Genomic DNA, 83,748 nt, shown 5'->3' on the forward strand with positions numbered 1-83,748 from the left:
GCCCGAACCCCAGCCCTCGCCGAACACGACTCCCTCGCCCACCGCCGCATCAACCGCGGACCAGGCACCGGCCGCTACGAGCTCGAACCGCACCATCTGTCCCAGGTGGACGCACTTCCCATCGGCACCCTCGGACTCGCACCTGCTGAAGAACCAGCTCGACGCGATGACCGAGAACGAGTTCGACGAACTGACGGCGGAAGCGACAGGCAACCTCCGGCGCGGGCTGGTGGTCAAGGTCAACCCGGACCCGGACAAGGGCCACCGGGATCAATGCATCAGCTTGCGCCTCTTGCCGAACAACGCGGCGGCCGCCGAAACACCGAGCATGGCGAGGACGAGCTGGGTGTCGACGTAACCCGCGCCGCGGGCGATCGCCGTGCCCACGAAGGCCGCGACGATCCCGACGACGATGGTCAGCCACATCGGGATGTTCTGCTTGCCCGGCGCCAGCAGGCGGCCGAGCACCCCGATGACCAGTCCGACGACGAGTGCGCTGATGATACCGGTTATGGACCTCGCGACTCCCTTTTTTGGTGTTGTGCTACCGGTCCGGCAGCAACGGACCCAGCGGCCCGAGATCGATGTTCAGGTCCTCCGGCGTGACACCGAAGTGGTCGCACAGTTCCCCCATGCGGTCCTCCAGGTGCATCAGCGTCAGGCCGATGGCCTCGATCTGCTCGTCGGACAGGTCGCCGTCGTCCACCCGGCGCAGCGCCTGCTTCTCCATGAGCTGCCGCAGCAGTTCCACGACCGTCAGCACCAGCGTCACCAGGCTGCGCTCGGTGGCTTCGGGATCGACGTCGAACCGCCGCTTACCGGTGTCACTCATCGGACGGCCGCAACGCGCTGACCGACGACAACAGGGTGCGCAACGAGATGTGCACCAGGTCGACATCGGCGATCGACAGGGTCACTTCACCGCTGACCACGACCCCGCCGGCGAGGACGCGGTCGAGCAGGTCGACCAGTGCTACCGGCTGGTCGGCCACGCGCGCGGGAACCGGTTCGGTCATGCCTTCTCCAGCGACGCGAACGAATACGGTGGCCACGGGCCGGTGAGCTGCAGGCGGATCGCCGCGTTCTCGTCGTCGCACCGGGCCACCGCCTCGGCGAAGCCTCGCGCAGCCGAATCCTCCACCAGGTAGGCGGCGTTGAGCAGCATCCGCCCGCCGTGCCCGGCCAGCGCCCGGCTCTGCGGCGGATGGGTGCGCGCGCCGGCGGCGAGCCCGGTGAGTCTGGTGTGGACGGACAGGACCTGCTCGTGCGCCAGCTCCTCGGCCCGCGTCCGCGACGCCTGCTCGGCGCGTCGCCGCGCCAGGTAGGCCGTCCCGGCCCCCCGCCGGGACGGAGCCGCGCCGGAGTCCCCGGGCTCCGGTTCCTCGAGGTAGGCTTTCACACCCCATTCCGCGCGGCCGGCGACGAACTCCAGGGTGCGCTCGAACTCCGCCCCGCGCAGGTCCAGCACCTCGCGCACCCGGTCGTCGTCGCGGTAGACCGTGGCGAGGCGGATCGGCACCGCGGGCCCCCGCTCGACCACCGCGCCGATCACCGCGTCGTGCGCCCGGGCCACAGTGGACAGCCAGTCCAGGTCTTCCAGGTTGCGGTGCAACGGTTCCTCACCGAACGAGTCCATCGGCACGTCCCCGACGACGGCGGCCAGTCCGTGCGCGCCGAGGGTGCGCACCCGCTCACCCGCCACGCCGGGCAGCTGAGCGAACACGGCGGGATCCAGTGCGCGCGTCACCGCGTAGAGCCAGATCCCGGTTTCTTCACCCATGGTGGCCGTCCTCGATCTCCCGCCGTCCGCCCTCCAGCTCGGCCACCCGCGCCTTCAGCTCGCGGTTCTCCTGCTCCAGCCGGGAGGTGCCGCCGGACAGCCACGGATCGCTTTCCCACCAGTCGATCCCGACCGCCTTCGCGGTCTCCAGCGACGCGACCACGAGCCGCAGCTTGATGGTGAGCAGCTCGATGTCGAGGAGGTTGACCCGGATGTCGCCGGCGATGACGACACCCTTGTCCAGCACGCGTTCCAGGATGTCGCCGAGATTGGCGGGCTGGTGGTTGCCGCCGCCCAGCGCCGACACCTGGTTGCCGGACGTCGTGGCGGGTTGCTGCTGCGCCATGTCAGCTCACCCCGCTGCCGGTATCGGCTCTGCCGCGCGCGTACCGCTTCGTGCGGCGGTAGGCGAGCAGGTCGCCGCCGAAGTCCAGTTCCAGCTCGTACAGCGCCAGCATGTCCGCCGACGACGGGATCCGCCGGTCCTCCAGCACCTCGACCTCGACCAGCCAGCCGTCCTCGACCGGTTCGACCGAGGTGACCGCCACCGGTTCACTCGTGATGAGGTCGGCGACGTGCGCGAGGGCCCGTGACGCGGCGTCGGACGCCGACATCGCCCGTTCGTCCTCGTCGGCCATGGTGCCTCACCTCTCCTTCTCGTTCGCTCCCAGCCGCTGCATGACCCGCTGCTGGATCTCGGCCTCCTCCTCCGCGGTGATCTCCCCCGCCTCACGGGCCCGCTCGGCCCGCTCCAGCTCACGCCGGATCGCGGCCGGATCGGACAGTTCCTCGTCCACGCGCCCCTTGATCAGCTCGGCGAGGCTGATCACGCCTCGCAGCGGGGCGAACGGCAGGGTGAGGATCCCGGTGAACAGGCCCATGCACTACTCCTCCGGCTGGCGGGTGACGACGAAGTCGTAGGCCGCGAGCGGGCCGAGCAGGCGCACCTGCGCCCGCCCCTCCCACTCGCGCGCGAGGCGCTCCGCCGCGGCTTCGAGGTCGGCCTGTTTCGCCGTTTCGGCCAGGCACGCCAGGTGCACCGCGTCCTCGTCGTGCGTCGGCTCGCGCGGGTTGATCCGCACGTCGAGCGGTTCCAGCGCCTCGACCGCCCGCCGGGTGTCCTCCTCGCGCAGGGCCGCGATGGCCTGCCCGATGCGCTCGCCGAGGGCGATCCGTTCGTTGCGTGTGGCCTCCTCGGGCTTGCCCTGGATCGCGTCGCGCAGCTGCACCATCTCCGCGTCGCTCTCCAGGACCTCCCGCAAGATCGCGTCCTCGACGTAGCGCGCCTTGAGCACGTACTGCGCCTTGCCCTCCAGCCCGGCGAGCGCGGCCTCGAAGTCGTCGTGGTAAGGCGCGAGCAGCTCGTCGACGACGGCGTCCTCGTCGGTGACGACGGCGCCGAACCGCAGCGGCAGCACGGGAACCTCCGCCGCCGCGGCGTCGAGGAGCGCCGCGTGCGCGGTCAGGTCCTCGGGCTTGCCGATCGCGTCGGCGGTGCCGATGTGGCTGACCAGCGCGGCGATCTTCTCGTGCCGCACCGCCTCGACCCGCGCGGGCGGATCGCCGATGCCGCGAGCCTCCGGGTCGGTCTCCACGTCGGCGGGCAGGATCCCGTAGACGTAGACAGCCGTGTCCTGCTCCGCCATGTCAGTTCCTCCTCCGGCCGGCCCGGTCGTGTTCCTCGTCCTCGCCGAACAGGTCCTTGAGCTTGTCGCCCGCGGCTTCGAGCGCTCCCTTCGTCTTGGCCTTCGACCCGCCGCTGGCGACGCCCTCCACGAGGTCGGGCAGGCCCTTCTGCTCGGTGCCGGAGATGTCGAGCCGGTTGACGGCCTCGGCGAACCGCAGGTAGGTGTCCACACTGGCCACCACCACGCGGGCGTCGATGGTCAGCAGCTCGATCCCGACCAGCGAGACGCGCACGTAGGCGTCGATGACGAGTCCCTTGTCGAGGATCGTGTCGATCACGTCGGCCAGGCTGCTCGACGACGGACGGTCGAGACCGCCGCCGCCCCCCGCCGGTTGCACCGCTGTGGTCATCGGCTGCTCCCTCGCGCTCTGCCCGCGCTCGCCCGGGACCGTCCCCGGCGTTGTGGGCGTTCTTCTTCGGGTTCTTCCTCTTCCGGCTCTTCCTCGGCTTCTTCCTCTTCCGGCTCCTCGTCGCCGGCTTCGGCGACCTCGCCGTCGTGGATCTCGCCGCGCCAGCCCTCGATCTCGTCGGGGTGCAGGAGCACCTCGGTCATCACGTAGCGGCCGAAGTGCTTGAGCTCGAGCCGCACGCGGCGCCCCTGGGCGCGCCAGAGGTTGCCGGTGCGCTCGAACAGCCCCTGCGGGTGGTACTCCAGCACGAGGACGACGCGGGTCAGGTTCGGCGCGAGCTCGTGGAACGTCACGGCGCCGTCGACGTGCCCCTTGGCGCCCTCCGAGCGCCACACGATGTGCTCGCCGGGCACCTGGTCCACGATCGTCGCCTCCCAGCTGCGGTGCGACCAGAAGATCTGCGCCTTCCACGTCAGCTTCTCGTCGCTGACCTGGTCGACGTACTCGACCTTCTTCATGAAGCGCGGGAACTCGGTGAAGCGGGTCCACGCGTCGTACACGAGGTCCGGCGGCGCGCCGATGTCGATGTGCTCGACGATGTTGGTGACCTTGATCTTGTCACCACCACCGCCGCCGCCCCCACCGCCGACCGCGTCCTTCACCTTGTCCAGCACGCCGGTCAGGCCGCCCTTGACCGCACCCAGCGCGGCCTTGCCCTTGACGCTGGGCTTACCGCCGGTGACGGCCTCCAGCAGACCACCACCGCCGCCCTCGGCGTAGTCGGTGAGACGGCCCGAGGTCGCGGTGATCTTCTTGGTGAGCGAGGTGGTCGCGCGCCCGGCGACCGCGGTGCCGAGCTTGCGCAGCGCGGCGGTCAGGTCACCCCCGGGCGCCACCTTCGCGACGGTCCCGGTGGCCTTCGACGCGGTGTCGCCGACGGTGTCCTTGGCCTTGCCGGCGACCTTGCCTGCTGCCCTGGTGGCCATCACCGCTCACCTCCGCGCGCGCCGGACCGGCGTGCGTCCGGACGAGGAACGGGAACGGCGGGCGCGGGGTGGCGGGGACTCCTCCTCGGGCTCCTCGGGCTCTTCGGACTCCTCGGATTCCTCCTCGGACTCGGCGGCCGCGCGACGGCGGCCACCCCCGCGGGCGGGCTTGCGGCGGCGTGGAGGTTCTTCCTCTTCCTCCTCGGGCTCGGCCTCGGCGGGCTGCTCCTCTTCCGCGTACTCCTCGGCGTCCTCGCCTTCATCGCTGTCCTGCTCGGCGTCGCGCTTCTTGGTGCGCAACGGCCCGCCCTCCTGCAACCGGTCACTCAGCGATTCGATCCGGCTGCTCGCCGCGGTCACCGCCGCCGCCTTCGCCGCGCCCATCAGCTCGTCACGGGCGAGATCGGTGATCCGGCTCAGCTCCGGCGACGAACCGAGCTGGCTCAGTCCGCTCTGGAGCAGTTTCCCGGGTGAGAGATTCGCCTTCCCGGTCGCCCCGGCCGCCGCGATCATCAACGCCAGCCGCATTTTCTTGGTGCGTCCCAGCGCGTATCCCGCGCCCACCGCGAGTGCGACGCGTGCCCCTGCCTTCATCTCCGTTTTCCTCCTGACTCAGGCGATTGGCGAGTTCACAACCCACGCGCCACCCCCCGGCGTCTCGGGGCGGGCAGGATGCGTTCTTGCCCGATCGAGCTACCCCGTGGGGTGGGCACAAAACTGGCGCAGCGACACGAAAATCGCATTCCTGAACAGAGAGAAAATGAAGATCTACTAACTGAACGGCATATTACTACTGACGCGTCGTCACGCTGTTCAAGGTGAGCACCAGGAAAGACGGCCCTGCCGCACCGGGAAACTGTTGCGCACCGCCCGTGCGTGGGCGCCCAGGAACGCCGCGCCGCCGATGTCGGTGATGGCCAGGTGGAAGTCCCGGCTCTGCTCGCCCAGCGTCTCGTAGCGGCCCGCCTTCTCGTCGGCCACCATCCGCTCGTGGATCGCCCGCAGGCGGTCCAGTTCCTCCGCCGTGACACGGGAAGCCGCGAGCCGGGCACCCAGCCCTTCCACGACCGCCCGCAGGTTGTAGTACTCGACGAGCGCGTCGGCCGACAGGTCGATCACGGTCGCGCCGTGGTTCTGCTCGTAGCGGATCAGGCGGTCGTTCTCCAGGCGCCGCAGGGCTTCGCGCACCGGCGTGATGGACACCCCGAGCCGCTTGGCGATCTCGGTGGCCCGCAGCGGGGTGCCGCCGGAGATGCGGGCGTTGCGCGGATCGTCGAGCAGCGAGGCGTAGACGTAGTCCGCCTTGCTCAATTGGCGTTCTCAGCTGCGGAACCAGGTACGGGACGCGCTTCTCGATGACCAGCATTCGCGCCGACGCAGCACCAGCCGATATTCGCAGATGGGACACCGTTTCGCCGTTGTGCATCCTGCTAGAGCCGCCCCCGGACTCTCACAAGAACCACAATGGCTGAGACCTGTTGATTCAGGACAGTAGCTTGTAGACGCTCCGACGTGTTCTCTCCGGCGTCGGGGCGCACTCGGTCAGTGACAGCAGGTTTCTGCCACCGATTTGATCTTGAGGGGTGCGTCGCTCGGCGCGTGGTGAACCTGCCCGGTCGACTGCGCCAGGGCGAACAGGTGGTTGAGCGACTCGCCCGGCACGCAAGCAGATCGGGCCCCAGTTGATCGGGTGGAACCTGAGTGGCTTGTGTCGCCTGTCGGATGTCCGCTGCGCGTTGCAGGGTGTCAGAGTTCATCGCCGATCCAGCCCTACCTACTGCGGCATGTCGTTGGAATTGAGGCGGCCGGACGGCAATCCGAATCCTGCCCCGCTGAAGCTGCACCGAACCGCAGCAGCGGCCACGGGCAACCCCGGCCGAAAAACCAAACAGGACAACGGCCATCTCTTCTCTCCCCGGCACCGCAGGGCAACGGCAATTTCGACATACAGCCCGGCAGTGACGATATTGACGCGCATTCGGCGGCGTCAGCGGGCTCTGGGGCGTGTGTTGCTGACCCCGGCGCAGGCCGCCGATCTGTTGCAGGTGCGGGAGTCCTGGCTGCGGCGGCGCGCCGGTCGGCGGGAGGTGCCGTGCACGTTCCTGGGCAAGCATCTTCGCTTCTCCCCCAAGGACGTTCAGCAGATCGCCGACGCCGGTGCGCGCGGTGGGGCGTGGGCGAAGGGCGCGTCGTGGGTGAACACAGTTGGCTGGCCCTCTTCCGGTACTCGAGCGTGGATACCCCCATGCCCGAAAACCGGGCGAACATCCCCGACGAGAGAAGGGTTTCGCCAGACCGGGCCGCGGACGTCGAGTCCGACATGCGCCGCGGCCTCTGGTCAACCCAAAGCTGGCACGCACCAGTATCGACGAGTGGATTCGCAAATGGACAGACGCCCACCACGTCTCCGACGTGACCTGGTCCACTTACGACTCCCACATCCTGCCCCGATGGAGCGGCACCGAACTCGGCGTGGTCGAACGGATCCAGGTGAAGGGCTGGGTCAACAAGACACTGCGCACCAAGCTGGCGGACAACAGCATCAAGGACGTGCTGGACGACGCGCTGATGGCGATCACCGCCGCCTACACCGGACTCCGGTGGGGAGAACTCGCCGGGCTGCAATGGATCCGCACCCACCTCGATAACGACCCGCGCATCGAAATCGACCCCGACTTCGGTGCCCTGCACGAGGTCCGGGGCCGGCTGACGCTGGGGACACCGAAGACACCGGCCAGTGTCCGCACGGTGGACCTGCCGCCATTCCTCAATGGACTCTTATCAGACCATCACGACCGGAATCCCGGAACAAAATTTGTGTTCGCCGGGCGCGACGGCAGGCTGCACCGGCGCTCGAACTTCCGGCAACGTTCCTGGGTTCCCGCCCTCGTGGGCGACGAAGCCCTCGGCTGGGCACCCATCCACCCCGGCATGCGCTTCCATGACCTACGTCACACGCAACAAAACCTGGCTCATCGAAGACCACGGCCGCTTTCACCGCAGCGGCTCGGACACGAACGTCGTGACACGGCTGACACCTACAGACACGTCACACGCGCCATGATCGCCGTGCTGGAGCTTTTCGGGAGCTGGAACTGGGATCTGCCCCCAGCGACCCCCGCGCACGATCGGGTACGGCGGCCCGAACGACGGCATAAAAACGGCCCTACGCTGGTTATCCAGACGTAGGGCCATCGGGGTGGGCGATACTGGGATCGAACCAGTGACCTCTTCGGTGTGAACGAAGCGCTCTCCCGCTGAGCTAATCGCCCCCGTGCGGTGTGAGGAGAACTCTAGCGGACGCGTTTTCGGCTCTGACAAACGGGTGGTCTTTGGGGCGCACGGTGCGCGTTCGAACAGGCACGGAGCGAACAACCGGGAGGTGACCGGTGTCCTTCGCGCCCGCGGGCGAGGCAACTCACCTGCGACATCGCCGACGGGGCGCTGTCGTTTGGCGACCAAACCGGCCAGTATGTACGAGGTGGACGATCACGGGGTCGGACATCGAGGCCGCTGCGGCCGGGGTGATGATGGTCCGGGAGAGCTCAAACGGGTGATTCCGGGCCGGACGGTGAGCGAATGGGCCCACTCGCGCGTCACACCAGCAGAACCCGGCCGAGCGGGCCGTGGAGGGAGACGAAAGGTAAGACGATGCGTAACGATCACGTGACGCTCCGCTCGACGGCGGTGTTCGACCTGCTGGCGCCCCGCACTCCGGCGGTGCCGGTGAAGGTGGAGCTCCGCTACGACACGCGCGACCCCTACGCGGTCGTCGCGGCTTTCCGCACGGGGCGGGCCGGCTGGGTCGAGTGGGTCTACGCCCGCGACCTCCTCGCCGACGGGCTCCTCGCGGAGGCGGGCGACGGCGACGTCCGGATCCGCCCCTCGGTCGAGGACCCCGAGTCCGTGCTGATCGAGCTGAACTCACCCTCGGGCCACGCCATGTTCGAGGCCTCGGCCCAGGAACTGGCCGACTTCCTCGACCGCACCTACGACGTCGTGCTGCCCGGCAACGAGCACCTGTGGGTCGACGTGGACGACGCGCTGACCCATCTCATCCCCCATGATCTGGGCTGATGACGCGCCGCGACCGGAAACGGCACCCCCCTGTGACCGCGCCTTCCGCGGTCCGATATGGTTTTGCCACACCACGACGACGGGGCGAACACCACGGAGTCGGAAGGTAACGCGGACGTAGCGCAGCTGGTAGCGCATCACCTTGCCAAGGTGAGGGTCGCGGGTTCGAATCCCGTCGTCCGCTCGGGGAGGCCTTCTCGGGCCTGTCACGCGGTGGAGTGGCCGAGAGGCGAGGCAACGGCCTGCAAAGCCGTGTACACGGGTTCGAATCCCGTCTCCACCTCGCGCGATTAGCTCAGCGGGAGAGCGCTACCTTGACACGGTAGAGGTCACTGGTTCAATCCCAGTATCGCGCACCACACAGCACGAAAGAAGGCCAGCGGCCCCGCCACTGGCCTTCTTTCGTTCCCGCGTCAGCGCAGCAGATGCCGCGCCATCACGACGCGCTGGATCTGGTTCGTGCCCTCGTAGATCTGGGTGATCTTGGCGTCGCGCATCATGCGCTCCAGCGGAAAGTCACGGGTGTAGCCGTACCCGCCGAGCAACTGCACCGCGTCGGTGGTGACGCGCATGGCCGTGTCGGACGCCTGGCACTTCGCGGCCGCGCCGAAGAACGACAGGTCCTCGTCATGGCGCTCGGACTTCGCGGCCGCCACGTAGACCAGCTGACGCGCCGATTCCACGGCCATCGCCATGTCGGCAAGCATGAACTGGATGCCCTGGAAATCGGCGATGTGCTTGCCGAACTGCTTGCGCTCCTTGACATACGCGAGCGCGTGGTCGAGGGCGCCCTGCGCGATCCCGACGGCCTGCGCGGCGATCGTGACCCGCGTGTGATCCAGCGTCCGCAGCGCGATCTTGAGCCCCTCCCCCGGCTTCCCGACCATCCGGTCACCGGGGATGCGCGTGTTGTCGAACAGCAGCTCCCGCGTCGGCGAGCCCTTGATGCCGAGCTTCTTCTCCTTGGCACCGAAGGAAAAACCCTCGTCCGACTTCTCCACCACGAACGCGCTCACGTTCTTCCCGCGCGGCCCGTCCGGGTCGGTCACGGCGAGAACGGTGTAGTACTCCGAAAACCCGGCGTTGCTGATCCACGACTTCTGCCCGTTGAGCACCCACCCGTCGCCGTCCGCGGTGGCGCGGCACCGCATCGACGCCGTGTCGGAACCGGCATCGCGTTCGGAGAGGGCGTAGGAGAAGCCGGCCTCGCCGGAAGCCAGCGGCGGCAGGTACTTCCGCTTCACCTCGTCGTTCGCGGCGAGGAGCAGGGGCAGGCTGCCGAGCTTGTTCACCGCCGGGATCAGCGACGAGGACGCGCACACCCGGGCGACCTCCTCGATGATGATGCACGTGGCCAGCGCGTCGGCACCGGCACCGCCGTAGGACTCCGGCACGTGCGGGGCGTGGAAATCCGAGGCGACGAGCGCGTCGTAGGCGGCCTTCGGGAACTCCTCCCGCTCGTCCACCTCGGCCGCGTACGGGGCGATCCGCTCGTCGGCCAGGGTGCGAGCGGCCTCCCGGATCGCTTCGTGGTCCTCGGAGATGCTGAACAGGTCGAATGCCATGGGAGAAAGCCCTTTCAGGAGTAGGTGTAGAAACCGCGGCCGCTCTTGCGGCCCAGCAGGCCGGCGTCGACCATCCGCGCCAGCAGCGGCGGCGGCGCGTACAGCGGCTCCTTGAACTCCTCGTACAGCGACTCGGCGACGGCTTTCGTGGTGTCCAGCCCGATCAGGTCGGCCAGCGCGAGCGGCCCCTGAGGATGGGCCGCGCCGCGCACGAGCCCCTCGTCGATGTCCTCCCGGCTGGCGAAGCCCGACTCCAGCATCCGCACCGCCGCGAGGATGAACGGGATCAGCAGCGCGTTGACCACGAACCCGGCGCGGTCCTGGCACAGGATCGCGTGCTTGCCGAGTACGTCCTGCGCGAACGAGCGCGCCCGCTCGACCGTCGCGTCCGCGGTCAGCAGGCTCGGTACCAGCTCGACCAGCGGCAGCACCGGGACCGGGTTGAAGAAGTGGATGCCCAGCACCTGCGCCGGCCTGCCGGTCGCGGTGCCCAGTTTCATGATCGGGATCGACGAGGTGTTCGAGGCGAGGATCGCGTCCGGCGCGGTCACGATCTTGTCCAGCTGCGCGAACAGCTCCGCCTTGACCTGCTCGTTCTCCACGATCGCCTCGACCACCAGCGTGCGGTCGGCCAGCTCGTCCAGGCTTTCGGTCAGCCGGATCCGCGCGAGCACGTCCGCCGCCGAGTCGATCTTGCCCTTCTTCTCCGCCCGCGCCAGCGACGCCTCGAGCCGCTTACGGCCGGCTCCGAGTGCCGCCTCGCCCGCCTCGACCACGATCACGTCCAGCCCGGCCCGCGCGCACACCTCCGCGATCCCGGCGCCCATCTGACCGCATCCGACAACCCCGACTCGTTCCACGACCAGCACCCTTCCTTGGAACTCGATACCATTTTTACGGTACTCAGTACCGGCGAGTAGCTGAAGGGACGAGCACGCGGTATGAGCGGTGCCACACCTTTAGGCTGAGCGCGCGCGGAAGGAGACCGATGCCAGCGAAACCGGCCAAGGACAGGCTGATCGACGCCGCGTTCGCGCTGTTCGAGGAACGCGGTTACGACGCCACGACCGTCGACGACATCACCGAACGCGCGGGCGTCGGGCGCACCACGTTCTTCCGGACCTTCCGCTCCAAGGACGACGTGATCTTCCCCGACCACGACGTGCTGCTCCGCGCCATCGACACCCGGCTGCAGGGCTCGACGCAGCAGACCGCGCTCGTCGCCGTCACCGAAGCCGCCCGGCTCGTCCTCCGGCACTACCTCGCGGAAGGCGACCAGGCCCGTGCCCGCTACCGGCTGACCCGCAGCGTGCCCGCCCTGCGCGACCGCGAGATCGCCGGAACCCAGCAGTACCAACGACTCTTCCGCGAGTTCCTGCACAACTGGCTCGGCGGCGGCCAGGACACCGCGCTGCGCGCCGAGCTCATGGCGGCGGCCGTCGTCACCGCGCACAACCACGTCCTGCGGCGCTGGCTCCGCGGCCTTACGCGGAAACCGGAGGACGAGTTCGACGCCGCCATGGCAGGCGTCCTCGACCTGTTCACCGCGGCCCCGGAAACCGGCGAGAGCAGCATTGTGGTCTTCCAGACCGGGAAGGACCTCGGCGCCGTCCTGCCGGACCTTCGCCGGCTGCTCGGGTCCACAGAGGACAGAGGCTGAGCGCTCGAGAAGGTCCACACTGTACCGGGAGAAGCTTCGTGAGCCGTGATCGCAGGATCGACACCCACCCCGCGCCCGGTGGGCTGCCCGACGCGGGCCTCCTCGGTGAGCGGCCGCGGGTGGCCGTGATCGGCGGCGGTATCGCCGGGCTGACCGCCGCGACGGGGCTGGCCGAGCGCGGAGTCGAAGTGACGGTGTTCGAGCGGGAGAGCTATCTCGGCGGCCGCGCCGGTGGCTGGGCCGAGCGGCTGCCCGATGGCACGGCCGTCACGATGAGCCGCGGTTTCCACGCCTTCTTCCGCCAGTACTACAACCTCCGCGCGCTGCTGGCCCGCACCGACCCGGGCCTCGACAGGCTCACCGCGTTGCACGACTACCCGCTGATCGACGCGCATGGCCGCGTCGACACCTTCGCCGATCTGCCGAAGACGCCGTTGGTCAACGCGCTGGCTTTCGCCTTGCGCAGCCCCACTTTCACCCTCGGCGGCCTGCTGCGGATCAAGGGCCCGCGCGCGCTGCCGCTCGCCACGGTCAGCGTACCGAGGATCTACCGGCAGCTCGACGACGTCGACGCGTCCTCGTTCCTGACGGACATCAATTTCCCGCCCGCGGCAAGGCATCTGGCGTTCGAGGTGTTCTCGCGCAGCTTCTTCGCCGACCCACGCGAACTCTCGGCGGCCGAACTGGCGACCATGTTCCACCTGTATTTCCTGGGTTCGGCCGAGGGCCTGGTCTTCGACGTCCCGACCGAGCCGTTTCCGCAGGCGCTGTGGGATCCCCTGGCCGACTACCTCGCCGCGCGGCGCGTGGACATCCGCACGAACACGCCGGTCGACGCGGTCACGCCGCACGCAGGCCGGTTCCGCGTCGAGCCCGGCGAGGAGTCCTTCGACGCCGTCGTACTGGCCTGCGAGATTCCCGGGTTGCGGAAAGTCGTTGCGGCGTCACAGAAACTGGGCACGGCGGCCTGGCGCGAGAACATCGCGGGCCTGCGCGCGGCGCCGCCACTCGTGGTGCGAAGGCTGTGGCTCGACAGGCCCGTCGACGCGACGCGGGCGCCGTTCCTCGGCACCGGCGGGTTGCCGCCGCTGGACAACATCAGCGTCCTGGACCGCTACGAGGGCGAAGCGCGCCGGTGGGCCCGCCGCACGAACGGCTCGGTGGTCGAACTGCACGCCTATGCGTCCACGGAGGACACTGAGCGCGTCACGAAACAGCTCGACCGGCAGCTGCACGAGATCTACCCGGAGACGGCCGTGGCGCGGACGATCGGCGAGATCACGTTGGTACGCCAGGATTGCCCGCTGTTCTCCGTCGGCGGGTTCGCGCGCCGCCCGACGATCACCACGCCCGATCCCGGTGTGGTGCTGGCGGGCGACGGCGTGCGTGTCGACCTGCCCGTCGCGCTCATGGAACGCGCGGCGACGACCGGCTGGACGGCGGCGAACGCGCTGCTGGGCCGGTGGGGCCTCGCCGGCCATCCGCTGCGCTCGGTGCCGAACCGGGGGCGGCTTCCGTGGCTGGACCGGTTGGTGAGGGCGGAACAGTGAACGTCCCTGACCGGATCGTGACTCCCTGCCCACTCGCAGGTCAAGATCGTTTTTCACCGTCACGTCACACGACCGGGTGGCGACCCACTACCCTCGGTGTCTCAACTCGGCGAACTGGGAGGAGAACAAGGCTTTCATGCGTAAAGTCACGTTGGCCGGAATGGTCACGGCCGTGATCGCCGGCGCCGCGGGCGCCGCCACGATGCTCTCGACCGGCAGCGGCCCGGCGAGCGCCGTGGCGGACGGAGCGGACGCGGGCCCCGCGCAGTTCCCTTACGCGGTCAAGATCACGGCGACGGACATCCCGAAACCCGATGGCTCGACCTACGACAGCGCTTGCTCGGCGAGCCTGATCAGTCCGGAGTGGATCGTCACCGCGGGGCACTGTTTCCACGACGTGGACAAGAACCCGGTCAGCGGCCCGCCTCAGTACAAGACCACGGCGACGATCGGGGCGTCCGATCTGAGCAGCCCCAAGGCCGTCACGGTCGACGTCGTCGACGTCCGCCAGTCCTCGGTGAACGACATCGCGCTGGCGAAGCTCTCCAAGCCGGTCACCGGGGTGAAGACGCTGCAGCTCGCGACGAAGCCGCCGAAGAAGGGCGACCAGCTGACGCTCGCGGGCTGGGGCGCGACGAACGAGACCCACCCCGTGCCGTCCACGCAGCTGCGCTACGGGAAGGTCGACGTCAGCAGCACCACCGACACCACGGTGCTGGTGCACGGCAGCTGGCCGCACCCGGACATGAGCGCCTGCACCTATGACTCGGGCGCGCCGTACTTCTCCGGGAACACGCTGGTGTCGGTGGAAAGCACCGGGCCAGGCTGCCCGCACACCGGCGACGAGACCACGTCCCGCGTCGACATCCAGACCGACTGGATCAAGCAGGAGATCGGCGGCTGACCTGAGGCCCGGGCCCCGGGGCGCGGCTCTCCGGGGCCCGGGTCAGGCCACAGTGGACAGTGGCGCGCCCCAGGTCCGGGACGTGGCCGGACGCGGGGATCGACGCCTACCCGGGTGACAGTGTGATCCTGTGAGCAGGAGGGGCCCTTCCGGAGCGCCCTGGGGGCGGATCGTGCGACAATAGTGGACCTCAGTACTGACCGGAGCCAACCACGAAGGCGACGTTTTGAGTCCTACGAGCCGCATCCGGGTCGGGCGCCCGACCCGCCACGAGTCGATGTTGTCCGACAACATCGCGGGAGGGATCCCGTCATGGCCGTAGCCACGGGCAGCGAGACGGGCCCGGACTCCGGGGCGAACCGGACGTCGCAGGCGTACTACGACCTGCGCGGGCTGATCCTTTCCGGGCACTACGCCCCGGATTCACGCCTCACCGAGTCGGAGCTCACCACGCGCCTGCAGGTCTCGCGCGGGACGGTGCGCTCGGTGCTGGCGCGCCTGGCGCAGGAAGGCTACGTCACCGCGGAGGCCAACCGCAGCGCCCGCACGCGCTCGTTCTGCGAGGACGAGGCGATCGAGATCCTGGAGACCCGCGAGGTGCTCGAAGCGGCACTGGCGGCGCGGGCCGCGGAATGCGCCACGGACGAGGACATCGCCGCGCTGGAGGCCACGTGCAAACGCCTGTGGTCCCAGCGGAAATCGGTCACGCCCGAGGAGTACTCGCGGCTCAACCGCGAGTTCCACGAGCAGGTGCGGGCGGCCGCGCGGCAGGCCACGCTCACCCGGTTCGTCGACAGCCTGCTCTACCCGCTCGTCCTGCGGCAGTACCGCGACATGCAGCGCAGCCGCCCGCGGGCCGTCGTGATCGAGGAGCACAAGGCGATCCTCTCCGCGATCGTCACGCACAACCCGGAGGCCGCGGCCTCGACGATGCGGCACCACCTGTCCGCCGTCCGGCGCGCGCTCCAGTTGAAGTTCACCACGCCCAGCGACGGCTAGAACCACGACGTGGTGGCCGCCCCGGGACGGAACGGCCACCACGCGACAGCGTCTGAGCACACTCAGGACCAGAGGGCGACCGTCCACGCGGGGTCGAGGACCACGCCGACGTCGTCGCCGGGGCGGGCGTCGAGATGGGCGTCGCCATGGGCGCGGAGGACGACGTCCCCCACCGTGACCACCAATTCCTGCCGGTCGCCCAGGTACTCGGTCGACTTGACCTTCGCCGGGAACCGGTTCGGGCCCTCGCCCTCCGACGCCGAGGAGATCACGCGGACGTGCTCGGGCCGGATGCACACGTGCAGCTCCTGCCCGGCGGACGGCGGCGCGGGCGGGGTCGCGTACCGCTCGCACCGCAGCAGCCCGATGGACGTCTTGGCGTCCACCGCACCACCACCGGCGCGCTCGTCGACCACCCCGGGCACGAGGTTCGCGCTGCCCACGAAATCGGCCACGAACCGGGAGACCGGCGAGTCGTAGATCTCCGACGGCGAGCCGATCTGCTCGATGCGGCCGCGGTTCATCACGACGATCGTGTCCGACAACGCCAGCGCCTCGCCCTGGTCGTGCGTCACGTAGATCGTGGTGACCCCGAACTTCTGCTGGAACGCCCGCAGTTCGCCCCGCAGCTGCGAACGCAGTTTGGCGTCCAAATTGGACAGTGGCTCGTCCAGCAGCAGCACCTCCGGCTCGCACAGCAGGGCCCTGGCCAGCGCCAGGCGCTGCTGCTGGCCACCACTGAGCTGCGTGGACCACCGGTCGGCGTAGTCGGCCAGCCCCACCTGCTCGAGCATGGCGCCCACCCGCTTCTTCTGCTCCGCGCGGGAGCTGCGCTTGCGGCCGTACCGCAGCGGGAAAGCCGCGTTGTCGAACACCTTCATGTGCGGCCAGATCCCGTAGGACTGCGGCACCATCGCGATCGGCCGGTCCTCGGGCGAGATGTCGCGGCGCGCGTCGGCGGAGAACACCGACTTGCCGTTCATCGAAATCTCACCGGAATCGGCGCTCTCCAGCCCGGCGAGACACCGCAGGGTGGTCGTCTTCCCGCAGCCACTGGGACCCAGCAGCGTGAAGAAACTGTTGCTCGACACCGAAAAGCTGACGTTGTCGATCGCGCGATGGACCTCGTTGCTGTCGCGGCGGGTGAACCGCTTCTCGAGTCGCGAAATCTCGACGGAGTTCTGCATGTTCACGACACCTCACACGTGTTGTTGGTAGCCACGGCGGTTGACCCACCAGACGGAGACGGCGGACAGGGCGAGCAGGAGCACGGCGAGCGCGCTCGCCTCCGGGTAGTTCGCGCTCTCGCCGATCATGTCCCACAACAGGACCACGACCGTGCGGTTGTCCGAATTGGACAGCAGCAGCGCGATGGGCAGCTCCCCCAGCGCGTTCGCGAAGACCCACAGCCAGGTGCGGGAGATCGACGGGAACGCGAGCGGGAACACCACCCGCCGCAGCACGGTGCCGCTGGAGGCGCCCGAGACGCGGCCGACCTCTTCGAGCCCGCCGTCGAGCTGGAGCAGCGCGGTCTGGATCATCCGCGAACCGCGCGGGATGTAGCGGGTGGTGAGCGCGATGACGATGATCCACACCGTGCCGTACACCGGGATCGGGATGAACAGGTACAGGAACAGCACCGCCACCCCGAGCACCACACTGGGGATCGCGAAGACCAGGAACGACATGTCGAACAAGGTCCGCCCGACGCGGCCACCGCGGCTGGAGGCCAGCGCCAGCCAGAACCCGAACGCCGCGGTCAACGTCGCCGTGACGACGCTGATCACCAGGGTGTTCAGCAGCGCGTGGGTCAGGCTCGGGTCGGTGAAGATGGTCTTGTAGTTGGCGAAGCTGAGCTGGCCGGCGTTCTTCAGGCTGATCGGCTGCAGGAACGGCGTCAGGCTCGTCCAGATCAGCGTCAGGATGGGCACGATGATCGCCACGAGCACGTACAGGCTGACCACGGTCGCGACCGGGAAGCGCCACTTCCCGAGCTTCACCGGGGTCGGCCGGTAGCCCTTGCCGCTGACCACCTTGAACCGGTGCGATTCGCGGGTCTGGCGCCGGTACACGGCGATCATCACCAGCGACAGCACCACGAGCAGGACGCCGTAGGCACTGGCCTGCCCGTAGTTCGCCTCACCCGACGGCGGCTGCAGCGCGTTCTGCACGAGGCTGGAGAAGACGAAGATCTGGTTCGGTGTCCCGAGAATGGCCGGGATCGCGAACTCCTCCAGCGCGATGACCACCAGCATCATCGCGGAAGCGGTGATCGCGGGGACGGTCAGGGGCAGGACCACCTTGCGGGTACGGGTGAACCACCCGGCGCCCGAGGTGGCCGCCGCCTCCTCGAACTCCTGGTTGAGCCGGGCGAAGGTGGGCGAGAGCATGATGTACATGCTCGGCACGCCGAAGATCCCGGCGACCAGGAACATCCCCGGCAGCGAGTAGATGTCGACCGAAACGCCGAAGACCTTTTCGATCGCGATCGCGATCGGCCCGTTCGCCGGGTTGGCCGCCAGCACCCACGCCACCGCGAGAACCGTGGCGGGCACGGCCATCGGCGCCAGCACGCTCGGCGCGAGGAACCGTTTGCCGGGGATGTCGGTGCGTTCGAACAGGTAGGCCATGCTGACGCTGATCAGCAGCGCCACCGCCACCGTGCCGACCACGAAGATCAGCGAGTTCAGCGCGACCTCGGCCAGCCGGTGCGATTCGAAGATCTTGATGAAGTTGTCGATCGTGAACCCGGGGACCTGGAACGGCAGCTTCAGCTCGCTGTCCTTGAAACTGCTGTAGATCAGGATGCCCAGCGGGAACACCACGAGATAGGCGAGTAGGACGCCGATCAGGACGTTGACGGTGGTCAGCAGGCCCTTGCCCCGGCGCCGCCGGGGTGCCGGGGCGGGCTGCCGGGCGGGTTGACTGGTCCGAGGGGATGCGTCGGTGACGAGCTGGGTTCCGGACTGCATCGCTGAAGTCTCCAAGCTTGCGCGGTCCGGATCCGCCGCGGCGCAGGCGGATCCGGTCCGTCAGTTGACGTCGGTGCCCAGGGCCTTTTCGACCTGGGGGAAGTAATCGGAGAACTGCTGGTACTGCTGGATGTCGGTCTCGCCGAACCACTTCACGCCGGCCTTGCACAGGGCGGCGACCACTTTGTTCGTGGCCGCGCTCGAGCAGTCCGTGTCGTTCGGGATGATCGAGTTGTAGCTGGGGGCCAAGGCTTTCTGCCCCTCCGCGGACGCGAGGAATGCGGTGAGCAGCCTGCCGGCCGCCGGGTGCGGTGACCCGTTGGGCACGAACAGGTAGGCCTTGTTGGCGTTGGTCGGGCTGATCGGCGCGACGGCGACCGGAGCGCCCTTCTTCTGGTCCGACAGCACGAGGTTGATCAGGTCCGTGCCCACCGGGGTCTGCCCGGAGACGATGTTGGTGTGGGCCTGCGTCGTGTTGTCGGTGTAGTGGGGCGACAGCTTCGCCAGCTGGGAGGCGTAGTCGAGGCCGGCCTTGGTGCTGAGCGTCGGGTCCTGCGCCCACACGGTCATGAAGGAGCCGCGGGACTCGACGGTCAGCTTGCCGTCGTTCCACTGCTGGCCGAGCAGGTCGTTCCAGCTGTGCGGGACCTCGTTCGGCGCCACGGCGGCGGTGTTGTACGCCCAGACCTTCGGCACCGCCCAGATGTAGACCATGTTGCCGTTGAAGATCTGGTTCGCGGGCACCTTGTAGTCCGCCCAGTTCACGTTGGCGGCCATGTCCAGGGAGGGCAGCACGGTGAGCCCGCCGGCGTTGGAGACATCGAAGCTCACCTTGTGCGCGGCCTGTTCGACGTTCAGCTGGGTGACGAGGTCGGGGGCCTTCTTGTTGGTGTACTTGACCTCGATGCCCGGGTACTTCTTCTCGAACGCTTCGATGGCCGGTCGCATCTGCGCCTCCGGCTTCGGCGCGTACCAGATGACCGTGCCCTCGGCCTTCGCGGCCTGGTAGAGCTGGTCGAGGTTCTTCGCGTCCGGCACCGGAGGCGCGCTGCTGCAGGCGGCCGTGACCAGCGCGGCCACGGCGGCCAGCGCGGTCAGGCAGAAAGCACGGCTGCGGCGTTTCACGGCGGTCACCCCAATCCGTACAGCCGGGCCGCGTTGCCGCCCGTGATCAGCGCTTCGTCGGCTTCGTCCAGTTCGGGGAGCTGCGCACGGATGAGCTCGAACAGCCCGGACAGCGTCCCTTCCGACGCCGGGAAGTTCGAGCCCCACACGACGTTCTTCGCGCCGAACTCCTCGATCAGCGCGCGGACCAGCCCGGTGGCGGACCCGGCTTCGCGCTGCGCGCGCAGGATCGCCGGGGGCGTGAGCTTGACGAACACCCTTCCAGTCTCGCTGAGCCTGGGCGATCCGGCCGCGCTCGGGTACAGCGGTTCACCCTCGCCGAGCTGCGGGCGGCCGAGGTGGTCGAGGATCACGGTGAGCCCGGGGTACTCCCGCAGCAGTCCGGAAAGGATGGGCGCGTGCTTGGCGTGCATCTGGATGCAGACCGGGAGCTTGCGGTCGGACAGGAACTGCCAGACCGGCGCCATGCGCTCGTCGTCGAGGCCGCGGCCGGGCGTCGGGACGGTGGTGGTGCCGGTGGCCGCGCGGATGCGCATGCCGGAGAAGCCGCGCTCGTCGATCCAGTAGTGGAGGTCGTCGACGGCCTTCGGGGACAGGAAGTCCACCGAGCCCACCCCGACGAGCCGGTCGGGGTGGCGGGCGAGCTCGTCGGCGACGTAGCTGTTGTCGAACCCGTACATCGTGGACGCCTGCACCACGACGATCCGGTCGACGTCCGCCTCGTCGGCCGCGCGCAGCAGGCCGTCGATGTCGGTGGGCCGTTCCTCCGACCACGTCGAGCGGTGCCCGCCCAGCGGCGCCGGCGGATAAGCCTCGGTGTCGGGCGAAATGATGTGGGTGTGCGTGTCGACGCTGAACATGGTCACCTCGGGCAGTAGCGGGTGAAGTCGGCGAGAAGCTCGGCGACGGTCACCGGTGTGCGGATTACGTTCTGCTGCAAGGCATAGTCGATCGCGACCTGCAGCCCGGCGACGAGCTCGTCGGTCACGCCGGCTCGCAGCGCACGCACGCGCGACCCGGTTTCACCCGCCTTGCGCGTCTCGATCTGCTTCGCGAATGCCTGGTACAGCTCGGAAACCGTGCCGGGCTCGGCCTCGAGGAGGTCGCGCCGGACGGTGAGCATGTGGTTGATCGGCACCGTGTTGTGCCGGGCGCCCCAGGCCTCTTCGGCCTCGCGCCAGTCCGGAATGATCGGCACCAGCGGCCCTTGCGCACCGTCCAAAGCGGGCGGTCCCAGCACCGCGGCGGTGACTTCGCCCCGCTCCAGCAGGTCGAGCACCTTACCCGTGGTGCGTTCGACGTTGGGCGGTTCGACGTATTCGGCCACGTGCGGTTCTTCGGTGGTCACCCAGGTGATGTCCTTGGCGTCCACCCCGAACTCCTCGTGCAGGATCCCGCGCACCCACAGGCCGGTGGTCTGGCTGTAGGCCCGCACGCCGACCCGCTTGCCGATCAGGTCGGCCGGGGCGATTTCGGGCGTGCCCGGCCAGCGGGTGAGGGAGTGGTGGTGGAAGTCCCCGCTCAGCGCCAGCGGCAGCAGCGAAATCGGGGCGCCTGCTTCGCGGGCCTGCAGGTAGGTGGCGATGGCCAGCTCACTGACGTCGAACCGCTGCTCGCGGACCATCGGCGCGAAAGCCTGGTAGATGGGGTTCAGCCCGGCCAGCTCGACGCCGTGCCCGCCGGCGGTGAAGCCGGGTTCGGCGAGGAACGTCGTATGCGGGTAGGACTTCACCGCGATCGACAAGGTTCTGGCCATGGACAACTCCTCTGTTGCGTCGAGCCGTGGGTGATGCCAGCCGGTCAGGCAGCCAAAGTGTTTAACACTTTCGGCCACCGTACGCGGCGCCTCTCGCACTATCAAGCCTTGGATGCTCAGATCGTCTAACAATTTTGCTCGAGCAGGTGATCGGCGTACAACGACGGCGTGCAGCTGGAACACCTCGGCGGCGGCGTCCACCTGGTCACCGGGACGAACGTCAACTGGGCACTGGTGACCGAAGGCGACGCGGTCACGGTGGTGGATGCCGGGTATCCCAACGACGGCCGGGCCCTGCTGGAGTCCCTCGCGGCGATCGGCCGCCGGCCCGGGGACGTGCAGGCGGTGGTCCTGACGCACGCGCATCTCGACCACCTGGGCGGGATCCCGGCATTACTGCGCGAACACCGCGTTCCGGTCCTCACCGGCGAAGCGGAAGTGGCGCACGCACACCGCGAACGCCTGGAACAGATCAGCCCGGCGCAAATGCTGCGGCAGTGCGGACAATGGCGCGGATTGGTCTGGACCATGCAGACCGTGCGCGCGGTACTCCCCCATGCCTCGATGTCGGTCCCCGAAGCGACGTCGGCCGCGAACGGCGTCCCGCTCGACCTTCCCGGCGCGCTGACGCCGCTGGCCACGCCGGGGCACACGACCGGGCACACCGTGTACTACATGGCTTCCGCGGGCATCGTGTTCAGCGGCGACGCGCTGGTGACCGCGCATCCGCTGCTGCCAGGCCCGCCGCGCCCGCAGCTGCTTCCCCGTGTTTTCAACGAAAACGAGGCAGAGATGCGGCGGAGTCTGTCGGTGCTCGGCGAACTGGAGGCGGACATCCTCGTGCCGGGACACGGACCGGTGGAACGGCGCGCGCTGGCGGAGATCGTCGCCGACGTCGGTCTACAGTAGACGGTTCGGCGTGTCAGCTTTCGAGCTGCGCGAGGAAGGCGTTCCGTTCGGCTTGGGCCGGGTACGAAGCGGGATCACGGACGCATTCGGGACACCAGTGCCCGGCCGTCAGCACGAGCCGCGGGCTGCCGTCGAACTCGTGCCCGGACGCGCAGCGCCACCGCAGCGGCGTGCCGATCGCGCCCCGGGCCACGTCCTCGCTCAGCAGTGTGCCGCCACGGAAATCGGCCGCCTGCCGGTAGTCCTCGCGTGTCCAGTCGGCGGGGTCTTTCGTCTCGTCGTAGCCGTGGTCGAGGTAGCGCGGGGTGCGGTCGGGCGCGGGCACCTCGAAGGTCGGCCAGTCGCCGATCGCCTCCCATTCCGCGCGGGAACCGAAGTAGGCGGCGATCTTCTCCTCGTCGTTGTCGCGGAGGAACCGCATCGTGCCGCGCGGGCGGGCGGCAAGGCGTTTGAGCACGAGATTCTTGACCACCCAGGCCGGGACCTTCCCGGCCAGCCGCAACGCCGCGGGCCCGTTCTCGACCGCCCTCGCGAGCGCGCCTTCGAACGTGTCCTGCCGGAAGGGCACCAGTTTTTCGAGCAGATCGGAGTCGGTGTACCACTGCCCGTGGAAATTGCGGGTGGCGAACCAGTTCCGCTCGAACCAGCGGCGCACGTCGCGCACGCCCACCGCGGCGGCGAAACCCGCGTGCAGGTCCCAGTTCGTGATACGCCAGCTCTCGCCGCCGCCGATGTTGTAGATCCCGCCCCAGAACTCGCCGGGCACACCCGGTTCGCAGATGTTCACCAGCAGCCGGGCGGCGTCCTCGACCGAAACCCATTCCATCACGCCGCCGAGCGGGGTGTGGGTCATGATCGGGTCGCGGATCTCCAGCACGCCGGGGTGGAAGATGCCGGTCTGCCGCAGCCACGCCCATTTCGGCAGCCCCGAGTCCACCACCTCCCGCTCGGCGACGATCTTGCTCTGGCCGTACTCGTCGAACCGGGAGACGCGGAGCGGATCGCCGACGCGGCCCCAGTGGTGCGGCGGGTTGCGGTCGCCGGTCTCGGCCACCGAGCCGATCCCGACGACGCCGATCGCGGCCGGGTCGGGCTGCGCGCGCACGGCGCGGACGATGTTGCGGGCGCTGCCGACGTTGACCCGGTGGGTGAGCTCGGGATGGTCGTCGGCGAAGGGGGAGACGACCGCGCCGACGTGCACCACGAAGTCGGAGCCGCGGACGCAGCGCTCGACGGTGGCGTAGTCGGTGAGGTCGCCGGTCACCACTTCGAGGGTGTCCATCCCGGAGAACTCGGCCATCGCGGCCTGGTCGCCCGGCGTCGGCAGCACGAGGGCCACCACGTCGAAGCGGTCCGCGCGGCGGGCGAACTCCCGCAGCACGAACCGGCCCCAGTTCCCGGAAGCGCCGGTCAGGAACACCCGGCGCCGGCCAGTCTCGGTCATCCACCCTCCTCGCCGATCGACGCCCCATAGGACCACGCCGCGGTCCGGAAGGGACACCGGCCCGTGCCGCTGAGCGGCACGGGCGGTACTCCGCCGCCGAGTTGGCCGCCCCGGTCGGCGAGTTGGCCACCCGGGTCGGCGGGATCGGCCGCCCCGGGGCGCGTGTTGGCCCATCCCGTCGGCGATTTGGCCGCTCCCGTGCGTGTGTTGGCCCATCCCGTCGGCGAGTTGGCCGCTCCGGTCGGCGTGTGCTGGCCGCTACCGTCCATGAATTGGCCGTTCCCGCGCGCGTGTTTGCTGTTCCCGGGCGTGTTTGCCGCTCCCGGCGGCAGGTGGGCAAGCCCAGCCGGGGCCTGCCCCTCCCCGCGGCGAGCACCTCGATCCCCGGAGGCCAACACACCACCCGGAACGACCAACACACCAACCCCGGGGGCCAACACACGCACGGGAGCGACCAACATGGGGCATCCCGCCTCGGGTGTCCTCAGTGGACGGAAGCCACCGGCTCACGCTGCTGCTCGGTGGGAGCCGTTTCCGCCTCGACGGGATCGGGCGCCTCGGCCGCGGGGTCCCGGAACCGGCGCCGGAACACGAAGCGGGTGCCGACCAGTGCCTGCACGCCGATCACCATCCACACGAAGTTCACCGTCGCCGAAGGCCAGGCGCCGCTGACCGCCCCGCTGAGCGCCAGCAGCGCCCCGCCGGCGGCGTTGAGGATCTGGAAAACCAGGGAGCCCGGCGCGATGATGCGCCGGGTCGCCAGCACGTACGCACCCGCGGTGCCCAGGCCGCCGAGCCACCCGGCCACCGACGCCACCACGGACAACCCCTCGTTCATGCCTCCATCGTGACCACGCCAGGGGTACAGATCAATCGAAGTTATTTCGATCCGGGGTTAAGCTCGGCTACATGGCCATCGACCCCCGCCGGCTCACCGTTCTGCTCGCCATCCAGCGGGCGGGCGGCATCCTCGCGGCGGCGGGCAGCCTGCACCTGACGCCGTCCGCGGTGTCGCAGCAGATCGCCCGCCTGGAAAAGGAAGTCGGCGCCCCGGTCCTCGACCGCCAGCCCAGCGGAGCGGTGCTCACCCCGGCCGGCCGGGTGCTCGCGGAGGCGGCCGAGCGCATCGAGTCCGAGTTGACCGACGCGCGGCGCGCGCTGTTCGCGTTGCAGGAGGACGTCACCGGCACGGTCGTCATCGGCGCGTTCCAGAGCATCATCCGCACGCTGCTCGCGCCGCTCATCCGCGAGCTCGAAGAACGGCTGCCCGGCGTCGAAGTCGTCCTCCGCGAGCTGGACTGGGAGGACGGCCAGCGCGAGCTGCGCACCGGCGACATCGACCTGCTCCTGCTGGAGGCCGAGAGCCCGATCGGCCAGCACCCGCCGCGCGGCACGCGGGACGTCGCGATCCTCGACGAGCCCTGGTTCGTCGTGCTGCCCGCGGGCGCGCCGGTGCCCGCCACCTTGAACGACCTGGAGAGCCTCGTGTGGCTCGGCGTGGACCCGGAGGCCGCCGCGCATCGCGCCACCGACAGGGCGCTGAGCACTTTCCGGCTCACGCCGAAGATCGCCCACAGCTACAACGACTACGACGTCGCGATCGCGATGGTCGCGGGCGGGCTCGGCGTCGCGATGCTGCCCTCGCTCGCGCTGCAGGACGCGCTCCCCGACGGCGTGCAGGCGGTGTCGGTGCCGGGCCTCGGCACCCGCCAGGTGATCGCCCGGCACCGCACCACCCGCTCCGAGCCGCGCCCGGAAACCCTGACGGTGCTGGACGAAATCATCCGCGCGACGGCCGCGCTGCCCCGCGTGGCTCAGTGAGCGACGACGAGCTTGCCCGCCCCGGCCCGCTTTTCGAAGTAGGAGAAGGCATCCCGCGCGGGCGCCCGGTTCATTCGCTCGAACTCGCTCCGGCTCCCGACGATCACGGTCCGCAGCGTCGCGCCGTGTAGTCGATGATCTCGGCGGCGCCCAAGTCACGCAGACGCCGGGCCTTTTCCGCGCTGGACGTGGTGGCCAGCGCTCGCCCGGAAAGCCGGGATGTCGCGGTCCGCGTTTGCCGCCCTGTTCAAGGAAAAGACCGGCGACACCCCGCACGAACACCGCGTTGAGCCGCGTATTCCTCAAACGGGAAGGGATTTCGCCCGGTGCCTGGCGGCAGCGCGTACCCCGTCAGGGCGATGCGGAGTCGCGGGCGGCGGTTACGATCGGGGAGAGAGCAAGGAGCGCGCTGATGTCCGACGAACCGAACACCGTGCGCTCCGTACCGACCGCGGCCGGGGTGTACGACTGGTTGCTGGGCGGTCACCACCACCAGCCCTGCGACGCCGAGGCCGCCGTACGGGCGCTCCAGGCGTTCCCCGCGCTCGGGCTCGCGGCGAGGGTCAACCGCGAGTTCCTGCACCGCACCGTGCGTTATCTCGGGTCTGCGGGAATCCGCCAGTTCCTCGACATCGGCTCGGGCTACCCCGCGATGGGCAGCGTGCACGAGGTCGCGCACGCCTGGGCGCCGCGCAGCCGCGTGGCCTACGTCGACCACGATCCGGACACGGTCGCGGTCAGCCGTGAGCTGCTCGCCGGGACCCCCGACACCATCGCCATCGGCGGCGATCTCCGCGAACCGGACGCGATTTTCGCCGATCCGGAGGTGCGGGCGGTGCTGAACTTCGAGCAGCCCGTCGGCCTGCTGCTGATCTCCGTGCTGCCGTTCCTCGATGGCGACGCCGCGGAACTGGTCGCCGCGTTCCGGGCACGCCTCGCGCCGGGCAGTCACCTGGTGATCAGCCACATCACCGAATCCGACGACCCGATCGTCCGCTACCAGCAGCAACAGGCCACGAAGAGCTACAACGGCACCGTGCGGCAGCAAGCCCGCACCCGCACGCGCGAGGAGATCACCGCCCTGTTCGCGGGCACCGAGCTCGTCCCGCCCGGGCTGGTGCACGTGCCCGACTGGCGCCCCACCAACCCGCGCAAGCACGAACCGGACGACAGAGACGAATCCCGCGTCGTGCAGCTCGGCGGCGTGGGGCGCGTACTAGGCTGAGCGCGTCAGTCCACAGTAGACATCGACGTCACGTCGTCCAGCGCACCGGCAGCGTGGAAGGGCCGCGCAGCGCCACGCCGACCTGGCTGCGGATCCGGGCCTCCTCACCGGCGCCGTCCCGCAGACGCAGCCCGGGCAGCCGCTCGAGCAGCACACCCAGCGCCGTCTGCAGTTCGGCGATCGCGAGCCACGTGCCGGCGCAGGTGTGCGGCCCCTGCCCGAACGCGAGCATCGCGGTTTCGCGCCGGGTGATGTCGAAGCGGTGCGGGTCCGGATAGACCGCGGGATCGCGCAGGGCCGCGTTGATGGAGAAGATCATCGGCGTCTGCGCGGGGATCTCGATGCCTTGCCACGACGTGGCTTCCGGGCACGCGCGCGGCAGCAGCCCCACCGGCGGCTCCCAGCGCAGGCCCTCCCAGACGGCCCACGGGACTTGCTCGCCCGGATCGGAAAGCACCAGCTCCAGTTGCTCCGGGTGGGTCAGCAGGGCGACGAGAGTGTTGGCCAGCGCGAGCATCGTGGTGTCGGCCGCCGCCGGGAACAACAAGCGCAGGAACGCCAGCACCTGTTCTTCGGTGAGGTACTCGCCCTCCGCCGATTCCGTGACCAGCTTGGAAATCAGGTCGTCGCCGGGCTCGGCCTTGCGCCGCCGCATCACCGGGAGGATGTACTCGGCGAACTCGCGGGACGCCGCCATCGCCGCGTCGGGCTCGAACGGGAAGTAGAACAGGTCGTGCGCCCAGCGGCGCACCTGGTCCTGGTCCTCGACCGGCAGCCCGAGCAGCCTGCTGATCACCAGCACCGGGTAGCGGCTGGTGAACTCGGCGACCAGCTCGGCCTCGCCGCGCGCGGCGAACTCGTCGATCAGCTCGTGCGCCAGCGGTGCGAGGACCGGCTCGATATAGTCCTTGGCGCGGCTGCGGCGGAAGGGCGGCGACGCGATCGCGCGGTTGACGCGGTGCTCCCGCCCGGCCATGCACTGCAGCGTGTGCCCCAGCACGGGGCCGGTGGTGAGCGGGTAGATCGCGGAGGCGGGGAACGTCTCCTCGTCCTTGAACGCGGCGCTCACCAGCTCGTGCGTGAGCAGGAGGACGGCCCGTACCCCGGCGAAAGGCACGACGGCGTAAGGCTTTCTGGCGCGCAGATCGGCGAGGATGTCGTGCAGCGCGGGCGCGTCTTCGAAGGCGAAGTCGATGCCCTCGAGGTCGAGGGAGCCCGAGGTCGTCATGAGTGCCCCCGAATCCGAATATTCGCATTGATGACTTGACTATCCGCATAGCGACGGTAGAGAGTTCGGGCATGGATGACAAGACGCGTTCGGCCTCACCGCCGACCGAGCGCGTGATCGCCGTCGTCGAACTGCTCGCGGCGCGCGCGAACGGGAGTACGGCGGCGCAGATCGCCGACGAGCTCGGGCTGAGCCGGTCGACGGCGCTGGCCATCCTGACCGTCCTGACGGAACGCGGCTGGGCGTCGCGCGCGCCCGATCTTCGTTACCGGCCAGGGCCCCGGCTGCCGGGACAGCAACCGGTGGTGCCCGGGGGCGCCGAGCGGGAGCTGGCCGAACTCGCCGCGGCTGTCGGCTGCGGTGCGGCGCTGAGTCTGGTCAGTGGCACCGAACTCACCTTCGTTTCGGTACTGGCGGGCGAAGGGCGCGTTCCCGCGGGCATCACGCCCGGCACCGTACTGCCGCTGCGCGCGCCGGCGGGCGCGGCCGTCGTGGCCTTCCGCACCGAACAGGAGCAGCAACACTGGCTCGCCACGGCGACGCCCGAGCAGCATCGGCGGCTGCGAAGAACACTGGCGGTGATCCGGTCCACGGGCGTGGCCGCCTGGGGCATCGGCGCCGCCGAACCCGCCGCGCTCGACGTGCTCGCCGACGTGGTCGAGCACCTGGCCGGCAACCCGGCGCCGAACAGCCTGCGCCAGCGGGTCTTCGGCCTGCTCGGCGGCATCAGCGGAAAGCCTTACACCGCAACGGATTTCACCGCAGACGCCGAGTTGCCGCTGAGCTACCTGTCCGCCCCCGTCTTCGACGCCGCGGGAGTGGCCCGGTGGGAGCTGCAGCTCGGGCCGCTGCGCGCCGCCGTCGGGCGGGCCGAACGCGAGCACTTCCTCGACCATCTCCGGCAAACCGCGAAGAACCTCAGTACCACGGAAGGAAACTGAATGTCCACTTCGGACGAAGAACTGGTGACCGACTTCTGCGTGCGCTGGGCGGACCCGGACCCGGCGCTGCTGGCGAGCTACTTCACCGAGGACGCGGTCTACCACAACATCCCGATGGAACCGGTCCGCGGCCGCGACGCGATCCGCGAGTTCATCGAGAACTTCCTGAAGGGCTTCGACGGCATCGACTTCGAGATCCACCGCCAGGTCAGCTCCGGTGGCCTGGTGATGAACGAGCGCACCGACACCCTGCGCAAGGGCGACACCGCCACGCCACTGCCGGTGATGGGCACCTTCGAGATCGTCGACGGCAAGATCGCGGCCTGGCGGGATTACTTCGACTTGAACACGATCATCGCCGCCATTTCGGGCTGACGACGGGCGAGGTATCGCCTGGCGGACAGCATCACTGCGACCTGAACACGATCATCGCGGCGATCTCGGGCTGACGCCCGCGGGGAGAAGGCTGACGGCCGGCCGAAATCAGGCGGGGCGCCAGCCGTCGTCTGTGCGCTGGACGAAAAGCGGCCCGGCCACACGGGATCGCAACGGCAGGGCGTCGGCGAGGATCGTGCCCACGGTGTCGAGCGTTGTGCTGTCCGCGCCCATCACGAGCGTCAGATGCGCCCGCGGAGCCTCGCCGAAACGCCCGCCATACGGCACCAGATCCGGGAACCGCGCCCGCAACACGGCCGCCGCCGGATCGAGCTCCGGCACCGCCACGCCCGAGAAACCGCTTTCTCCCCGCAACGGCTCGGCCAGGTCGACGTGCGCGGGCAGCTCCACACGCACGTCTTCCGCGGCGGAGGGCGGCGGGCCCGGGTAGAGCAGCGACACGTGCGCCGGGAGCGACCGCACGAAACCGGGCGCGGCCTGGCGAACCCGGCTGAGCAGGGGTTCCGCGTCGGGCAGCAGGGCGAGCACGGCGGTGGTCGGCGTGATGGCTTTCTCCCTTTCGTGACAACCAGTGCGTCCTCAAGCTACCCGGAGTACTGCTCCACCCGAGTGAGAACCACACGAACAGGTGTAGCTCCGCACGATCGTGGCTATCCGGAATCGTCCGGGCACGAAGAGCGAGAGGGAGCCTGCATGGATGCGGAACGTACGATCTCGCCGTCGAGGATCGGCCGCCGCGCTTTGCTACTCGCCTCCGTACTGGGGTTCGCCGGCGCCTGCGCGCCCAAAGCACCCGCGCCTCCGCCCAGCCCGCCGCCGTCCAGCCCGCCGCCGTCGCCCGCCGCGCGTGCGGACCTGCCGACCAGCACGACAAACCCTGACCTGGTAAGGGAAACCTCGTACGGCGACTCGTTGCGGGTGGGCTTCTGCGGTGCCCCGCGCAGCCCGGCGCTCGGCCGCATGACCGGCGATCTCGACGCCGCCGGAGCCGCACTGCAACGGCAACTCGCCGCGTACGGGCCGGAAACCCAGCCGGTCGTCGAGCTGATCGCGACCGCGGTGCAGAGCGCCCCGGGGCCGGACGGGATGTACCGCACGCGCGCCGACGACTCGACGGTGCAGCGCTACCTCGACGAGGCGCGCAAGCTGAAAGGCTTGCTGCTGGTGAACATCCAGCCGGGGCACGCGGATTTCCTCGACGAGGTCCGTGCCTACGAGCGCTGGCTGACCGAGCCCGACGTCGGGATCGCGCTGGACCCGGAATGGGCGGTGGACCCTGGCGTGAAACCCGGCCAGAAGTACGGCCACGTCGACGGCGCGAAGCTCGACGAGGTCTCGCGCTTCCTGTCCGATCTCGTCACCCGGCACGGGATTCCCACGAAAATGCTGGCGTACCACCAGGTCGCGGCTTCCGTCGTGCGCTCGGAGGATGATTTGGTGCCGCATCCCGGCGTCTACCCGGTCAAGATCGTCGACGGGATCGGCAGCCGGGAGCTCAAGACCGAAACCTGGAACGTCGTGATGCGGTCCAAACCGGGCCACGTGGCGGCGGGCTTCAAGCTGTTCTACGACGAGGACACCCGCAAGGGCGGCAAGCTGATGCAGCCGGACGAAGTAATGGCGCTGCGCCCCAAGCCCACGTACGTCGTCTACGAATAAACCTTGACGCGGCTGAGCGGAATCGCGCAGCCCAGCGCGAGCGTCGCGACGGAGCTGAAGAACAGCACAGCCACCCACGCGCCGCGAGCAGTGGCGAGGCTGAGGTCCGGCTGGATCGAACCGCTCGTCAGCGCCCACGCCGGAACCGGGATCGCCGCGAAAATCCCGCACGCGATCCGCCGCCACCGCACGTGCCCCGCGATCGCGTAACCGCCGGCGAGGGCGAACAGCGGCAACGCGAGTGCTCCGCCGCCGAGGCCGTCGCTGAACGGGACGCGGCCGTCGAGGATCGTCGTCACCGTGTCCGGGGAGAGGATCACCGCGAGCGGAAACGCCAGCGGGGCAAGGGAAAGCCAGCGTTTCGGGGTGGTCCAGGCCCAGCCGAGCAACAGGCCGGTGAGCGCGCCGGGCAGCAGGATCTGGCCGAACGTGCCGTACCAGTGCACGGCCGATTCGGCCCCGGCGACCTCGACCATCAGACCGCGCAGACCCGCGGCCCAGGCGAGGCCCGCGACGCCACCGATGGCGAGCGGGCCTGCCAGGCGGTTCACCGGACCAGCGCGCGGCCGCGCGCCGCGCCCGAGATCAGGCCGACGCCGACGACGGTGAGCAGCAGCGTCACGGCCGAGATCACGAGCCCGAAGGTCGGCGTGGTGGCGAAGAACGCCGGAATGGCCGGTAACGCCGACAGCACCCGGGAAACGACGAGCGTCATCAGCCCGGTCCGGTTGCGGCGCCACGCCGGAAGGGCTGCTGCCCACGTGACGACGCCGCACACGACGCCGACGATGAGGACCGGCGTCGGCGGTGCCCCGCCGGTGCCGGCCGCCCCGACGCTGACGATGTCGAACAGGCCCAGCGCGAGGCAGATCGCGTAGCCGATGGTGAAAGAAGCGGTCTGGGGCATGATCTCCTCCTGGAAACTCGGATCCGCCCTCCAGCCTCGGTGCCGCGACACCCACGCGCCACGACGCGGACCCACCGGCGACTCACCGTTCCCGCGCCGCAAGCGCCTCCTCCACCGCACGAAAGCCCACCGCGTTCATCGGCGGCAGACGGGCATCCAGCCGCGCCAGTAGCTCTTCGCGCTGGGCACACAGCGAAGCCGCCCGGGCCCACTCACCGTCGGCGATCGCGAGCGCGGCGAGACCCTCCAGGCACCAGGACAGGTACATCGGGTTCCCGATCCGCTCGAACAGCACCCGGCTTTCCGCGAGCAGCTCCCGCGCCTCCCCCAGCCGCCCGCCGGCCAGTTCGACGTGCCCGAGAAGCGTCGTGGACATCGCGGTCGCCCACAGGTCCTCGTACCGGCGCGCCGACGCGAGCGACAACGTGCCGAGCCTGCGAGCCTCCTCGATCTCCCCACGCAGCATGGCCACCTGCGCAAGGTGGGCGAGCAGCTGGTCCGCAGTGTGGTCATCCCCGCGCTCGCGGTTCAGGCGTTCGCCTTCCGCCAGGCTTCGCGCGGCCACGTCGAGATCGCCATGCAGCGCCGCGTTCGTGCCCAGAAGCCGGAGGGCTTCCGCGGTCAGCGTCGTATCCTGCAGCTCCCGCCCGAGTGCGACGCCTTCGCTCGCCAGCTCGCGCGTGCGTTCGGCCATCCCGGCGTGCATGGCGTACAGGCCGAGCAGCTGCAGTGCCTCACCGATTTCACGCTTCGACCCGACCGCACGGGTTTCGGCCAGGCCGCGTTCGGCCAGTTCCCTCGCGCGGGCGGTTTCGCCGCTGAGCAGGAGGTCGTTCGCGAGCCGGATCGACGCGGTGGCGTGCCCTTCGCGGTTTCCCATCCGGTCAGCGAGCGTGAGTGCGGCCTCGTGGTCGGCGATGGCGTCGGCGTAACGATCTTCCAGCCGGGCAAGGGAGCCCCGGATGTTGAGCGCCGTGACACTGTCCTCGCCCAGCGCGACGAGTTCCGCGCACCACGCCCGCGCCTCGTCGAGTGCGAAGATCTCCATCGCCATCTCGGTCGCCGCGACCAGCGCCGCGCCGCTCGCCGCGCCCGGAACCACGAGGACGCGCCTGGCCATGCGGACCCCCTCGTGCACCAGCCCGTGCCGCACCCAGACTCCGGACAGGGTAAGGAAAATCCGCCTCGCCGACTCGGCCTCACCCCGCGCCACGGCATGCCCGAGCGCGACGCGCAGATTGTCCTTTTCGGACTCCCCGTCCGTGACCCCGGCGAAGTACGCGGTGTGCCGGGCGATCGCGGCTTCCTCCTCGCCGGATTCGTGCAGCCGTTCCCGCCCGTACTCGCGGATCGTCTCCAGCATCCCGACCCGCGTCCCGGGCAGCACCAGCGCGGCGTCGGCGAGTTCGGACAGGGGGTCGAGATCGTCGATCGCCGCCAGCGGGCACCCTCCCGCGAAGACCGACAGCGCACGGAACTGACGCTGCGCCTCCGGTGAGAGCAGCTGGTAGCTCCAGCCGATCGCGTCACGCATCGTGCGCTGCCGGTCCGGCAGGTCGCGCGGGCCGCCCACCAGCAGGGAAAGCCGTTGCGCCAACCGGTCCAGCAGGACCTTCGGCGGCAGCACGCGCACCCGCGCGGCGGCGAGTTCGATCGCCAGCGGCAGGCCTTCCAACCGACGGCAGATCTGCACGATCGTCTCGTCCGGCTCCACGGGAACTCCCGCCGCGGTGGCGCGCTCGACGAACAACCGTACGGCGGGCGCGTCGGAATCACCGGACTCCAGTGGCGCGATGCGATATTCGCGCTCGGCCCGCACACGCAGCGGCGCGCGGGAAGTCACCAGGGCGACGAGCCCCGGGCAAGCGGTCAACAACGCGAGAAGGCCGGAGCCCGCGTCGATGACGTGCTCGAAATTGTCCAGCAGCAGCAACGCCCGCTTGTCCCGGAACGCGGTCGCGAGCCGCTCGCCCATCGGCACGGGGCTGGGGTCACCGAGCCCGGCCTGCTGCGCGATCGCCGCGGTGACCTGAGCCGGATCGCGCAACGGGGAGAGGTCGACGAACAGCGTCCCGTCCGGGTAACGCGCCCGCAGTTTGTCCAGGACATCCAGCGCCAGCCGGGTTTTGCCGACCCCGCCGGGGCCGGTGAGCGTCAGCAGCCGCGTCTCGCCGCGTTCGAGGACCTCGACGAGTGCGGCCGACACCCCGGCCCGGCCGATCAGCGGCGGCATCAACGGGGGCGCCGCCGGGAGTGCCGCCGGACGCGCGGCGACGAGCAAGGCAGCGCGGTCGTTGTCACCGAGGGCGAGCGCGTCGGCCAGGAGCCGCACGGTGTCGAGCCGCGGCACCCGGCGCGGGTCGCGTTCGAGGTCGCTGACCGCGCGCGGGCTCACCCCGGCGCGTTCGGCCAGCGCCTCCTGGGTGAGGCCCGCCGCGAGCCGGAACCGCCGCAGCCGCGCCGAGAAAGTGCTCATGGTCTGCAAGTCGCGGGCGACGGCGCGGATGTGTCAGGTGAACGGTGACCCGGCGTCGTGGTCCCGCCGGACCGCGCGCGGAACGCTCGGCCGCATGACACCCGACGAGATCAGGGTCCGGGCCCGCAGGATCACCGAAGAGGTGCTCAACCAGGGCGATCTGGCCGCGCTCGGCGAGCTGGTCGAGCACGGCGCGGACGAGCTGGCCGGGTTCGTCACCACGCTGCGCCGCGCCTTCCCCGACCTGCGGGCGCACACCGAACAGCAGATCGTCGAGGGGGACACGCTGGTGCAGCGCCTGACAGTGACCGGCACCCACGACGGCGCCCCGTTCGCCGGGCTGCCCGCGAACGGGGCGACCCTGCGGGTGGACCTGATCGCCTGCTACCGCGTCGGCGCGTCCGGCCGTTTCACCTCGCGCTGGACGCTGTGGGACGAGCACGCGGTGCGGACCCAGCTGCGTGCCGGGCCGCGAGGTAGCCGAACGTCAGCCCGGCTCCGACCTGACAGCCGGCCCCGGGGTACTCCGACGCCATGATCGAGTTCGCGTCGTTGCCGCACGCGTACAGCCCGGGCACGGGTTCGCCGTCCTCGCCGACGACCTGCGCCGACGGGTTCGTGCGGATACCGAGTGCGGTGGCCAGCGGGGTCGGCACGACGGCGATCGCGTGGAACGGCGCGCGTTCGATCGGGCCGAGGTTGACGTTGGGCGCGTGGGCGTGGTCGCCGTACTGGTGCCCGAACGGGCTCTGCCCCTTGCCGAACTCCTCGTCGGTTCCCGTGCGGGCGAAGCGGTTCGCGTCCGCGACCGTCCTTTCCAGACCGTCCGCGTCGACGCCGATCGACGCCGCCAGTTCCCGCACCGTGCGGCCGGTGTGCAGGTAGCCCTGCTCGACGTAACGCCGCAGGACGGCCTGTGGCACGCGCGGGCGGATCATGCCGAGGCCGTACTTTTTGAGCGTGTGCGCGTCGAGGACGAGCCACGCGGGCACGGTCGGCACGGACTTGTGCGAGTCGTACATCGCGCGCGTGAACCGGTGGTAGGAAACGGATTCGTCGACGAAGCGGCGTCCGGCCCCGTTCACCGCGACGATGCCCGGTTTGGCGCGGTCCCAGATGTGCGGGAACACCGCCGTCGACCCGTCCGCGCGGCGGCCGATCGAACTGGGGAACCACAACGCGTTGTCGTCGCGGGGTTCCCCCAGCGCTCCGCCGGCTGCCCTGGCCAGCTCGAACGTATCCCCCGTCGCGCCTTCACCGGCGCGCGTGAACTGCGGCGTCGGCGAAGGCAGGTACTCGGCGCGCAGCTCCGGGCTCGACGAAAACCCGCCTGCGGCAAGGACAACGCCGCGCCGTGCCCGCACCCGGACAGTGCGGCCGCGGTGGGAAACGACGGCGCCGGTCACGCGCCCGTTCTCCGTCACCAGCTCGCTCGTGACCGCGGTGAACCAGACATCCCCGGAGCGGCGCACGAGCTGGTCATACAAAGCCGCCACGAGCGCGTTGCCCATCGCGAGGCGCGTGCCGCGCTTGAAGCGCAGCCTGTCGGCGGCCCACCGGACGCCGAGTTTCAGGGCGAGCCCGGCCGGGCGGGGCGAACCTTCGAGCAGGGTCAGCAGCTCGTTCACCTCGGGCCGCCGCACCATCATCGTGCCGCCGAACAGCGCGAACTCCGGCACCGGGAACCGCACCCGCCCGAACCGCGCCTTGCCGAGCCTGCGGCCGTCGAACGTCCGCGGTTCGAGCGCGCGGCCGACGCCGGAGCCGGGGATCTCGGGGTGGTAGTCGACGACGGTCTTCGAATGCCAGAACCCGACACCGATCCGGTCGAGGTAGTCGATCATCTCGGCGCCGTGCGCGAGGTAGGCCGCACGCAGCTCACGGGGCGCGCGGTCGCCGACGAGCGCGTCGAGATAGCGGCTCGCCTCCGCGACGTCCCCGGCGGCGTCGTCGAGGTAGCGGTGGCCGGGGATCCAGCAGGTGCCGGCGGAGTACGCGGTGGTGCCGCCGAGCCATTCGGTCTTTTCCAGCACCAGCACGGAAAGGCCCTCGTTCGCGCCGACGGCGGCGGCGCCGAGCCCGCCCGCGCCCGAGCCGAGGACGAGCAGGTCGGTCTCGTGGTCCCAGTCAGTCATGAGCCCTGTCCTTTGTGGTCAGTTCGCCGAGGTGCGCGCGCATCCGCGCGAGGTCCGGCGAAGCGCCGGTGAGCACGGCGAGGGTTTCCGCGGCCTGGGCGACGAGCATCGCGCCACCGTCGAGGACACGGCAGCCCGCGGCACGGGCGGCGAGGAGCAGTTGCGTGTCCAGCGGCCGGTACACGACGTCCGCGACCCAGTGCCGCGCGGTCAGCGCGCCGGGATCGAAGGGGACCCCGGCGTGCCCGGTCATGCCGATCGGGGTGGCGTTGACGATCCCGTCGGCGTCACCCAGCGCCTTTTCGACGTCGTCCACGGCGGAGACCTCAGGAAAACGTTTGCGCAGGCGGGAAAGCAGCGCCTCGAGCCGAGCCTGATCCGTGTCGGCGATGCTCACGGCGGCGCCCGCTCCGGCGAGCGCGTAGGCGACGGCGGAGCCCGCTCCCCCGGCACCGACGACGATCACGCGGCCCAGGTTCGCGTCCGGGAGCCCGTGGCGGAGCCCGGCGAGGAATCCACTGTGGTCGGTGTTGTGTCCGGTGAACCGGCCGTCCTCCACGGTGACCGTGTTGACGGCGCCGAGCGCGCGGGCGTCCGGGGAGAGCTCGTCGAGCTGCGCCAGCACGGCCTGTTTCGCCGGGTGCGTCACGTTGAAGCCCGTGAAGCCCACCGCGTCCCGAAGCGTCCACTGTGGAGGGAGATGGTCCAGGTCCAGCAAGGTGTAGGTGTAGTCGAGGCCGAGCGCGGCGGCCTCGCGTTCGTGCAGCGCGGGCGAGAGGGAACCGCCGATCGACGCGCCCACGAGGGCGACCCGGTGACGGACCGGGGCGAGCACTTCAGACATGCGAGTCCGCCGTGGCGAGCACGCGGCGCAGGCCGTCGAGGTTGCGGCGCGCGAACTCCAGCGACGACAACTCGTTCTGCAGCACGGCATGTGGTACTTCGACGCTCAGCGGCACGCCCTCCGGCACCGCAGCGATGAGCTCCGCCAGTGGCAGTTCTCCTTCGCCCGCGACCAACCGATGGGCACGCGCCTCGACCTGCAGTACGGAGCCGTCGGCCTTCATGCCCATCGGCAGGTTCGGCGGCAGCTCGATGTGCTCGGGCGCGGCCAGCGGCGCGTCGCAGATCTGCAGGCAGGGCACGAGATCGGGGTCGAGCGCGCGGACGTCGTCGAGGCTGCTGCCACCGCGGTGGATGTGCAACGCGTCGAGCAGCAGCGCGGCACCGGCGGGCGCGGCGATTTCGGCGGCCCCGGCGACGGTGCTCACCGGCTGGTAGCTGATCGGCTCCAGCGTGGGCCGGATCCCCACCGCCATCGCGTCCTCGGTCAGCGCGGCAAGGGTGTCGGTGAGGCGCTGCCGGTCGGGGTCGGCGCCGACACAGCTGAGCGAGGTGGCCCCGAGCGCGGCACCGTCGTCGAGCATCGCGCGCCAGTCGCCGGGGCCGGTTTCCGGGCCCAGCGTCAGGAACTCGATGTCGCGCACGCGCAGGCCGGTGTCCCGCAGGCGGCGCACGGTTTGCAGCGACATCGGCGAGCCCGCCGCCATCGGGTACTGCTCCTCCCCCGCCGTCACGGCACGCACCCGCACGCCGACGAAGTGGTAACCCACTTCCGCGGCGACCTCGACGAGCTTCGGCGGGCTGAGCTTCAGCAGCGTCAGATGCGCGATCCCGATCGGATTCATCTCGTGATCTCCTTTCCCAGTGCCGGCACGGCTTCCGGGCGTCCCGAAGCCGCCGACGCGTAGAGCGCGGTGAGGATGGCGAGCGACTTCGCCGCCTCGCGCCCGGTGACGGCGGGCTCGCGACGTTCGCGCACGGCCGCCGTGAAGTCCGCGATCTGCAGCGCGTGGAACGGCGCGAGGCTGCCGTTGATCCGCGCCAGCGTCAGGTCCTCCGCGAGCCCGGCCCCGAACGGTGACGCGACGGCCTCCTGTCCGGGCACTGCCCAGACGTCGAGCCGCGCCTCACTGCCCTCCGGGTATTCGGCGAGCCCGGCGGTGGCGCCGGTTCGCCCGGTGACCTGCACGCGCGTGCCGAGCCCCGGGGTGAGCGCGGTCGACGCGGCGATCGTGGCGAGACCACCGGAGGCGAACCGGACCGTGGCCACCGCGGTGTCCTCGACCTCGATCGCGTCGCCGTGCTTGAACGCGGTGTGGGAACAGTGGACCTCGACGGCGTCGCCCATGAACCACTGCAGAAGGTCGATGTTGTGCACCGCCTGCGTCATCAGCACGCCGCCGCCGTCGGTCTTCCACGTGCCACGCCACGCATCGGCGGTGTAATACGACGTTTCGCGGTGCAACAGCACGGAAGCGTGCCCGAGGACGGGCTCACCCAGTGTGCCGTCGTCGATCGCGGCGCGGATCCGTTGCGAGGCAGGCCAAAACCGGCGCTGGAACAGCACGCCGAGCGTCACTCCCGCTCGTTCGCAGGCCTCGATCATGCGCGCGGCGGCGCCGAGGTCGATCGCGATCGGCTTTTCGCACAACACCTGCACGCCGTGCGCGGCGGCCTCGGTGACCACGGCTTCGTGCGTCGGATGCGGGGTGCACACGCTCACGACGTCCAGACCGAGGCCGAAGATCTCCGCCGGGCTCGTGGCCGCCGCCCCGTATCGCGCCGCGAATTCTCCCGCCCGCGCGGGATCGACGTCGGCGCAGGCGACCAGTTCGGTGTCCGGGAGGTCGCGGTAGGCCGACGCGTGGTTTCCCGCGACGTTGCCGCACCCGATCACCCCGGCGCGGATCACGGCCGCACCGTCTCGGTGGCAGTGTCCACAGTGGCCTGTTCGCCACGAGCGCCGAGCTGCGCGGTCGGGATGCGGAACGTCTCCGGCCCGGTCAGCGCCGCCAGCGCGGAGGCGACAACGAACGCCGCGCACATCCATGCCACCGGCGCCCAGTTGCCGTTGTCGCCGGAGGTCAGCGCGGTGGCCAGCAGCGGCGTGAACCCGGCCGCGAGCAGGCCGACCATGAGCCCGATCGCCATCCCGCTGTAGCGCACCCTGGCGGGGAACTGCTCCGGGAAGTACGCCGGGTACACGCCGTTCGGTGCGGCGTAACAGAAGCCGATCAGCAGCACGGCGGAGATGTAGATCCACGGGACGTTCGCGGTGCCGATGACGCTGAAGAACACGAACACCATCACGCCGACGCCGAGCAGCCCGCCGACGAACACCGGTTTGCGCCCGATCCGGTCGGCGATGATCCCGTACACCGGCTGCGTGAGCACGGCGACGAAGTTGGCCACCGAGATCACCAGCAGCATGGTCGTCTTCGAGACGCCCGCGACCTCGGTCGCGTAGGCCAGCGCGAACACGTTGACGATCGTGTTCACCATCGCGAAACTCGCGCAGACGGCGATGCGCAGCACGGTGAGCCAGTGGTCGCGGAACAGCTCGATGATCGGCGCCTTGGCCGTCTCCGCGGTCTCCTGGAGTTCGGCGAACACCTCGGGCTCGTGCAGCGAACGGCGCAGCAGCCACGCGATCCCGGTGACCACAATGGACAGCCAGAACGGGATACGCCAGCCCCAGCTCAGCAGGTCGCTCTCCGGCAGCGCCGCGACCGGGATGAACACGATGCTGGACACCACGATCCCGAACATGATGCCGCTCATCGTGAAGCTGGTGAAGAACGCGCGGCGTCGGTCGGGCGCGTGCTCGGCGGTGAGCGAGCTCGCGCCGGGCGACTCACCGCCCGCGGAAAGTCCTTGCAGCAGACGGAGAAGCACGAGCAGGAGCGGCGCGGCGATCCCGATCTGCTGGTACGAGGGCAGGCAGCCGATGAGGAACGTCGACGAGCCCATCATCAGCACGGTGGCCAGCAGCGTGGCGCGGCGGCCGAGCCGGTCGCCGAAGTGTCCGAAAAGGACGGCGCCGAGCGGGCGGGCGACGTAGGCGACGCCGAGGGTCGCGATGGACAGCAGGGCCCCGGTGGCGCCGGTATCGGGGAAGAACACCTTGCCGAACACCAGCGCGGCGGCCGAACCGTAGATGAAGAAGTCGTAGTACTCCAGTGTGCTGCCCAGGAACCCGGAAAGCGCGGCTTTCCGGGGATCGTTGCGGGAGGGCGAGGCCGATGCCGAGTGAGACATGGCGCTCCTTTCGATCCGGCTTCTTCGGCGGGTACCGACGAGGATCGCAAAGGGAACTATGCCGCGTCCAATACTTGGTTTCACCTACACTTTGTGTTTCGCAAGCATAATCAGGGCGTCGGCAGCACTTCCGCGGCGACGTCGAGCACCGCGTGCAGCACCGGCGACGGGTTGTCCTCCAGCCACGCCAGCGCGTGCTCCAGGTACGTCTGTTCCCCGCGCAGGGGCACGAAAACCGCGCCCGACGGCAGGATCCCGGAGATGCCGGAGGACATCAGCGCGACACCGACGCCTGCCGAGACGAGCGTGAGGATCATGTACGGGTCGGTGATCTCCTGGACGATCCGCGGCCGGAAGCCGGCCTTCACGCACGCCTGCATCGCCAATTCCTGCAGCGCCGAACCGGCCTCGGCGGGCGTCGTGATGAACCCGTCTTGCGCGAGACCGGCGAGGTCGATGCCGGCTTCGTTCGCCAGCGGGTGGTCGATCGGCAGCACCGCACCCAGCGGCTCGCGCCCGATCATCCGCGTGCGCACCCGCGACGGGCCGATCGGCAGGCCGACGAACGCGATGTCCAGCCCGCCCTGCTCCAGCGCCTCCACGCCGTCGCGGGTCATGACGCGCCCGGTGAGCGACAGCGTCACGTCCGGATACCGCTGGCGCACGGCCCGTGTCAGCGGAGGGAGCGTGAGATGGTTGAGCGCGCCCGAAAAGCCGATCGACACCGTGCCGTAGACGACGCCGTCGGTGGCCCGCGTGGCCTGACGCGCCAGCTCCAGTTCCTCGAAGACACGATGCGCGTGCGGCAGGAACGCATGCCCCGCCGGGGTAAGGGCGACGCTGCGAGTGCTGCGGTCGAACAGCGTGGTGCCGAGTTCCTTCTCCAGCTTGCGGATCGTCTGGCTCAGCGGCGACTGCGCCAGCCGCAGCCGGGCGGCGGCGCGGCCGAAGTGCAACTCCTCGGCCACCGCGACGAACGCCTCGAGCCAGCGGATTTCCATGGTGTCCCTCCCGGGGTCTTGCGTCGGCGCCCGATCCGCTTATAGTCGATCCGCAGCACAGTTGACCAGCGATTTTATCGCATATCTTACATAGTGCTGGCGCGAAAACCACACAGTCCGCGCCGCACCGAGGAGGACCAGCGCCGTGACCACACCTTCGCCCGACGCCTACGACGTGATCGTCGCCGGATCCGGGGCCGGCGGGCTCGCCGCGGCGATCGCGGCCGCGCACCAGGGCCTGCGGGTCGTGGTGCTGGAACGGGCGGAGGTGTGCGGCGGCGCGACGGCGTGGTCCGGCGGCTGGATCTGGGCGCCCGGCAACCCGCTCGCCCGCGCCGACGGCGTCCGCGAGGACACCGAGGAGTTCCGCACCTACCTCCGTTCCGTGCTGGACAAGGACTACGAACCGTCCAGAGTGGACGCTTTCCTCGCGGCCGCGCCGGAGATGGTGCGCTTCTTCCACGAGAAGACCGCGCTGGAGTTCGTGCCCGGCGCCAAGATCTGCGACATCTACGGCGACCTGCCCGGCGCGGGAACCGGGCACCGCTCGGTCGGGCCCGCGCCGGTGGACCTGCGCGAACTCGGCGACGACGTGGCCCGGCTGCTCCGCCGGCAGCTGTACGAAACCTCGTTCCTCGGGCTGGGCATCATGGCGGGCGACGACCTCCGCGGCTTCCTCGCCGCCTCACACGGCGACGTGCGCGGCCTCCTGCACGCCACACGCCGGGTCAGCAGGCACCTGTTCGACCTCGTCACGCGGCGCCGTGGCATGCAGCTGGTCAACGGCACCGCGCTGGCCGGAAGACTGCTGCGCGCGGCGCTCGACGCGGGGGTCACCATCCGCACGTCGGCACGGGTCAGCAGGCTGCTCCGCGACGAGGGCCGGGTCACCGGGGTCGAAGTGTCCACTCCGGACGGTCGCCGCACCCTGACCGCGAGCCGGGGCGTGGTGCTGGCGACCGGCGGGTACACCCATGACGAGAACCGGCGGCGCGCGACTTTCCCCCGTGGCGAAAGGCATTGGACCCTCGCGCCCGAGACGGCCGATGGCTCCGGCGCGGCGCTGGGCGAGTCCGCGGGCGGGCGGGTGCGCACCGACCTGCGCTCCCCCGCCGCGTGGTGCCCGGTCTCGCTGGTGCCCTATGCCTCCGGCCGGACCGGCGTTTTCCCGCACATCATGGACCGCGCGAAACCCGGCAGCATCGGCGTGCTGCGTTCCGGGCGCCGGTTCGTCAACGAGGCCAACGGCTACTACGACTACGTGTCCGCGATGATCGCCGCCACCCCGGACGACGAACCGGTCGAGGCGTGGCAGATCGCGGACGCCCGGTTCGTGCGCCGGTATCCGCTCGGCATGGCCAAACCCCGCCCGATCCCACTGTTTCCCTATCTGCGCAACAGATATCTCCGTCGCGGCTGCACGCTCGAAGAGCTCGCGCGCGCCTGCGGGATCGACCCCGCCGGGCTCGTGGACACCGTCGAGCGCTTCAACGCCGCCGCGCGCCGGGGCGAGGATCCGGAGTTCGGGCGCGGTTCGACGCCGTTCAACCGGTACGGCGGAGATCCGGCCGTCGGGCCGAACCCGTCGCTCGCGCCGATCGAAAAGGGCCCGTTCTACGCGGTGAAGGTGGTGCCGGGCAGTTTCGGCACCTTCGCCGGGCTGGCGACCGACGAGGCGTCCCGCGTGCTCGACGGCCACGACCAGCCGATCCCCGGGCTCTACGCGGTGGGCTGCGACCAGGCGAGCGTGATGGGCGGGCACTATCCCGCCGGCGGGATCAACCTCGGGCCGGCGCTGACGTTCGGCTGGCTGGCGGCACAGGACCTGGCTCGCGCGGAGGTGGCGGCATGAGTTACCCCGAAGGCGTGCGCGCGCTCGTGACCGGCGGCGCGTCCGGAATCGGTGCCGCGACGGCGAAACGCCTCGCCGCTGACGGCGTCTCCGTCGTCACCGCCGACGTCGCGCCGGGCGCGGACGAGCGACTCGACGTGAGTGACCCCGAAGCCGTCGAGGCGCTCGCGGCGAAGCTCGGCCCGGTCGGGATCCTCGTGCACAGCGCCGGAATCGTGGGCCCGTCGCGCCCGGTCACCGAACTCGGGCTCGACGAGTGGCGGACGACGTTCCGCGTCAACGTGGACGGGACTTTCCTGCTGTGCCGGGCTTTCGCGCCCGGCATGGTGAGCGCGGGCTGGGGCCGGATCGTCACCATGGCGAGCATCGCGGCGAAGGACGGCAATCCGGCGCAAAGTGCTTACTCCGCCTCGAAAGCCGCGGTCGTCGGGTTCACCAAGTCGCTCGGCAAGGAGCTGGCTAAGACGGGCGTGCTCGTCAACGCCGTCGCGCCCGCGGCGATCGAGACCCCCATGAACGCCGACACCGCCCCGGCGATCCTGGCCCGCTCCCAGGCGCTGACCCCGATGGGCCGGTTCGGGCGCGCGGACGAGATCGCCGAGCTGATCGCGTGGCTGTGCTCGGAGCAGCTCAGCTTCTCCACGGGCGCGGTGTACGACGCCAGCGGCGGCCGGGCGTCGTACTGACACGATGGAGATGCGATGGGTGGAGGCGTTCCTCGCGGTGGCCGAGGAGCTGCACTTCGGGCGCGCGGCCGATCGCCTGCACATGGCGCAGTCCCCGCTGAGCCAGACGATCAAGAAGCTCGAACGGTACGCCGGTGCCCAGCTGTTCGAGCGGACGACGCGGGCGGTCACTCTCACGTCCGCCGGGCACGCCTTCCTGCCGCACGCGCGCCGGATCGTGGCCGAGGCGGACCTTGCGCTCAGCGCGACCCGCGCCGGCCCCGGCCGCGTCTACGGCCGTGTGCGGCTCGGGTTTTCCGGCGCCCTCAACCACTTGACGCTGCCACCGCTGACGAGAGCGTTACGCACCCGGCATCCCGACGTGGCCCTGAACCTGGTGGACCGGGTGACCACGGAGGACGCCGTCGAGGAGATCGAGCAGGGCGCGCTCGACGTCGCGTTCATCGGCCTGCCGGCGCCCGGCACCCTGCCGCACCGCGTGGTCACCGTCGAGGAGCTGGGCGCGGTGGTGCCCTCGGATCACCCGTTCGCCGACCGCGCCGAGATCGGCCTGCCGGAGCTCGCCGAGCACGACTGGGTGCTCATGCCGGGGCAGTCGGCGTTGCGCGCGGTGATCCTGAATTCCTGTCAGCACAACGGTTTCCGGCCTCGCGTCGCCCAGGAGATCAAGGACCCGTACGTGGTGCTCTCGCTCGTCGCGGGCGGGCTCGGGGTGTCCCTCGCGCCGACGTGCATCCGGCCGATCATGCCCGCTGGCGCGGTGTGGATTCCGTTGCGCGGCGAGCCGCCGCTGTTGCGGAGCGCGCTGCTGTGGCACCCCGGCCGGGTCTCGGAAGCCGTCGGCGCGCTGCTGGAAGTGGCGGAGGACGTGCTGCCGACGCCCGGATAATGTGCGTCCGGCACATAATGCCCGCGGCAAAGCGTATTGGACTTACCCACCCGGCGGGGCGCAGGCTTTCCCCATGAGCATTTTCGCCGTCACCTATACCTACGCCGCCGGATCCGAGACCGAACGCGACACCGTTCGCCCGCGCCACAAGGACTTCCTCGCGCAGCTGCACTCCTCCGGGCGGCTGCGCGTCTCCGGCCCCGTCGACGGCGGCACGGGCGCGCTGCTGATCCTCGAAGGCGAATCGGCCGAGGAGATCTCCGCCGTGCTCGACGACGATCCTTTTCGGACACACGGGCTGATCGGCGAGCGCACGGTGCGGGAATGGTCGATCTTCTTCGGCGGCCTGAAGTGAAGGTGGCCCGGACGGTCGCGCGCGAGCGGATCGAGTTCGACGACGTGCCCCCACCCGTGCCCGGCCCGGGCGAGGCCCTGGTGCGCGTGCACACGGTCACCCTGTGCGGGACGGATCTGCACATCTGGGAGGACGACTACGCGACGGAACTGCCGATCGTGCAAGGACACGAGATCGCCGGCACCGTGGCAGAAGCGCCGCCGGAAAGCGGTTTCCGCGCGGGCGACCGGGTCGCCGTCTCGCCGATGAAATGGTGCGGGGACTGCTATGCCTGCCGGATCGGGCGGGTCAACGCCTGCCGCGATTCGTCCTGCCTCGGCGTCTACAGCGACGGCGCCCTGGCGGAGCTGATCGCGGTACCGGTGGCCGATCTGTACCGCGTGCCGGACGGGTTGGCCACGGGGCTGGCGGCGCTGGCCGAGCCGGCGAGCATCGCGATGCAGGGGGTCCTGCGCGGGCGCCCGGAAAAGGGCGAACAGGCGCTGGTGCTGGGCTGCGGGCCGATCGGGCTCCTGGCCACGCTGCACCTGACCTCCCTGGGCGTCGAGGTGGCGGCCTCCGACGTTTCCCCCGCGCGGGCCGAGTTCGCGCGTCGCTTCGGCGCGGTCGAAGGGCCGGTCGAGCCGTCGCTCGTGATCGAGGCGACCGGCGCGCCCGCGGCGTTCACCACGGCGGTGGACACGGTTTCGACCGCGGGGCGCGTGGTGCTGGTGGGGATCTCCGACCGGCCGGTGTCGCTGTCGATGCGCACCTTGCCGGTGAAGGACCTCGACCTGCTCGGCAGCCGCAACAGCCAGCGCCGCCTTGGCGAAGCGCTCGAACTCCTCGACGCGTATCCCGAAGCGGCCGCGGAACTGGTCACGCATCGGGTGCCCTTCGATCGGCTGGACGAGGCTTTTCCTTTGCTGCGTGAGAAAGACGAACTGGTGGGCAAGGTCGCCGTGGAGGTGGGCGCGTGAACTACGACGTGGTCGTCGCGGGCAGTGGCGCCGCCGGGCTGACCGCCGCGGTGGCGGCGGCCGATGCGGGATTGTCCGTGCTGGTCCTGGAAAAGGCCGCGCGGCTCGGCGGGACCTCGGCGGTCGGTGGCGGCGTGATCTGGGCGCCGGGCAACCATCTCATGACCGAGGAGGACTCCCCCGAAGCCGCGCGCGCGTACCTCGACGCGGGCAGCGGCGGCCGGATGAGCGCCGACGAGATCGACCGGTACGTGCGCACGGCGCCGGAGGCGATCCGGTTCCTCACCGAGGCCGGGGTACGGATGCGCCCGCTCGCGCGCCCCGACTACCACCCGGAATGGGCCGGCGCGACGCACGGCCGCGGGCTCGACCAGGAACCGTTCGATCCGCGTCCTTGGCCCGGGCTGGCGGAGAAACTCCGTCCGCCGACGTACTTCCCGTTGCTCACCATGTCCGAACGCGACGAGCTCGCGGGCGCCGCGCCCGACCCCGAGTTGCTGGCGCGCCGGGCTTCGGACGGCGTGCGCACGATGGGCGGCGCGCTCGTCGGCCGCCTCCTCGTCGCGGCGCTCGACCGCGGCGTCACCGTCACCGCGAACACACCGGTCACGGGCCTGGAACGCGCCGGCAACGGCTGGATCGTGACCGCGGGCGAAGACATCCGGGCCGGCGCGGTCGTGCTGGCGTCGGGCGGGTTCGAGTGGAATCCCGCACTGCGCAAGGCTTTCCTGCCCTTCCCGGTCACCCCGGTCAGCGCGCCGAGCAACACCGGCGACGGTCTCGTCCTCGGCCTGCGCGCGGGCGCCGCCGTCGCGGAGATGACGGCGGTGTGGGGCGTGCCGGTACTCGCGCCGCCCACCGCGCGCTACGACGGGCAGCCATCCGGGCGGATGGGCAACGTCGAGATGACGTTGCCCGGTTCGGTGACGGTGAACGCGGCCGGGCGGCGGTTCGTCAACGAGGCCACGAACTACCACGACCTGAACCGGGCCTTCGGGCTGGTGGACCCCGCCACCGGACGGCCGGCCAACAGCCCGGCGTTCGTCATCGTGGATCAGTCCTATGTGGACCGTTACCCGATCGCCGGTTCGTCTCCCGGCCACCCCGAGCCGTGGTTGCATTCGGCGGAGACGCTCGCGGAACTCGCACGCGTGGCAGGCATCGATCCGGCGGGGCTCGCGGAGACCGTCACCCGGTTCAACGAGGGCGCGCGCAAGGGCGAGGACCCCGAGTTCGGGCGCGGTTCGAGCGCGCAGGACAGGCACCTCGGCGACCCGTCGGTGCGGCCCAACCCGTGCCTGGCCCCGGTCGAACGGGCGCCCTTCTATGCCGTGCCGATCCAGGCGGGCGTGCTGGGCACGGCGGGCGGCCTGGCCACGGATGCCGACGGCCGCGTCGTCGGTCACGACGGCGAACCGATCCCGGGCCTTTACGCCGCGGGCAACTGCGCCGCGACGTGGTTCCGCGACATGTACCCCGGCGGCGGCGCGACCCTCGGCTCGGCGGTCGTCCGGGCGTACACCGTGGGCCGGGCGCTGGCGAAAGTGACGGTGAGCTAGCGGCCCCTGTATGCAGCGTGAGGGCACCGGCTAGTGTGAGTGCCTTCACACTGTTTTGGGAGGGGTCGCGATGGAAGCGGGAGAGGGCGACCCCCACGCGCCGGTCGGCGTCGACACCGTGTGGGCTGACGTCGCGCTGACGAACCGGGCGTTCCTCACCAGGGCGGTGCGGTTCCTGGCGACGCGGACCGGTGTGAGCCAGCTCCTCGACTGCGGCTCCGGCCTGCTCACCGCGGAGAACGTGCACCAGGTCGCGCGGTTCAACGCGGAGACGCGGGTCATCTACGTCGACAACGACCCCACCGTCATTGCGCAAGGGCGCGCCCTGCTGGCCGGCAACGAGCAGGCCGAGTTCGTCGACGGCGACATCTTCGAGCCCCGCGCCCTCCTCGAGCACCCGGTGGTGCGGTCGCGGCTGGACTGGACCCAGCCGATAGCGCTGTTCCAGGTCGGGACGCTGTACCACCACAAGGGCGACCGGGCCGCGGCCGAGATCATGCGCGAGTACGTCGACGCGCTGCCGTCCGGTTCGTACGTCGTGCTCTCGCACCTGCTCGACCCCGGGACCGAGGACACCAAGGTCGCGCTCGGCGGCGCGGCCTGGCGAACCCGCGCGGAGATCGCGGAACTGTTCCACGGCCTGGAGATCGTCCAGCCGAACCGGTCCGCCGAGCCCGGCGTCGTCGAGCTGGTCGACTGGTGGCCTGACGGGCCGATGCTCAAACCCCGCACCCTCGGGCACCGGATGATCGCCGGCGGCGTCGCCCGCAAACCCTGACGACCTATCCGGCCTCCACCCGTTCCGGCTCTTCCTGCTCGGCGGGTTCCTCGTCGAGCGTCGGGTTGGCGTAGTAGGAGCGGAACTTCGCCATGTCGAAGGACTTCTCCCATTTGGCGATCGCGATCGTCGCCACGGTGTTGCCGACCAGGTTGGTGAGCGAGCGGACCTCGGACATGAACCGGTCGACCCCGATGAGCAGGCCGAGCCCGCCCATCGGCAGCGTCTGCACGGACTGCAGCGTCGCGCTGAGCTTCACGAAACCGAGCCCGGACACGCCCGCCCCGCCCTTCGAGGTGAACAGCAGCACGGCGAGCAGCGCCAGCTGCTGCCCGAGGGACAGCGGGCTGTCCGTGGCGTGGGAGATGAACAGCACGGACAGGGACATGTAGATCGCCGTGCCGTCCATGTTGAAGCTGTAGCCTGCCGGGATCACCAGGCCCACCACGGACTTCTCGCATCCGGCGCGCTCCAGTTTCGCGAGCAGCCTCGGCAGCGCCACCTCGGACGACGACGTCCCGAGCACGAGCACCAGCTCGTCCCGGATCAGGCGGATGATCTTGAAGATGGACAGCCCGCAGAACCCGGAGATGGCCCCGAGCACGACCACCACGAACACGATCGCCGTCGCGTAGACGAGCAGCACGAAGTAGAACAGGCTGAGCAAGGTCGCGCTGCCGTAGGTGCTGACGGTGTAACACATCGCGCCGAACGCGCCGAACGGCGCCAGCCGCATCACGAAGCCGAGCATCTTGAAGAACAGCTGCTGCCCTTCGGTGATCAGCTTCATCGTGGTGGGCACCTTCTTGCCCAGCAGCAGCGCGGCCACCCCGAACGCGAGCGAGAGGATCAGGATCTGCAGGATCTCGCCGTCGGCGAAGGCGCTGAAGAACGTGTCGGGGATCAGGTCCTGCAGGAACCCGACGATGCCGCCGGACTTCTGCGCCGTCTGCTGGTAGCCGGCGACCTGGGAGGTGACCTCGTGCGACGCGTGCAGCCCGGAGCCCGGCGCGAGGACGTTGCCGATCACCAGCCCGATCACGAGCGCGAGCGTGCTGACGACCTCGAAGTACACGAAGGCCTTCACGACCACGCGGCCCAGCTTGCCGAGGTTGCTGATCTGGGCGAGGCCCTGCACGACCGTGAAGAAGATGATCGGCCCGATCAGCACCTTGAGGATGGAGACGAACGCGTCGCCCAGTGGTTTGAGTCCGGCACCGAACTCCGGCCAGATCAGGCCGACGACGACGGCCAGCACGATCGCGATCAGGACCTGGACGTAGAGCGGACGCACCGCCGCGACCAGTTTCATCGGGCTCCTCACTCGCGCGCACCACGGACACCGGCGCGCCGGGGCGGGCGACGGTGTGCTCGGGGCAGCAGGGAATCCGGGCGGAAACCGCCCGGGGTCAACTGATGGAGGGTGTCGAGCGCGGGGCGCTCACCGCTGCACGCGGTCGGGAGGCTTCCCTGTTCTGGTCACGGCGCCCCACTTCCACCTCTTTGTGAACAGTATGTTGGACTAGATTGTTAACAATTTAGCCGACACACGTCAAGAGATCTTGGCGGGAAACTTTCCGCCGCCTTGTCGGGTTTCCATGGCATCGGGTCGGCGGGTTGTTCAACCCGACACCAGCTCCGCGCGCTCGCGGGCGCCCGCGAGCCGTGGTCGACCATCGCCGCCTCCAGCAGTTTCGCCTCAGCCCCGGCCGGGCTCGTTCCCTTGACCAGATCTCGCGACGAACCCGTGCGTGGCGATCAGCTCCTGCACCGGCGCCGCTCCACCACCCCCGTTCGCCCCCCACTGGGCGACCTCGTCGGCGGTCGCGGTCGGTCCCTTTCCGTTGGTGCCAGCGACAAGCCCGCGCGCGGGAGAGGCGTGCGGCCTCAGCGCCGGGCCAGGTCCTCGTTGTGCCGCCCCAACAACGGCAGCCGCTCTTCGCAGCTGGCCGTCGACAAGCCCACCGTTCCCGCTCGCGCGCAGCGTGCGCTGTTCGAAGCGATTCTCGAGACCCAGCAACGGCTTTCGGCCTGCGGGCCGGGGTCTGCTGCTCGTCTAGCCGGGCCTGCAAGGGTTTCCGGGTTTGGCGCCGTGCCCGGCGACGGTCACGCCACCAGCACGTCCGCGATCATCCTGCGACCCTGCTCCTCGAAGGCCGTGTCCCCCACCTGGTAGGCCCACGACACGGTCCCGATCGCCTCGCGGACCAGATTTCGTTGCCACGCACGGCTTTCCCTTGGGTCCTCGCCGTAGCCGGCCAGGAAAGACCGCTCCAGCAAGGGATCCGCGCGGAACTGCTGCACGGAGAGCCGGGCGAAATCCGTGAACGCCGGGCGCAGCTCGGACCGGCCGAAGTCGATCACGCGTACCTGGCCCTCGTGGACGAGCCAGTTCCGCGGCTGCCAGTCACCATGCGTGGGCACCAGCACGCTCGCCGGCACCGGCCACGCCTCGATCATCGCCCGCAGCCGCGCGGCGTCCTCGACCGCGATCCGGTTCGGCCTGTTCAGCCACCACAACGATTTCGCGTTGGCCTTCGCCTCGAAATGCGCGTCCTCGACCGCGAACTGCGCGTGCAACCGGGCCAGCAGCTCACCGGCCTGGAAGTAGACCTCCTGGCGGCTCTCGTCCGCGCTGCCCTCCACCAGTGTGCCCGGCAGGTACCGCGTCACCAGCAGTTTCGCGTCCTCGTCGGCGTGCACGAGCTGCGGCGCGCGCCCCAGCGAAGCCCACGGTGCGAGCCATTCGCGGTGCGCGTGCACCTCGCGGGCCAGGTGGTGATCTTTGTCGTCGGCGGCCTTCACGATGTACCGCGCGCCCTCGTGGGTCAGCTCCAGCACCGTCGTGCCCACCAGCCCCCAGCTGTGGTCCCGCGCCACGGCCGCGCCGGGAAACCACTGGTCCAGCAGCTCACGTTGCCTGCCGGTGATCGCCATGCGGACAGCCTACTGCCGCGGCCCCGGATCGCGACCCTCGACGCGGACTATTCCGGCCGCGTGCCCCGGCTCCCGCCCGTGATCACCGGCAGAAGGGCTCCGCGCCGGCGGCCGAGGCGATCCCGTGCACGATCATCTTCTGGAAGTGCACCGCACCATCCCAAGTGGACGTATTGGTGAAGGCCTCGTGCCCGAGCGTGGTCACCCACGATCTCCGGAACCGCACGGTCGCATCAGGACACGACCGCCGCCGCGGTTTCGTTGAGCAGGCTCACGCCTTCCGGGATCAGCAGAACGTGGCGGCCGCGCACCGGGCGAACTCCAGCCGCACCCGCGGCACAGCCCCGGCGTCGCATCGGGGTTCATTCGCGCCCCGCATAGTCGACGGCGTCCAGCAGTGACCACCGCACGTCGCATTTTGAACGCCAGCGAGCGAATCCCCGCGTCCTGCTCGGCGCGGGGCACGCAGTGTTCAAGCACCAGCCCCAGCGTGAAAGCGCTTTCTCCGCGCGCCGCCGGGATCCGCTGATCGAAGTACGCGAAGGTCGCGCGCTCGATCCAGTCGTAGTGCGTGCGCCACCTCGTGCCGTACTACCCACACCTCCGGAACCACCAACACCACCGGCACCACCCGCACCACCCGCACCACCCGCACCACCCGCACCGAGGCAACGTACCTTCTGGTTCCTTGCCTCGGGCCCGTCAAGCCGCGGCCAGGAAAGGCACCAGAATGTCCAGGAGTTCGCCCGGCCGGTCCACCGGGATGATGTGGCCACAGTCCGGAATCAGGTGCCCGGCGAGCTCGTCGGCAACCGGCCGCAGCTGCCGTTCCAGCGCCCGGCCGACCGGATCCGCGCCGATCGCCAGCGTGGGCATGGTGAGCCGATGGCCGGCGATCTGGCGCGCGCTCCCGGGAAGGGCGCGGTAGAAGGAAAAAGCGCAGCGGAGCGCTTCCTCGCCCGCATAGGCGTCGGCGAACGCGTCACGGAGTTCCGGCGACACTCCCCTGCCTCTCGTACCGGCCTTCAGGAAGAAGTCGATGTACTCGGCCTCATGTCCAATGAGGACGGACTCGGCAAGGCCGGGGACGGCGTGGAACCCGAACCACCAAGGTTTCGCGAAGTCTTCGGCGCCGGGCAGTCCACCCAGCACGGCTTCCATGAGTACGAGCTTGCGCACCCGTTCTGGTTTGCGCGCTGCCAGCAGGAACGCGACGGGCGCACCCGCGTCGATTCCGACCACGGCCGCGGTGGGTTCGCCGAGAGCATCGAGGAGCCCGCCGATGTCTGCCGCCAGCGTGCCCGCGTCGTAGCCATCCGGTGCGCGGGTGCTGGCCCCGAATCCGCGCAGATCCGGGGCGATCACACGGTGGGTTCGCGACAGCGGGCCGATGATCTCGTCCCACAACCGCCAGGTGTGCGGAAATCCATGCACCAGCACGACTGCCGGGCCACTGCCCGCCGTCGCCACATTGAGGTGGATTCCGTTGGTCGCGATCCGCTCGGGCACGGTTCTCCTCCATGTTGGTCACCAATGGTTACCATGGCACCGTAAGAAACCACGGACGTGCCGCCAAGACGGCACTTTGGCGACAGGTGGTGAGGTCCAGGTGACCACGTTGAAGCGCGGGGACCTGTTCGACCCGGCGTGCCCGACCCGCAAGCTGCTCGACCGCATCGGGACGAAGTGGACGTCGATGGCGGTCAAGGTGCTCGCCGAGGACGCCCTGCGGGAGGTGCGGTTCGCGGACCTGCGCCGGCGAATGCCGGGCGTCTCGCAGAAGATGCTGTCGGTGACGCTGCAAAGCCTGGTCCGCGACGGCCTGGTCGCGCGCCGCGTGGAGCCCACGGTGCCGCCGCGCGTGCACTACCGGCTCACGGAACTGGGTCTGTCACTGGAAGTTCCCCTCGCCGCCCTCCGGGAATGGGCGGAAAAGCACATGGCCGAGATCGACCGCGCGAACACTGCCGACTGCTAGATTCCTCCGGTGACAAGGAATCCGCGACAAACCGCTCGCTGAGGAATTGCTGTCCGCTTGCCGGAATCATCGCACCTGAATCTCCTGGGGGCGCCGATGGACGAGACCAGCCCGCACATCCACGTCGATCACAAGGTGCTGGAGAGCGGCCCCGAGATCCGGAACCTCGTCGCCTCGACGTTCGGGCGCACACCGGACGAGCCAAGTGTCGTCACGACCGGATGCGGGATCCAGGTGCCCTACGCGATGACCTCACCCCGGCCCGAAAGCGTCACTTGCCTGGCCTGCCGGGAACACGCGCACACGGAGTACCTGCGCTACGCCGACGAGATCGAACGGCTGGGCCGCGGCCCGATGCCCGGCGTGAACGTCACCGGCGCACAGCTGGGCGAGGCGGTGGCACGGTTGCGGGATCTGGCGCGCAGGTTCGCCCGCTGAGGCGCTACGCGGATTCCTCCCGGTCCGGCTTCCGCAGGCCCGACAGCGCCAGCAACACGGCGCCGCACACCAGCGCGATATCCGCGACATTGCCGACGAACCAGCCGTTGTAGTCGATGAAGTCGACGACGTGCCCGCGGCCGAAACCGGGCTCGCGGAACAGCCGATCGAGCAAGTGGGTCGTGGCGCCGCCCAGGAGCAGTCCGACAAGCACCGCACGGTACTTGGGCTGCGGCCGTGTGAGGTACCACAGCAGCCACACCACCGCGATAGCCGCGACGATCGTGAAGATCCACGTCGATCCGACACCGATCGAGAACGCCGCGCCGGAGTTGTAGAGCAGCCGGAACTGGAGGAACTCGCCGAGAACCTGGATCGGAGCACGGCCCGCAAGCGTTTGCACCGCCCAGAGTTTCGTCGCCTGGTCGAGCAGGAGCACGAGCGTCGCGACGCCCAGCCCGAGCCACAGCCTGCGAACCGGTGCGCTGTCCATCTGTGCCAGCCTAGCCCGCTACCGTCACCATCAAGCGCCAGTACGAAAGGGAACCGCGGTGACCGAGCTTCGCGACATCGACGTGATCGTCTTCGACGTGCTCGGCACGTTGGTGGACGAACCCAGCGGGCTCCGCGCGGCCATCCGCGAAGCAGCCCCGGAAGCGGATCAGGAGAGGCTGCTTGCCTTGTGGCAGCAGCACATCGCGACCGAACAGGGCCGCATCGCGCAAGGCCTGCGCGAGTACGCCAGCAGCGAAGTGATCGACGCCGAGGCCGCGCAGCTGGTAGCCGACACTGCGGGGCTCAACGACCAGGCGGCCATCGCCCGGCTCGCGACAGCAGGCCAGCGCCTCCCCGCCTGGAGCGACTCCGTCGCCGGGCTCGGCCAGCTCTCGCAGCGCCGACCAGTGCTCGCGCTTTCCAACGCCGGACACACGGCCTTGTTGCGGCTCAATGCCCACGCCGGTTTGCGCTGGCACCAGGCCCTGTCCAGCGAAACCGTCCAGGCCTACAAACCGGCGCCGGAGATCTACCGGCTCGCCCTCGCCACCGCCGGCTGCCCGGCCGACCGCGTGCTCATGGTCGCCGCCCACGCCTGGGACCTCCGCGGGGCGCAGTCACAAGGCATGCGCACCGCGTACGTCCACCGTCCAGTCGGGGATCCGCCGCGGCCTTCCGACGTTTTCGACGGGCAGTTCGAGAATCTCGGCGAATTGATCACCTCCTTGCGGTAGCTGCTTCGGTCAATGTCTTCGCTGTCCGGACGGCGCTCGCGACCGCGTCATCCGGGCTGAGGCCGCACAGGTCGGTCAAGGTGAACAGCGCCTCCGCGCTCACCACGATCGCCAAGTCCTGCTTCAGCTGAGTAAGCGTGTCCGAGTCGAGCCACCCACACGGCCTGAACACGTAGTCGATCACGCCGAACCGGATCCCGGGCCGGGTCTTCGCGGAGTCGGGACGGTTGACCGTGGCCGCGATCATCGCCCGCACCGCGCCCTCGCGAGCGAGAATGCCCCGAAGCAGGAATTCACATCCGAAGCCCACCCGCTCGACCGGGTCCTCGGAGTCCAGCGACGAAAAAGCCTCCTCGGGTGAAGGCCAGGCACCCGCCAGTGCCTCGCTGATCAACGAAGGCAGGTCCGGAAAATACCGGTACGCCGTGGCTTCCGAGACCAGCGCCGCACGCGCTATCTCGGGCATCGTCACCTCGGCGCCCGTGTCGATCAGTTCTCTCGCCGCTTCCAAAATCGCCATGCGGGTGCGCTGTTTCTGGTTGGTCCGCCCGGCGCCCAACTCACTCATGAAGACATCATAGCACCAAACTCTCGTCATGAGAGAGCACTTGCACGAACGCCTCGAGTCAGGCTAGTCTCATGAGAGTCAACTCTTACGAAGGAGGAAAACCCATGAGCGAAGTGTCGGTGGTCGGCCCGGACGACGGTGAGGCGATCCAGCTCGGCCCCACCCGGATGCGCATCCTCGAGGACGGCAGCACGACAGGCCACCGGCTGGGCATCGGCGAGATCACGATCGCCCCGCACACCGAAGGCCCGCCACAGCACCGCCACGCCCAGCATGACGAAGGCTTCTACGTCGTAGCCGGAACCGTGCATTTCACTATCGGGGACACCACCCACGTGGCCCCGGCAGGCACGCTCGCGATGGTTCCGCCCGGCGCCCCGCACACCTTCGCCAACCACGGGGACACGCCCGCGGTCGTGCTCAACACCTTCACGCCCGACCTCTACGTCCAGTACTTCCGCGACCTGCGCGACATGATCGCCGGCGGCCAGGAGCTCACGCCCGAGTCGACGATCGCCGTGATGAGCCGCTACTCCACCACCCCGGCGTGATCCAAGGAGCCTGCATGGAACTCACTCTCGAAGAACGCACCGTCGACCTGACCATCGACGTCCAGGGCGGCGAAGTCCAAGGCAGCGAAGGAAAGACCTTCCTTCTCCTGCACGGAGGCGGCGGCTCGAAAACCGTCGCGATGTTCGCGAACCTGCTCGCCCGGCAACCCGCGAAGGTGGTCACGCCCGTCCACCCCGGATTCGACGGCACCGCCCGCCCCAGCTGGCTGAACGACGTCCCGACGCTCGCCCGTCTCTACGCCCGACTGCTGGAGACCCTTGACCTGCAAGACGTTGCGGTCATCGGGAACTCCATCGGCGGTTGGATCGCTGCCGAGCTCGCGGCGCTCGGCAGCGCGAGAATCAGCAGCCTCACGCTCGCAAACGCGGTCGGCATCGAGGTGCCCGGCCACCCCATCGCCGACACCTTCGGCCTGACGCCGGCCGAGCTCGCCCAGCTGTCCTTCCACGACGCTTCGAAATTCCCGACACCACCCGAAAACACCGCCAACAAGGAGGTTCTCGAACTTTATGCGGGCCCACACGAAATGGCCGATCCCAGTCTCGAAGCGCGGCTCGCCAAGATCACCTGCCCCACCCTCGTCGCCTGGGGTGAAAGCGACCAGGTGGTGGATGCCGACTACGGGCGCGCCTACGCGAAAGCGATCCCCGGCGCGGAGTTCCGCCTCCTGCCCGGCTCCGGCCACCTGCCACAGATCGAAACGCCGACGGAATTCCGGGACGTGCTGTGGGAGTTCGCGGTGGGCCACCGGTGAGCTACCCGGGCAATCCGGGTGGCGCCGAGCGGTACACCACCGGCGTCTCCGAATACCGCACTGGATTGCGCGGCACCTTGACCGTGGTGCCGTCGGGGCGCGGCAGCTCGACAACGGGGTCGAGGCCGAGCTGGTCGGCGAGTGCGAAAGCGCCCGCGATGTCGTTGACCACGCCGGCGGGCACGCGCGCCGCGGTGAGTTCTTCCGTCCACTCCGCGGCTTCCCGTGTCGCGAGCAGGCGGACGAGCTCGGCGTGCAGCTCTCCGCGATGGGCCACGCGATCCGGGTTGGTGGCGAAGCGACTGTCACCGGCCAGCTCCGGTGCGCCGAGAACCTTGCACAGCGCGGAAAACTGGCGGTCGTTGCCAACAGCGAGCACGAGGTTCCCGTCCGCGCAAGGCATCAGCTCGTACGGGGCGATGCTCGGGTGCCTGTTGCCCATCCGGTGGGCGACGACCCCGCCGGAAGTGAACGCCGTGGCCTGATTGACCAGACTCGAAAGGAGACAGGAGAACAGATCGACGTCGATACGCTGGCCGCGCCCGGTGTCGCGCCGGTGGTGCAGCGCGGCGAGGATCCCGTTGGTGGCGAACAAACCCGTGAGCACGTCGACCACCGCCACACCCACCTTCTGCGGTTCGCCCCCGGGCTCCCCGGTCACGCTCATCAGCCCACCCAGCGCCTGGATCAGCAGGTCGTACCCGGGCATCGTGGCCCCGGCACCCTGGCCGAACCCGGTGATCGAGCAATAGACCAGGCCGGGGTTCCCCGGGTAGAGCTGCTCGTAGTCCAGCCCGAACTCCGCCATCAGGCCCGGTCGGAAGTTCTCGACCACCACGTCGGCTTCCGACGCCAGCCGTCGCGCCTCGACCCTGTCGTGCTCGTCGGTGAGGTCGAGCACGACGGAGTCCTTGCCGCGGTTGACCGACTGAAAGTAGGTGGCCTGCCCCGCCGCGTCGTAGGGCGGACCCCAGCTGCGGGTGTCGTCGCCGCTGCCGGGGCGCTCCACCTTGGTGACGACGGCGCCGAGGTCGGCCAGCTGCATAGTCGCGAACGGCCCGGCCAGGATCCGCGAGAAGTCCAGCACCCGGAGGTTGTCAAGCGGCGAAGCCATGTGCCACCATCCCTTGCGTCGATTTTCGAAAATCGAAAAAAGACTACGAGTGATCACCTCGAGGGGCAAGGAGAAGACGGCGATGCCCGCTGCGACCGATCCACTGGACTTCCTCTCCGTCGACACGATGCTGTCCGACGAGGAGCGCGACATCCGCGACACCGTGCGCGCGTTCGTCCGCGACCGGGTGGTGCCGGAGGTCGGCGAGTGGTTCGAGCAGGGCGGTCTCCCCCGCGAGTTGGTGGGCGAACTGGGCAAACTGGGCCTGCTCGGGATGCACCTGGAGGGCTACGGCTGCGCGGGCACCAGCGCCACCGCCTACGGGCTGGCGTGCCTCGAGCTGGAGGCGGGCGACAGCGGTATCCGGAGCCTCGTGTCGGTGCAGGGCTCGCTCGCGATGTTCGCGATCCACCGCTGGGGTTCGGAGGAACAGAAGCAGGAGTGGTTGCCGCGGATGGCCGCGGGGGAGGCCGTCGGCTGCTTCGGGCTGACCGAGCCGGACTCCGGGTCCGACCCGGGTTCGATGCGCACCTACGCCCGGCGCGACGGCGAGGACTGGGTGCTGCGCGGGCAGAAGATGTGGATCACCAACGGTTCCTGGGCGGACGTCGCGGTGGTGTGGGCGCGCACCGACGAGGGCGTGCGTGGGTTCCTTGTCCCCAAGGGCACCAAGGGGTTCACCACCCGCGACATCCACCGGAAGATGTCGCTGCGCGCGTCGGTCACCTCCGAGCTGATCCTCGACGAGGTCCGGTTGCCCGCTTCGGCGATGCTGCCGGGCGCGACCTCGCTGCGCGGCCCGCTGTCCTGCCTGAACGAAGCCCGGTACGGCATCGTGTGGGGCGTGGCCGGGGCCGCCCGCGCTTGTCTGGAAGCCGCGCTCGACTACAGCACCACGCGGGTCCAGTTCGGTAAACCGATCGCGGCTTTCCAGATCCAGCAACAGAAACTGGCGACGATGGCATTGGAGGTCAACCGCGCGACCTTGCTCTCGCTGCACCTCGGGCGGCTCAAGGACTCAGGGCGACTGCGGCCGGATCACGTGAGCATGGGCAAGCTGGGCAACGTGAACGCGGCGCTCGACGTGGCCCGCAACGCCCGGCAGGTCCTCGGCGCCAACGGGATCACGCTGGAGTACCCGGTGATGCGGCACCTGACCAACCTGGAGACCGTGGTCACCTACGAGGGCACCGCGGACGTGCACGCCCTGGTCATCGGCGGCGCGCTGACCGGGATCGACGCCTTCCGGTAGCCCGGCAGGGATAGAGTCTCCCCCGATGAGCACGCGCCCCGACGGACCGGGAACCACGACGCAGCACGCACTCGACGAGCTGCGGCGGTCCATCGTCGCGGGCGACTACCGGCCGGGGCAGCGCGTGCTGCAGGAGGAGATCGCCGCCCGCCTCGGCACCAGTCTCGCGCCCGTGCGCGAGGCGCTGCGGGCGCTGGAGCAGGAAGGCCAGGTCGTCTACCGGCCGCGCCGCGGGTACTTCATCACCGAGCTGAACGTCGCCGACCTCCAGGAAATCTATGCCCTGCGCGCGCTCCTGGAGGAACGCGCCGTCCGCGCCACCCTGCCGGCGCTGGACGAGGACGCCGTCGAGCGGATCGCCCTGGCGGCACGGGACTGCGCGGACGCGGCGAAGCACGGCGACGTGGCCGCCGAGCTGGCCGCCAACCGGCGGTTCCACTTCGGCATGCTGGAGTCCCCGGAGCAGACGCACACCATGCGGCTGATCCGGCTGCTGTGGGATTCCACCGAGGCTTACCGGGCGATGTACTACAACTCCCCCGAAGAGCGCGCGACCACCGTGGCGGCGCACGACGACATCCTGGACGCCGTGCGCCGCAAGGCGATCGACGAGGTGGTCACCGCTCTCGACGAGCACCGCACCCGCGCGCTCAAGGTGCTGACAGGGATCCTCAGCGCGGACTGAACCGCCAACGCAAACGCCGACGGTGCTCACGGGGATCCTGACCGCGGGCCGAGCCAGCCCACGCGAAAGCCGAAGATGCTCACCGAGATCCCGAACTCGGCCAGAGCCAGCTGAAGCGAAAGCCGAAGGGGCTCACCGGGATCCGAGCCCGGCCGAGCCAGCGAGTGCGAACCGCCGAGGGGGCTCACCGGGATCCTCACCACGGGCTGAAGCCAGCCCATGCAGAACGCCGAGGGGGCTCACCGGGCCCCTCACCGCGGGCCGAGCCAGCCGACACGAAAGCCGAAGATGCTCACCGAGATCCCGAGCCCGGGCCGAGGCAGCCGACACGACAGCCGAAGCGCTCACCAGGATCCGAGCCCGGGCTTAGCCAGAGAGTGCGAACCGCCGAGGGGGCTCACCGGGATCCTCACCGTGGGGCTGACGCCCGACCCTCGCAAACGCTGCAGGTCCTCACGAAACCCCGCCACGGACGGAAACCGGCTCGCCGGGGACAGCGGAATGCCGGGAATCGGGGCGGTGGCACGATTCGTCCCACACACGTCATCCCACACACGTCGTCCCCCAAGCGTCGTCCCCCAGACGATCCGGCCTGTCCGGCGGGGCGCCCACGCCGGCAGTAAGGTCCCGGCCATGAGTTCCGCGATTGATCTGCACGGCGACCCGCACGTCGAACGTTACCTGGAGACCAACGGCGAGGACGGCTACCACTGGCGCAACGGGACCACGATCCTGATCCTGTTCACCAAGGGCCGCAAGTCCGGCGAGCAGCGCACCCACGCGCTGATCTTCCGCGAGCACGAAGGCGACTACCTCGTCGTGGCGTCCAAGGGCGGCACGGACGCGCCCCCGGCCTGGTTCCTGAACCTCACCGCCGACCCGAACGTGGAAGTCCAGATCAAGGGCGACCGCTTCCCCGCTAAGGCCCGTCTCGCCACCCCGCAGGAAAAGCCCGCGCTGTGGGCGAAGATGACCGAGGTCTGGCCGGACTACGACGAGTACCAGAAGAAGACCACCCGCGAGATCCCCGTCGTCGTCCTCGAACGCCAGTAGCGCCACCGCCGGCTTGTGCACGGTCCCGGACCGTGCACAAGCCGGCTCAGGCGGTCGGCCGGAACGACTCCACGCCGCGCGCCACCTGCTCGTCCCAGCCGTCCGACGGCTTCTGAGCGGCGTATTCGTCGTGCCAGTTCCACCATTCATACGGCGGCGTCTGCGGATAACCCTCCGGCAAATCCTCCCATTCCTCCTGGCGGCCCAGCGCCGTCATGTCGAGATAGCTCCACGTGCCGCCGAGCGCTTCGTCACCGCGGTTGTTGATGAAAAAGGTGCGGAAAACCCTGTCCCCGGAACGGAAGAACGCGTTCGTGCCGTGCCATTCGGACACGCCGAAATCCGCGTCGAACCCGTCGGTGAGGGTGTACCACGGCATTTCCCAGCCCATCCGCGCCTTGACCCGCGCGATGTCCGGCTGCGTGGCACGCGACACGAAGGCCAGCGTGGTGTCACGGGCGTTGAGGTGCGCGACGTGGGCTACCTGGTCGGCCACCATCGAACAGCCGCGGCACGGATGCTCGGGCCAGCCGAACACGCCGGGGTCGAAGAAAGCACGGTAGACGATCAGCTGGCGGCGCCCCTCGAACAGGTCGAGCAGGCTCATCGTGCCGTCAGGGCCCTCGAATTCATACGCCTTCTCCACGGCGTGCCAAGGCATCCGGCGGCGCTCCGCGGCGAGCGCGTCCCGGGCGCGGGTCAGCTGCTTTTCCTTCACCAGCAAGCGTTGTCGTTCCGTCTCCCATTCCGCCGGGGAAACGACCGGGGGTGTCTTCATCCTGCTCTCCCTTCGGTTTCGCGCGCGGACCGGTCCAGGTGGCCCTGCAACGCGTCGAGCGGGTTGTCCCAGTCGCGGGCCAGCGCGGCCAGGAACTGTTGCGCCACTTGCATCGGGGCCGACCGCAACCGGTAGCGCACCCGGCGCCGCTCCCCCGGCTCCGCCGTCACGAGACCGGCCTCGGCGAGCAGCGCGAGATGCTTGGCGATCGCCTGCCGCGTGATGGGCAGGTGGCCGGCCAGGTCCGTCGCCGTGGCCGGCCCCCGCTCCGCCAGCGCGGCCAGGATCGCGCGCCGGCTCGGATCGGCCAGCGCGACGAAGACCTGTTCGGCGATCGCTTCGGGATCAAGCTGCATCGAGATAGGAAACCAGCTCTTCCAGCTCGTTCTTCCAGCCGTCGACGTTGCCGCCGAACGCCTTGCCGTGATCCTCTTCCGCGAGCTGCGCGAAGCCGCTCTCGACCACCGTGAGGCGGGTGCCCGCGCCCGCGGGCTCGAGCGTGAACTCCACGTACGTGCGGCGCGGATCCTCGTCCGGCAGGCCGAAGATGCGCCAGGTGTAGCCGAACACCTTCGGCTCCTCGACCCGCTCGACGCGCATCTCGGCGCGGTGCCCGTTGCTCCACCGCATCCAGGCCGCGCCGCCGACCCGCAGGTCGATGCCCGCTTCGTTGCCGAACCACGTGCCCAGTCCCTCGGCCGTGGTGAGCGCCGCCCACACCGCCCGCGGCGGGTGCGCGATCTCCACGGTCCGTTCGATCCGATCAGGAAAACCCACGACAGCCTCCATGTGTAGCAACCAACTGGTTGCCACATTATGGCAACCAGTTGGTTGCGTCAACCCCGCCGTGGACCGGTCAGGAATCGAGAAGCCCGCAAGCCCTGCCCGCTCCTAACGTGAACGCCATGACCTCAATCGACTCCCTCACCCTCGAAGTCACCGACCCTGCCGCCGCGGAACGCTTCTACAAGGCGGCCTTCGGATTCGACACCCAGATCCGCGTGCGCGCTTCCGACGCGCCGACCTCCGGATTCCGTGGCTTCACGCTCTCGCTGACCGTGCCGCAGCCGTCCACGGTCAACAGATTCGCCGAAGCCGCTCTCGACGCGGGCGCCACGGCACTGAAGCCGGTCTCGAAATCGTTCTGGGGCTACGGCGGTGTCGTCCAGGCACCGGACGGCACGATCTGGAAGATCGCCAGCTCGTCCAAAAAGGACACCGGCACCGACACCGGCGCGATCGACTCGATCGTGCTCCTGCTCGGCGCCGCGGATGTGGCCGCCAGCAAGGCTTTCTACGTCGAGCACGGCCTGACCGTCGCGAAGAGCTTCGGCCGGAAGTACGTCGAGTTCGACAGCCCGTCCGGCGCGATCAAGCTCGCGCTCTACGGCTACCGCGCGCTCGCCAAGGACGCCGGGGTCTCGCCCGAAGGCTCCGGCTCACACCGGATCGCGTTGGGCAGCACCGCGGGGCCGTTCACCGACCCGGACGGGTTCGTGTGGGAGGCCGCGGGATAACGCCGTCAGGAGCCGACATGGGCGCGCAGCACGCGAGGACCGGCCGGGCCAGGGAAACTCCGCGGCCCGGCTCCCCCTTCGCGCCGCACCGCCGTCGCTTTCAGTGGGGACGTGATCACCGTGCGCACCCACCCAGCGAGTGATGCAGCCGGGGATGGTCGCGTGTTAGCCTGTGGCCGTGCAGCGCCAGACGACTCTTCAGCTCGTAACCCGGCGCGCCGGCTGAAACCAGGTCGCCGGCGCGCAGTTGTCGGCGTCCGCTTGAGCGGCATTTCCTTCGGGGCCTGGCCCGGATTCCCAGCCAGTTCCCTTGCTCCTGGAGATCCGCTCATGACTGCCACCTTCACCGTCCCGGCCCAGCGTTCCACCATGCTCGTCCGGCGGCGCATCACCGCGTACTTCCTCGGCGGGGTCGAGGAAATCCCCGGCCTCGTCAGCGCGCTGGCGCGGCGGGCGGGCGCCGTGCACGAGCTGTCGGTCGACATCCGGGACGGGGTCCGGGAAAGCAACCTGGTCTGCGCCGTGCTCCTGCCCGGCGACGAGATCGACCCGATGCTCGACTGGCTGCGCGAGTTGCCTGCCGTCGTCTCGGCGGAGCTGGCCTGACGCGTGGGACTCGAGGCTGTGCCTCGCGGAGGTGACGGTGCGGGTCGACCGTCACCTCCGCGCCGCGTTAACGGAAGGCGGACTCCCCCGTCAGTGCTTGGCCGATGACCAGCTGGTGCACCTCCGAAGTGCCCTCGTAGGTCAGCACCGACTCGAGGTTGTTCGCGTGCCGCAGGACCGGGTATTCGAGGCTGATCCCGTTCGCGCCCAGCAACGTCCGGCACTCGCGGGCGATCGCCAGTGCCTCGCGGACATTGTTCAGCTTGCCGAGGCTCACCTGCTCCGGACGCAGCCGGCCGTCGTCCTTGAGACGGCCCAGATGCAGGGCCAGCAGCATCCCCTTGCCGAGCTCCAGCGTCATGTCGGCGAGTTTCAGCTGGGTGGCCTGGTAACCCGCGAGCGGTTTGCCGAAGATGTCACGCTCCCGCGTGTACGCCAGCGCCGTTTCCAGGCAGTCGCGCGCCGCACCGAGGGCGCCGAAGACGATGCCGTAGCGCGCTTCGTTCAGACAGGACAACGGGCCGGACAGACCCCGCGCCCCGGGCAGCATCGCCGAAGCGGGCAGGCGCACGTTGTCGAGCACCAGCTCGCTGGTGACCGACGCGCGCAGCGACAGTTTCCGGGTGATCTCGGGGGCCGAGAAGCCCGGCGTGGTCGTGGGCACGACGAAACCGCGGATCTTGTCGTCGGTCTGCGCCCAGACCACGGCCACATCCGCGACGGATCCGTTGGTGATCCACATCTTCGTGCCGTTGAGCACCCAGTCGTCCCCGTCGCGGCGGGCGTGCGTGCGCATGTCGCCGGGATTGGAACCGAAATCCGGCTCGGTGAGCCCGAAACAGCCGATCGCCTCGCCCGCGGCCATCCGCGGGAGCCACTCCTGCTTCTGTTCCTCCGAGCCCCAGCGCCAGATCGCGAACATCGCGAGCGAGCCCTGCACCGAAACCAGGCTGCGCAGCCCGGAATCCGCCGCCTCCAGCTCCAGGCACGCCAGGCCGTACGCGGTGGCGCTCGTGCCCGCGCAGCCGTAGCCCTCCAGGTGCATGCCGAGCACGCCGATCTTGCCGAGTTCGCGCGCCAGCTCCCGCGCCGGGATCGACGCGGTCTCGAACCACTCGGCCAGGTGCGGGCGGATCCGGTCCGCGGTGAACTCCCGGACGGTGTCACGGATGGCCCGGTCGTCCTCGCCGATCAGCTCCTCGGTGCCGAACAGGCCCAGCGGGGTGTCCATGCGTTTTCCCTTTCTAGACAAAGGCACTGATGCCGGTCTCGGCACGGCCGATGAGCAGTTTCTGGATCTGGCTGGTGCCCTCGTACAACGTCATCACGCGGGCGTCGCGCAGGTACTTCTGGACCGGATACTCGTCGATGTAACCGTAACCGCCGAAGATCTGGATCGCACTGTTCGCCGCCCGCACCGCGGCTTCGCTCGCGTAGTACTTGGCCTTCGACGCCTCGACGCCGAACGGTTCCCCGCGCTCGATCAGGCCCGCCGCCCGGTACACCAGCAGGCGCGCGGCGTCGAGCTCCACGGAGATGTCCGCGATCATGTCCTGGATCAGCTGGAACGACGCGAGCGGGCGGCCGAACTGCTGGCGCTGCGTGGTGTAGTCGCGCACGCTTTCCAAGCAGCCCAGGATGATCCCGACGCAACCCGCGCCGACCGACACGCGGCCCTTGTCCAGTGAGTGCATCGCGATCGAGAAGCCCTGGCCCTCCTCGCCGAGCCGCGCGGACGCGGGCACGCGCACGTCGGTCAGGTACACCTCGCCGGTGGCCTGGCCGCGCAAACCGAGTTTGCCCTTGATCTCCCGTGTTTCGAAACCCGGCGTGTCCGTGGGCACGAGGAACGCCGAGACGCCCTTCGGCCCGGGGCCGCCGGTGCGGGCGAACACGAGGCACACGTCGGCCCAGGTGGCGTTGGTGATGAACATCTTCTGTCCATTGAGGACATAGTCGTCACCTTCGCGCACCGCGCGGGTCTTGAGGTTTCCCGCGTCGGAACCGGTGTCCGGCTCCGTCAGCCCGAAGCACGCGAGCACCTCACCGGTGGCGATCCGCGGCAGCCACCGCTGTTTCTGCTCCTCGGTGCCGTGCGACAGGATCACTTTGCCCACCAGGCCCATCGACACCGAAACGATGCCGCGCACGGCGGAGTCGGCGCGGCCGAGCTCCTCCATGCCGATGCAGTAGGTGACGTAGTCGCCGCCGAGCCCGCCGTACTCCTCGGGAATGGTGAGCCCGAAGAAGCCGATCTCCCCCAGTTTCGGGATGATCGCGGTGTCGACGGATTCCGCGCGGTCCCAGTCCGCCCGGTGCGCGACCACCTCGTTGTCGAGGAAGTCGCGGGCGTATTCGCGGAACTTCCGCTGGTCGTCGGTCAGGGTCAGGTCCATCTCAGCTCCCCATTTTCGCGCGCAGCTGGAACTTCTGGATCTTGCCGCTGGCGGTGCGCGGCAGCTCGTCGAGCACCTCGAGCCGTTCCGGCCAGTACTGCTTCGCGACGCCCTTCTCCGCGAGGAACGTCCGTAGCTTCTCGAACGTCAGCTCCGCCGCGCCAGGTTTGAGCACCACACACGCGCAAGCCCGTTCCTGCAGCCGCGGATCCGGTATCGCGACGACGGCCGCCGCGTCGATGTCCGGGTGTTCGTAGAGCACGTTTTCCACGTACGCCACGGGAATGTTCTCGCCGCCGCGGATGATCACGTCCTTGGTGCGCCCGGCGATCCGCAGGTACCCGTCGGCGTCGATGGTGGCGAGGTCGCCGGTGTCGAACCAGTCGCCGTCGAACCCGGCGCGGGTCATCTCCAGCCGCTCGGCGTAGCCCACGAACAGGAACGGCCCCGCCACCTGCAGCCTGCCTTCGGTGTCCGGCGGCAGCTCGGCGCCGTTCGCGTCGACGACGCGGATGCGCATCCCCGGCCACGGGTAGCCGTCGGTGTCGATGAGTTTCTCGTCCGGGTCGCCGGGGATGCCGAGCGTCACGAGCGCGTCCTCGCTCTGCCCCCACCCGCCGAGCACGACGAGGCCGGGCAGCTTCCGCCGCGCCTCCCGCACGAGCGCACGCGGGATCGGCGCGCCCATGCAGCAGAACCGTTGCAGCGACGAGAGATCGTGCTCAGCGAGATTCGGCGCGGCCAGCAGGTCGTGCAGGAACGGCGTGGCCGCGGAGGTGTAGGTGATGCCGTGCTCGGCGGTCAGCTCGACGAACCGCCGCGCGTCCCAGACGTCCTGCAGCACACACGTGGCACCGTTCTGCACCGAAAGCCTTGCCCCGTAAAGGAACCCGGTGAGATGCGCGAGCGTGGAGGCCATGTGCAGCACGCTGTCCGGGGTGATGCCGAGCCGGGCCGGCAGCGGGTTGTTCGCCGCGATCGCGGTGTTGTGCGTGTGCATCACGCCCTTGGGCTCACCGGTGGTGCCCGAGGTGAAGATCAGCAGGGTCACGTCGTTGGGATCCGGCCGCAGCGCCGCCAGCTCCGCCGGGTCACGCCGTTCTTCCCATGGCGTGGCGGCGAACTCGTCCCAGGAGGAGCCGACGACGAGCACGTGCTCCAGATCAGGCCATTGTGGACGAAGCTTGCCGATCATCGCCGGGTAGTCGAAGCCGCGGAACTCCGCGGGCACCACGATCACCTTGGACTTCGCCAGCCCGACCATGAAGCCGACCTCGCGCTCGCGGTAGATCGGGATCAGCGGGTTGCTGATCGCCCCGATCCGGGTCGCGGCGTAGTGCACCACGATCCATTCGATCCAGTTGGGCAGCTGGAACGAGATCACGTCCCCGGGCGCCACGCCCAGTTCCAGCAGCCCGAGCGCGCAGCGGTCGACCTCGCGTTTCAGCTCCGCGTAAGTGATGGCGCGGCGCGAATCGTGGAACGCCGTCTTGCCGGGGGTCTTGGCTGCCACCTCGTCGAGATGGTCGGTGATGGTGCGGTTCACCCAGTACCCGGCTCGGGTGTGGGCTTCGATCTGCTCGTCGTTGAGGATCGTCGCGAAGGACATGATGGTCTCCGGGTCAGCTCATGGTGAGGCGAGGTCGCCGTGCTCGCGGCCTCCTTAAGGTGCGTACGTCCGGCCGAGAAGATTGCGCGAGATGACCAGCTTCGACACCTGCGCGGTGCCGTCGCCGATCTCCAGCCCGATGACGTCCCGCAGCCGCTGCGCGATCGGGCTCTCGGAGGAGTAGGCGAGGTGGCCGAAGGTGAGCAGGCACTGGTGGATCGCCTCGGCGGCGAGCTTGGGCGCCCAGAACTTCGCCATCGCCGCTTCGGTGCCGTGCTCGATGCCGTTGTCCTTGCGCCACAACGCCTCGTAGCAGATATGCCGGGCGCCGCGCAGGTACGTGGCGTACTCGGCGAGCGGGAAGGACACGCCCTGGAACTTCCCGATCGGGTGACCGAACGCCTCGCGGTCCCGCGCCCACTGGCACGCCTCGGCGAGCGAAACCTGAGCGGCGCCAAGGCAGGCGAGGCCGATGATCGCGCGGGAGTAGTCGAAGCCCTGCATCACCGAGACGAAACCCTCGCCCTCGGCGCCGACCAGTGCTTCGCGCGGCACGGGCAGCCCGTCGAAGTGGAGCGACGCGCGGCCGATGGCGCGGCTGCCGAGATCGTCGAAGGCGGCGCGCGAGACGTAGCGCTCGTCGAGGTCGACCCAGAACGCGCTGACCCCGCGGGCGCCCGGCCCGCCGGTGCGCGCGAGCACGAGCGCGGAGTGCGCGGACATCCCGAGCGTGATCGAGGTCTTCTCGCCGGTCAGGCGCCAGCCGTCGCCGTCGGGCACCGCCTTCATCTCGAGCTTCGCGGCGTCGGTGCCGTGCTCGGGCTCGGTGATGCAGAACGCCGGCACGATCTCGCCGGACGCGATCGGCGGCAGCCACGCGGCCTGCTGCTCCTCGGTCGCGTTGCGGGTGAGGATGTCGCTGACCAGCGCGCTGACGATGATCAGGTACGCGGCGTTGAAGTCGCCGTGCGCGACCTCCTCGGCGGCCATCCCCGCGATCACGGCGCTGGCCTCCTGGCCGCCGTGGCGTTCGGGGATGCGCAGCCCGGTGAGCCCCATGCCCGCCATGTCGGCGACCAGTTCGGGGCGGAGCTTCGCCGCCTTGTCGTCGGACTGGTAGTGCGGGGCGAGGACCTTGGTGGCGAACCGCTGCAGCTCCTGGCGGTAGGCCTGCTCTTCCTCGGAAAGGGTGAAGTCCATGATCAGTGCCAGTTCACGTAGGAGTTGAACTCGGGCTTGCGCTTCTCGGCGAACGCCTGCGCGCCTTCGAGGCCCTCGGGCGAGGCGGTGAACAGGTCCAGCGCGGACATCGCCAGGTTGGACAGCCCGGCCTGGTGGTCGGTGTCGGCGTTGAAGGACTGCTTGCAGAAGCGGATCGCCGTCGGGCTCTTCTCGGCCACCTCTTCGGCCCACGCCTTCGCCGTCTTGAGCAGTTCGCCACCCGGGACGACGGCGTTGACCAGGCCCATCCGCTCGGCCTCCGCCGCGTCGTACTGGCGGCACCAGAACCAGATCTCGCGCGCCTTCTTCTCCCCCACCACGCGGGCGAGGTAGGCGGTGCCGAACCCGGCGTCGAACGAGCCAACCTTCGGGCCCGCCTGGCCGAACCGCGCCGTTTCGCTGGCGATCGTGACGTCGCAGAGCACGTGCAGCACGTGCCCGCCGCCGACCGCGATGCCGTTGACCGCGGCGATCACGGGCTTGGGGATGTCGCGGATCAGCTTGTGCAGGTAGCCGATCTCGAACATGCCGCTCTCGGTGGGGCCGTAGTCCCCGGTCTCGGCGCGCTGCTTCACGTCACCGCCGGTGCAGAACGCCTTCTCGCCCGCGCCGGTGAGGATCACGGCCTGCACCTGCTTATCGGCCCAGGCCGCGCGGAACGCCTTGATCAGTTCCTCGACCGTCCGGCCGCGGAAGGCGTTGTAGCGCTCCGGCCGGTCGATGGTGATGACGGCCGTGGGGCCGTCCACCTCGTAGCGGATGTCCTCGTAGTCGCCCACCGTCGACTCCCTTCTGTGCGAGACGCTGACCACCATGACAAACTTTGACCCTTGAGTCAATATTTATCTATGCAGTCAGAGCGAGTGCGCCGGAAGCGGGGGCGGCGGGTGCAGGAGATCCTGGAGACCGCGGCCGAGTTGTTCGGCGAACGCGGGTTCGACGCGGTGAGCCTCGACGACGTCGCCGAGGCGCTCGACGTCACGAAGGGCTCGCTGTACTACTACTTCGCGGGCAAGGACGAGCTGGCGACGGCGGCCATCGAGACGCTCGGGCGGGATTGGACGGCCCGGCTGGAAACGCTGCTGGCCAAGACGCCGGGCACGAGCACGGAGCGGTTGCGCGCGCTGATCCACGCGCACGTGACGATCGCCGTGCGCGACTATCCCGCGGCGTTGCGCCTGTTCCTGGCGCCGCACGAGTGGCCGCGGGCGCAGTACGAGCGCGTGAAGGCGCTGCGCCAGCGGCACGACCGGCTGTTCCGCACGCTCGTCGAGGAGGGCGTGGCGTCCGGGGAGTTCCGGGTGACCAGCGTGGCGACGGTGTTGCAGTGCATGCACGCCGCGATGAGCCAGGCGCCGCTGTGGCGCACGCGGCCGGGCGAGCTGGCGGACACGCTGATGATGCTGGTGGGGGTGGGTGCTTCTACGCTGGACGCATGTCCACACCAGACCGGGTCATCGAGAACCTGATCGCGCGCTACGCCGAGCTGGTCGACGACGGCGATTTCGCCGGAGTCGCCGCCCTGCTGGCCGACGCCACCTTCGCGGGCAGCGGCGGCGGGGTCAGCGGCCGCGAGGCGATCGAGAAGATGTTCCGTGACACGGTGATCGTCCACGAGGACGGCACGCCCCGGACGCAGCACGTCACGACCAACGTCCAGATCGAGGTCGACGAGCTCGCGGGCACGGCGTCCGCGCGCTCCTACGTGACGGTGCTGCAGGCGGCGACGGACTTTCCGCTGCAGACCATCGTGGCCGGCCGGTACTACGACCGGTTCGAACGCCTCGACGGCGTCTGGCGTTTCGTGGACCGGCGGGTGAAGATCACCCACGTCGGCGACGTGAGCCGGCACCTTCGTCAATGGGTGTAGCGCTAGCGCCGCAACAACCCCGCGAGCGCACGCAGATCCGTGTCCGCGCCCAGCGCCGACACGGCGGCCACGATCTCCTCCGCGCGCTGCTCGCCATAGACGGGCACGGCGAGGCCGGTGAACTTCTCGCGCAAAGCCTTGTCCCCGACCCAGTTCTCGGGCTCGCCGAGCGGGGCGGTGACCGTTTCGGACAGCGTCCGGCCGTCGATCCGCACCGTCACGGTCGTGCCGTGCGCGCCGAGATCAGCGGAACGCGTGGTGACGCGGGTGGTCATCCGCCGCACGTCCTCGTCCGGCAGGCGCCCGTAGCTGCTCCAGCCGACCGTCCCGTCCAGCCACGCGAGCGCGACCTGTGAGAACACGCTGAACTGCGAGTCCACCGAACCCCGCGGGTCGAGTTTGGCCGGGAGCGGTTCGCCGACGATCTTCATCGCGGTCGGCGACAGCTCGACTTCGAGTGCCGCTTTTTCCCGTTCCGCAGGGGAAATCCGCTCTCGTAGCGCCAGCGTCGCGTCGATCGGGGCGTGGGTGAACCGGCAGGACGGGTACGGTTTGATCCCCGTCTCCAGCAGGAGCCACTCCTCCCCCAGCCCGTCGGTCAGCGCCTCGGGGTGCGGATCCGCGCTGTACCCGTTCAGCAGTCCGTACTGTCCCTCGAAGGCCGCGCTCGCTCCGCGTACCCCGGATTCGGCGAGCGTCGCCGCCACGATCGCGTCGTGCGCGGCGAAACCCGGGTGCAGGCGCTTGTTCCACGCCCCGTTCGCGAGGTATTGCATCGAGCCCGCCGCCTTGCTCAACGCCAGCCCGAAAGCATTTTCCACTGTCTCCGCGTCGAACCCACGCAACCGAGCCACGGCCGCGACCGCGCCGAAGATGCCGGAGGTGGATGTCAGGTGGAAACCGCGGTCGTAGCTGGTCGGCCCGACCGCCGCGCCGACGCGGCAGCTGACCTCGTACCCGATCGCGAGCGCGTCCAGGAACGCATTCCCTTTCACGCCAAGGCGTTCGGCGTCGGCGAGCGCGGCGGAGATCACCGGGGCGCCGGGATGCCCGACCTGCAGCCGGTTCGTGTCGTCGAAATCCAGCGAGTGTGCGTAACAGCCGTTCAGCAGTGCGGCGTACGGCCACGCATAGCCGCGGCTTTCCCCGATCACGGTACCCGGGCCTTCGCCGGGATCCAGCGACCTGATCGCCGCGCGCACCGCGGGCCCGTTCTCCGCTTCGGCGGCCGCGAACGCGGAATTGCCGAGGTAGTCGAGGAACAGATCGCGAAGCCGGGACGTGACCAGGGGCGGAAAGTCCGCGTGTGCGGCGACGAACGAGGCCAGTTCCGTGGTGGCTGTCATCCCTGCTCCTTCTGGGTCTTTGTTTTTCTAAGTGGCGGAGCCGCTTGCGGTGTGGGACTCAGCTCGCACCGCCGGGGGTTTGAATCGGCGGAGCCGCGCGGAGCGTGTCCGTTGAGGGTGGTGGCGGGTGACGGGAGGGGCCCCTACCCGCACCGCCACGCAAATCACATCTGAAACATGTTCTAGATCGTGTCGAGTTGGCGGGCGTTGGTGCGCGGGCCGAACAGGGCCACCGCGATGCTCATGCCGAGGATCAGCACGGCGCATACGGTGAACAGCACGCCCGCGCCGAACGCGTACAGCAGTGGCAGCGTGACGAACGGGAAGACCGCGGAAACCAGGCGGGACAAGGAATACGTCCGCCCGGAAGCGGTCGTGCGCACCGCGGTCGGGAACAGTTCCGGGGTGTAGGCATGGCTGAGGTTGCCCATCACGACGTTGCACACGTTGAGCGCGATCCCGGCCACGACCACCAGCCACGCCGAGCTCGCGAGCCCGAACACGGCACCACTCGCCGCGACCAGCACCGACGAGATCACCAGCAGGTGCTTGCGCTGGAACCGTTCGGCGCACAGCACGGCCACCACCGCGCCGATCGGATACCCGCACGCCGTCGCGGCGGTGTAGCCGAGCGAGTGCAGCACGCTGAATCCTTTGTGGATCAACACGAGCGGCGCGATGCTGGAAAAGCCGAGCACACCGATGGTCTGGCAGGCCCAGATCACGCACGCGAGCAAGGTCCGGCCCAGCAACGGCCGCCGCAACAGCTTGGGCCGCGGCGCCTGCTTTCTCTCCACAGTGGACTGAACGAGGGGTGGCGCCGTGAACGCGTCGCCCTCGATGCTCCGCAGCACGGCGAAAGCCTCGGCGCCGCGCCCGTTCGCCGCGAGCCACCGCGGCGATTCGCTCAGCCCGCGCCGGGTGAACCAGACGAGCACCGCACCCAGCGCGCTGAAGATCAGCAGCCACCGCCAGCTGGCGATCCCGAGCATGACATGCGGCAGGAAAGCGGCCAGCAGCGCCGAAACCGGCAGCGCGAGCCAGCCAACGAAGTAGCACATCCCGACCAGCCTGCCGCGTCGCGCGGCCGGGACCAGCTCGGCGAGGTAGCTGTCCACCAGCACCAGCTCCGCGCCGAGGCCGACCCCGACCAGCACGCGCAGCAGGACGAACGCGGCCAGCCCGGGGGCGAGGGTGCAGACGAGCGATAGCCCGGCGTACGCGAGCAGGTTGACCTGGAACATCCGGCGCCGGCCGAACCGGTCCGACAGCGGCGCGAGGAACAGCGCGCCGATCAGCTCCCCGGCGAACGCCGAGCCGATGACCAGCGACTTGTCCAGCGTGCTGGTGACCCAGCCCGCCGGGATCAGGGTCACCAGGAGGCTGCCGAGGCCCACCTCGAAGAAGTTGAAGAAGGTCCCGATCCCCATCAGCGCGACCACGCGGCGATGCCACGGGCCGACCGGCAACCGGTCGAGTCTGGCGGCCACCTCGGCCACGGTTTTCTCGGAATCACCCAGCATCGGCGACGTTGCCATGCGGCACTCCTGTCTGGTCGGATCAGCGTTCGGCGAAGGTGGAGCGTGGGTAGTAGGCGTTGGCGTCCATCAGCCTGCGCGCGGTGCGGCTGAACCCGAGAAGTCCGAAATGGACAGATTCGTCCGCCTCGACGCGGACCGGGGTGACGCCGGATGGATGCCCGATGAGCAGGGTGCCCGGGACGCGGGTCTGCATGACGGAAGCGACGACCGAGCCAGGGACGCGCGACGCCGCGGCGAGGCAGACGGAGCCGGTCCCGGCGATGCTTTCGTGCAGGCGGTTCATGAACAGCAGCCGGCAGCGCAGGTTCATGTCGCCGGCCGCCACGTCCGCCCGGTTGAGGGTGGAGTACGACGCCGGGGGTGCGACGAACCCGGCGAGCGGGATGCCAGGAGAGGTCCGGTCGGCCTCGTGCCAGTCTTCGCACAGCCCGGTCAGGACGGCGGCCTTCCCGCGCAGCTCCCGCATTTTCCCGATCAACTCAGCGTTGTCGTTGAGCTCGGCGAGTTCGCTGCCGGTGAGGCCGAAGTCGCTCGCCCGCACCCACACCGCCGGGTTGCCCGCGTCACAGATCGTGGCCTCGACGCGGCTCCCGTCGGACAGCTCGATGATGTCCACGGCGTTCCCGGTCGGCAGGAGCTTGCCCGTCTTCGCGCCGACCGTGCCGCTCCAGTCCATCACGATCTCCGCGCCGGTGCCCGGGACGCCGGGCAGCGCGAAGTCACCGTCCACTTTGGCCTTGCCGTCGGCGACCGGCACGTGCGCGACGAGGATCTTGTCCGTGTTGGTGTTGTGGATCCGGACTTCGGTGACGCCTTCGACCGCGGGCACCAGGCCCTCGTCGATCGCGAACGGGCCGACCCCGGAGGAGATGTTGCCGCAGTTGCCGGTGTAGCCGATCTCGTCCGAGTCGATCGAGACCTGCGCGAAGGTGTACTCGACATCCGCGTCGTCGCGTGTGGACGGTGCGATGATCGCGACCTTGGAGGTGATCGGCCGCGAACCGCCGAGTCCGTCGATCTGCAGCACGTCCGGAGTGCCCATCAGGCGCTTCAGCAGCACATCGCGCGCCGGGCCGGGCACTGGCAGATCCGATTCGTGGAAGTAGAGGCCTTTGCTGGTGCCGCCGCGCATGAGCACGCAGCGGATGGTTTCCTGGTCTGGCATCGGTCACTCCCCTCGCGCCGGGCGCAGTTTGCCCGCGGCTTCCAGTTGCGGGAACAGCCCGCCCGCGGCGAGCACGGAACGCAGGAACTCCGGCAGCGGCGCGATCTCGTGCGTGCGGCCTCCCGATTCCAGCTTGCCCGCGGTGAAATCGACGTCGACGGTGCTGCCTTCGGTGATGAGTTTCGTGGCGTCCGGCAGGGTCGCGGCGGGCAGTCCGTAGTTGATGCAGTTGCGGAAGAACAGGCTGTTGAACTGCTCGGCGACCAGCGCGGCCACGCCGAGTTCCTTGAACAGCAACGGAACCGGCCTGCTCGACCCCAGCCCGAAGTTGCGCCCGGCGACCACGATGTCGCCCGGCTTCACGAGGTCCGGCCAGCCGGGCCTGCTGGCATGGAACATGTGCCGCGACGCGTCCGGAATGGACAGTCGCATGGCGAACCCCGGGTACATGTCGTCGGTGTTGATCCCGTCGCCGAACACCCAGGCCCGGCCACTGGGCCGCAGCTCGCTCACGCCGCCACCTCCCGGACGTCGCTGATGAACCCGCGGATGGCCGAGGCCGCGACGGTCGCGGGCGAGGCCATGTACACCTCGGAGTCGGGGCTTCCCATGCGCCCCTTGAAGTTCCGGGTGCTCGCGGTGAGGCACACCTCGCCCGCGGCGAGCGTGCCCATGTGGTAGCCGAAGCAGGCGCCGCAGGTCGGGTTCGTGACCGTGGCCCCGGCTTCGACGAGGTCCGCGAGGTAGCCGCGCCGCGAGGCCTCCAGGTAGATCCGCTGGCTCGCGGGCGTGACGATGAGCCGGGTGCCCGCGGCCACCTGCTTTCCTTTGAGGATCCCGGCGGCGACCTCGAGATCGGCGAGCTGGCCGTTCGCGCAGGAGCCGATGAACGCCTGGTCGATCTTCGTGCCCGCGAGATCGCCGACCGGGCCCGCGTTCTCGATGACGGTGCCGGGGAGCGCGACCATCGGCGACACCTCGGACAGGTCGACGTGCCGCGTCGCCTCGTACGTCGCGCCTTCGTCCGCCTGCACGGGCGTCAGCTCGGCCTCCGGCGCGGCGGCCGCGACGTAGTCGAGGCACAGCCGGTCGGCCGGGAAGATCGTGAAGTCGGCGCCGATCTCCGCGCCCTGGGTGGCGACGGTCCGCCGGTCGCTCATCGGCAGCCCGGCCAGCCCGGGCCCGCCGAACTCGACCGCGCGCCCGGTGGCCTCGCCGTAGCGGCCCGCAATGTGCAGGAAGAGGTCCTTTCCGTTGACCCACGGGTGTTTCCCGCCGGTCAGCTCGTAGCGCAGGGTCGGCGGGACCTGGTGCCAGGTGCGCCCGGTGCACACGATCTGCAGCACTTCAGCCGGCCCGAGGCCGCGCGCCGCCGCGCCGACCGCGCCCGCCGCGCAGGTGTGCGAGTCGGTGCAGGCGACGACCATGCCCGGCCGGGCGAGCCCCTGTTCGGCGAGGACCTGGTGCACGATGCCGTGCCTGCCGAGGTCGAACACCTTCGAAATCCCGTGCTCGGCGGCGAAAGCGCGCGCCTTGCGGCCGGACTCGGCGTCGCGTACCGACGGGGCGGGCACGGCGTGGTCGAACACGATCGCGACCTTGTCCGGGTCGGCGACGCTGACGACGTCGGCGAGCCGGTCGTGGGCGAACTGGATGTCGATCAGCGCGGTCAGGCCGACCTCGCACACCACGATCTCGCCGACCTCGGCCTGCCCGCCGGAGGCACGGCCGAGCACTTTCTGGATGAGCGTGTCAGGCATCGGCGGACTCCCCCGCGTGGCGCTCGCGCAGGTCCTCCCAGAACCCGAGGCCGAGGGAGTCGAACATGCCCTTGGGCGAATCCTGGCCGCCGGTCCCGACATCGCCGCGGGCCGCGCGTTCGAGCGCGGCGCGCATCGCCGACGCCGCGCTGCCGACGCACAGGCCGGGCATGATCACCAGTGCGTAGCCGAGCTCCGCGAGCTCGGCCAGCTCCACGACGGGTGTCTTGCCGCGCGGCACGAGGTTGAACAGCGCCGGGGCCTTCACCCGCGACGGCACTTCGCGCACCTGCTCCACAGTCTGTGGTGCTTCGAGGAAAACGAGGTCCGCGCCGGCCTCGGCGTACAGGTTCACGCGCCGGACGGCCTCTTCGAACCCGAGGGTGGCGCAGGAGTCGGTGCGGCCGACGATCACCGTGTCCGGGTCGAGGCGGGCCTCCACCGCGGCCTCGATCTTGCGGGCGAACTCGTCGGCGTCGACGACGCGTTTGCCGTCCAGGTGCCCGCAGCGTTTCGGGAACTCCTGGTCCTCCAGCTGGATCGCCGCCGCGCCCGCCCGCTCGTACAGCCGCACGGTCCGGTAGGCGTTCGTCACGTCGCCGAACCCGGTGTCGGCGTCCGCGACGACAGGCACGTCGAGCCTGCCCGCGACCACGTCCAGCTGGTGCACGAACTCCGTCTGGGTGGCGAGGCCGATGTCCGGCAGCCCGGTCGCCGCGGCCACGGCGGCCCCGGACAGGTAGGCCGCCTGGAACCCGGCGCTCGCGGTGAGCGCGGCCGAAAGGCCGTCGAACACCCCGGGGGCGACGACGGCCGACCGCTGGTCGAGCAGGTCCCGCAAGCGGGCGGCCGGTGAATTCTCCGACACGGGCACACTCCCTCGTATTGCCACATCGCGACTGCCATTGCCACGATGCGGTTAAGAGTTGGACCTTGTCAAGGCTTGACAGCCGTCCCGGAAGCGTGCCAACGTCGCCGGAAGGTGGCATCGATTGCCACGATGCGGCAAGGAAAGGCGTGGGCTGTGGCGGCGGAAACCGAGCGGGCGGACGGTGGGTCCGTGCAGGTCGTGCGGAAGTCCGCGCGCATCCTCGACTGCTTCTCCGCGACGACGCCGCGACTGCGCGCGGCGGACATCGTGCAGGCCACCGGCCTGCCCACGTCCACGGTGGCGCGGATCCTGCGCACCCTCGTCGGCGAGAACCTCCTGCAGCGGCAGGGCCAGGAGTACAGCATCGGGCTGCGGGTCACGGCCTGGTCGGCCTCCGCGAAGGCCGGGTCGGATCTGATCGCCGCGGCCGGCCCGCACGTCACGGCGTTGCGCGACCGCTGCCGCGAGTCCTGCGGCATCTACGTCCGCCAAGGCGCCACGCGGGTTTCCGTGCTGGGCGCCGAATCCACCCATTCGATCATCTACCGCGGCTACATCGGGCAGATCCTCCCGCTGCAGGCCGGCGCCGCGGGCAAGGTGTTCATGGCCTACGACGAGGCGGCCGTGGAGGCCGCGCTCGAAGAAGGCCTCGTCGCGTACACCGAGCATTCGGTGACCGATCCGCAGGTGCTGCACAAGCGGCTGGCGGAGATCCGCGACCAGGGCTGGGCGTTCACCGAGGAAGAACGGGAGCCGGGCCTGAACTCCGTCGGGGCACCGATCTTCGGCGCGGGCCGGACGATCGTCGCGGCGCTCGCGGTCGGCGGGCCGTCCTTCCGGCTCACCCGCGCCGCCGCCGAAGCACTGGCCGACGACGTGCGCGCGACCGCCGAAGCCATCTCACGCGCGCTGCTGTCCCCGCGCGCCTGATTTTTCTTGCCCGGCAGGGAATATTTCGCCTCTGTGGCCGACGTCTCGCGTCCGTGCGGCCTCGTTTCGCCCGCGCGTAGCGTGGAGCCGCCTGAGTCCACAAGAGACGGAAGAGGGGTCCGATGCGAGCGACGTTGATCTATGGTGCCGGGGACGTGCGAGTGGAGGACGTGCCCGACCCGCGGCTGCGGGACCCGGCCGACGCGGTGGTCCGCGTCGTGCGGTCGTGCATCTGCGGCAGTGACCTGTGGCCCTACGGCGCCAAGCCCGAATCCGGCACCGGGGCCAGGATCGGACACGAATTCCTCGGTGTGGTCGAGGAAACCGGGTCCGCGGTAAGCGAGCTGAAGGCCGGCGATCTGGTCGTGGCGCCGTTCGTCTGGGCCGACAACACCTGCGACTTCTGCACCGAGGGCCTGCAGACTTCCTGCCGCCACGGCGGAATGTGGGGCGCCGACGGCGTCGACGGCGGTCAGGGCGAGGCCGTGCGCGTGCCGCAGGCCGAAGGCACGCTGGTGAAACTGCCGGTCGGCGAGGATTCCGCGCTGCTGCCGTCGTTGCTGACCCTGTCCGACGTCTTCCCGACCGGGCACCACGCCGCGGTCAAGGCCGGGGTGAACGAGCGCACCACGGTGACCGTGATCGGGGACGGCGCGGTCGGGCTGTGCGCGGTGCTGGCGGCGAAGCGGCTGGGCGCCGAGCGGATCATCCTGATGGGGCGGCACAAGGACCGCACCGACCTCGGCCGCGAGTTCGGCGCCACCGACGTCGTCGCCGAACGCGGCGAGGAGGGCGTCGAGAAGGTGCGCGAGCTGACCGGCGGCGACGGTACACATCGGACACTGGAGTGCGTCGGGCTGGAGCAGGCCATGGAAACCGCGCTCGGCGTGACCCGCAAGGGCGGCACCGTGAGCCGCGTGGGCGCGCCGCAGTACGAGCAGGTTTCCCTCGGTTTCCCGGTGTTCTTCAGCAACATCACGGTGACCGGCGGCGTCGCGCCCGCGCGGGCGTACATCGAGGAGCTGCTGCCCGACGTGCTGGAGGGGAAGGTCGAGCCCGGCAAGGTCTTCGACCGCACCGTCGAACTGACCGATATCCCCGGCGGCTACCAGGCGATGGCCGACCGCGAGGCGCTGAAAGTGCTCGTGCGCCCCTGAGCCACCAAACAAACGTTTGACACTCTTCCCGGGCCGCGACTACCGTGGTCCGGGAAGGTGGACGCTGGGAGGTGGGCCGTGCGCGAGACCCTGGTCGTCGGCGGCACCGGGCCCACCGGGCTCCCCCTGGTCGAAGGCCTCCTCGCCCGCGGCCACGGCGTGACGGTGTTCCACACCGGACGGCACGAGATCGCGGGCTTCCCGGACGTCCCGCATCTGCACGGCAACCCGTTCGACGAAGCCGGGATCGCCGACGCGCTCGGCGAGCGCACGTTCGAGACCGTGATCGCCACGTACGGCCGGGTTCGCCTGCTGGCCCGGCATTTCGCCCACCGCTGCGAACACTTCGTCGCGGTGGGCGGCGTCCCGGTCTACCGGGGTTACGTCAACCCGGCGGAGAATTTCCCTTATGGGGTAAAGCTTCCGGTTCGCGACGACCATCCGCGGGTGGCCGTGGACGCGCCGCGGTTCGCGGGCTACCACGTGGGGCCGATCAGGGCGGCCGAGGATTTCGTGTTCGGGCTCGGCGCCGAGGGCGCGTTCGGCGCGACCTATCTGCGGTACCCGACGATCTACGGGCCGCGGAATCCCTATGCGTGGGAATGGAACGTGGTCCGGCGGGTGCTCGACGGCAGGCCGTGGATGATCCTCGCCGACGGCGGCCACGGCGTCCATTCCCGGGCGGCGGCGAGGAACGCGGCCGAGGCCGTGCTGCTCGCCGTCGACAAACCGGCCGTGGCCCGGGGAAACGCTTACCACGTGGCGGACGACGAACTCGTCACCTTCCGGCAGTGGGCCGAGCTGGTGTCCCGCGCGGCGGGCACCGATCTGGAAATCCGTTCCCTGCCGGCGGAACTCGCCGGCCCGGGAACGGCGGTCTCCGCGTTCGGCGGGCAGGAGTCGGCGTGCTGCGTCCTCGACACGACGCGGCTGCGGGAAGACCTCGGCTACCGCGACGTCGTCTCGCTGCGCGACGGGCTCGGCGAGACCGTGCGGTGGATGATCGAGAACGAGGAAGCGTTGCGCCGCACCGGAACCACGGATCCGTTCGACTACGCCGCCGAGGACGAGCTGATGCGGGCGTACCAGGAGATGACACGCGCGCTGGAGCCCTACACCGAGCCGTTCCGCGCCGGGATTTCGCGGATGGCCGTGCCACAGACAGCGAAAGGCGCGGGCGGCGCCTGAGCACCGCCCGCGCCTTCGCGAATCAGACCGAACGCCCCCGATCGGCCCAGTACGGGGCCCGCAGATCGCGCTTGAGGATCTTCCCGGTGGGCGCCTTCGGCAGCGCGTCGACGAACTCGACCGAACGGGGTTTCTGGTACGAGGCAAGGTGTTGCCGCGCCGTGTCGATGATGTCGGACTCGGTGGCCGTGGTCTCCGGTTTGAGCACCACGAACGCCTTGACCGTCTCGCCCCATTCGTCGTCGGGCACCCCGATCACCGCGCATTCGAGCACCGACGGATGCTGGTTCACCGCCTCCTCGACCTGGATCGAGTAGATGTTCTCGCCACCGGAGATGATCATGTCCTTGGCCCGGTCGACGATGAACACATACGAGTCCGCGTCCCACGTCGCGACGTCGCCGGTCCACATCCAGCCGTCGCGCAGGGTCGCGGCGGTCAGATCGGGCCGGTTGAGGTAGCCCATCATGTTCGCCTCGGAGCGCACGACGATCTCGCCCGGCGTCTTCCCGTCCTTGGGCACCTCGTTGCCGTCCGGGTCCACGATGCGCACGTTCGTCACGAAACCCTCGCGGCCACAGGACATCAGCCGCTCGGGGTGGATCCCGCGCACCGCGTCGTGGTGGTCCTCCTGGGACAGGAAGCACATCGTGGTGCCCTCGGTCTGCCCGTAACCCTGGATGAGCGTGCACGGGAAATTGTCCAGCGCCGCCTTGACGACCGCGGAGGGCATCGGTCCGCCGCCGTACTGGATGTTGCGCAGGGAAGAGATGTCGTAGGAGGAGAACCCGGGCACGGCCATCATCCAGTTCAGCATCGTGGTGATGCCGAGGAACGCCGAGACCTTCTCCTCCTCGATCAGCTCCAGCGCCGTCTTCGCCTCGAAGTTCATCAGCACCAGCGGACAGCCGTGGCGCATGTAGTTCATCGAGAGCACCACGGGGATGTGGTACATCTGCCCGGTCAGCATGTACACGTCGGTCGCCACGATCCGTTCGGCCACCGTCTGGTTGAGCATTCCGAACGAGACGCTGGTGTGGCTGTGCAGCGCGCCTTTCGACTCGCCCGTGGTGCCGCCGGTGTAGAGGATGAAGAACGGGTCCGCGTCACCTGTCGAAGCCGATCGCGCGGGCTCGTCGGTGCTGCTGCGGGCGAGCAGATCCTCGTAGCTGCCGTCGCCGGAACTGCCGAACTGCAGCCAGTTCGGCACGTCCACGGCGGCTTGCAGCTGCTTCGCGGTGTCGAGCCATTCGTCGGAGGCGATCAGCGCTTTCGGCGCCGCGTCCGCCACGATCTTGACCAGCTCCGGCACCCCGAGCCGCCAGTTCAGCGGCTGCGCGACGAGACCCGCGCGGCCTGCCGCGTAATAGAGTTCCTGGTATTCGATGGAGTTCTTGGCGAGTATCGCGACCCGGTCGCCCTTCGCCAGGCCGAGTCCGCCGTCGCGCTCCGAGGACAACCCGTTGGCGAGCCGGCGCACCCGCTCGTCGAGGCTGCGCCAGTCGATCCGCCGTTGCCCCGGCGCGTCGACGATCGCGTCCCGGCGCGGCGTCAGCGCGGCCCATTTCTCCGGAATCCGTCCGATGTTGACCATCGCGGGCCCCGGCTCAGTAGGGCAGGTCGAGGTAGATGTGCCGGGACGCGATCAGCCAGTCGGCTCCCTGCCGGACGAACTCGTCGCGGTACCAGCCGCTGGAAAGTACTTGCACCGCACCGTTTTCGATCGAGAGCAGAGTGAGGTTCGCGGTGGTCGACGCGCTGTCCGCGGTTTCCTTGACGAGCACGAGGTTCGACAGGTTGTGGCGGCGCTGGTCGGTCTGCGCGGCGAGGGAGTCGGCGTGCAGCTTGCGGATCGCCTCGCGGCCTTCGAAGGGCCCGATGGTGTCGCCGTCGCGGCCGATCTGCATGGTCATGGTGGCCGCCTCGGTGAACTGCGCGGCGATGAGGTCGACGTCGTTCTCGTCGTAGCCCCACGAAGCACGGCCCAGGACGTTTTCGATTTCGGCACGAGCGGTCATTGCGCATCCTCCGCGGAACTCGCCTCGCTGCCGGACAGGAGAACCGGCGCGGACTCCTGCGGGCCGGCCCCCACGACCCTCGACAACGCTGGCAAACAGTCGTTTGGTAGCTGCGACTGTACAGCGCACCCCGCGAGGTGACAAGTCCCACACGAGCGGCCGGAAAAGGCTTTGAACAGGCGAAAAAGCGCCGTGACGGTGCGTGGCCCGACGGGGGCTGAGGGCTCTCGGAACGGCCAACACGCCCGCCGGAGCGGCCAACACGCCAGCGCGAGCGGCCAACACGCCCGCCGGAGCGGCCAACACGCCAACGCGAGCAACCAACACGCCCACCGCAACCGCCACCACGCCAGCAGCCAACACGCCAGCGCGAGCGACCAACACACCCGCCGGAGCGGCCAACACGCCAACGCGAGCAACCAACACGCCCACCGCAACCGCCACCACGCCAGCGGCCAACAC

Annotated in this window: 90 protein-coding genes, 4 tRNA genes and 2 pseudogenes; 39 read left to right on the forward strand and 57 right to left on the reverse strand. The window is 69.7% G+C overall.

Features of this window, described 5'->3' with window-relative positions; all coding sequences use genetic code 11:
• Positions 1-270: 270 nt before the first annotated feature.
• The 12 genes from FPZ12_RS20490 to FPZ12_RS20545 form a co-directional block, all read right to left on the reverse strand.
• Positions 271-468, reverse strand: a complete 198-nt coding sequence (locus FPZ12_RS20490; RefSeq protein ID WP_144762431.1) for a GlsB/YeaQ/YmgE family stress response membrane protein — start codon at positions 466-468, stop codon at positions 271-273.
• Positions 469-544: 76 nt separating this feature from the next.
• Positions 545-832 carry a gas vesicle protein K gene (locus tag FPZ12_RS20495; protein WP_144762434.1) on the reverse strand — a complete coding sequence of 96 codons (288 nt, stop codon included), beginning with the start codon at positions 830-832 and terminating at the stop codon, positions 545-547.
• The gene (locus tag FPZ12_RS20500; RefSeq protein WP_144762437.1) at positions 825-1,016 is read right to left on the reverse strand and encodes a gas vesicle protein; all 192 of its coding nucleotides are present in this window, start codon (positions 1,014-1,016) and stop codon (positions 825-827) included. Before FPZ12_RS20500 ends, FPZ12_RS20495 begins: the two co-directional genes overlap by 8 nt.
• The gene (locus FPZ12_RS20505; RefSeq protein ID WP_144762440.1) at positions 1,013-1,780 is read right to left on the reverse strand and encodes a GvpL/GvpF family gas vesicle protein; all 768 of its coding nucleotides are present in this window, start codon (positions 1,778-1,780) and stop codon (positions 1,013-1,015) included. The genes FPZ12_RS20500 and FPZ12_RS20505 overlap by 4 nt, the downstream gene beginning before the upstream one ends.
• Positions 1,773-2,126, reverse strand: a complete 354-nt coding sequence (locus FPZ12_RS20510) for a gas vesicle protein (RefSeq protein ID WP_144762443.1) — start codon at positions 2,124-2,126, stop codon at positions 1,773-1,775. The genes FPZ12_RS20505 and FPZ12_RS20510 overlap by 8 nt, the downstream gene beginning before the upstream one ends.
• A 1-nt stretch (position 2,127) precedes the next feature.
• Positions 2,128-2,418: a gas vesicle protein GvpO gene (locus FPZ12_RS20515; protein WP_144762446.1), complete on the reverse strand. Its 291-nt coding sequence runs from the start codon at positions 2,416-2,418 to the stop codon at positions 2,128-2,130.
• A 6-nt stretch (positions 2,419-2,424) separates the two neighbouring features.
• Entirely contained in the window at positions 2,425-2,661 is a 237-nt protein-coding gene (locus FPZ12_RS20520; protein ID WP_144762450.1) for a gas vesicle protein GvpG, read from the reverse strand.
• Between the two features lie 3 nt (positions 2,662-2,664).
• Positions 2,665-3,426, reverse strand: coding sequence for a GvpL/GvpF family gas vesicle protein (locus tag FPZ12_RS20525; protein ID WP_144762453.1), 762 nt, complete (start codon positions 3,424-3,426; stop codon positions 2,665-2,667).
• Position 3,427: 1 nt separating this feature from the next.
• Positions 3,428-3,817 carry a gas vesicle protein GvpJ gene (gvpJ, locus tag FPZ12_RS20530; protein WP_144762457.1) on the reverse strand — a complete coding sequence of 130 codons (390 nt, stop codon included), beginning with the start codon at positions 3,815-3,817 and terminating at the stop codon, positions 3,428-3,430.
• A complete protein-coding gene (locus FPZ12_RS20535) occupies positions 3,814-4,803 on the reverse strand; it encodes an SRPBCC family protein (RefSeq protein ID WP_150980424.1) in 990 nt (329 codons plus the stop codon). Before FPZ12_RS20535 ends, gvpJ begins: the two co-directional genes overlap by 4 nt.
• 6 nt (positions 4,804-4,809) lie before the next feature.
• Positions 4,810-5,397 (reverse strand): hypothetical protein, encoded by a 588-nt coding sequence (locus FPZ12_RS20540; RefSeq protein WP_144747517.1) that lies wholly within the window; start codon positions 5,395-5,397, stop codon positions 4,810-4,812.
• A 219-nt stretch (positions 5,398-5,616) separates the two neighbouring features.
• On the reverse strand, positions 5,617-6,114 hold the full coding sequence (locus tag FPZ12_RS20545) for a GntR family transcriptional regulator (protein WP_144747518.1): 498 nt from the start codon (positions 6,112-6,114) through the stop codon (positions 5,617-5,619).
• 473 nt (positions 6,115-6,587) lie between these two features.
• Here FPZ12_RS20545 and FPZ12_RS47015 point away from each other — a divergent pair.
• Positions 6,588-6,935, forward strand: a pseudogene (locus tag FPZ12_RS47015) (hypothetical protein); the annotation flags it as partial.
• Positions 6,936-7,215: 280 nt separating this feature from the next.
• Positions 7,216-7,992, forward strand: a complete 777-nt coding sequence (locus FPZ12_RS20555; RefSeq protein WP_166462843.1) for a site-specific integrase — start codon at positions 7,216-7,218, stop codon at positions 7,990-7,992.
• A gap of 11 nt (positions 7,993-8,003) precedes the next feature.
• On the opposite strand, the gene FPZ12_RS20560 is transcribed toward FPZ12_RS20555, so the two are convergent.
• Positions 8,004-8,075: transfer RNA gene (locus FPZ12_RS20560), tRNA-Val, on the reverse strand.
• Positions 8,076-8,454: 379 nt separating this feature from the next.
• Between FPZ12_RS20560 and FPZ12_RS20565 the strand changes: the two genes are divergently transcribed.
• The 4 genes from FPZ12_RS20565 to FPZ12_RS20580 all read left to right on the forward strand — a co-directional run bounded on the left by FPZ12_RS20565 (position 8,455) and on the right by FPZ12_RS20580 (position 9,239).
• On the forward strand, positions 8,455-8,880 hold the full coding sequence (locus FPZ12_RS20565; RefSeq protein WP_144747520.1) for an SsgA family sporulation/cell division regulator: 426 nt from the start codon (positions 8,455-8,457) through the stop codon (positions 8,878-8,880).
• Between the two features lie 111 nt (positions 8,881-8,991).
• A tRNA-Gly gene (locus FPZ12_RS20570) sits at positions 8,992-9,064 on the forward strand.
• A 28-nt stretch (positions 9,065-9,092) separates the two neighbouring features.
• Positions 9,093-9,163 (forward strand) — tRNA-Cys (locus FPZ12_RS20575).
• A gap of 1 nt (position 9,164) precedes the next feature.
• A tRNA-Val gene (locus FPZ12_RS20580) sits at positions 9,165-9,239 on the forward strand.
• A gap of 54 nt (positions 9,240-9,293) precedes the next feature.
• Here FPZ12_RS20580 and FPZ12_RS20585 read toward each other — a convergent pair.
• Together FPZ12_RS20585 and FPZ12_RS20590 are read right to left on the reverse strand one after the other, a co-directional pair.
• Complete coding sequence (locus FPZ12_RS20585) at positions 9,294-10,445, reverse strand: acyl-CoA dehydrogenase family protein (protein ID WP_144747521.1); 1,152 nt, start codon at positions 10,443-10,445, stop codon at positions 9,294-9,296.
• Positions 10,446-10,459: 14 nt separating this feature from the next.
• Positions 10,460-11,305, reverse strand: coding sequence for a 3-hydroxybutyryl-CoA dehydrogenase (locus FPZ12_RS20590; protein ID WP_144747522.1), 846 nt, complete (start codon positions 11,303-11,305; stop codon positions 10,460-10,462).
• 128 nt (positions 11,306-11,433) lie between these two features.
• Between FPZ12_RS20590 and FPZ12_RS20595 the strand changes: the two genes are divergently transcribed.
• From FPZ12_RS20595 to FPZ12_RS20610, 4 genes are all read left to right on the forward strand, one after another.
• A complete protein-coding gene (locus FPZ12_RS20595; RefSeq protein WP_144747523.1) occupies positions 11,434-12,105 on the forward strand; it encodes a TetR/AcrR family transcriptional regulator in 672 nt (223 codons plus the stop codon).
• A 38-nt stretch (positions 12,106-12,143) separates the two neighbouring features.
• Positions 12,144-13,655 (forward strand): hydroxysqualene dehydroxylase, encoded by a 1,512-nt coding sequence (locus FPZ12_RS20600; protein ID WP_144747524.1) that lies wholly within the window; start codon positions 12,144-12,146, stop codon positions 13,653-13,655.
• 136 nt (positions 13,656-13,791) lie between these two features.
• The gene (locus FPZ12_RS20605) at positions 13,792-14,559 is read left to right on the forward strand and encodes a S1 family peptidase (RefSeq protein WP_144747525.1); all 768 of its coding nucleotides are present in this window, start codon (positions 13,792-13,794) and stop codon (positions 14,557-14,559) included.
• A gap of 312 nt (positions 14,560-14,871) precedes the next feature.
• A complete protein-coding gene (locus FPZ12_RS20610; RefSeq protein WP_144747526.1) occupies positions 14,872-15,558 on the forward strand; it encodes a GntR family transcriptional regulator in 687 nt (228 codons plus the stop codon).
• Between the two features lie 62 nt (positions 15,559-15,620).
• Here the strand turns inward: FPZ12_RS20610 and FPZ12_RS20615 are convergent, their stop codons facing one another.
• From FPZ12_RS20615 to FPZ12_RS20635, 5 genes are read right to left on the reverse strand one after another with little or no spacing between them, the layout of a single operon-like run.
• Positions 15,621-16,745 carry an ABC transporter ATP-binding protein gene (locus FPZ12_RS20615; RefSeq protein WP_144747527.1) on the reverse strand — a complete coding sequence of 375 codons (1,125 nt, stop codon included), beginning with the start codon at positions 16,743-16,745 and terminating at the stop codon, positions 15,621-15,623.
• A gap of 12 nt (positions 16,746-16,757) precedes the next feature.
• Positions 16,758-18,530, reverse strand: a complete 1,773-nt coding sequence (locus tag FPZ12_RS20620; protein ID WP_144747528.1) for an ABC transporter permease — start codon at positions 18,528-18,530, stop codon at positions 16,758-16,760.
• A 60-nt stretch (positions 18,531-18,590) separates the two neighbouring features.
• Positions 18,591-19,655 (reverse strand): ABC transporter substrate-binding protein, encoded by a 1,065-nt coding sequence (locus FPZ12_RS20625; RefSeq protein WP_144747529.1) that lies wholly within the window; start codon positions 19,653-19,655, stop codon positions 18,591-18,593.
• 5 nt (positions 19,656-19,660) lie between these two features.
• Entirely contained in the window at positions 19,661-20,515 is an 855-nt protein-coding gene (locus FPZ12_RS20630; RefSeq protein WP_144747530.1) for an amidohydrolase family protein, read from the reverse strand.
• A 2-nt stretch (positions 20,516-20,517) separates the two neighbouring features.
• The gene (locus tag FPZ12_RS20635) at positions 20,518-21,411 is read right to left on the reverse strand and encodes a substrate-binding domain-containing protein (protein WP_144747531.1); all 894 of its coding nucleotides are present in this window, start codon (positions 21,409-21,411) and stop codon (positions 20,518-20,520) included.
• Between the two features lie 168 nt (positions 21,412-21,579).
• Between FPZ12_RS20635 and FPZ12_RS20640 the strand changes: the two genes are divergently transcribed.
• Positions 21,580-22,320: an MBL fold metallo-hydrolase gene (locus FPZ12_RS20640; RefSeq protein ID WP_144747532.1), complete on the forward strand. Its 741-nt coding sequence runs from the start codon at positions 21,580-21,582 to the stop codon at positions 22,318-22,320.
• Positions 22,321-22,333: 13 nt separating this feature from the next.
• Here the strand turns inward: FPZ12_RS20640 and FPZ12_RS20645 are convergent, their stop codons facing one another.
• Together FPZ12_RS20645 and FPZ12_RS20650 are read right to left on the reverse strand one after the other, a co-directional pair.
• The gene (locus tag FPZ12_RS20645; RefSeq protein WP_144747533.1) at positions 22,334-23,764 is read right to left on the reverse strand and encodes an NAD-dependent epimerase/dehydratase family protein; all 1,431 of its coding nucleotides are present in this window, start codon (positions 23,762-23,764) and stop codon (positions 22,334-22,336) included.
• Between the two features lie 484 nt (positions 23,765-24,248).
• Positions 24,249-24,602 (reverse strand): CBU_0592 family membrane protein, encoded by a 354-nt coding sequence (locus FPZ12_RS20650; protein ID WP_144747534.1) that lies wholly within the window; start codon positions 24,600-24,602, stop codon positions 24,249-24,251.
• Positions 24,603-24,673: 71 nt separating this feature from the next.
• Between FPZ12_RS20650 and FPZ12_RS20655 the strand changes: the two genes are divergently transcribed.
• Both FPZ12_RS20655 and FPZ12_RS20660 read left to right on the forward strand, forming a co-directional pair.
• Positions 24,674-25,585, forward strand: a complete 912-nt coding sequence (locus tag FPZ12_RS20655; RefSeq protein WP_144747535.1) for a LysR family transcriptional regulator — start codon at positions 24,674-24,676, stop codon at positions 25,583-25,585.
• Positions 25,586-25,997: 412 nt separating this feature from the next.
• Positions 25,998-26,810, forward strand: coding sequence for an SAM-dependent methyltransferase (locus tag FPZ12_RS20660; protein ID WP_144747536.1), 813 nt, complete (start codon positions 25,998-26,000; stop codon positions 26,808-26,810).
• A 28-nt stretch (positions 26,811-26,838) separates the two neighbouring features.
• Here the strand turns inward: FPZ12_RS20660 and FPZ12_RS20665 are convergent, their stop codons facing one another.
• Positions 26,839-28,038 (reverse strand): cytochrome P450, encoded by a 1,200-nt coding sequence (locus FPZ12_RS20665; RefSeq protein ID WP_144747537.1) that lies wholly within the window; start codon positions 28,036-28,038, stop codon positions 26,839-26,841.
• 71 nt (positions 28,039-28,109) lie between these two features.
• On the opposite strand from FPZ12_RS20665, the gene FPZ12_RS20670 reads away from it, so the two are divergent.
• Both FPZ12_RS20670 and FPZ12_RS20675 read left to right on the forward strand, forming a co-directional pair.
• Positions 28,110-28,979, forward strand: a complete 870-nt coding sequence (locus FPZ12_RS20670) for a helix-turn-helix domain-containing protein (protein ID WP_144747538.1) — start codon at positions 28,110-28,112, stop codon at positions 28,977-28,979.
• The gene (locus tag FPZ12_RS20675) at positions 28,980-29,354 is read left to right on the forward strand and encodes a limonene-1,2-epoxide hydrolase family protein (protein ID WP_144747539.1); all 375 of its coding nucleotides are present in this window, start codon (positions 28,980-28,982) and stop codon (positions 29,352-29,354) included.
• Between the two features lie 108 nt (positions 29,355-29,462).
• Here the strand turns inward: FPZ12_RS20675 and FPZ12_RS20680 are convergent, their stop codons facing one another.
• Positions 29,463-29,903 carry a 2'-5' RNA ligase family protein gene (locus FPZ12_RS20680; RefSeq protein ID WP_144747540.1) on the reverse strand — a complete coding sequence of 147 codons (441 nt, stop codon included), beginning with the start codon at positions 29,901-29,903 and terminating at the stop codon, positions 29,463-29,465.
• A gap of 165 nt (positions 29,904-30,068) precedes the next feature.
• On the opposite strand from FPZ12_RS20680, the gene FPZ12_RS20685 reads away from it, so the two are divergent.
• A complete protein-coding gene (locus tag FPZ12_RS20685; RefSeq protein WP_144747541.1) occupies positions 30,069-31,034 on the forward strand; it encodes a hypothetical protein in 966 nt (321 codons plus the stop codon).
• On the opposite strand, the gene FPZ12_RS20690 is transcribed toward FPZ12_RS20685, so the two are convergent.
• The 3 genes from FPZ12_RS20690 to FPZ12_RS20700 all read right to left on the reverse strand — a co-directional run bounded on the left by FPZ12_RS20690 (position 31,025) and on the right by FPZ12_RS20700 (position 34,417).
• Complete coding sequence (locus tag FPZ12_RS20690; protein WP_144747542.1) at positions 31,025-31,585, reverse strand: hypothetical protein; 561 nt, start codon at positions 31,583-31,585, stop codon at positions 31,025-31,027. The genes FPZ12_RS20685 and FPZ12_RS20690 overlap by 10 nt on opposite strands.
• Positions 31,582-31,941 (reverse strand): hypothetical protein, encoded by a 360-nt coding sequence (locus tag FPZ12_RS20695; protein WP_144747543.1) that lies wholly within the window; start codon positions 31,939-31,941, stop codon positions 31,582-31,584. The genes FPZ12_RS20690 and FPZ12_RS20695 overlap by 4 nt, the downstream gene beginning before the upstream one ends.
• Positions 31,942-32,023: 82 nt before the next feature.
• On the reverse strand, positions 32,024-34,417 hold the full coding sequence (locus FPZ12_RS20700; protein WP_150980427.1) for an ATP-binding protein: 2,394 nt from the start codon (positions 34,415-34,417) through the stop codon (positions 32,024-32,026).
• A 94-nt stretch (positions 34,418-34,511) separates the two neighbouring features.
• Here FPZ12_RS20700 and FPZ12_RS46515 point away from each other — a divergent pair, with 94 nt between their 5' ends.
• Positions 34,512-34,955 carry an ester cyclase gene (locus FPZ12_RS46515; RefSeq protein WP_243769946.1) on the forward strand — a complete coding sequence of 148 codons (444 nt, stop codon included), beginning with the start codon at positions 34,512-34,514 and terminating at the stop codon, positions 34,953-34,955.
• A gap of 25 nt (positions 34,956-34,980) precedes the next feature.
• Here FPZ12_RS46515 and FPZ12_RS20710 read toward each other — a convergent pair.
• The 6 genes and pseudogenes from FPZ12_RS20710 to FPZ12_RS20735 form a co-directional block, all read right to left on the reverse strand.
• Positions 34,981-36,552, reverse strand: a pseudogene (locus FPZ12_RS20710) (FAD-binding protein); the annotation flags it as partial.
• Positions 36,545-37,396: a shikimate dehydrogenase gene (locus FPZ12_RS20715; protein WP_144747547.1), complete on the reverse strand. Its 852-nt coding sequence runs from the start codon at positions 37,394-37,396 to the stop codon at positions 36,545-36,547. The pseudogene FPZ12_RS20710 and the gene FPZ12_RS20715, both read right to left, overlap by 8 nt.
• Positions 37,389-38,240 carry a sugar phosphate isomerase/epimerase family protein gene (locus tag FPZ12_RS20720; protein WP_144747548.1) on the reverse strand — a complete coding sequence of 284 codons (852 nt, stop codon included), beginning with the start codon at positions 38,238-38,240 and terminating at the stop codon, positions 37,389-37,391. The genes FPZ12_RS20715 and FPZ12_RS20720 overlap by 8 nt, the downstream gene beginning before the upstream one ends.
• The gene (locus tag FPZ12_RS20725; protein WP_166462842.1) at positions 38,237-39,307 is read right to left on the reverse strand and encodes a Gfo/Idh/MocA family protein; all 1,071 of its coding nucleotides are present in this window, start codon (positions 39,305-39,307) and stop codon (positions 38,237-38,239) included. The genes FPZ12_RS20720 and FPZ12_RS20725 overlap by 4 nt, the downstream gene beginning before the upstream one ends.
• Positions 39,304-40,653, reverse strand: a complete 1,350-nt coding sequence (locus FPZ12_RS20730) for an MFS transporter (protein WP_144747550.1) — start codon at positions 40,651-40,653, stop codon at positions 39,304-39,306. The genes FPZ12_RS20725 and FPZ12_RS20730 overlap by 4 nt, the downstream gene beginning before the upstream one ends.
• A gap of 110 nt (positions 40,654-40,763) precedes the next feature.
• Positions 40,764-41,654: a LysR family transcriptional regulator gene (locus FPZ12_RS20735; RefSeq protein ID WP_144747551.1), complete on the reverse strand. Its 891-nt coding sequence runs from the start codon at positions 41,652-41,654 to the stop codon at positions 40,764-40,766.
• A gap of 145 nt (positions 41,655-41,799) precedes the next feature.
• Between FPZ12_RS20735 and FPZ12_RS20740 the strand changes: the two genes are divergently transcribed.
• From FPZ12_RS20740 to FPZ12_RS20770, 7 genes are all read left to right on the forward strand, one after another.
• Positions 41,800-43,506, forward strand: coding sequence for an FAD-dependent oxidoreductase (locus tag FPZ12_RS20740; RefSeq protein ID WP_144747552.1), 1,707 nt, complete (start codon positions 41,800-41,802; stop codon positions 43,504-43,506).
• Positions 43,503-44,192 carry an SDR family NAD(P)-dependent oxidoreductase gene (locus FPZ12_RS20745; RefSeq protein WP_144747553.1) on the forward strand — a complete coding sequence of 230 codons (690 nt, stop codon included), beginning with the start codon at positions 43,503-43,505 and terminating at the stop codon, positions 44,190-44,192. Before FPZ12_RS20740 ends, FPZ12_RS20745 begins: the two co-directional genes overlap by 4 nt.
• A 4-nt stretch (positions 44,193-44,196) precedes the next feature.
• Complete coding sequence (locus tag FPZ12_RS20750) at positions 44,197-45,081, forward strand: LysR family transcriptional regulator (RefSeq protein ID WP_144747554.1); 885 nt, start codon at positions 44,197-44,199, stop codon at positions 45,079-45,081.
• A 73-nt stretch (positions 45,082-45,154) separates the two neighbouring features.
• Positions 45,155-45,436, forward strand: coding sequence for a YciI family protein (locus FPZ12_RS20755; RefSeq protein ID WP_144747555.1), 282 nt, complete (start codon positions 45,155-45,157; stop codon positions 45,434-45,436).
• Positions 45,406-46,395: an alcohol dehydrogenase catalytic domain-containing protein gene (locus FPZ12_RS20760; RefSeq protein ID WP_144747556.1), complete on the forward strand. Its 990-nt coding sequence runs from the start codon at positions 45,406-45,408 to the stop codon at positions 46,393-46,395. Before FPZ12_RS20755 ends, FPZ12_RS20760 begins: the two co-directional genes overlap by 31 nt.
• Positions 46,392-47,954, forward strand: coding sequence for an FAD-dependent oxidoreductase (locus FPZ12_RS20765; protein WP_144747557.1), 1,563 nt, complete (start codon positions 46,392-46,394; stop codon positions 47,952-47,954). Before FPZ12_RS20760 ends, FPZ12_RS20765 begins: the two co-directional genes overlap by 4 nt.
• Before the next feature lie 70 nt (positions 47,955-48,024).
• The gene (locus FPZ12_RS20770) at positions 48,025-48,732 is read left to right on the forward strand and encodes an SAM-dependent methyltransferase (protein ID WP_144747558.1); all 708 of its coding nucleotides are present in this window, start codon (positions 48,025-48,027) and stop codon (positions 48,730-48,732) included.
• A 4-nt stretch (positions 48,733-48,736) separates the two neighbouring features.
• Here FPZ12_RS20770 and dctA read toward each other — a convergent pair whose 3' ends face one another.
• From dctA to FPZ12_RS20790, 5 genes are all read right to left on the reverse strand, one after another.
• Positions 48,737-50,044 carry a C4-dicarboxylate transporter DctA gene (dctA, locus tag FPZ12_RS20775; RefSeq protein WP_144747559.1) on the reverse strand — a complete coding sequence of 436 codons (1,308 nt, stop codon included), beginning with the start codon at positions 50,042-50,044 and terminating at the stop codon, positions 48,737-48,739.
• Positions 50,045-50,838: 794 nt separating this feature from the next.
• Positions 50,839-51,669: a phosphotransferase family protein gene (locus tag FPZ12_RS20780; RefSeq protein ID WP_144747560.1), complete on the reverse strand. Its 831-nt coding sequence runs from the start codon at positions 51,667-51,669 to the stop codon at positions 50,839-50,841.
• A gap of 82 nt (positions 51,670-51,751) precedes the next feature.
• Positions 51,752-51,874 (reverse strand): hypothetical protein, encoded by a 123-nt coding sequence (locus FPZ12_RS46885; protein WP_279537826.1) that lies wholly within the window; start codon positions 51,872-51,874, stop codon positions 51,752-51,754.
• 28 nt (positions 51,875-51,902) lie between these two features.
• Positions 51,903-52,025 (reverse strand): hypothetical protein, encoded by a 123-nt coding sequence (locus tag FPZ12_RS46890; protein WP_279537827.1) that lies wholly within the window; start codon positions 52,023-52,025, stop codon positions 51,903-51,905.
• A gap of 346 nt (positions 52,026-52,371) precedes the next feature.
• Positions 52,372-53,178, reverse strand: coding sequence for an alpha/beta fold hydrolase (locus FPZ12_RS20790; protein WP_208025931.1), 807 nt, complete (start codon positions 53,176-53,178; stop codon positions 52,372-52,374).
• A gap of 100 nt (positions 53,179-53,278) precedes the next feature.
• On the opposite strand from FPZ12_RS20790, the gene FPZ12_RS20795 reads away from it, so the two are divergent.
• Together FPZ12_RS20795 and FPZ12_RS20800 are read left to right on the forward strand one after the other, a co-directional pair.
• Complete coding sequence (locus FPZ12_RS20795) at positions 53,279-53,647, forward strand: winged helix-turn-helix transcriptional regulator (protein ID WP_144747561.1); 369 nt, start codon at positions 53,279-53,281, stop codon at positions 53,645-53,647.
• A gap of 96 nt (positions 53,648-53,743) precedes the next feature.
• Positions 53,744-54,085 (forward strand): hypothetical protein, encoded by a 342-nt coding sequence (locus tag FPZ12_RS20800; protein ID WP_144747562.1) that lies wholly within the window; start codon positions 53,744-53,746, stop codon positions 54,083-54,085.
• A 4-nt stretch (positions 54,086-54,089) separates the two neighbouring features.
• Here the strand turns inward: FPZ12_RS20800 and FPZ12_RS20805 are convergent, their stop codons facing one another.
• Entirely contained in the window at positions 54,090-54,578 is a 489-nt protein-coding gene (locus FPZ12_RS20805) for a signal peptidase II (protein WP_144747563.1), read from the reverse strand.
• A 58-nt stretch (positions 54,579-54,636) separates the two neighbouring features.
• Here FPZ12_RS20805 and FPZ12_RS20810 point away from each other — a divergent pair, with 58 nt between their 5' ends.
• A complete protein-coding gene (locus FPZ12_RS20810; protein ID WP_144747564.1) occupies positions 54,637-55,314 on the forward strand; it encodes a haloacid dehalogenase type II in 678 nt (225 codons plus the stop codon).
• Here FPZ12_RS20810 and FPZ12_RS20815 read toward each other — a convergent pair.
• On the reverse strand, positions 55,298-55,882 hold the full coding sequence (locus FPZ12_RS20815; protein ID WP_144747565.1) for a TetR/AcrR family transcriptional regulator: 585 nt from the start codon (positions 55,880-55,882) through the stop codon (positions 55,298-55,300). The two genes, FPZ12_RS20810 and FPZ12_RS20815, sit on opposite strands and share 17 nt — an antisense overlap.
• Positions 55,883-55,986: 104 nt before the next feature.
• Here FPZ12_RS20815 and FPZ12_RS20820 point away from each other — a divergent pair, with 104 nt between their 5' ends.
• Both FPZ12_RS20820 and FPZ12_RS20825 read left to right on the forward strand, forming a co-directional pair.
• The gene (locus FPZ12_RS20820) at positions 55,987-56,433 is read left to right on the forward strand and encodes a cupin domain-containing protein (RefSeq protein ID WP_144747566.1); all 447 of its coding nucleotides are present in this window, start codon (positions 55,987-55,989) and stop codon (positions 56,431-56,433) included.
• Between the two features lie 14 nt (positions 56,434-56,447).
• A complete protein-coding gene (locus FPZ12_RS20825; protein WP_144747567.1) occupies positions 56,448-57,209 on the forward strand; it encodes an alpha/beta fold hydrolase in 762 nt (253 codons plus the stop codon).
• A 1-nt stretch (position 57,210) separates the two neighbouring features.
• Here FPZ12_RS20825 and FPZ12_RS20830 read toward each other — a convergent pair whose 3' ends face one another.
• Positions 57,211-58,323 (reverse strand): CaiB/BaiF CoA transferase family protein, encoded by a 1,113-nt coding sequence (locus tag FPZ12_RS20830; RefSeq protein ID WP_144747568.1) that lies wholly within the window; start codon positions 58,321-58,323, stop codon positions 57,211-57,213.
• An 82-nt stretch (positions 58,324-58,405) separates the two neighbouring features.
• On the opposite strand from FPZ12_RS20830, the gene FPZ12_RS20835 reads away from it, so the two are divergent.
• From FPZ12_RS20835 to FPZ12_RS20845, 3 genes are all read left to right on the forward strand, one after another.
• A complete protein-coding gene (locus FPZ12_RS20835; RefSeq protein WP_144747569.1) occupies positions 58,406-59,575 on the forward strand; it encodes an acyl-CoA dehydrogenase family protein in 1,170 nt (389 codons plus the stop codon).
• Between the two features lie 25 nt (positions 59,576-59,600).
• Positions 59,601-60,260 carry a GntR family transcriptional regulator gene (locus tag FPZ12_RS20840; RefSeq protein WP_144747570.1) on the forward strand — a complete coding sequence of 220 codons (660 nt, stop codon included), beginning with the start codon at positions 59,601-59,603 and terminating at the stop codon, positions 60,258-60,260.
• Between the two features lie 633 nt (positions 60,261-60,893).
• A complete protein-coding gene (locus FPZ12_RS20845) occupies positions 60,894-61,313 on the forward strand; it encodes a nitroreductase family deazaflavin-dependent oxidoreductase (protein ID WP_144747571.1) in 420 nt (139 codons plus the stop codon).
• A 46-nt stretch (positions 61,314-61,359) separates the two neighbouring features.
• Here FPZ12_RS20845 and FPZ12_RS20850 read toward each other — a convergent pair whose 3' ends face one another.
• The 3 genes from FPZ12_RS20850 to FPZ12_RS20860 are packed head-to-tail and all read right to left on the reverse strand — an operon-like array spanning position 61,360 to position 62,868.
• A complete protein-coding gene (locus FPZ12_RS20850) occupies positions 61,360-62,091 on the reverse strand; it encodes a DUF899 domain-containing protein (protein WP_150980430.1) in 732 nt (243 codons plus the stop codon).
• Positions 62,088-62,447, reverse strand: coding sequence for an ArsR/SmtB family transcription factor (locus tag FPZ12_RS20855; RefSeq protein ID WP_144747573.1), 360 nt, complete (start codon positions 62,445-62,447; stop codon positions 62,088-62,090). The genes FPZ12_RS20850 and FPZ12_RS20855 overlap by 4 nt, the downstream gene beginning before the upstream one ends.
• Positions 62,437-62,868, reverse strand: coding sequence for an SRPBCC domain-containing protein (locus FPZ12_RS20860; protein WP_144747574.1), 432 nt, complete (start codon positions 62,866-62,868; stop codon positions 62,437-62,439). The genes FPZ12_RS20855 and FPZ12_RS20860 overlap by 11 nt, the downstream gene beginning before the upstream one ends.
• A 128-nt stretch (positions 62,869-62,996) precedes the next feature.
• Between FPZ12_RS20860 and FPZ12_RS20865 the strand changes: the two genes are divergently transcribed.
• Together FPZ12_RS20865 and FPZ12_RS20870 are read left to right on the forward strand one after the other, a co-directional pair.
• Entirely contained in the window at positions 62,997-63,608 is a 612-nt protein-coding gene (locus FPZ12_RS20865; protein ID WP_144747575.1) for a VOC family protein, read from the forward strand.
• A 330-nt stretch (positions 63,609-63,938) separates the two neighbouring features.
• The gene (locus FPZ12_RS20870) at positions 63,939-64,214 is read left to right on the forward strand and encodes a hypothetical protein (RefSeq protein WP_144747576.1); all 276 of its coding nucleotides are present in this window, start codon (positions 63,939-63,941) and stop codon (positions 64,212-64,214) included.
• A gap of 67 nt (positions 64,215-64,281) precedes the next feature.
• On the opposite strand, the gene FPZ12_RS20875 is transcribed toward FPZ12_RS20870, so the two are convergent.
• The 5 genes from FPZ12_RS20875 to FPZ12_RS20895 are packed head-to-tail and all read right to left on the reverse strand — an operon-like array spanning position 64,282 to position 70,219.
• Positions 64,282-65,445 (reverse strand): acyl-CoA dehydrogenase family protein, encoded by a 1,164-nt coding sequence (locus FPZ12_RS20875; RefSeq protein WP_144747577.1) that lies wholly within the window; start codon positions 65,443-65,445, stop codon positions 64,282-64,284.
• A gap of 13 nt (positions 65,446-65,458) precedes the next feature.
• On the reverse strand, positions 65,459-66,610 hold the full coding sequence (locus tag FPZ12_RS20880; RefSeq protein ID WP_144747578.1) for an acyl-CoA dehydrogenase family protein: 1,152 nt from the start codon (positions 66,608-66,610) through the stop codon (positions 65,459-65,461).
• Between the two features lies 1 nt (position 66,611).
• Positions 66,612-68,219 carry an AMP-binding protein gene (locus FPZ12_RS20885; protein ID WP_144747579.1) on the reverse strand — a complete coding sequence of 536 codons (1,608 nt, stop codon included), beginning with the start codon at positions 68,217-68,219 and terminating at the stop codon, positions 66,612-66,614.
• A 54-nt stretch (positions 68,220-68,273) separates the two neighbouring features.
• Positions 68,274-69,419 (reverse strand): acyl-CoA dehydrogenase family protein, encoded by a 1,146-nt coding sequence (locus FPZ12_RS20890; RefSeq protein ID WP_144747580.1) that lies wholly within the window; start codon positions 69,417-69,419, stop codon positions 68,274-68,276.
• Positions 69,420-69,421: 2 nt separating this feature from the next.
• Positions 69,422-70,219, reverse strand: coding sequence for an enoyl-CoA hydratase-related protein (locus FPZ12_RS20895; RefSeq protein WP_144747581.1), 798 nt, complete (start codon positions 70,217-70,219; stop codon positions 69,422-69,424).
• A gap of 69 nt (positions 70,220-70,288) precedes the next feature.
• Between FPZ12_RS20895 and FPZ12_RS20900 the strand changes: the two genes are divergently transcribed.
• Both FPZ12_RS20900 and FPZ12_RS20905 read left to right on the forward strand, forming a co-directional pair.
• Positions 70,289-70,909 (forward strand): TetR/AcrR family transcriptional regulator, encoded by a 621-nt coding sequence (locus FPZ12_RS20900; RefSeq protein WP_144747582.1) that lies wholly within the window; start codon positions 70,289-70,291, stop codon positions 70,907-70,909.
• Entirely contained in the window at positions 70,876-71,310 is a 435-nt protein-coding gene (locus FPZ12_RS20905; RefSeq protein WP_144747583.1) for a nuclear transport factor 2 family protein, read from the forward strand. The genes FPZ12_RS20900 and FPZ12_RS20905 overlap by 34 nt, the downstream gene beginning before the upstream one ends.
• 2 nt (positions 71,311-71,312) lie before the next feature.
• On the opposite strand, the gene FPZ12_RS20910 is transcribed toward FPZ12_RS20905, so the two are convergent.
• The 6 genes from FPZ12_RS20910 to FPZ12_RS20935 form a co-directional block, all read right to left on the reverse strand.
• Positions 71,313-72,656 (reverse strand): MmgE/PrpD family protein, encoded by a 1,344-nt coding sequence (locus FPZ12_RS20910; RefSeq protein ID WP_144747584.1) that lies wholly within the window; start codon positions 72,654-72,656, stop codon positions 71,313-71,315.
• A gap of 182 nt (positions 72,657-72,838) precedes the next feature.
• Complete coding sequence (locus FPZ12_RS20915; protein ID WP_243769947.1) at positions 72,839-74,194, reverse strand: MFS transporter; 1,356 nt, start codon at positions 74,192-74,194, stop codon at positions 72,839-72,841.
• A gap of 22 nt (positions 74,195-74,216) precedes the next feature.
• The gene (locus FPZ12_RS20920) at positions 74,217-75,362 is read right to left on the reverse strand and encodes a 2-methylaconitate cis-trans isomerase PrpF family protein (RefSeq protein ID WP_144747585.1); all 1,146 of its coding nucleotides are present in this window, start codon (positions 75,360-75,362) and stop codon (positions 74,217-74,219) included.
• Between the two features lie 3 nt (positions 75,363-75,365).
• Positions 75,366-75,875: a LeuD/DmdB family oxidoreductase small subunit gene (locus FPZ12_RS20925; RefSeq protein WP_243769948.1), complete on the reverse strand. Its 510-nt coding sequence runs from the start codon at positions 75,873-75,875 to the stop codon at positions 75,366-75,368.
• The gene (locus FPZ12_RS20930; protein ID WP_144747586.1) at positions 75,872-77,122 is read right to left on the reverse strand and encodes a 3-isopropylmalate dehydratase large subunit; all 1,251 of its coding nucleotides are present in this window, start codon (positions 77,120-77,122) and stop codon (positions 75,872-75,874) included. The genes FPZ12_RS20925 and FPZ12_RS20930 overlap by 4 nt, the downstream gene beginning before the upstream one ends.
• A complete protein-coding gene (locus tag FPZ12_RS20935; RefSeq protein WP_243769949.1) occupies positions 77,115-77,990 on the reverse strand; it encodes an isocitrate lyase/PEP mutase family protein in 876 nt (291 codons plus the stop codon). The genes FPZ12_RS20930 and FPZ12_RS20935 overlap by 8 nt, the downstream gene beginning before the upstream one ends.
• Before the next feature lie 156 nt (positions 77,991-78,146).
• Between FPZ12_RS20935 and FPZ12_RS20940 the strand changes: the two genes are divergently transcribed.
• The 3 genes from FPZ12_RS20940 (at position 78,147) to FPZ12_RS20950 (ending at position 81,268) form a co-directional block, all read left to right on the forward strand.
• A complete protein-coding gene (locus tag FPZ12_RS20940) occupies positions 78,147-78,923 on the forward strand; it encodes an IclR family transcriptional regulator (protein ID WP_144747588.1) in 777 nt (258 codons plus the stop codon).
• A 122-nt stretch (positions 78,924-79,045) separates the two neighbouring features.
• Positions 79,046-80,080, forward strand: coding sequence for a zinc-dependent alcohol dehydrogenase family protein (locus FPZ12_RS20945; protein ID WP_144747589.1), 1,035 nt, complete (start codon positions 79,046-79,048; stop codon positions 80,078-80,080).
• Positions 80,081-80,158: 78 nt separating this feature from the next.
• Positions 80,159-81,268 (forward strand): Rossmann-fold NAD(P)-binding domain-containing protein, encoded by a 1,110-nt coding sequence (locus FPZ12_RS20950; protein ID WP_144747590.1) that lies wholly within the window; start codon positions 80,159-80,161, stop codon positions 81,266-81,268.
• A gap of 22 nt (positions 81,269-81,290) precedes the next feature.
• Here the strand turns inward: FPZ12_RS20950 and FPZ12_RS20955 are convergent, their stop codons facing one another.
• Both FPZ12_RS20955 and FPZ12_RS20960 read right to left on the reverse strand, forming a co-directional pair.
• The gene (locus FPZ12_RS20955) at positions 81,291-82,862 is read right to left on the reverse strand and encodes a class I adenylate-forming enzyme family protein (RefSeq protein WP_144747591.1); all 1,572 of its coding nucleotides are present in this window, start codon (positions 82,860-82,862) and stop codon (positions 81,291-81,293) included.
• Between the two features lie 13 nt (positions 82,863-82,875).
• Positions 82,876-83,286, reverse strand: a complete 411-nt coding sequence (locus tag FPZ12_RS20960; RefSeq protein WP_144747592.1) for a nuclear transport factor 2 family protein — start codon at positions 83,284-83,286, stop codon at positions 82,876-82,878.
• Between the last annotated feature and the right edge of the window lie 462 nt (positions 83,287-83,748).

Origin of the sequence: Amycolatopsis acidicola (assembly GCF_007713735.2) — a bacterium.
Classification (GTDB): Bacteria; Actinomycetota; Actinomycetes; order Mycobacteriales; family Pseudonocardiaceae; genus Amycolatopsis_E; species Amycolatopsis_E acidicola.

Excerpts from the sequence above, each read along its gene's own strand:
- FPZ12_RS20630 (WP_144747530.1), bottom strand. The coding sequence starts at position 20,515 with ATGTTCAGCGTCGACACGCACACCCACATCATTTCGCCCGACACCGAG.
- FPZ12_RS20540 (WP_144747517.1), bottom strand. The coding sequence starts at position 5,397 with ATGAAGGCAGGGGCACGCGTCGCACTCGCGGTGGGCGCGGGATACGCG.
- FPZ12_RS20830 (WP_144747568.1), bottom strand. The coding sequence starts at position 58,323 with ATGGCTTCGCCGCTTGACAACCTCCGGGTGCTGGACTTCTCGCGGATC.
- FPZ12_RS20770 (WP_144747558.1), top strand. The coding sequence starts at position 48,025 with ATGGAAGCGGGAGAGGGCGACCCCCACGCGCCGGTCGGCGTCGACACC.
- FPZ12_RS20890 (WP_144747580.1), bottom strand. The coding sequence starts at position 69,419 with ATGGACTTCACCCTTTCCGAGGAAGAGCAGGCCTACCGCCAGGAGCTG.
- FPZ12_RS20760 (WP_144747556.1), top strand. The coding sequence starts at position 45,406 with ATGGTCGATCTTCTTCGGCGGCCTGAAGTGAAGGTGGCCCGGACGGTC.
- FPZ12_RS20635 (WP_144747531.1), bottom strand. The coding sequence starts at position 21,411 with ATGGCCAGAACCTTGTCGATCGCGGTGAAGTCCTACCCGCATACGACG.
- FPZ12_RS20505 (WP_144762440.1), bottom strand. The coding sequence starts at position 1,780 with ATGGGTGAAGAAACCGGGATCTGGCTCTACGCGGTGACGCGCGCACTG.
- FPZ12_RS20750 (WP_144747554.1), top strand. The coding sequence starts at position 44,197 with ATGGAGATGCGATGGGTGGAGGCGTTCCTCGCGGTGGCCGAGGAGCTG.
- FPZ12_RS20815 (WP_144747565.1), bottom strand. The coding sequence starts at position 55,882 with ATGAGTGAGTTGGGCGCCGGGCGGACCAACCAGAAACAGCGCACCCGC.
- FPZ12_RS20865 (WP_144747575.1), top strand. The coding sequence starts at position 62,997 with ATGACCTCAATCGACTCCCTCACCCTCGAAGTCACCGACCCTGCCGCC.
- FPZ12_RS20510 (WP_144762443.1), bottom strand. The coding sequence starts at position 2,126 with ATGGCGCAGCAGCAACCCGCCACGACGTCCGGCAACCAGGTGTCGGCG.
- FPZ12_RS20885 (WP_144747579.1), bottom strand. The coding sequence starts at position 68,219 with ATGTCCTTCGCGACGATCCTCAACGACGAGCAGATCGAAGCCCACACC.
- FPZ12_RS46515 (WP_243769946.1), top strand. The coding sequence starts at position 34,512 with ATGACACCCGACGAGATCAGGGTCCGGGCCCGCAGGATCACCGAAGAG.
- FPZ12_RS20870 (WP_144747576.1), top strand. The coding sequence starts at position 63,939 with ATGACTGCCACCTTCACCGTCCCGGCCCAGCGTTCCACCATGCTCGTC.
- FPZ12_RS20855 (WP_144747573.1), bottom strand. The coding sequence starts at position 62,447 with ATGCAGCTTGATCCCGAAGCGATCGCCGAACAGGTCTTCGTCGCGCTG.
- FPZ12_RS20585 (WP_144747521.1), bottom strand. The coding sequence starts at position 10,445 with ATGGCATTCGACCTGTTCAGCATCTCCGAGGACCACGAAGCGATCCGG.
- FPZ12_RS46890 (WP_279537827.1), bottom strand. The coding sequence starts at position 52,025 with ATGCGACGCCGGGGCTGTGCCGCGGGTGCGGCTGGAGTTCGCCCGGTG.
- FPZ12_RS20910 (WP_144747584.1), bottom strand. The coding sequence starts at position 72,656 with ATGACAGCCACCACGGAACTGGCCTCGTTCGTCGCCGCACACGCGGAC.
- FPZ12_RS20685 (WP_144747541.1), top strand. The coding sequence starts at position 30,069 with ATGGATGCGGAACGTACGATCTCGCCGTCGAGGATCGGCCGCCGCGCT.
- FPZ12_RS20730 (WP_144747550.1), bottom strand. The coding sequence starts at position 40,653 with ATGTCTCACTCGGCATCGGCCTCGCCCTCCCGCAACGATCCCCGGAAA.
- FPZ12_RS20515 (WP_144762446.1), bottom strand. The coding sequence starts at position 2,418 with ATGGCCGACGAGGACGAACGGGCGATGTCGGCGTCCGACGCCGCGTCA.
- FPZ12_RS20880 (WP_144747578.1), bottom strand. The coding sequence starts at position 66,610 with ATGGACCTGACCCTGACCGACGACCAGCGGAAGTTCCGCGAATACGCC.
- FPZ12_RS20660 (WP_144747536.1), top strand. The coding sequence starts at position 25,998 with ATGTCCGACGAACCGAACACCGTGCGCTCCGTACCGACCGCGGCCGGG.
- FPZ12_RS20500 (WP_144762437.1), bottom strand. The coding sequence starts at position 1,016 with ATGACCGAACCGGTTCCCGCGCGCGTGGCCGACCAGCCGGTAGCACTG.
- FPZ12_RS20670 (WP_144747538.1), top strand. The coding sequence starts at position 28,110 with ATGGATGACAAGACGCGTTCGGCCTCACCGCCGACCGAGCGCGTGATC.
- FPZ12_RS20620 (WP_144747528.1), bottom strand. The coding sequence starts at position 18,530 with ATGCAGTCCGGAACCCAGCTCGTCACCGACGCATCCCCTCGGACCAGT.
- FPZ12_RS20695 (WP_144747543.1), bottom strand. The coding sequence starts at position 31,941 with ATGCCCCAGACCGCTTCTTTCACCATCGGCTACGCGATCTGCCTCGCG.
- FPZ12_RS20605 (WP_144747525.1), top strand. The coding sequence starts at position 13,792 with ATGCGTAAAGTCACGTTGGCCGGAATGGTCACGGCCGTGATCGCCGGC.
- FPZ12_RS20495 (WP_144762434.1), bottom strand. The coding sequence starts at position 832 with ATGAGTGACACCGGTAAGCGGCGGTTCGACGTCGATCCCGAAGCCACC.
- FPZ12_RS20720 (WP_144747548.1), bottom strand. The coding sequence starts at position 38,240 with ATGAATCCGATCGGGATCGCGCATCTGACGCTGCTGAAGCTCAGCCCG.
- FPZ12_RS20930 (WP_144747586.1), bottom strand. The coding sequence starts at position 77,122 with ATGCCTGACACGCTCATCCAGAAAGTGCTCGGCCGTGCCTCCGGCGGG.
- FPZ12_RS20805 (WP_144747563.1), bottom strand. The coding sequence starts at position 54,578 with ATGGACAGCGCACCGGTTCGCAGGCTGTGGCTCGGGCTGGGCGTCGCG.
- FPZ12_RS20755 (WP_144747555.1), top strand. The coding sequence starts at position 45,155 with ATGAGCATTTTCGCCGTCACCTATACCTACGCCGCCGGATCCGAGACC.
- FPZ12_RS20955 (WP_144747591.1), bottom strand. The coding sequence starts at position 82,862 with ATGGTCAACATCGGACGGATTCCGGAGAAATGGGCCGCGCTGACGCCG.
- FPZ12_RS20645 (WP_144747533.1), bottom strand. The coding sequence starts at position 23,764 with ATGACCGAGACTGGCCGGCGCCGGGTGTTCCTGACCGGCGCTTCCGGG.
- FPZ12_RS20820 (WP_144747566.1), top strand. The coding sequence starts at position 55,987 with ATGAGCGAAGTGTCGGTGGTCGGCCCGGACGACGGTGAGGCGATCCAG.
- FPZ12_RS20610 (WP_144747526.1), top strand. The coding sequence starts at position 14,872 with ATGGCCGTAGCCACGGGCAGCGAGACGGGCCCGGACTCCGGGGCGAAC.
- FPZ12_RS20615 (WP_144747527.1), bottom strand. The coding sequence starts at position 16,745 with ATGCAGAACTCCGTCGAGATTTCGCGACTCGAGAAGCGGTTCACCCGC.
- FPZ12_RS20850 (WP_150980430.1), bottom strand. The coding sequence starts at position 62,091 with ATGAAGACACCCCCGGTCGTTTCCCCGGCGGAATGGGAGACGGAACGA.
- FPZ12_RS20945 (WP_144747589.1), top strand. The coding sequence starts at position 79,046 with ATGCGAGCGACGTTGATCTATGGTGCCGGGGACGTGCGAGTGGAGGAC.
- FPZ12_RS20535 (WP_150980424.1), bottom strand. The coding sequence starts at position 4,803 with ATGGCCACCAGGGCAGCAGGCAAGGTCGCCGGCAAGGCCAAGGACACC.
- FPZ12_RS20800 (WP_144747562.1), top strand. The coding sequence starts at position 53,744 with ATGGACGAGACCAGCCCGCACATCCACGTCGATCACAAGGTGCTGGAG.
- FPZ12_RS20745 (WP_144747553.1), top strand. The coding sequence starts at position 43,503 with ATGAGTTACCCCGAAGGCGTGCGCGCGCTCGTGACCGGCGGCGCGTCC.
- FPZ12_RS20780 (WP_144747560.1), bottom strand. The coding sequence starts at position 51,669 with ATGGCGATCACCGGCAGGCAACGTGAGCTGCTGGACCAGTGGTTTCCC.
- FPZ12_RS20915 (WP_243769947.1), bottom strand. The coding sequence starts at position 74,194 with ATGGCAACGTCGCCGATGCTGGGTGATTCCGAGAAAACCGTGGCCGAG.
- dctA (WP_144747559.1), bottom strand. The coding sequence starts at position 50,044 with ATGAAACTGGTCGCGGCGGTGCGTCCGCTCTACGTCCAGGTCCTGATC.
- FPZ12_RS20595 (WP_144747523.1), top strand. The coding sequence starts at position 11,434 with ATGCCAGCGAAACCGGCCAAGGACAGGCTGATCGACGCCGCGTTCGCG.
- FPZ12_RS20525 (WP_144762453.1), bottom strand. The coding sequence starts at position 3,426 with ATGGCGGAGCAGGACACGGCTGTCTACGTCTACGGGATCCTGCCCGCC.
- FPZ12_RS20960 (WP_144747592.1), bottom strand. The coding sequence starts at position 83,286 with ATGACCGCTCGTGCCGAAATCGAAAACGTCCTGGGCCGTGCTTCGTGG.
- FPZ12_RS20905 (WP_144747583.1), top strand. The coding sequence starts at position 70,876 with ATGTCCACACCAGACCGGGTCATCGAGAACCTGATCGCGCGCTACGCC.
- FPZ12_RS20665 (WP_144747537.1), bottom strand. The coding sequence starts at position 28,038 with ATGACGACCTCGGGCTCCCTCGACCTCGAGGGCATCGACTTCGCCTTC.
- FPZ12_RS20875 (WP_144747577.1), bottom strand. The coding sequence starts at position 65,445 with ATGGACACCCCGCTGGGCCTGTTCGGCACCGAGGAGCTGATCGGCGAG.
- FPZ12_RS20655 (WP_144747535.1), top strand. The coding sequence starts at position 24,674 with ATGGCCATCGACCCCCGCCGGCTCACCGTTCTGCTCGCCATCCAGCGG.
- FPZ12_RS20520 (WP_144762450.1), bottom strand. The coding sequence starts at position 2,661 with ATGGGCCTGTTCACCGGGATCCTCACCCTGCCGTTCGCCCCGCTGCGA.
- FPZ12_RS20735 (WP_144747551.1), bottom strand. The coding sequence starts at position 41,654 with ATGGAAATCCGCTGGCTCGAGGCGTTCGTCGCGGTGGCCGAGGAGTTG.
- FPZ12_RS20825 (WP_144747567.1), top strand. The coding sequence starts at position 56,448 with ATGGAACTCACTCTCGAAGAACGCACCGTCGACCTGACCATCGACGTC.
- FPZ12_RS20840 (WP_144747570.1), top strand. The coding sequence starts at position 59,601 with ATGAGCACGCGCCCCGACGGACCGGGAACCACGACGCAGCACGCACTC.
- gvpJ (WP_144762457.1), bottom strand. The coding sequence starts at position 3,817 with ATGACCACAGCGGTGCAACCGGCGGGGGGCGGCGGCGGTCTCGACCGT.
- FPZ12_RS20900 (WP_144747582.1), top strand. The coding sequence starts at position 70,289 with ATGCAGTCAGAGCGAGTGCGCCGGAAGCGGGGGCGGCGGGTGCAGGAG.
- FPZ12_RS20845 (WP_144747571.1), top strand. The coding sequence starts at position 60,894 with ATGAGTTCCGCGATTGATCTGCACGGCGACCCGCACGTCGAACGTTAC.
- FPZ12_RS20835 (WP_144747569.1), top strand. The coding sequence starts at position 58,406 with ATGCCCGCTGCGACCGATCCACTGGACTTCCTCTCCGTCGACACGATG.
- FPZ12_RS20700 (WP_150980427.1), bottom strand. The coding sequence starts at position 34,417 with ATGAGCACTTTCTCGGCGCGGCTGCGGCGGTTCCGGCTCGCGGCGGGC.
- FPZ12_RS20650 (WP_144747534.1), bottom strand. The coding sequence starts at position 24,602 with ATGAACGAGGGGTTGTCCGTGGTGGCGTCGGTGGCCGGGTGGCTCGGC.
- FPZ12_RS20675 (WP_144747539.1), top strand. The coding sequence starts at position 28,980 with ATGTCCACTTCGGACGAAGAACTGGTGACCGACTTCTGCGTGCGCTGG.
- FPZ12_RS20920 (WP_144747585.1), bottom strand. The coding sequence starts at position 75,362 with ATGCCAGACCAGGAAACCATCCGCTGCGTGCTCATGCGCGGCGGCACC.
- FPZ12_RS20565 (WP_144747520.1), top strand. The coding sequence starts at position 8,455 with ATGCGTAACGATCACGTGACGCTCCGCTCGACGGCGGTGTTCGACCTG.
- FPZ12_RS20715 (WP_144747547.1), bottom strand. The coding sequence starts at position 37,396 with ATGTCTGAAGTGCTCGCCCCGGTCCGTCACCGGGTCGCCCTCGTGGGC.